The sequence below is a fragment of the Desulfobotulus sp. genome (genome assembly GCF_034006065.1).
GTDB lineage: Bacteria > Desulfobacterota > Desulfobacteria > Desulfobacterales > ASO4-4 > Desulfobotulus.
On sequence record NZ_JAVETM010000001.1, the window covers coordinates 1 to 115,343 of the forward strand.

Consider the following 115,343-nt stretch of genomic DNA (forward strand, 5'->3'; position numbering starts at 1 on the left):
CCTACAGGATCTGGCAGGCTGTTGTTCTGCGCTGGGCGGCGGAAATCACCGGAGAAGATATTCCTGTTAAGGATTGGCCGGTACGGTGGACTGGGTTCGGTCAAATCCGGAAGCGCTGGCGAAATGCGTGGAAAAACTGAATGGGACGCTTCAGGAAAAAGGGCTTAAGGGATTTCTTGTGTTCGATGCCCTTGATCGTACCAGCAATGACTGGCAGACCATGGATGACATTGTCCGAGACCTGCTGCGGATCGTTTTGTGGCTGAAGCCCTTTCAGGCCATCCATGCCAAGGTGTTTCTCCGTGAAGATCAGTTCGGCCGTACGGTAACGGATTTTCCCGATGCCTCAAAGCTGCTGGCCACAAAATCAGAGCTTACATGGCAGCCCCATGACCTGCATGGTCTGCTCTGGCAGTTGCTGTGCAATGCCTCCGGGGAAGATGGCGAGGTGCTGCGCAGGGTGTATGACGGGATTATGGGCAGACAGGCCCGGCAGCAGGAGGGGTTGTGGTTCCTTGAAGATGAGGCAAAGCTGGACGGTCAGAAGCAGCGCCGTCTGTTCGAGGCCCTGGCGGGTGCCTGGATGGGAAAGGACAGGCGGCGTGGCGTTCCTTATGTCTGGTCGGTCAGCCATCTGGCCGATGGCAGGGGGCAGACCTCTCCCCGATCCTTTCTGGCGGCCATCCGGGCTGCCGCAGAAGATTCTCTGGAAAAATATCCGGGTCATCCCCATGCGCTTCACTATGAAAGCATCAAACGGGGTGTGCAGAAGGCCTCGGAAATCCGGATTGGAGAGATAGGGGAAGAATACCCCTGGGTGAAAATCCTGCTTGAGCCTTTGGCAGGCCTTACGGTGCCATGCGAATTTTCTGTGATCGAAGAACGCTGGGCTCAGTTTTTTACCGGGGATTACTCCATGCTCATGCAAACAAGGCTTCCTCCTCAGCATATGGAGCGGGGATGGCCGGGAATCATGGAAGACCTTGTACGTCTGGGTATTTTTGAAAAGATGAAGGACGGACGTATCAATATGCCGGATCTTTACCGTGTGGGGTTCGGCCTGGGGCGAAGGGGAGGGGTGAAGCCCATGGGCCGCATCTCAGGTTAAACCGCATTTGTGTGCAGCACGATTGGCATTTCTACTTTACTTTTCGTCTGAAAGACCCGCCAACTTTATGGGCAGTCCTGTCCATGAAGTTGGCGATTTTTTCTGATTTCCGGCATTCATAGGCACAGATGGTAATGGTGCAGCGCCTGCGCATACAGACGATGTGATGTGCAGTTAAAATCACCATTTGGCCTGAGCTTTCAGGCATGGCCATGGGACATAAAGGGAAGGAGGTTGGGATGGGGCAGCGTTATTTGCCTGTGGAATGCCGGAAGAGCTGGTGTTCCTGGGGATCTCTTCTGACCGCTGCCCTGGTGCTTGGTCTCTTCTCTCCACTGGAAAAGGCTCCCTGGCTGGCCTGTATTCTGCTTGCGCCCCTTATCCATATGCTGAACCATGGCGGGAAAACGGGAGTCCTCAAGGGGCTGATGGCGGGCTGGATCTTTGGCACCCTGAGCTGGGCTTTTGGTACCTTCTGGCTGCTGCATGCCATGGAAAGCCTGATGAATCTTCCTTTCTGGCAGTCTTTGTTTTCCCTGGCGGGAATCTGGCTGTACCAGGGGATTCCCTTTGCCCTGTTCGGGGCTCTCTGTGGCTGGATGAACCGCAAGGGGACTCCGGCAGGCCCCCTGTTCTGCGCCAGCCTTCTGACCCTTTTGATTTATCTGCGTCCCGTTCTTTTTCCGGTGTCCTGGGCGGTGGCAGCCGCCTTCTGGCCGGGATTCATCCAGATTGCCGATCTTGGCGGAGAGCTTCTGGTCTGCTTCTGTCTGATCTTTGCCAATGGTCTGGTTGTGGACATATTTTCCGGGATCAGGCAGCGTAAGCTCAAAGATTTTGCACAGAGTCTTATTTCCCTTTCCATTCTATTGGTTTTGATTCTGGGATACGGGGCCTGGCGCATTGCCCTGCTGAAGGGAGACGAGCGGGAAACCGTGGGACGGAGCCTCCGTGTGGCCTCGGTGCAGCCCAACGTTCCCGTCCGCTGGGATCGTAAGAATATTGTGAATTTTAAAACCGATGAGACCCTTTGTCTTGAGGCCCTGACCCGAAATCCGGATCTTGTCCGGGATGCGGATCTCCTTCTTTTTCCGGAGCTTCCGCGCATGGACTGCCGTTCGGAAGAATTTGAAAAGAGCGGACTTAAGGGGAAACTCGAACATCTCCTTATTCCTGCTCTGTTGCATGGCAGAGAGGACATCCCGGCACCTGATGCTCCCGTGATCCACAGGGTGGATGCCCATGATCGCAGCATTGTGGAAGAAAAAATAAAAGCCCGGTACAGTGCTGTTTTTGTTTTGGATCCTGGGAAGGAATGCGCTCTGGTTTACAGAAAAAGGATCCCGGTTCCTTTTTCAGAAACAAGCCTCTACTCTTATTTTTTTCCGGAAGAGGCTGAAGAGTCAGGCGCAAAGCTCTGGCTCTCAAGAGGCGAGAGCCCCGGCCTTGTCCGTGTGGGGGATTTTTCGGTTCAGCCCCTGATCTGCTTTGAAAGTGGCTTTCCAGAGCTTGTCCGGGAAGGCGTGGATCTGGGGGCCGATCTTCTGGTGGAGCTTTCCAATGATGGCTGGTTTTTCAGCTCCAGGGCGGAAAAGAAGCATCTGGGCATGGCGGTTTTCCGGGCTGTGGAATTTCGTCGGCCCCTCGTTCGAAGCAGCAATTCCGGTGGGGGTGCCCATGTGCGGGCCACAGGGGAGATTGTGGAGGGAACTCTGAGCCCCCATGATACGGCCTGGGTCACACGGGAAATACTTTTTTGTCCTGATGTTTCGACGGTCTTTGCACGCAGGGGGTATGTCTGGCTGTGGGGGGCGGTTCTGATCGTATGCTGGAGTATGCGGGCTGCACTGAGGCAGTGCAGGAAGGCTTGATCCTGAAGGGTTTGATGAATGGCATTTCATTTGCAACATAAAAAAGTGATGTCTGAAAGGCAGTCCATACCAAAATTTTTTAAAAGGAGAAATCATATGTTTCGGTCCGCCTGCACCCTTCTGATCTGTTTTCTCACACTGATGCTTCCTGCATTGGCCCTGGCAACCACGAAAATCGACGCGGAGAATTGCAAGGCCGTCGGATCTGTGGTGGTGAAATGCTATGACTGCCAGAGCAATTCCCAGCGTTATCTTGGCAATGTGGCTGTCCTGACAGGCTATGAAGAGGCTCAGGGGAAAAAATTCTGCGTGGTCTCTGATGAGGCGGTACAGGCCTGCAGCAAGGCATTCGGGGTTTCGGATTATAACGTAGGATACTACACAAAGTTCAAGATTGGGTTGGACACAAAGGAAGAGAGCTACAGGACATCCTGCGTGGAAGCCGTTGGAAAATAAGAACAGAAGGAAACATTATGCACAGAATGCGAAGATCGGACAGGCAGATGCAGGAGGCAGATGCTCTTTGCCTCCTGAATAGGGCGGAATACGGGGTTTTGTCCACAGTAGGATCCAAAGGAGAGCCCTATGGGGTTCCCCTGAATTTCTCTGTTATCGGGAATGGGATCTATTTTCATTGCGCCCTGGAAGGGCATAAGATCGATAATCTCACCGGGGTTCCCCAAGTGTCCTTCTGCGTGGTGGGACGTACGGAAGTGCTGCCGCCAAAATTCAGTACACGGTACGAGAGCGTCATTGTATCCGGCGGGATCATGGAGGTTTTTGACGAAGAAAAACGCCAGGCCCTTGAAGCTCTTGTGCATAAATATGCCCCAGATCACCTTGAAGAAGGTGTGAAATATATCACGGCCAGTCATGGTAAGACCCGCGTATTCAGGATTTTCATGGATGCGGTCACAGGAAAGGCCCGGTTATAAAAAAGACCGGGAAGTCCCCTGGCCTGTTGGAAGTCGTCCTGCTCGCTGTATCCATGTGGGTTTTGTGAGCCTTTTTCAGGCTCTGTTGCATCTGTTCACAGGGGTGGATTCAAGGGCGATGCCTTCAAGTTGATTTTGGGGACTGCTGTAAATTAAAAACGAGGGCATGGCTCTTTTTTCATGAAGTGGGGCCTGTTGAAAAAGGGACCATGGACGTATGCGCTCCCTTAATCCCCATGACTGGTGTTTTTTTATTTAAATACAGACAGATAGAAGGATAGAAGCGGTATGGAAAGTCGGGATCATGGTGTCTCTGCTCAGGGAGGCGTTTGTGATGGGAAGAAAGATCAAGGAGTGCGCAAACCCGCCTGGCTTCGCAGGAGTCTTCCGAAGGGGCCTGTGTATGGTCGTGTGCAGCACCTTCTGAAGCAGGGAGGGCTCCATACGGTCTGTGAAGCAGCCCACTGCCCCAATCAGTTTGAGTGTTTCAGTAAAGCGACGGCCACCTTTCTGCTCTTAGGGGAAACCTGTACCCGTCATTGCCGTTTCTGTAATATCGGATCGGGTTCTGTCTTTCCGCCTGACCCGGAAGAGCCCCTGCGCGTGGCGGAGGCCGCCGCAGCCCTGAACCTTGCCTATGTGGTACTCACCTCTGTCACCCGGGATGATCTGGAAGACGGGGGGGCATCTTTTTTCTGTGAAACCATCCGTGCGGTTCGGCGTAAACTGCCCCAGGCAGGCATTGAAGTGCTGATTCCGGATTTCATGGGGTCTGAGCAAGCCTTGGATGCGGTTCTGGCGGCCGGGCCGGATGTGCTCAACCACAACCTTGAAACCGTCAGGCGCCTTTATCCGGTGGTCCGGCCGGAAGCGATCTATGAGAGATCCCTCACCCTTCTTTCCCGCGTGGCGGTCCATGCTGCGGGTATTCCTCCCAAATCCGGGATCATGCTGGGGCTGGGTGAGACAGAAGAAGAAATTCTTGAAACCCTGAAGGACCTGAGAAAGGCCGGATGCCGCATGCTTACCCTGGGCCAGTACCTCCAGCCCTCCCCGGCCCATCTCCCTGTGGCACGTTTCATTCCTCCCGAGACCTTTGAGTCCTGGAAAAAGAAGGCCCTTGGCCTCGGCTTTGAGGCCGTGGCCAGCGCTCCCTTTGTGCGCAGCTCCTATCAGGCTGGGGCTTTTTGGACCAAGGGAAAGTGTGATATGCAATCCTGCTGAAGGCGCTGACTGTGTCTGCGTCAGATCCGATTGCGGTGTGAACCCGAAACCAGGAGAGAAAATTCCATGATCCGTAGAAATCCCAATGGCGATATGCCCGTCATCCATCCGGATGCCTATGTGGACAAAACGGCCATTATCTGTGGCAAGGTGATCATTGAAGCCAATGTTTTTGTGGGGCCCTATGCGGTGATCCGGGCCGATGAGACGGATGGAGAGGGCAAGCTTGCGCCCATTCTTATCCGGGCCAACTCGAATATTCAGGATGGGGTGGTGATTCACTCCAAGGCGGGGGCTGCAGTGACGATCGGAGAATCCACGTCCATTGCCCACCGTTCCATCATCCATGGTCCCTGCACCATCGGAGATAAGGTTTTCATTGGTTTCAATACCGTGGTCTTCAATTGCAGGATCGGCGATGGTTGTGTGGTCCGGCATAACTCTGTTCTGGATGGCTGTGATCTGCCGCCGGGCTTTTATGTGCCTTCCACTACCCATCTCGGACCTCAGTCCAGACTGGATGAGATTCCCAAGGTGCGGGCGACGGATTCTGAATTTTCCGAATCCGTGGTCTGCGCCAACATGGAACTTGTCAAAGGATATAAGGCCTTATCCAACGAGTTTTAGACCGTTTTTTAAGAAAAGAAGAAAATGCATATCCGGGTTTTCACCGCAAGGGGGAATCCGGATTTTTTATGGATAAAATCTTTATATCCGCTACTTTTTCAGTGTCATGCCCTCTTGTTGGTTGTCTGAGATGGAAGACTTTGCCCAGGGCATTTTTTGATATGGGATGCGTCATTTTTTTGCGCATTGAATCGTCTTGACAGGGTTCTCGTTTTCATGCATAACTGCGGAACAATGATTCGGCCGGTCGGCCGAGCGACACCATGGCAGGGGAAAAACAATGCGCATTTCGGATAGGCCCAAAGGACTGGCCCGCGAGGGGATTCTTGCGGCTGCCACCCACCTTTTTCTCGACAAGGGCGTGGACAAGGCTTCCCTTTCGGACATCGCAAAGGAGGCCGGGGTGAGCAAGGGCACCCTTCACTACCATTTTGCCTCCAAAAACGACCTGATCTTTGCCATCACCGAAGCCCACATGGAGACCATCACAAGGGAGCTTCTTCAGCTTCTGGAGCGCATGCGGGAAAGCCCGGATCGCCTTTTTGCCCTGCTCATGACCTCGCTTCTGGAGGCAAGGGACAGGGGCAGGCTGCACCTGCACCTTGTGCGGGAGGCGGTGGCAGGAAACCCCGAGCTCCGGGAGAAAATTGCCGAGACCTATGCCCGCTGGGAGGAGATGCTTGCTGCGGCCCTCATCACCCTTTTCCCCGATCACAGGGCCGCCTCTGACATTGCGAAACTCATTATTGCCATCATTGATGGCTGCGTCATCCAGGAACTGGTGCGGGAGCAGCGCATGGACTTTTCCGTACTGATCGAAGCCCTGATTGCCCTCAATCGGCCTTTTTTTACCTCAGGTTCCCGCTCCTGAGGAACAGACGCATTACGGGAAACGGTTCCGTCTGTCCGGTTCCCATCACGCTTAAGGAGGAAAGACATGCAGAAAAAATATGATCCTGTCACGCCCGGCCGGAAATGGTTCAAGGAACTGGTGGCCCAGGTGGTCTTTTTTGTGCTGGGCAGGGCCTTTCAGTCCGCAGCAAAGCTGGATGCGGGCATCCGCAGGGAAGTGGCGGAATGGGAAGAGGGTTTCATCCTTGCCATGTGCATCCTCCCTAAGGGGCCTTCCATGATGCTTAAGAAAGTGGACGGTCGGGTTTGTTATGCGGGATGGGCAAAAGAAGATGCTGATCTCATTATCCGCTTTAAAAATATTGAAAGTGCCTTTCTCGTTCTGACCCCGCAGATGGGGGCCGCCCAGGCCTTTGCGGAAAACCGCCTCAGCCTTGTGGGGGATGTGGCAAGGTCCATGTCCTTTGTGCGCTGCCTCGACCGCCTGCTGGCCTATCTTTATCCCGCCTTCATCTGCCGCCCTCTGGTCAAACGCATGCCCCCTGTGCTGCGGCCCATAAGGCGGAGACTTTATATCTATACCCTGGGCATTCCCTTCGGCCTGTAGGATGTCCTGCCCTGACCCTTACCTTCCAAACCCTTTGAGGAGTTGCCGCCATGCTGCCGTCCTATTTTGAATTTTATAATCCCGTAAAAATCGTTTCCGGCCACAAGGCCCTGGACAACCTTCCTTATGAGCTCTCTCAGATGGGAGTTACCCGTCCTCTCATTGTCACAGATAAAGGGGTGGTGGGTGCAGGCCTCATTCGGATCGTGCAGGAAGCCTTTGGCAGTTCCGGTATGACCATCGGTGCCATTTATGAGGATGTGCCTCCGGATTCTTCCGTGGATGTGGTGAATGCCATTGCCGAAGTGTATCGGGCCAACGGATGCGATGGTCTTGTGGCCGTGGGCGGGGGATCCCCCATTGACACCGCCAAGGGCGTCAATATCGTGGTGTCCCACGACAAGGGAGATCTCAAGGACTATATGGGGGCAGATCGCCTCACTGGACCCTTAAAGCCCCTTGTGGTGGTGCCCACCACCGCAGGCACAGGCTCGGAAGTAACCCTGGTAGCGGTCATTGCGGATACAAAAAGAAATGTGAAAATGGCTTTTGTTTCCCGCCACCTTCTTCCCAATCTTGCCCTCATCGACCCCCGAATGACCCTCACCATGCCCGCAAAAATCACGGCAGCCACGGGCATGGATGCCTTGAGCCACGCCATGGAGGCTTACACCTGTCTGCAGAAAAACCCCTTAAGTGACGCCCATGCCACGGCGGCCATCTCCCTCATCAGCCGCTATCTGCCCGTTGCCGTGGAAGACGGCAAAAATGCCACTGCACGGCTGGCCCTGGCCAATGCCTCCTGTATGGCGGGTGCGGCCTTCTCCAACTCCATGGTGGGCATGGTGCATGCCCTGGGTCATGCGGCAGGGGCCGTCTGCCACATTCCCCATGGGGTGGCCATGGGCATCTTTCTGCCCCACGGACTGGCCTATAATCTTCCCGAACGGGCAGAGATCATTGGTGAGCTTCTTCTTCCCTTAGGCGGTGCGGAAATTTATGCGGCCACCCCGCCCAAGTCCAGACCGGAACGCCTCCTTGAGTCCCTCAACACCTTGCAAAAGGATCTGGAAAGCAAGGCGGGACTTCCCATGCGCTTAAAGGACGCCGGAGCTCGTGAGGATCAACTGGGAGAAATTGCCCTCAAGGCCATCAATGATGGCGCTTTGATGATGAATCCCAAGGAGATGGATATGGAAGACGCCAAGGCGGTTCTGAAAAAAGCCTTCTGATGGCACACGGGCGCTTCGTCTCATTGGATCTGTTCACATTGCAATGCAAGAAGGAGGGGGGACTGTAAGGCTATGAAGGAAATTTCAGGAACATCCAACCGGGTGCTGGAGGTGGATCTTACCACCCGTAGTTTTTCCATTTATACGGTTTCAGGGGAAGAACGCAGGCAGTGGCTGGGGGCCAAGGGCTTAGGCCTGAAGCTGGTGTATGACCGCATGCCCCTCAATGCCGAGCCTCTTGGGCCGGAGAATATCATCGCCCTCATGCCCGGTGTACTTATGGGTACTGGAGCGCCCTGTTCGGGAAGGTTTCATGCCGTGACCCGCTCGCCTCTGACGGGCATTATGACCAGCTCCTCCTGTGGCGGACCCTTTGGCATGCAGCTTAAAACCGCAGGCTGGGATGGCCTGCTTCTTAAGGGCGCTTCGCCGACTCCCGTCATCCTCCGGCTGGATGAGGAGGGGGTGGTTTTTGAGGACGGCCAGCCCTTCTGGGGCATGGATACCCAGGAAAGCCAGAAGGCCCTTGCCAGCGGCAAGGAGGCGGCACTGGTCATCGGGCCTGCGGGAGAAAACCTTGTGGCCTTTGCCAATGTGGCTTCGGGCCATCGTTTTCTGGGCAGGGGCGGCATGGGAGCCGTTCTGGGAGCCAAAAAGGTCAAGGCCATTGTGGCCAAAGGCGGGGTGTATAAAATTGTGCCCAAAAATGCCAAAGCCTTTGAAAGGGCGAAAAAGCGGGGCAACGCCTATATCCAGCGCAACGAGACCAGCTCCGTGGGGCTTCGTAACTACGGCACCAACATGAATCTCAATCCCAACAACGAGGCCAACATCCTGCCTGTGGAAAATTTTCGGGCAGGCCGCCATGACAGGGCCTTTGAAATGTCGGGGGAAATGACAAAGGATCTGCACGATACCCGTTTCCATACCTGCAAGCCCTGCACCATCCTCTGTGGTCATTCGGGTAGCTATGGGGGAAAACGGATGCCCGTTCCCGAATTTGAAACCACCGTCCTTCTTGGCACCAATCTCGGCATTTTTGACCGGGAAAAAAATGCGGAATGGAACCGGATCTGTTCAGATCTGGGCATGGATACCATCAGCGCTGGCGGTACGCTTGCCTGGGTGATGGAGGCTTCGGAAAAGGGTCTTGTGGAAAGTCCCCTGCGTTTTGGTTCTGCTGAAGGGGTGAGCGAGGCCCTGATTTCCATGGTAAAAAATGAAGGTTTGGGTGCGGAAATGGCCAAAGGCTGCCGTTACCTTGCCAGTCGTTACGGCGGAGAAGCCTTTGCCATGCAGGTGAAGGGTCTTGAGATGGCCGCCTATGATCCAAGGGGAAGTATGGGGCAAGGGTTGGCCTATGCCGTGGCCAACCGGGGAGCCTGCCACCTTTCCGCCTATCTTGTGGCCCTTGAGGTGTATTTTGGTCTTCTCGACCGCCATTCCACCCAGGCCAAGGCGGAGTTTGTCATTTTTTTTGAAAACCTCACCTGTGTGATCAATGCCCTGCAAAGTTGTCAGTTCACCATGTTTGCCTATACCCTGGAACCGCCCCTTTCCAAATACACCCCGGATTTCATGCTGGCCATCCTCATGCGCTTTGTGCCCAAACTCGCCATCGCCCTCATGGATTTCAGTGCCTATACCCATCTCTGGACTTCCATCACCGGAGAACGCCTCTCTTCCTCCGATATTTTAAAGGCCGGAGAGCGTATACATGTTCTGGAACGCTACATGAATACCCGCATGGGTATTTCCCGCAAGGACGATACCCTGCCCGAGCGCCTCTTGAGGGAAAGCCGCAGGGGGGACAAAAAAGAACGCACCGTGCCCTTAAAGAAAATGCTGGATCGCTACTATGACTTGCGGGCCTATGATGAAAACGGTGTTCCAACACAAAGGCTTCTTCGTGATCTTGGTATTCCCCTGAAAAACTGCGGATGAGGAAATCCAGGGCGGATTTCGGATGGGAAGATGAACCGTGTTGTATGAAAAGCGGATGAAAGATCCAGACCTTCCGGAGCTTTCATCCGCTTTTGTTTTCCCGGTGGGAAGGGAAGGCTTCCTTATTGATAAAGTGCCGGGGGCATGGCATATTCTCGCACGTAGCCTTCCTGTTTTTCTGATCCTTCCATGGCCTTGTCCGCTGCGGTGTTTTTTCATGGCGGTCGGGAATTTTTCTGCCATGCGGAAAGTGAGCGCCCATGCTGAGAAGCCTGCATAGGAATTTTTGCATCCTTTTTTTTCTGATATGCATGTCCGGACAGATTCCGGCTCTGGCAAAAAATCCGGTATGGGCGGAAGCCGAGCTTGCCCAACTTCAGGAACTGGGGCCTGTGACCATGTGTGTGGATCCGGATTGGGAGCCCTATGAGCGACTCACCGAAGATGGGGAGTTTGTGGGGATTGCCGCTGACCTGATCAGGCTCATTGCCGAGCGTTCTGGGGTGAAATTGCAGCTTGTACCCACACGGAACTGGGATGAGAGTCTGGCCTTTTCCAGGGAGGGGAAGTGTGACATTCTGCCCTTTCTCAACCAGACTCCTGATCGTGACGCCTGGCTTGTCTTCACAGAGCCTTACTTTATCAATCCCAATGTTTTTGTGACCCGTGTGGAACATGATTATATCGCCAATGCCGCAGCCCTGAAGGGCAAAACCCTTGTACTCCCGGAAGGCACCAGCATGGAGGAAAGGGTGCGGCGCGACTATCCCAATCTCAAAATCCTGACGGTTCCGACGGAAACGGATACCTTCCGGATGGTGGAAGAAGGCAGGGCGGATATGACCTTGCGCTCCCTGACCATGGCGGCTTACACCATCCGGAAGGAAGGGTGGTTTAATCTCAAAATTGCAGGCGAGATTCCTGCATACGCCAACCGACTGCGGGTGGGAGTGACGCGGGAAAAGCCGGAGCTTCGGGATATTCTCAATAAAGGGGTCGTGACCCTCACGCCTCAGGAGGTGGAGGATGCTGTCAATCGTCACATTTCCATCAGAGTGGGGTACAGGGTGGACTATGGGCTTTTGTTTCAGGTGGTGGGCGGCCTGGGTCTTCTTCTGGTTGCGGGTTTTATCTGGGGTTTTCAACTCAAGCGCCTGAATCGCAGGTTGGCTGTGGAAACCGCACGGACCATGGACATGGCGGAACAGACGAGGCTGGCGGAACAGCAGCTGCGCCAGATGATCGATGTGATGCCAGGGTATGTTTTTGCCAAAGATCGGGAAGGCCGTTTTCTTGTGGTGAACCAGACCCTGGCCCAGGTCTTGGGATGCAGGGCGGATGCCGTAGTGGGAAAGACAGAGTTTGATTATGGTATGGATTCCGACCAGGTGCAAAGCTGGCGCAAAGCAGACCTGAGGGTCATGGAGACCGGAAAACCAAACGTGATTGCCGAAGAGTCCGTAAGGCTTAAGGACGGATCCATACGATGGTTTCAGATCAGCAGGGTTCCGTATCCCTATGGAGAATGGGATCGTCCGGGCGTACTGGGTATAGCAACGGATATCACGGAGAGAAAGCAGGTGGCTGACCTCCTGAGGGAGAGTGAGCGGAGTAAGTCCGTGCTCCTCAGTAACCTGCCCGGTATGGCCTATCGCTGTCGCTATGATGAAAACTGGACCATGGAATTTGTATCAGATGGCTGTCTCGGCCTGACGGGGTATGCGCCTGGGGATCTGATCCATAACGCAAAGATTGCCTTTAACGAGATTATGGCTTCGGAATACCGCACACTTGCAAGGCAAAAATGGATGGAAGGCGTGAAAAATCGCAGCTCCGTGGAACTGGAGTACGAGATTCTCACCGCCTCAGGCGAGCGTAAGTGGGTGTGGGAGCAGGGGATGGTGATTTTCGGGGATAACGGTTTCCCTGAAGCCATCGAAGGCCTGATCATGGACATCTCGGACAGAAAGCGTATGGAGCTGCTTCTCCAGGAAAGCCAGCGCCGTTATGACCAACTTGCGGAAAAAAGCCGGACTTACGCCTGGGAGGTGGACAGGCGTGGGGTGTATACCTTTGTGAGTGCTGCGGTGAAGGGGATAATCGGGTACGGGGCGGAGGAGATGGTGGGCCGTATGCACTATCATGAACTCTGTCCTCCGGAAGATCAGGATCTTCAGAAAAAATTTGCTGAAGAGCTGATGGCCCAAGGCCGGGAGCTGGAAGATCGGGAAAAACGGGTGATCACCCGGCAGGGCCGTCTTCTCTGGGTGCTGGGTAACGGCGTACCCATACGCAATGACCAAGGGGAGGTGGTGGGGTTCCGGGGAACGGAAACGGATATCACGGAACGTAAGAAAATGGAGGCGCACATCACCTGCATGGCCCTCCACGATCCTCTCACAGGACTTCCCAACCGCACCCTTTTTGAGGATCGGGTCCGCATGGCCCTGAGCAGAGCCCGGAGAAGCCTGCGGCCTGTGTGTCTGATGTTTCTTGATCTGGATCGTTTCAAGCCCGTAAACGATCAACTGGGTCATGGCGTAGGCGATGAGCTCCTCAGGGCAGTGGCGGACCGAATTCGGAGACTTCTTCGGAACTCGGACACCGCAGCCCGCATCGGAGGAGATGAATTTGTGATTCTTCTGCCTGAAATCCAAAGTCCGGAGGACGGAGAAAAGGTGGCGGAAAAAATCCGTGAAGCCATTGCCCAACCCTTTGACATTGAAGGGCACAGACTGGAGGTTTCCGCCAGCATCGGCCTTGCCCTTTATCCGGATCACGGCCAAAGCCTCATGGAGCTTGCGAAAAAAGCCGATCAGGCCATGTATGCCGCCAAGGCGGCGGGACGTAACCGTGCGGTGATCAGCAGTGGATGAGAGGGGATCATGGCTGTCACAGGCTTGGAAAAACTCATGATTCCCCTTCCCCTGAACCGCTGAAAATTTCATGAAGAAGTTGTGAAAGGCGGGGGGTTTCGGACTCGATCTCCCTGAGCACCTGGGGTTCAAGGAGGGTGTCCGCATCGGGATGGGGGTAGACAAGGCCGTGTTTTCGGAAAATATCCTCCAGGGCCGCATACATGGCGTAGCAGGCAATGCTTTCAAAAAGCACTTCTTCGGGTAGCGCTTCAATCTGGAAATAGGCAGGATAATCGTAGCGGGACTGAAGAATTTCAGTGATGGCAGCAAGAAAGATGGAGCCATCCAGGTCTTCGAAAAGATCCAGCGGGCTTGCTTCCTCCGTGCGCGGGGCCTGGGCCAGGTGGCGGAGAAAACGGGCTGAAGCCCTGTAAATGAGTTCCAGCCAGGTATCGGAAAGGTTGTGGGGCAGTAGGGCTTCTGCGCCCCTTGCCACCACATGGTCCATAAAGTCGCTGAGCATAAAGATTCCCCATAATAGGTCGTGCGTGTGGTATGAAAACAGACAGGAAAAGCCTTGGTCCCTGAACCCATGTGGCTTGCCAGTTTTGCTTTTTAAAAACAAGCATTTTTTTATGGAATGTGGTGGTATGGAGCAGGATGGAAAAAATTTTTTGAGTCCGGACAGGATTCTCACGGAAGTCAGAAAATCCCTTAAAACCCGGAATGTGGTGGATGTGGAGGAGGATCAGGTCAAAATGGTGGTCCTTGCTGTGGGGGGGCAGCGCTATGCCCTGCACGGAAAGGACGTGAAGGAGATTCTCCAGGGCAGGGAAATCCATCCAGTGCCTTTTTTGCCCACATATATACCGGGGCTGGTCAATGTACGCGGAGAGATTGAGGCGGCCATTGATCTCGGGCGGCTTCTGGGAAGTGAAAAGCGGCCGCATCCCAAGGGATTGATCGCGATGGTGCAGAAGGGAAGATTCCGGGCGGCGATGCTTGTGGACGAGGTGGTGGATGTGGTGGATATTCCCCTGACCCGTGTGGGCCCCCCCCTTTCCAGTCTTTCCGGCGTTCTGCGTGAGCTTGTGTCAGGAACCGTTGAATTTTCGGGTGAGGCCCTTGCCCTGCTGGATGTGGAAAAACTGGTGGCTCGAGTCACGCCATGAAGGGGGGGTGCCGGATATGGACGGCCTGACGGTGGCCTTGCTCCTCTTCAGAGCCCAGGGGCTTTATTACGGGGTTCCTGCTTTCCAGGTTCTGCGAAGCGCACACGAACCGTGGGATCCGGAGCGGATTTTGCCGGGGCTTCCCTGGACCCTGGCGCAGGATGTGAAAAGGGAGAATACAGGGCTTTTTCTCCATACCACGGGAGAAAAGCCGTATTCTGTGCCCATAGAAGGTATGGAAGATGTGGTGGATGCGTCTTTAAGCAGGATTCGTCCCTTTCCCGACTGGCTTGAACCCTGCGTTCTCCTAAGGGGAGTGTGGGGCGTTTTTTTAAGGAATGGACGCTTATACATTCTGCTCGATTTTGCGAGAGTTCTTGGGCAGAAGGACTGTCATGGATTCATAGGCACATGAACAAAAGGGATTACCATGAAAGTGACATTGCAGAAAAAAGCACTGGGCCTGATTGTCGTATGCACTGTTCTGACGGCCATGGCCATCGGACTCATTTCCGCCCTGAGCACCGTACGCAGAGAGGCCGCTCAGGCCGAAGCCTACAGGGAAACCCTGCTTTCGGAAAGAAAACGGCAGATGAAGGAATTTGTGGAAATGGCCGTGGAGATCATCGAAGTGCTGCCCGTGGAGGAGGCAAAAAAAGCCGTTGCCGCCCTTCGCTACGGAGATCGAGGATATCTGTGGATCCATGATTATAACAATGTCATGCAGGTGCATCCGGAAAAAGAGGTGGTGGGAAAGGATCAGACCGAGGAAAGGGACCCCACTGGCTTAAGAATCATTTATGAACTCACCCGCATCTGTCGGGAAAGGGGAGAGGGTTTTCTGGATTACCTCTGGCAAATTCCAGGTGAGGAGGGCATGAGACCGAAAACCTCCTTTGGCAAGGCTGTGCCCACCCATAAGTGGGTGGTGGCCACAGGGTTTTACATGGATGACATTGATGCGGCTGTGGCCAGGGAAAAGGCGGTTATCCATAAGCAAGTGATCCAGACCCTGCTCCTTCAGCTGTGGATCACGACTGGCGCGGTCTTCCTCCTGATGCTGATGGCTTCTTTTTTTGTCCACCGGGTTCTGGTGAGGCCCATACAAACCCTGACCCGGATAATGCGGGGCTTTGACAATGACCTGACCCTTTCGGTTCCTGTTTTATCAAAGGATGAGGTGGGAGAGCTCGGGGAGCATTTCAATAATCTGATCGGAAAGTTGCGGGAGAATATCCGCATGGTTTCCGAAGTGACAGGATCGCTTCACATGCACGCGGGGGGCATTTCCTCCAACATGCACCAGCAATCCAGCCTCGGTGCCCAACTGGCGAGTTCCGTGGCGGAAATCACCTCTTCCATTGAGGAACTTTCGTCTTCAGCCAGTCAGATTGCCCAGCACAGCCAGAGTGTGGTGACGCGAACAAACCAGACTTTGTCGGACACCCGCCATGGGGCCGGGGAAGTGGATCTTCTCACGGGAAAAATTGACACCATCAATCAGGACATGCAGGCCAATCTCCACGAGATTGTTTCCTTAGGGAAAAAATCCAAGGAGATCACCAAGATCATGGAAATCATCAATGACATTGCCAACCAGACCAAGCTCATTGCCTTCAACGCCGCCCTGGAGGCGGCCAGTGCGGGGGAAATGGGTAAGCGCTTTGGCGTGGTGGCTGTGGAAATCCGCAGGCTGGCGGATAATGTGGTGGCGTCCACAGCGGAGATCGAAGGCCGCATCACCGAGATTCTCGATTCCGTGAACCGGCTGGTCATGTCTTCGGAAAAGACCTCGGGTATGATGCAGGAAGGTCACAGGGCCTCGGTGGAGACCGTGGGTATGCTCATGGAGGTGGTGAACGGGGTGGAGGAGTGTGCGGATTCAGCCCGTCAGATTTCCCTTTCCACCCAACAGCAGCAGATTGCCAGCAGTCAGATTCTCATTGCCATCAAAGACATCAACCAGGGCGCCAGGGATGCGACGGCTTCGGCCCAGGAATCCAGTCGCGTGGCCGAGGAGCTGACCACCATGGCAGAAAAGCTCAAAGGACTTTTGGGCAGATTCCGGCTTGGGGAGGCCGCAAGTGAGGCCAGGGGTTCCGGGAGTTCCCGCTGATGGAAAAAAAGGGGCGGAAAATCCGGATTCTGGTGGTGGATGACAGCGCTTTCATGCGGCACAGGATCGGGGCCATCCTTGCCTCTGATCCTGGCCTGATGGTGATCGGAGAAGCACAGGACGGCCTTGAGGCGGTGAACAAGGCTTTCAGTCTGAAGCCGGATCTCATCACCATGGATATTGCCATGCCCGTGCTGGATGGTCTGGAAGCCATTGGGAAAATCATGGAAAAGGAGCCCCTCCCCATTCTGGCCCTGACCTCGCTTTCCGGCGTGCGCACGGCTTTCAGCGCGGTTTCCAGAGGGGCTCTGGACGTGTTCGAAAAATCGGATATGGATCTGGAGGATGGAGCCAGGCTCATCCGCAGGATCAAGATGCTGGCGGATGTGGATGTGGCGGTACACCAGATCGCCATGCGAAAGCCGGAGAAACCCGGATCCGAGATGGAAAAACTGAAACGAGGGGAATGGAAGGAAAAAAAAGGGCCGGTGCGCATCATTGCCATGGCTTCGTCCACAGGAGGTCCCCAGGCGCTGAGCGCCATTTTTTCCGGTCTGCCTGCGGATTTTCCCATTCCCATTGTGGTGGCCCAGCATGTGGCTCTGGGCTTTACGGAAGGGATGGCCCAGTGGCTGGACTCCTGCACGTCCCTGCGTGTTCTGCCCGCAGCGAACGGAGAGATACTGAAGCCAGGGCATGTGTATCTGAACCCTGCGGAATGCCGCATGCGGGTCAGCCCAGAGGGGAGCCTCCGTCTCCAGGAAGAGAGGGAATCCCGCTACCATCCCTGCTGCGACAGGCTGCTGGAATCTGTGGCTGAATCCTTTGGCGCGGCTGCGGTGGGCGTTATTCTCAGCGGCATGGGGGATGATGGGGTGGCGGGTCTGGCTTGCATTCAGGAAGAAGGTGGCCTGACCCTGGCCCAGAGTGAGGAAAGCTCGGTGATTTTCGGGATGAACGGCCTGGCCATCCAGCGGGGTGTGGTGCAGAAGGTGTTTTCTCCGGGAGGGATCACGGCTTTTCTTCTGCATCTTGCGCAAAAAAACAGGGGCAAGGGATGGTGAACAGACCCCAGGAAATGTCAGAAACCGAGCTGGAACCCTTCAGAAGGCTGATTCTCAAGGAGTTTGGTTTTTCCCTGGGGGCTGGCAGGGAAGAGTCTCTGCCTGTGGGTCTCAGAAACCGGATGCATGCCCTGAAGACGGACTCGGTTCTTGGCTATCTTCAGCTTTTAGAGCGGGATGCGGAAGAAAGAAGTCGGCTGGTGGAGCACCTCACCATCAATGAGACGTATTTTTTCAGGGAATCGAGCTACCTCAGCCTCATGTTGAACCGTCTCATCCCCGATCTCATGACCGGACGGCGGGGAGGCCGGATCCGGATTCTCAGCGCGGGCTGCTCCACGGGAGAAGAGCCCTACTCCATCGCCATCCTGCTCCATGAACACTATGGACCGGAAAGTCTGAAATATTTTGAGGTTGCAGGAATTGACATTGATGATTCCGCCATCCGAAGGGCCCTTCGAGGCGTTTACGGAAAACATTCCTTCCGTGGCATGGACAAAGAAAGGCTCCACCGCTATTTTGAGTCCGTAGACCCGGGACAGTACAGATTGCGGGATGAAATCCGCAGCATGGTTTCCTTTCAGACCGTCAATCTCCGCACGAGCCTGTATCCGGATTTTATGCGGGACACGGACATCCTTTTTTACCGGAATGTGTCCATCTATTTTGCAGCCTCCGTACAAAAAGAAGTTTTCATGCGATTGGCGGGCTGTCTCCGTGCGGGTGGATACCTGGTCGTGAGTGCCACAGAAACCCTGCACCACAACCTGGGCGTTCTTTCGCTGATGGAGATGGAAGGCCTTTTTGTCTACCGCAAGCTGCCGGACATCACGCCTGTGGACCGGCGGGTAAAAAGACGGGAGTTGGATATCTCTCCCAGGCCACTTCTGAAGCGAAGCCCCCCTGAAAAAACGGCTCGTAAAACCTTTGCCCCTTCCTTTGCCCTGCGCAGGGAAGAAGACGTCCGCATTCTTTTTGATGAAGCCCTGGAAAAGGTGCGTGATCATTGCCCGGATCAGGCCCTTTTTATCCTGAAAGGGCTTCTGGAAAAGGATCCCGCCTTCATCCACGCCCATACCTTGGTGGCCAGCATACGCCTCAACATGGGATGCCTCCAGGAGGCCAGGATGGCCTGCGATGTGGCCCTGAGCCAGGATGCGGGCTGTCTGACCGCCCGTCTCATGCGGGGACTGATTGCCTATCAGGCCGGAGAGCAGGTGGAGGCGCTGGGGTATTTCAGGGAGGTTCTGTACCATGACGCCCGATGCTGGCCTGCCCATTTTTACCTTGCGGAGCTTATGAACCGGATGGGAGAGAAAAAACGGGCGCTTGCGGCCTATGGGACGGCTCTGCAACTGATCGCAAAGGGAAATCCCGGAGAAGTGGGGGACCTGTATTTCCCTTTACGTTTCCATGCGGAGCAGTTTCAGGCGGTATGCAGGCATAAGCTCGATCTTTTGAAAGAAAGTGAGCGCTGATGGTCATCGACAGATCCAGATTTCTGGCAAGGTTTGCTGCTGAGGCCAGGGAACATTGCGCAACGCTCACCCAGGGCATTCTCAGTCTTGAGACTTCTCCGGACGACACCGGAACCCTGAACGCGCTTTTTCGTTCCGCCCATACCATCAAGGGTTCGGCCAGAATGATGAAGCTTACGGGGATTGGCGAACTGGCCCATGGCATGGAAGATCTTCTGGATGCGGCCAGGGCTGGCAGAATCCGGTTGAACCGCAGCTCCTTCGGACTGCTTTTAAAAAGCGTGGACGCCCTTGTTTCTATGATTGCAGAGACGGAAACCGGTGAGCATGCGTCTGGCCTGCCTGTGGAACTCTGCCAGGCCCTGAAAAGGGAGATGGCTTCCCTGTCCGGAGAAAATGCCCAGGAAAAGGAGAAGCCCGCAGCCGTAGATTCTAAAGCTGTTTTGCCGGTTTCCTCTGCCGGACAGCCAGGTTTTTTTTTCCAGGCTCCGGTTACAGGTTCTTTGCGTGTGAATACGGGCAAACTCGACGATCTGGTGCGGCTTATGGGCGAGGTGGTTGCAGAACAGGGTCGTCTGCGCCTGAGTACATCCTTTGTTCAGAAAAGGTTGCGGACACTTTCCGGAGCTGTGGAGGGAGTGAGCGCCTTGTATGGAAAAAGAACCGAGGAAACGGAGTCCGCGAGGAGGGTTCTTCAGGGCCTGGATGTGGCCATGGTGGAGATGCGTCAGGCAGCCCAGACCCTGACGGATTGTTTGAGGATGCAGACTACCCTCATGGGTTCGCTCCAGGAGGCCACGCTGAAACTGCGCATGACTCCGCTTTCCACGGTATTCGAGCCCTTGCGGAGAACATTCCGGGATCTCGCCGAAGATGCCGGAAAAGATGCGGATTTTGTGGTCACGGGTGGAGAGACGGAGCTTGACAGGAAGATCGGGGAAAGAATCGGGGATTCTCTTTTGCACATGATCCGCAATTCCCTGGATCATGGCCTGGAAGATCCGGAGGAAAGAAGGGCTCTGGGTAAAGCACCCAAGGGACTCATTTCCCTTGCGGCCTTTTATGACAAAGGAGGAGTGACCCTTGTGCTGCGGGATGACGGAAGGGGTCTCGATACGGAAAAGATCCGCGCCAAAGCCCTTACGAGAAGGATTTTTGATGAACAGACCCTGGCCTCCATGTCCAGGGCGGAAATCCACAACCTCATTTTTCTGCCCGGATTCAGCACCAGCCCCATTATCACGGATATTTCCGGAAGGGGGGTGGGAATGGATGTGGTGCGTCAGAACATCGTCCATGAACTGCGGGGCTCCATCACCCTTGAGACGCAAAGGGGGGAGGGAACTTCCATTTTTGTGCATCTGCCGTTGAATCTGGCGGTTTTCCCGCTTTTTATTGTTGAGGCCGGAGGCCTGCCCTTTGCCATTCCTGCCACGGCCATTGTGGAAATGCACAGGGTCACCAAGGAGGATCTCATTGAGATTGTGGGCAAAAAGGCCATGCGTCTGCGGGAGCAGATTGTACCTGTGGAAAACCTCGCAAGACTCCTGAGGTTGGATGAAAAACACAGCTCTCCGGGCGGGGGCGCGCTGGTGGTGGTCCGGGACGGAGAAAATCAGCTGGGATTGCTGGTGGATGACGTAACGGACCAGGAGGAGATGGTGGTTAAACCTCTGCCAGGATTTCTCAGTCGAGTGCGGATTGTGACAGGAGGCGTCATTCAGGGAGAACGGGTGGTCAGCGTGCTGCATATTCCGGAAATACTCCGGCTTGCCGGTGAAGTCTCCGTGGAATCCCAGACGCATGCGGAAATGACAAGCAGTCTGATTCTGGTGGTGGACGATTCCATCAACACCCGGGAGCTGGAAAAGAGCATTCTGGAAGCCTATGGCTACAGGGTGGAGACGGCGGAAGACGGGCTGGAAGCCTTTGAAAAAACCAGGGACACCTTGTATGATCTTGTGATAACGGACATTGAAATGCCAAGGCTTGACGGCTTTTCCCTGACGGAAAAGCTGAGGTCGGATCCGCGTTATCTGGCCGTACCCATTATTGTGGTCACCTCCCTTGAAAAGGAGAGCGACAGGAAAAGGGGCATCCGAGCCGGGGCGGACGCCTATATTGTGAAGCAGGCCTTTGATCAGTCCAATCTCCTGGAAACCATCCGCAGTCTGATCGGCGGCTGAGCTTGGGGCTGAGAAAAAAATGGAAAGCCTGGGAGAAGAGACCAGGCTCCTGCATGGATACAAGGAGAAGATGATGGCTGGCAATGGCGTACGGGTGCTTGTGGTGGACGACGACATGTTTTCCGCAGAGCTTGCGGCGATGGCCCTTGAAGAGGGCGGATTGGATGTGGTTGTGGCGGAAGGGGGCATGGACGCTCTGGAAAAGGTGGCAACGGATTCCGGGATCGCGGTGGTCGTTTCGGACATGCACATGCCCTTTATCAACGGCGTGCAATTGCTTGAGGCCCTGCGCGAGCATGGTTTTTTTCAGCCCTTCGTGCTGCTCACCGCCGATGACGTAACTGCGCTGCGGGCAAAGCATCCCGCCATTGCGGCCATTGTGGCCAAGGATGGGGGGTTTCAGGAAACCCTTTTCAGGGTGGTGGCAGACCTTCTCGTCACAAACCGCACAAAAGGGGAGATGCCATGAACCTGTCCGCATCCGAGCGTTTCCGCAGACTGAAAGAAACCTTCACCCAGCAGCTTCCCCAGCAGCTTGAAACCATCCGCAGCATACTGGGAACACGGGATGAACAAGGGGAGGGAAAGGCCGAAGCCCTGCATCGGGAGCTGCATCGCCTTAAAGGAACCGCGGCTTCCTTTGGGTTGCATCGTCTGGCCCGTGCGGCGGATGCGGGAGAACGCCTTGCCAAGAGTCTTATGGAGGACAAGGCCATCTCTGAAGATTGGGAAGGGCGGATAAAAGACTGTCTGGCTGCCGTAGAAAAAGAAATCCGGGAGCTTGCTGTGGCGGCTCCGGAATGCTTTTCTCCCATGGACCTGGCGATGACGGAAATGCTTGCTTCATCGGAAAATCAGAAGACCGTCTACCTCTGTGAGGATGATCCCATCCAGTGTTCCGGCATGGCCACGCAGATCACCTGTTTTGGTTTCCGGGTCAAGGCCTTTGAGGATCTCGAAACCTTCCGTCAGGCGGTTTTTGAGCATCCGCCGGACGCCATCGTCATGGACATGATTCACCATGACAGGGATACGGGAGGGGCGGAGATCATCCGTCAGATTCGGGAAAGTCAGCACAGTCATATTCCTGTCATTTTCATTTCCATCCAGGCGGATCTCAAGGCCCGCCTGGCGGCTGTGCGTACAGGTTCCAGCGCTTATCTGGTAAAGCCGGTCAATCCTCTGACCCTCTGCTCCATGCTGCAGGATATGACCGCAGACACGGAGCCGGAGCCTTACAGGGTCATGATTGTGGAGGACGATCCCCATCTTGCGGAATTGTACAGCATCATCCTCCGGGAGGCGGGCATGGAAACCCGCGTGTTGACGGATCCCATGCAGGCCCTTGCCCTGCTTTCGGAATTCACGCCGGATCTGATTCTCATGGATGTGTATATGCCAGGATGCAATGGCATGGAGTTGGCGGGGGCCATCCGCCAGATGGATGCCTATCTCAGCATCCCCATCATCTTCTTGTCCAAGGAAAGAGACACCAACCTTCAGTTTGACGCTCGCAGGATGGGAGGGGATGAGTTTCTGATCAAGCCCATCCAGCCGGGCCATCTGGTATCTGCCGTATCCGTGCGTGCGGAAAGAATGAAGCTCATCCGTTCCTTTATGGTGAAAGACAGCATGACCGGGCTTTACAATCACAGCGCCATCCGGGAGCATCTCATTGTCCAGATGGAGCATGCCCGCCGCAAAGGGGAAAATCTCTGCTTTGCCATGATCGACATTGACCATTTCAAGAAGGTGAATGACACCTATGGCCATCCTGTGGGGGATCAGGTGCTGGTGGCGGTTTCCCGTCTTCTGAAACAAAGGCTTCGGAAAAGTGATGTGATCGGTCGCTATGGCGGAGAAGAATTTGCCGTCATTCTTCAGGATTGTTCCCTGGAAGAGGCCAGCCGCCTCCTTGAGCAGCTCAGGGAAAGCTTTGCCGCCATCTGCTTTAAAGTGGGGGAGCTTACCTTTTCCTGCTCTTTCAGTTGCGGGGTAGCCAGTTTTGCCTCCCATGATGATCTGGAAAGCCTCTGCATGGCAGCGGATGAAGCCCTTTACGCGGCCAAAAAAAGCGGGAGAAACCGGGTTTTTGCAGCCGCTGCGGATAGGTGTTTTCTGTGAGAGAATGGGCAGGCTGAAGAGGCATAAAAAAGCAGAAATGGAATCCGGGAGGGGACTTCGGTCCCCTTTTTCCATGATTTTCTGGGAAAGGGAATTTGGGGAAATTTCATGGGCAAAGTCTATGCAAAATCCAGACCGCTCATTTGACAGCCCTTCCCCCATGCTTATGATTTCAGGGAAACCGGCCCGGATTTTTTTTAAAAAGGGTCTGAAACCATCCGTCAGGATTTCATCCAAAAAGGAGACGCCATGCGTTTGGATAAATTCACCCTGAAAAGCCAGGAGCTTCTCCAGGAAGCGATCCACATAGCTGAAAAACACAGCCATCCCCAGATGGAGCCCGTCCACCTTCTTGAAGCCATGCTTCAGGATGAAAACGGCATTGCCATGGCCATATTCCGCAAAATCGGCCTGCCCCTCGAAGCCTTCCGCCATGGGGTTACGGATCTTCTCCGGAAATCTCCCAAAGTCACGGGAGCGGTTGGAGAAAGGGGACCCTCTCGCAGCCTTTACGGGGTACTGGAAGCGGCCCTGAAAGAGGCGAGCACCATGAAGGATCAGTATGTGAGCGTGGAACACCTCCTTCTGGCCCTTTGCGATGAAAGGGAAAATATCCAGAAGCTCTTCAGAGGATTTGGTATTTCAAGGGAGAGTATCCTTGAAACCCTCCAGACCATCCGGGGCAACGACCGGGTAACCGACCCCAATCCCGAAGACAAGTACCAGGCCCTTGAGAAGTATGCGCGGGATCTCACGGATCTGGCCCGGGCGGGCAAGCTCGATCCTGTGATCGGCCGGGATGAGGAAATCCGGCGGGTGGTGCAGGTGCTTTCCCGGAGAACCAAAAACAATCCCGTGCTCATCGGTGAGCCGGGGGTTGGGAAAACGGCCATTGTGGAAGGTCTTGCCCGCCGTATCGTGGAAGGGGATGTGGCCGAATCCCTGAAAAACAAGCGACTCATGGCGCTGGATATGGGGGCGCTCATTGCCGGAGCCAAGTACAGGGGCGAGTTTGAGGACAGGCTGAAGGCGGTTCTGAAAGAAGTGGAAAAGGCCGAAGGCGGGGTTATCCTCTTCATCGACGAGCTGCATACCCTGGTGGGGGCCGGTGCGGCGGAAGGCTCCATGGATGCGTCCAACATGCTGAAGCCCGCCCTGGCCCGGGGGCTTCTGCGCTGCGTAGGCGCTACCACCCTCAATGAGTACAGAAAATATATTGAAAAGGACGCGGCCCTGGAGCGGCGTTTTCAGCCCGTTCTGGCCCAGGAGCCCAGCGTGGAGGACACCATCTCCATCCTGCGGGGGCTTAAGGAAAAATACGAGGTGCATCATGGGGTGCGCATCAAGGATTCGGCCCTTGTGGCTGCGGCCACCCTGTCGGATCGTTACATCGCAGACCGTTTTCTGCCGGACAAGGCCATTGACCTCATGGATGAATGCGCTTCCAAAATCCGCATGGAGATTGACTCCATGCCCGCCAGCATTGATGAGCTGCAGCGCCGCATGACCCAGCTTGAAATTGAGCGGGAGGCCTTACGCAAGGAAAGTGACGCAGCCTCGGCTTCAAGGCTTGAAAAGCTTGAGGCGGAACTTGCCGGTCTGAAGGAGGAAGTTCAGGAACAGCGGGGACGCTGGCAGAATGAAAAGGACACCATCGCCCGCATCCGGGAGATCAAGGAGAAAATGGAGCAGCTGGGCATTGAGGAGGAGCAGGCCCAGCGCAGGGGCGATCTTGGACGTGTGGCGGAAATCCGGTATGGCCTCATGCTGGAGTTGCAGAAGGACTTTGAGGCTGCGAGGGCCGCTCTTTCTGAACTTCAGAGGGAGCAGCGCATGCTGCGGGAAGAGGTGGAGGCCGAAGACATTGCCGAAGTGGTGTCCCGCTGGACGGGCATTCCCGTGGCCCGCATGATGGAAGGGGAGCGGGAAAAACTTCTGCGCCTTGAAGAGGTTCTGGCCCAGCGGGTGGTGGGCCAGAACCGGGCGGTGGAGGCGGTTTCCAATGCCGTGCGCAGGGCCAGATCCGGCCTGCAGGACCCCAATCGCCCCTTGGGCAGCTTCATCTTCATGGGACCTACGGGCGTGGGCAAGACCGAGCTTGCCAAGGCACTGGCAGCCTTTCTCTTTGATACGGAGCAGGCCATGGTGCGCATCGACATGAGTGAATTCATGGAAAAGCACTCCGTGGCAAGGCTTATCGGAGCGCCTCCGGGGTATGTGGGCTATGAGGAGGGCGGGTATCTCACCGAAGCGGTGCGGAGACGGCCCTACAGCGTGCTGCTTTTTGATGAGATCGAAAAGGCCCATCCCGATGTGTTCAACGTGCTGCTTCAGGTGCTCGACGATGGCCGTCTCACCGACGGTCAGGGTCGCACCGTGGATTTTCGGAATACCCTCATCATTATGACTTCCAATGTGGGCAGCCGCATGATTCAGGAAATGGGAGAGGGCAGGCGGAGCGAGATGGAGGAGGCTGTGGAAGCGGCGTTGCGGGCCACCTTCAAGCCTGAGTTTTTAAACCGCATTGACGAGACCATCATTTTTGAAGCTCTGAAACCGGAGCAGATCCGCAGCATTGTGACCCTTCAGATGAAGCGTCTCGAAGCCCGGCTTCAGGAAAAGAGGGTAACCCTTGCCTTGAGCAAGGAAGCCCTGGATTTTCTGGCGGAACGCGGATACAGCCCGGTGTATGGGGCAAGGCCGCTCAAGCGAGCCATTCAGCAGCTTCTGGAAAATCCCCTGGCTGTGAAGATTCTCAAAGGGGAAATCGCTGAAGGCAGCCGGATTGGGGTGCGACCTGGACTCAGTTCCGAGGGCGGGCCTCTTATCTTTGAATCTTCGCCTGTGACATAAAAAAACATTTTCGACTCCGCCATGGCCTTCATGGGTGCATGGCGGCGTTTTGCAGCACAACGCCTTGCATAAAGGAAAAGCCATGACCGATTTTTCAAACCTGCATCCGGATCTGAAAAAAGCCCTGGAAGGGGTTGCGGGTTTTGTGAAAGCCCTTTGCGGAACGGCCCCCACCCAGGAGGAGCTGGCCGTGGCGCTGAATCGTTATTTTGTGAAAAAGGAAATCTGTGACACGCTGGTGGCCAATCGGGGGGAAGCAGAAAAAAAAGACGGTGAGTAACCTGCAGGGGGCTTTTGGCTCTAGGGGGTAAGAAGGATGGATTTTTTCGATCCATCGGTGTAATTGCATTGACAAAATGAATGCTCGGACATATTTTTAGCGCCGGTTTATGATTTTTTAGGGGAATTTCTTTTTATCCTGGATGTTTGCCGGTTACGCCGTTGTTAAAGGAGGTTTTATGATCGAAGTGACTCCTGCTGCCATTGAGCAGATCAATGTCTATTTTGAAGGGCGGCAGGTCATGCCCCTCAGGCTTTTTGTCCACTCGGGCGGCTGAGCCGGGCCTTCTCTGGCCCTGGCTCTGGATGAGCCGAACAGCAAAGATGAAGTTTTTACCATTGGCGGTCATACCTTTGTTGCAGAAGCCGATTTTCTCAAGCAAGCGGCTCCTGTGAAAATTGATTTCAGCTCTGCGGGATTCAAGATTGATTCCAGCATTGATTTTGGAAGCTCGGGATGCGGATCCTGCAGTGGCTCCTGCAGCACCGGACACTGATAAGCTGTAGCCAAAGACGCAAAAGGGAGAGCAGGAGACCATCCTGCCCTCCTTTTTTGTTTTCTCCTTTTCCCTGCCTTGCCTTTCTTTTTTCCCTGGGATAGAATTTTTTAAAAAATCAGGGAGGAAAAGCCTTGGAAATCTGTAGCCTCTGCGGTCGTTGTGATGCAGCCCCAAGTTGTTTGGAAACCCGCATTCGCATCGATGGGGTCTTCTACCGCCCACGACCCTGGCAGCCCCGAAAAAAAACGGTGTTTGAAGAAGACGGCATTCCGTCCCGCTGTCCTTGCTGCGGGGTTCTGCCCACGGGCTTTCACCATGTGGGGTGTTTTCTTGAAATATGTCCCCGCTGCGAGGGACACTGGCTGTCTTGTCGCTGTTTTGGCATTAAAGTACCCGTGAACAACAAGGAAGAATGCCGTGTGATTGCTTTTCCCGGCACGGCGACCGTATCGCTTTTTCCAGGAGGTGGACAACGATGATGTGGTTTTTTTTCCTTTCAGCGCTGATTTTTCTGTGGATCCATTTTTATCGCATGCGTTCCAGGAAAAAGGCAGAAAAGATTTATGTGTGCACGGTGTGTGATGCCTATGACTGCATCTGCGAGGAGACCGAAGCCCTGGATGGGAAAAAAAGGAAGGATGACCCATGAGAATGGGAGGCTGGATCTGCATATTTTTATGTCTTTTTTCCCTTTATTCCTGCGGCGGAAAGCAAAAGGATGAATCCCGTCTGCTCCTTCTTGGCAGTTGGCGTTTTTCCCAGATGAATATGCATACCATTCTCACCTTAAGAAACAACGGAACCTGGCAGTCCGATGACAGGGTGGAGGGTCGGCATACCCGGATTGTGGAAAAACGGGGAAAAAGCACGGGCCGCTGGCAGATGGAATCGGGAAACCGTCTGATTTTTTCCGTGGAAACGGCGGACGAAGCAGGCATGTGGCCCGCAGGGTCCATGCAGTCCTTTGACATTGTCTCCCTGGACGCCCGCACCCTTGTGTTGCAGCAGGAGAGCGGGAGAACCTGGGAGTGGTCCAAGATCCGGGCCCAAAGGCCCACGGAAGGGGAGGTTGTGGCTCATCAGGCGGTGCGCATGCCGCCTCTCATTGTGAATGTGGCGCGGTCAAGAATTCTCGAACGCCAGCGCTTCTTGTGCCTTGATCTGGAGTTTATTCTGACCCTGGATGAATTCATCCCGAATCCGGAAATGATTCCTCCGCCACCGCCCTTACATCCGGAAGTTCGGGAAACCATTCTTTTTTATCTTTCAAGCCTTGAATACCGGGAAATCAATTCCTTTGACCGGGTAAAAGCTCTGCGGCTTCATCTGAGACAGATGTTGAATCCCTATTTTGATAACCGCCTTCATGAAATTGAAGTGCGCAATATCATTGTGGCGTCCAGTAAGGACAGCCTTGAAGAGTTTATTCTGCAATACCCGGAGCTGCGCCATGAATTCGGGCTTACACCGCCGCAGCGGCCCCAATCCCCGGCTGAAAAAGCGGAAGAAGAGGGGTGAAGCCATGGGCTAAGCCCGCATAAAAAGCGCATCTTGTTCTCGGTGAAAGGAGAGCCCTTGCCCTGAGCTGAACAGAGGACGCTGGCTGGAGGTCTTTATATCGACCATAGGGACGATATAAAGACCTTTTTTTATGTTTTTTTTCAATGTATTTATTTTTTATATTTATTATCAAATAGTTATATGGCTTTTTCATGCTGGCATGGTCCTCGCAAAATGAGGAAGAAAAGAAAGCAGCTTCCTTTCATCCCATCCAGGGGGTGAAGCCTCTTTTCCATCCCATTCCATAAGGAGATCGCCATGAGAACAAAAGAACAGTACATCAGCGACCTGATGAAGCTCAAAAAGAATATCTTTTACAAGGGGGAAAGAATCAGCCGGGATCATAAGGAGCTGGAAATGACCCTGGGGGTTCTCGGGCACACCTTTGAAGTGGCCCGTGACCCTGAAAAAGCCCACCTCTGCACCGCGGTTTCTCACTTGAGCGGAGAAACCATCAACCGTTTCTGTCATATCCACCAGAGCACAGAAGATCTGCACAAAAAGCAGGACATGACCCGCATGCTCTGCCGGGAAGTGGGCTACTGCATCGGTCGCTGCATGGGAGCGGATGCCAGCAATGCGGTGAACATCATCTCCTATGAGGCGGACAAGGCCAATGGCGGCAAGACCCGGTATCACGAAAATTTTTTGAAATGGCTGGATAATTTCCAGAAAAAGGATCTGGTGGTGGCCTGCGCCCAGACGGACGTGAAGGGAGAGCGCATGCTGCGGCCTTCCCAGCAGCCCGATCCGGATCAGTACCTCCATGTGGTGGAAAGAAACAGTGAGGGCATCGTGGTCACGGGCTGCAAGGTGCACATCACCCAGGCCTCCGTTGCCGATGAGATCATGGTGGTACCCACCCGCGCCCTTACTGAAGACGAAAAGGATTATGCGGTGGCCTTTGCCATCCCTTCGGATGCCGATGGCATCACCCAGGTGGTTCATCCCCACAACATGCGCAGCCGTACCCATTTCAAGCGCGGCTTTGACTTCGGTGCTGCGGACTCCTATGTGATCTTTGATAAAGTTTTTGTTCCCTGGGATCGGGTCTTTCTCTGTGGGGAGCACCAGCATGGTGGACTCTGCGCCCTTCTCTTCGCCCTCTTCCACAGACACAGCTATTCCGGATGCAAGCCCGCCATCGGGGACATCACCATGGGCCTTGCCGCGCTGGCTGCGGAGGTGAACGGCATTGAAAAGACCCCCCATGTGAAGGAAAAGCTGGCCAGCATCATCCAGATTGCAGAGCTTGGCTATGCCGCAGGCTATACCGCATCCGCTCTGGCCAAGCCCGAGGTGAACATTCCGGGTTTCGGCCCCGTTCCCTTCGGCCCCGGCGCTTATGTGCCCAATTCCATCTATTGCAACGTGGGCCGGTGTCTCACCGGAGAAGCGGTCTTCCATGAGCAGGAAATGCTTTGCGACATCGCAGGCGGGGTACCGGCCACCTTCCCCTATGAGCAGGATCTGGTGAATGAGGAGCTGAAGCCCTATCTGGAAAAATACCTGAAGCGGAACACAAAAATTCCCGTGGAAGACCAGATCCGCTTCTGGCTCTACTTCAGCGACATGACGGTCTCTTCCATGGCAGGCTGCCTGAACTATGCAAGCGTTCATGGGGGGGGCTCTCCCATCATGGAGCAGATTGCCATCACCACCCAGTACAATCTCAAAGAGAGAAAAGATGTGGTGAGACGCCTTGCGGGGATGTCCAAGGCCTGATGGTTTTGGGCTGGACGGGCCGCATCTCCTTGGGCTTTGTGCTTTGGGAATGCGGCATTTCACCTGCCTGAAGAGGAGGCAATATGGATAGCGACAAGACCATGGGGGCATTGCCCCACACACCATCCCATGAAACGGAAAAAAAACAAGAAACAGGCAAGGGGTCCATCAATGCGGACGCCATGGTCCGGGTTTTTGTGGAAAACCAGAGTCACGCCATCCATGCGGTGATTGATGGTATGGATGAAGAAAGAACGGGAACAGAAACCAAAGAAGGAAACAGAAAATGAGCCTTTTTTCCCTTGAAAATAAGATTGCCCTCATCACCGGAGCCAGCCGGGGGATCGGGGAAAGCATGGCGCTCACCTTTGCCGAATACGGGGCCCACTGCATCCTTGTGAGTCGTAAGCTCGATGGTCTTGAGGCTGTGGTGGAAAAAATCCGTGCAAAGGGCGGCAGTGCCGAGGCCATGGCCTGCAACATGGGCGAAATTGAGCAGATCCAGCAACTCATGGATGCGGTGGAAAAAAAACACGGCAGACTGGACATTCTGGTGAACAACGCCGCAGCCAACCCCTACTTCGGAGAGATGCTTCAGGCGGAACCCTGGGCCTGGGAAAAAACCCATGACGTAAACCTCAAAGGTCCCTTTTTCATGACCCAGCGGGCTGCCAAGATGATGAAGGAAAAGGGCCTGGGCGGGGCCATTGTGAATGTGTCTTCCGTAAACGGTGTCCGCCCTGCCCAGATGCAGGGGATTTATTCTGTCACCAAGGCGGCCCTGATTTCCATGACGCTGGCCTTTGCCAAGGAACTGGCACCTTTCAATATCCGGGTGAATGCCCTTTTGCCCGGCATGACGGAAACCAAATTTTCGAGCGCCATCACGGAAAACGAGGCCATCAGCAAGGCTGTGATTTCCATGATTCCCTTAAAACGTATTGCTGCCCCGTCGGAAATGGCAGGGGCTGCCCTCTATCTTGTTTCTGAGGCTTCTTCCTATACCACCGGCACCTGCCTGGTCTGTGACGGTGGCATGCTGGCCTGAGGTTCTGGTAGCGGAAAGGGATCTGTGTCAGATTGGTCTTCCGTACCTCGTACGTGGGAAAAATCCGGACACTTTTTTGAAGGAAAGGAAGTGGGCATGATTGTGACGGCAAAAATCAAGGTGAGACCGGAAGTTGCCAGGGAAGCTGAAGAAAGGTTGCTGCATCTTGTGGAAATGGCCGGAACGGAAGAGGGGATTTTAAGCTATGTTCTGCACAGGGACATGAAAACCCCGGGACTTTTTTTCGTGTATGAGAAGTATAGGGACAAGGCGGCTTTTCAGCGTCACAGCAGCATGGCCCATGTGCAGGAGGCCTTCAAATGGCTGGCTCCCAACCTTGCAGAAGGCCCAGAGTTGACCATGTATGAGCAAATTGCTGCTTTTCAGGCCTGAAAAAGGAAAAAAGAAGGGGGGATTTTCTGTACACGGCCCTGGCACAGGAAATTCCTCCCTTTCAATCCCCCGGAATGGTTTCTCCTCCCCCAATTTTTCTCCCCGGTTCTCGCCCCCATTGTTTTTTTCCTTCCGGAAGTCTTGTATTTTTTTCGTTGCGGCTTACCTTGAATCCAATTTTACCGTAGGCCATGACCACCACGAAATGGTAGGACGGCTCCAGACCTTTTTCCTTTGCCTTGCGGATTTCATTGAGCAGATCCCGCGCATTGGCACTGTCGTGGGCGATGGATACCCGCAGCTCCTTGCCCTTGATGGTAAGGGGGACGGAGCGGATGCCCGCCATGCCTCTGACTTCCTTAAAAGGAGATCTTCTCGTATTCCTTTCCCGTCACAAGGAAGTAGCCCGCGCGCAGGGTCGCAGCAATTTGATTTTATACGAATTGAGAGGTGGCTGGGATGAGTAATGCCTTGTCTTTCCAGTTGCTGGCCGATGCCGTACTGACGCTGCATGTTGCCATTGTGCTTTTCGTCGTAGGGGCGGTGGTGCTGGTTCTGATTGGCAATCTGCTGAAGTGGCAGTGGGTCAACAGGCTTTGGTTCAGGCTTGTTCATCTGGCAACCATCGCATTTGTGGCGGTCGAAGCATGGTTTGGGATGGTCTGTCCGCTTACCACGCTGGAGATGTGGCTCAGGTCAAAGGCAGAAGAGACCCCATATAAAGGCAGCTTTATTGAGCATTGGCTGCAGGCCCTTCTTTTCTGGGAGGCGGAGCCCTGGGTCTTTATCGGTGTTTACACGGTGTTTGCCCTGGCAGTGGCGGCTCTGTGGTGGTGCTTTCCGCCAAGGTGGAAGTAGCGGCGGAGGATTCTTAGTGTCTGATCCTTTCGGGTTGTTGAGAAGCACCGTCGGGAGAAAAATCTTGTATTTTTTTTGTTGTGGCTTAACTTTAGAAGAACCTTGTAAAGTGCATTGGCCCTAAAAATACAAGTTATTGATATTAAACAGTCCAATCATAAAAAAACAAGGTTTGACCAAAATCTGCATCCCTGCATCCTCACCTCTTTAAAGGTTTCGCTCCCTTTTCTGGCACTTTCAAGACCGGGATAAAAAACACTCGAAAACGCGTAAGCGTCTGGGGTGTTTTCATATCTGAAAGGAGAGTCACCATGCAGAAAGATAATGGAATTCATAGGGAAAACCCGGTTGAAAGTGCAGGAATTCTTCTTGATATGATAAGACGGCTTGCATCCGAACTCCATCCGAATCTGGCTTCCGTACGTCACGCTGGCCTTGACAGCAGCCTTGACAAGGATTTTGGCCTCGACAGCCTTGGACGGGTGGAGCTTCTGTCAAGAATTGAGAAGACGTTCGGAAGCGTTCTGCCCGAAAGGGTTTTTGTTGAAGCAGAGACGCCACGGGATCTTCTGCATGCCATTGCAGACCATTCAGATCGTTCGGAAAAGAAAGAAGCCGCTGTATTTCATGACATCATAAAGATCAACCCCGAGGCATCCTTTTCCTACCCCCACGGCGCCCTGAGCCTGCTCGATGTGCTGAACTGGCATGTTCATGCCCATGCCGAGAGACCGCATATACGTCTTTACAGCGATGAGGGTGAAGATCAAATCATCACTTACGGAGAACTGAGGCAAAAGGCCGAAGTTCTTGCGGCAGGACTTCAGTTGCGTGGTGTGCTGCCTGGCGACAGGGTGGTATTGATGCTGGCCTCTGACGAGGATTATTTCACCGCATTTTTCGGCGTGGTGATGGTCGGAGCGGTTCCTGTGCCCATCTACCCTCCTTTCAGAAAAACCCAGATTGAAGATCATCTGAAACGGCACAGCGACATCCTGAGAAACTGCGGAGCTCTCGTACTCATCACCATGCCCGAAGCCAGAATCGTGGCAAGACTGCTGAAATCCCAGGTGGAAACTCTGAAGGAAATCGTTACGGTCGAAGATCTGAAATCTTCGAAGGGGACCTACACGGCTCCTGCCATCTCAGCGAGGGACATTGCCCTTCTGCAGTACACCTCAGGCAGTACGGGAGACCCCAAGGGGGTTGTTGTCACCCATGAGAACCTGCTTTCCAACATCCGGGCCATGGGCGAAGCCATCAAGATCCGTTCTTCAGATATCTTTGTGAGCTGGCTGCCCCTTTACCATGATATGGGCCTGATAGGGGCCTGGCTTGGCAGCCTTTATTTCGGTATTACGGCTGTCATCATGTCTCCTGTTACCTTTCTGACAAAACCTGGCCGTTGGCTCTGGGCAATCCACCGATACAGGGGCACCCTTTCCGCAGCACCTAATTTTGCCTATGAACTGATGGCCACAAGAACCGAAGAATCCGATCTTGAAGGCCTTGATTTAAGCTCATGGCGACTTGCCTTTAACGGAGCCGAACCCGTCAACCCCGATACCGCAGAAAGGTTTTGCTCCAGATTTGCTTCCTATCATTTCAGAAGAGAAGCTTTTGCGCCTGTTTACGGACTTGCTGAAAGTTCCGTTGGCCTGGCGTTCCCGCCACCGGGACGGGGTCCTCTGGTGGACAGGATACTGCGGGATCCTTTCATACGGAACAGAACCGCAATCCCTGTCTCTGAGGCAGAGTCAGATTCCGGCACAATCCGTTTTATGGCCTGTGGCCGTCCTCTGGCTGGCCATGAAATACGCATTGTGGATGCAAAGGGCAGAGAGGTTTCTGAAAGGCATGAGGGCAGGCTGCAGTTTCGCGGGCCATCGGCGTGCAGGGGATATTTCAGGAATGCGGAGCATACCGCACGTCTCATGCAGGGGGAGTGGCTTGACTCCGGCGATCTTGCCTATATTGCGGAAGGGGATGTGTATATCACGGGCCGAAGCAAGGATATGATCATCCGCGCAGGGCGCAATATCTATCCCCAGGAGCTTGAGGCCGCCGTTGGAAGGATTAAGGGTATCAGAACAGGAAATGTTGCAGTGTTCGGCAGTATGGATCGCCAGTCGGGTGCTGAACGGTTGATTGTTCTGGCCGAAACCAGGGAGACCTCTGAAGATAAACTGGAAAACCTTCAATCTGAAATCAGTTCAGTCACCATCGATCTGCTCGGCCTTCCCCCGGATGATGTGGCCCTTGTGCCGCCTGGATGCATACTCAAGACCTCAAGCGGAAAAATCAGGCGGTCTGCCAACAGGGAGCTTTACGAACAAGGAGCTATGAGCCGGACTAAGGGGATTGACCCCATGGCCCTGGGCAGACTTCTGTTTTCAGGCATGATGACAGCACTGAGGCGCAGTCTTAAATCCGTGTCAAAGAATGTGTACTCATCATACTGTTGGCTCTGTTTTTCCCTGATTGCCACCTTTTCCTGGGGAGTTACCCTGATTCTGCCCGGTCCGGATCTGCGCTGGGGATTTCTCCGCAGGATGTCAAGGTTTCTTTGCCGGGTCACAGGCATTGGGGTATCTGTGCAGGGTATTGAAAACCTAGAGAATATGGCTGGATACATCATTGCTGCAAACCATTCGAGCTATATTGACAGCCTCATTCTGGTATCCGTTCTTCCCCGGAGAGCGTGTTTTGTGGCAAAGGCCGAACTCAGGAAAAACAGTATCGCCAGACTGTTTCTGGACAGGATCGGTGTTGAATATGTGGAGCGTTTTGATGTGCAAAAGGGTGTGGAAGACACAAAGCGGATTGTAAAATCCATAGATAAAGCGATTCCCCTGCTTTTTTTCCCTGAAGGCACTTTCACGAGAATGCCTGGACTCCTTCCCTTTCACATGGGGGCTTTCATGACTTCCGTGGATACAGGATTGCCCGTGGTTCCGGTTTCCATCAAGGGAGCCAGATCCATACTCCGGGCGGATTCATGGTTTGTCAGGAAGGGAGCGGTCCATGTCTGTATCGGCAGAGCCATTGAAGGGGGAGGGGAAGAAAATCAGTGGGACAAGATAATGAGGCTCAGGGATGAGACACGAAAGCATATCCTCAGATATTCAGGGGAACCTGATCTGGATTATGAAAAATCTCCTGTGTGGGCGCTTTCCCCAAAAAAATCCCTGTAGCAAGCCGGAAGAATTTAAAAACGCCCCCATTCAATCCCTGTTTGAAAATGAGAGGGGATTCCAGCCCCGGATGGCGCTCCGGAATCCCCTTTTTTATCCTCAACTTAAAAGCAAAAAACCCTTTCAGCGCGTGTACAGGGGCCTTGGATGGTAGTGGGTATGCAGCAGAACATGGGCCTTGTGGCTGCCGGGTTTTTCCAGAAACTCCCGGTACACCTCCTCGATGAAGGGGTTCTGGTGGGAGCAGCGGATTTCAGATTTTGCGTCATCGGCGTACATCCCGGCAATGCGGGCGTTGCGAACGGCATCCGTGGTGTTGTAGGGCTGTCCGCCACCGGCAATGCACCCGCCCCGGCAGGCCATGACCTCCACGAAATGGTAGGGCGGTTCTTTGCCTTCTTCCCTTGCCGTACGGATTTCATTGAGCAGATCCCGCACATTGGCAATGCCGTGGGCGATGGCCACCCGCAGCTCTTTTCCTTTGATGGAAAGGCTTGCGGTGCGGATGCCCTCCATGCCTCTGACTTCCTCAAAGGTGATTTTTTCGTATTCCTCTCCCGTCACAAGAAAATACCCCGTGCGCAGGGCTGCTTCCATGACCCCGCCCGTGGCTCCGAAAATGGTTCCGGCTCCGGTGTAGGCACCGATGGGAGAGTCGGCGGACTCATCATCGGGAAGGGCGAGAAAATCAATCCCCGACTGCTTGATGAGTCGGGCCAGCTCACGGGTGGTGAGTACCAGATCCACATCCTGCTGGCCTGAGGCGTACATGTCCTTGTCCCGGACGATTTCAAATTTCTTGCTGGTGCAGGGCATGATGGCCGCAGAGAAGATCTTTTCTCTGGGGATGCCCTTTTTCTCGGCGTAATAGGTTTTGGTGAGGGCTCCCTGCATCATCATGGGCGATTTGGCCGTGGAAAAGTGGGGGATCATGTCCGCACAGTACTTTTCCATATAATCCACCCAGCTGGGGCAGCAGGAGGTGATGAGGGGGAGAATGCCGTTCTGGGTGAGGCGTTCGATGAATTCCGTGCCTTCTTCCATGATGGTGAGGTCTGCGGAGAAGTTGGTGTCAAAGATGGCATTGACCCCGAGGCGGCGCAGAGCCCCATAAATTTTGCCCGTGGTGATGGTGCCGGGCGGCAGGCCGAAGGCCTCTCCGATGGCGACCCGCACGGCGGGGGCAATCTGGACGGCAACGTGGAGTTCGGGGTTGAGGATGGCATCGAGAAGCTTTTTCGTGTCATCCCGTTCATAGATGGCTCCCACGGGACAGTGGGCGCTGCACTGGCCGCACTTGATGCAGGGGCTTTCACTGAGCAGGGCCCCGCCTGCGGGCATCATCTCCGTGTGGTCGCCCCTGCCGATGAACTCCAGGGCCCAGACATCCTGGAGCTCCTGACAGACAAGGACGCAGCGTCCGCATTTGATGCATTTTCTGGGATCGAGAACAATGGAAAGGGTGGATTCATCCTTTGGCAGTTCCGGTACATTGGACTGAAAGGGCACTTCCCGGATACTGAAGTTGGCCGCAAGGGTCTGAAGCTCGCAGCTGCCGCTGCGCCCGCAGGTGAGGCAGTCGTTGGGATGGTTGGAAAGGATCATTTCCACGATGGTGCGCCGGATCTTGTTCAGTTCCGGGTCGTGGGTGATGTAGCTGGCATTGGCACTGACTTCCGTAACGCAGGCTCTGGGAAGCTTGGGCATGCCCTCCACCTTGACGACACAGAGACCGCAGGCGCCCCAGGGGGTGAGGTCAGGATGGGCGCAGAGGGTGGGAATGTGAATCCCCGCCTGTCTGGCCGCTGCCAGTACGGAAATGCCAGGGGCAACTTCCATGGGAATATTGTTGATTTTGATCTGTATTTTCTGCACCTGTCCGCTCCTTCATTTTCTGGTTCGGGCTTTCACGCGATCTCCACAGCGCCAAATTTGCAGCCCTCATAGCAGATGCCGCACTTGATGCAGCATTCCTGATCAATGACATGGGGCTTCTTGCGTTTTCCTGTGATGCAGTTGTTGGGGCATTTTCGGGAGCAGACCGTGCATCCGATGCAGAGATCCGGGTTGATGGTGTAGGTGACAAGGGCCTTGCAGACCCCCGCAGGACAGCGTTTGTCTTCGATATGGGCCAGATATTCCGCCTCAAAATACCGCAGGGTGGAGAGAACGGGGTTGGGAGCCGCCTGGCCTAAGCCGCAGAGGGAAGCCTTCTGCATGGGAACGGCCAGGGCCTTGAGGTGCTGGATATCTTCCAGGGTGCCCTGGCCCTTTGTGATCTTATCGAGGATATTGTACATCTTGCGGCCGCCGATGCGGCAGGGGGCGCATTTTCCACAGGATTCATCTACAGAGAAATCGAGATAGAATTTGGTGACATCCACAATGCAGTCGTCCTCATCCATGACGATCATGCCGCCGGAACCCATCATGGAGCCAAGGGCCACGAGGTTTTCGTAGTCGATGGGTGTGTCCAGATGTTCCGCCGTGATCACCCCGCCGGAAGGCCCGCCGGTCTGCACGGCCTTGAAGGCCTTGCCGCCGGGAATGCCGCCGCCGATGTCAAAGATGATCTCCCTTAAGGTGGTGCCCATGGGCACTTCCACAAGACCGGAGTTGCTGATTTTGCCCGTAAGGGCAAAAACCTTGGTTCCCTTGGATTTTTCCGTACCGATTTTGGCAAACCAGTCTCCCCCCCTGAGGATGATCTTGGGGATGCTGGCCAGGGTTTCCACGTTGTTGATCACCGTGGGTTTTCCCCAGAGCCCCCGCGTTGCGGGGAAGGGAGGGCGTGGCCTCGGCATGCCGCGTTCGCCCTCGATGGAAGCGATGAGGGCCGTTTCCTCACCGCAGACAAAGGCCCCTGCGCCAAGACGGATTTCAATGTCAAAATCAAAACCGCTGTCCAGGATGTTTTTCCCAAGAAGCCCGTGCTCCCGGGCCTGATCCATGGCCGTGTAAAGACGCTCGATGGCCAGGGGATATTCGGCACGGATATAGATGTACCCCATGCGGGAGCCGCAGGCATAACCGGCGATGGCCATGGCTTCCAGAATGGACTGGGGGTCGCCTTCCAGGATGGAGCGGTCCATGTAGGCACCGGGGTCGCCCTCATCGGCATTGCAGACGATGAAGACCTCGTCTGTCTTATCCTTCACATCATGGGTGAATTTCCACTTCTGCCAGGTGGGGAACCCGGCTCCGCCCCGGCCCCGGAGCCCGGATTTTTTCAGCTCCTCAATGACCTCCAGGGGAGTCATTTCAAAAAGGGCCATGCTCAAGGCCGCATACCCGTCCCGGCCGATATATTCGCTGATTTCACCGGGGTTGATGACCCCGCAGTTTCTTAAGGCAATGCGTACCTGCTTCTGGTAAAAGCGGGAGGGTTTTTTGTGTTCTTCTCCCTTGAGCATGAGGCGCTGCACTTCTTTGCCGCCGAGGATGTGTTCATCCATGATGGCTCTCGCCCCTTCCGCATCCACCTCCACGTAAAAGGTTTCATCGGGAAGCACTTTGACGATGGGGCCTTTGCTGCAGAAGCCAAAACATCCGGTTTTGACGATCTGGACTTCCTGGCTGACCCTGCGATCCATGACGAGCCTTTTCAGCTCCCTGTAAATCTCATCGGACTTTCCGGATTCGCACTGGTTGCCGCTGCAAACCAGGCAGAAATTTTTATAGGGCATGGTTGGGCTCCTTTACCATGTCCGGGGCCGGACGGTCGAAGACATGGCCGCAGACCAGCTCTCTGCCGAGGATATGCCGGTCAACGATCTGCTGGGCCACTTCCGGCGTTACCCTGCCGTAAATGGTGTCCGGCATGCCATGCATTCTCACCTCCACCGTGGGTTCCGCATAGTCAAGGCCTAAGGAGCCGGTCTGGCGGATGAGGGCTTTGGTGATGCCTCTGTCCTTCAGGGTGTCGTTCAGCACCCGCAGAATGTCCCGCGCACCGGAGGCAATGCCGCTGCTGCCCATGCCGATGCGGATTTCAATCTCGCCGTCATTCCCTTTGGGGTCGTGGAGTTCCATGCTTTTTTCTTCGCGCAGTCTGTTCAGCTCTTCCAGGCGGTTTGGTGCCATATGCTCTCTCCTTTGATCCCTGATGGGCGTGAATTTTTCATGGTGCCAGCGTTTTTCAGGATTTTCCATGGTAGCGGGAGATGATTTCCGCAAGGTCGTCGGGTTTGACACCGCCAAAGACCTCCTCGTCTATGGTCATGACCGGAGAAAGGCCGCAGCAGCCGATGCAGCGTACGGCTTCCACGGAAAATTCCCCGTCATCGGTGCTTTCCTTGATCCCTACTCCGAGAAGGTTTTCAACTTCCTGAATCACCCCATGGGCACCTTTCAGGTAGCAGGCCGTGCCCGTGCAGACGGAAAGGGTATGGCGGCCGGGTTTTTTCTGCTTGAAGTAGTGGTAGAAGGTGAGAACCCCGTAGATTTTTGCTAAGGGGACATCAATGCGGCGGCTCAGCTCAATGGCGACCTGCCTGGGAACAAAGCCGAATTCCTGCTGGATGCGGTGGAGAATCATGATGAGATTGCCCCGCTTTTCCTTCCAGGCATCGATGAAGGTGATGAGCTCATCGGATAGGGTGAATTCCTGCTGGATTTCCATAGATCCTTGTCTCCGGTTTCGTTTGTGAAACAGTGTTTACGGCAAGGGGTGCATCGGGTTACAGGGTCGGGTGCTGCAAAACTTTGGTATGAAAAAACAGGGGGTTGATCTGGATTTGACGGGTAATGCGTGGCTTTGGGGCCGTATTTTTCAAGGAAAACCCTACTGTGAATGGACGGAGGGTTCAATAAAAAAATGCGGATTGCAAAGATAAGGGGTCACAGGAAAGTGCCATCCAGGGAAAGGATGACAGGAGAAGAGGTGATGTCAAGGATACGGATATCCATGCTTCGGAGGACATCCACCCCATGACTGACCATGAGCAGGGTGGTTTTCTGTGTGCGATGGATCTCTGCGATAAAATCAGCGATGCGATGCTGCCAGACCGCATCCAGAAAGGCAAAGGGCTCATCCAGAAGGAGAAGATCGGGCTCTGCGGCCAGGGCGCAGGCCAGGGCGAGACGGCGTTTCATACCGCCGCTCATCTCTGCGGGTTTTTGGGCAAGGGATGCCCCAAGTCCCATGTTTTCCAGCCAGAGCAGAGCTTTTTGCCTTCTTTTTTTTTCAGAAAAACGAGCAGACAGGAAAAAATCCATATTCTGAAGGGCGCTGCGCCAGGGAAGCAGGGGCGTGTCCTGTAAAAGACAAGCCATGTTCAGGGTGTGACGTCTGCAGAAACCACTGTCAGGCCTGAGGATGCCTGCGGCGATTTCCAGCAGCGTGCTTTTCCCCATGCCCGAAGGCCCGGCCAGACAGAGCATTTCCGCCTTTTGAAGGGTAAAGTTCACATCGCGAAGTACGGTTTTTCCATGAAAAGCTTTGGATACATGGGAAAATTCAAGCATGGCTTCCCCTGTTACGGGCTGCGGCCTGGCGCAGGGGACGGATGAGGCCGGATTCAATGACAAGTCCGAATCCCACAAGAATCAGGGCCCATGAAAAAAGACGAGGCATATCCAGCATGCGGTAAGACCAGTAGATTTGCGCGCCGATGCCCTCGGAGCTTCCGAGAAACTCCGCCACCGCTGTCACTTTCCAGCAGCTTCCCAGGGCATGGGAGAGTCCCGCAAGAATGTAAGGATAAATTCCCGGCAGAACCAGTTCTTTGAGCATGCGACCTCGTGTGACGCGGTAGGTTCGGGCTATCACAAAGAGCCGTGGATCCAGGCTGGCCGTGCTCTGGGCGATGGTGAAAAAAAGAGGTGGAAAAAGGGAGGCCATGACCACGAGGATGGGGATGGCATTGCCCGTTCCCACCCAGACCATGAGGAGTGTGATCCATAAAATCGGGGGCGTGGCCTGAAGCACCGCTGCCATGGGAGCAAGCAGGGCCATGGTTTTGCGGGAAAGACCTGCGGCAATGCCCGTGAAAAGGGCGAGGATGAAGGTGAAGACAATGGCAGAAAAACCACGACCCAGGGTGAGGATCATGTTTTCCCACACACTGAGCTGAAAAAGCATGGAGCCAAGACTTCTCAGTGTGGCCTGGGGAGAGGGCACCAGAAGGCTTCCCAGAAAAAATGTGGCAAGGCTCCAGAGGCCAAGGAGAAGGGTGATGGAAAAGAAAAGGGAAATCATGGATGGCTTATCCCTTCTCTCCGGTGGATTTCCAGAAAAAAGTATCCCAGGCGGCCGGACCCTGGGCCCATCCGGGCATGAGGATATTCAGGTAGCGCAGGACTTCTTCCCGTGCGGCCCAGGCGCTTTCCACATGCACGAGATCCCGGACCAGGGAAGCGCGGACCATTTCCTTGGGTATAAAGGCGGAAAAAGCTTCGGGCAGGGCATCCACACCGGCCAGGGGGTCTTCCCTCAGACCTTTTCCCTCGGCTTCCACCACAGCGAGAATATGGGCAATGATCTCCGGGTGTCTGACCGCAGTATGGCGGTTGACGGCCATGCCGGCAAGGGGCATGCGACGGGGGCCCTGTGTGCGTTCGCCATAGATGTCCTCAAGATTTGCGATAATGAAAAGGTTCGGATCCTTCAGAAGAAGGGAGGTGAGCAGGGGCTCGGGTACAAGGGCTGAGTCAATTTTTCCTTCAAGGAGCATGAGGGCCAGTTGTCTGGGTTCAAGGCCGCGAAAACGGATGTTTGCTTCTTCTTTTGTCAGCAGGGCTTTCAGTACGGAGACGCCGGGGGAGCCCGGAGGTGCATGGGCCAATTCATGATCGGAAAGATCGGCCAGAGCGTGTAGGGTGGGATTTCTGGAAATGAGGTAGAACTTGCGCCATCCGCTGACAAGGAGCATCTGCACGGGCGCGTTCAGGGCATGGGCCTGGGCGAAGCCCTCCGTATGGCCCAGCCAGAGATCACCCTTTCCGGCAAGGAGCAGCCCCCGCAGATCATCGGTGTTTTTCCATACATGGACGCGGATATTGCATTTTCGGAGGATCTCGCCACTCTGGATTCCCGTCCAGAAGGGCATCTGGGCCGTTGTGGCGAGACCTGTGGTGTACAGGGTGAGGGTGGGCAGATCCGGATTGGTACCGAAAAGGAGGCCCTGGTCTGGACTTTCACGGAAAAGCATCCAGGTTGCGGAGGCCGCCATGAGCGCGGATAAGAAAATGAGAAGCGTTCGCATGTGCGCCCTTTTCGGCATTACCACTCCATTCTGTAGCTGACCATGAGGTTTCTTCCCGCCTCGTTTCTTTCCGCAGGCTTGCGGCCTGTGGCAAGATGATTTCTGTATGCTGCATCAAGAAGGTTGTGCACGGCAAGGGAAACTTCCTGAAGGCTGTCCGCAAGACGAAAACGCCATGCCAGGCGTGTGTTGAGGGTGAACCAGCCCGGTGTTTCCCTTTCTTCGGGTCCGGTGCGGGTTTGGCGCTCCGCCCAGACGAGATCCAGCTCGCCGTTGAGTCCCAGGGTCTGGCTGCGGGCGAGACCCACCAGGCCATTGAGGGGAGGTATCCGGGCAAGATCCTCATTTTCGGTCTTGTTTCTGCCTTGGGTCCAGGCAAGGGAGGCGTAGGTTTTCCAGGAAGGAACAAAGCGCCATTCCAGGTTCATCTCTGCGCCGTGGATGCGGGCCTGCTGCACATTACGCATTTCATACCTTGTGTCCGAAACCGGATGCTCCACAATGAGATCATGGATCTGGTTGGCATAGGTATTGATACTGGCCCGAAAATCCCTTGCCCCATAGTGCAGCCCGGCTTCAAGGAAGAGGGATCGTTCGGGATCAAGGTCCGGCGTTCCATACACCTCGTAGGTGCCCATGTTGAGATACTTGAAACGCTCCATGAGATCCGGCGCGCGATAACTGGATGCGGCCAGGAGGGTGAGGGACCAGGCGGGGATGGGGGTCCAGGTAAGGCCTGCGTGCAGATCCCAACTTGTGGTGTGAAAGCTTCGGGAGTTTCGTTTCAGAGGATTGGGAGTTTCCGGTGAAGGCGGTTCTACCCAGGCGTAGTGGGCCTTGCTTTCCGCATGGATACCATCGAGGCGTCCGCCCAGATTGAGGGAAAGGACGGGGTTGAAGGCCCATTGGTGTTCTGCGAAAACTCCACCGGAAAATTGCCGGGCATCGGCAAGAGGCTGGTCAATGGCCTGGGTTCCGTTGAGAAATCTTCTGATCCTTTTGCCTTCATAGGTCCAATCCCAGGCATCAAGACCTGCGGTAAAGGCATGATTTTCCCTTTCAAAGGCATGGATCCATTTGAGGCCCAGAGTTTCATGAAGAGCAGAAGGAAGAATCTCGTTCATGCCCGTGGCGTTCGGCAGCTTGTCGATGCGCACCTTTCGGTCTATCCTCTGGTAAAAAAGCGTGAGATCGGATCGTTTTAAAAGACCCCCTTCGGGCGTAAAGCCGTGGGAGAGATCCATGAGCATGCGGTGGGTTTTCGGGTAGGTGACGTCCGCAGCCGCAGGCAGCGAGGCTTCGCCTCTTCCGGGAATGCCGATTTCCCGGCCTTCATGGAACTGGTACTGCATCCGGGTCTGGTGGAGGGCATTCCACCTGTAACCTGCCTTGAGGTTGAGACCTTGGTCCTGAAACTGGCTGTTGGGGATGGTCTGGCCTTCTCCGTCCTGGTAGCTCGCGGCATCCCGCTGGCTGGATGAGGCATACACCCAGTATTGGGGGGTATTCCGGACCACACGGGTATGGAGGGCGTATCCCTGGGGATTGGTGGCGTAGCGAGTGCTGAGGCTGAGGTGGTTGGTGGGTGTTGGGGAAAACTCTCCCTTCTGGGTGATTACATGGACCACCCCGCCGATGGAGCCGGATCCGTACAAGGCGCTGACCGGGCCTTTGAGTACTTCCATGCGTTCAACCTCTCCGGGATCCAGCAGGCCGAACTGGGCATTGATGTCCGTTGCCGTATTCACCCGACATCCGTCGATGAGAAGAAGTACCCGGTTTCTCCCAAGACCCCGGATACTGATGGCGGACCCCCAGGGGGAATCGGGCGCAGTCTGGACCCCTGCAACGCCCTGAAGGGCATGGGAAAGACTGATGGGTTGGACTCGGAAGATTTCCTCCGCATCCACCAGGGCCGTGCCGCCCGGCGTTCGGGAGATGAGACTTTCATGGCCCCTTGCGGAAACAATCACGGGGTCGAGTGCAATGGTTTCCGGATCCGTGGTAGCGGGAGAGGATGAGGGCCAGATGAGAAAAAAAAGGAGAGGGCTAAGGATCCTGAAAAAAAGGTGGACTTTCAGCACGGTGTCCTTTCCATTAAAAATTTGGTGGCTTATGGTCCGAAGGGTTTTAATCAGCACGACGGTGGGTGATGCTTTTTTTTTGATTTTTAGCATCTTGGATTCGGATCTCCCACCTTTTTTTTCAGGCAGCCTTGTCTTGGGCCCTGACCATGGCGTACATAGACCATGAAGATGGGGCCTGAAGGAGATAAGGTAAATTCCGCCTTCATATTTTCCTTATGGCATAACCTTAAAATCACCGAAGAAGGACACCTACGATGACAGCCGGTAGGATTATCCTGAGCAGGCGTTTTCTGCCCTTTTTTCTCACCCAGGCCAGCGGCGCGTTCAATGACAATGTGTTTAAGAACGCCCTGATGCTGCTCCTTGCCTTCAGTGTAGCTTCGGCTTTACCCTGGGATACCAATTTCACCATGAATCTGGCCGCAGGCCTTTTCATTCTTCCCTTTCTGCTCTTTTCTGCCACCGCGGGCAGTCTTGCGGACGCCATCTGCAAAACCCGACTGATCCGGGCATTGAAAATCACGGAAATCCTTCTTATGGTTTTGGCGGCCCTTGCCTTTTACACGGAACAATATCTGTTTTTGCTGGGGCTCTTGTTTCTCATGGGGACGCAGTCCGCCTTTTTCGGGCCGGTCAAGTATGCGGTGCTGCCCCAGCTGCTGAGAGACGAGGAGCTTCTTGCGGGAAACGCCTGGGTGGAGATGGGCACCTTTCTTGCCATTCTCATGGGCACCATCCTTGGCGGGCTTCTGGTGGGGATCCCCCGTGCGCCTCTGTGGATCGGTGTCGTTCTGGTACTCTTTGCCTTTCTGGGCTATCTCGCCAGCCGTTTGATTCCCCTTGTGGGAAAGATGGCATCTGCGGAAACCTTTCGTTTTGCCCCCTGGTCCCAGACCTTAGGCATCATCCGCCTCAGTTACGCAAACCGTACCCTTTATCTCTCCATTATGGCCATCAGCTGGTTCTGGTTCCTCGGAGCCAGCTATCTCACCCAGTTTCCCAATTTCACCAAAACTGTCCTCATGGGGGACAATACCGTGGTTACGGCCCTCCTGGTGGCCTTTTCCGTGGGCGTTGGCGCAGGTTCCATGCTCTGCGAACGCCTTTCCGGAGACCGGGTGGAACTGGGCATTGTGCCCATGGGATCTCTGGGGATCACCCTTTCAGGCCTTTTCCTTTACAGCGTCAGTCCCATAGCCAGCGATGGAGAACTTCTGAGTTTCACCGCCTTCTGGGCCCAGCCCCATGGCATGGCCGTGCTGCTGGCCCTGACCCTCATCGGTGTGTCCGGTGGTCTTTTCATTGTTCCCCTTTACGCCCTTTTGCAAAAAAGGGCGGAGCCTGGGCAAAGGGCGCGGATCATTGCGGCCAATAACATCTTTAATGCCCTTTTTATGGTAGCCAGCGCCCTGGCTGGTATTCTCTTCCTTGCGGTCTTTGATCTGAGCATACCCCACTATTTTCTGGTTCTGGCCCTGATGAACGCGGTGGTGGCCCTTTATGTCTATGCCCAGGTTCCGGAATTTCTGCTGCGTTTTGTGGTGTATCTTCTTACCCATTCCATGTACCGGGTGCGCAGTGAAAACCTCGATCAGATTCCCGAGGAAGGTCCTGCAGTGCTGGTGGCCAACCATGTGAGTTATGTGGATGCCCTTCTTATTGCGGGTGCATGCAGACGGCCTGTGCGCTTTGTCATGGAAAAGGCCATTTATGATTTGCCAGGGCTGAATGGCCTTTTCCGCGCCGCCCGCACCATTCCCATCTGCAGCTTCAAGGAGGATCCCCTTGTGTTTGAAAAAGCCTTTGCCAGTGTGGCGGCGGAGCTGAAAGAGGGGAACCTGATTTGCATTTTTCCCGAAGGCCGTCTCACCCGCAACGGAGAGATGAATCCTTTCAGGCCGGGGATAGAACGCATCCTTGCAGAAACGCCTGTGCCTGTGATTCCCATGGCGCTTCAGGGGCTCTGGGGTTCTTTTTTCAGTCATGAGGGGAGGGGAGCGATGAAGTTCAAGGGCCGTTTCTGGTCCAGGGTGGGACTGGTGGTCGGTCCGCCCCTTTCCTCCGGGGAAGCCACGGCCGAGGCGCTGGAAGAACAGGTGCGGCTTTTGCGGGGGGATTCTCCCTGATATGGGCTTAGCCGGGTGAAAGGAATGGAAATATGGGGACATCCGGATGAAATTAGACTATAGCTCGGATGCAGTTTCCATTCGGCCTGGGAGCAATCTTCTGGAGTCGGTAAGCTTCAACGTACAACATGAAAAAGAGCACGCAGGATTACTCCATGTCATTTGATAAACTCGGCCTTCGGGCTGAACTGCTGAAAGCCGTGAAGGAAAAGGGCTATATCACGCCCACGCCCATCCAGACCCAGGTTATTCCCTTCATCCTTGGCGGGCGGGATGTGCTGGCCCGCGCCCAGACCGGAACAGGAAAGACAGATGCCTTTGCCCTTCCCATGGTGGATATTTTAAGCGGACAGCGCAGAAAGGGGCGTCATCCCAGAGCCCTGGTTCTGGCCCCTACCCGGGAGCTGGCCCTTCAGGTCGGTGAATGCGTACAAGGCTATGCACGCAAGGTTTCCATGGGATGCACCGTGGTTTATGGCGGCGTGGGACTTCAGCCCCAGGTGGACCGTCTGAAGCGTGGTGTGGATATTCTTGTGGCCACACCAGGACGCCTTCTTGACCTTGCGGGTCAGCGTTATCTGAATTTGTCCCAGATTGAGTTTCTGGTTTTTGATGAGGCGGACAGGATGCTGGATATGGGATTCAGCAAAGCCATTTCCGAGATTCTCCTTTTGCTGCCCGAAGCACGCAGGACCATGCTTTTTTCCGCCACCTACACCCGTGAGATCCGGGATCTTGCGGCGAAAATGCTGAAAAATCCCCAGTCCGTTGAGGTGAGTCCGGACAACAGTGCGGCGGACTCCGTTGAGCAGAAGGTACACCTTGTGCATAAGGAAAACAAACGCGCACTGCTTGTTCATCTGATGGATGATGGGGATTGGAAACGCGTGCTGGTGTTTTCCAAAACCAAGCATGGGGCCAACAAGCTGACGGAAAAGCTTGCGGCCCAGGGGATCCGTGCGGCGGCTTTGCATGGAAACAAGAGCCAGTCCGTACGCACGCGCACCCTTGAAGCCTTCAAAAAGGATGAAATCCGTGTTCTCGTGGCAACGGATGTGGCGGCAAGGGGCCTGGATATTGCCCACCTGCCCTATGTGGTGAACTATGACATGCCTGGAATTCCGGAAGACTATGTGCACCGTATCGGCCGTACGGGTCGTGCCGGGGTGAAGGGCATTGCCGTGTCCCTGGTGAGTGGGGAAGACAGGGTGCATCTGCGATCCATCGAAAAACTTCTGGGTCAGAAAATTACCGTGGAAAAGGTGGCGGGGTATACCGAAGACAGCGCCGTACCCGCCTATGTGATGCTCCGTCCCGGAGATCCTGCCAGTGAAAAGAAGGCGGATCGGGAAATCCTTGAGCTTGTGGCCAGACGAGCGGCGTCCAGGACCAAGCCGAAAACAGGCGGTGAAAAGGCTGCGTCTGGTTACAAAGGTCCGGGTGGCAGAGCCGGATCCCAGACAGGAAAACCCACACCCCCCGCCAAAGGCAGAAGGCCCCCCTCCAGATCCGGGCGACCGAAGGGTCAGCCCCGGTAGGGCAAAAACCCTGGCAACAGGAAAATTTTTGCGGTGAATGGCAGCAAGGGCATTTTTTTCGTTTCAACGCTCATGTGATTTCTGGAAAGCACAGAAGGGTTTTGCCAAAAGCATGCTGAAAAAGCTGTTTTTTGAAATCACCAATGTCTGTAATCTTTCCTGCGCCTTTTGTCCCAGCACACAGAGAAAACCTTGTTTTGTTGAAATGAGGGACTTTGAAAAGGTGCTGAGGGAAGCCAGGGGGCTTGCGGAAAGGATTCTTTTGCATGTGAAAGGCGAGCCCCTCCTTCACCCGCTTTTTGCGGAGTTCATCCGCCTGGGCGAGGCCATGGCCGCGCGGTTTGAAATCACAAGCAATGGTCTCCTCCTTGAAGGCAGGGAGGAGGCCTTGCTCTCTCCTTGTGTGGCCCAGATCAATTTTTCCCTGCACGCCCTTCTTGCCAATGGCATGGAAAATGATTCCGATAAGCGGGATGCCATTTTGGCCTTTGCCCAGAAAGCTGCAATGAAAAGGCCTGATCTTTATATTAATTTTCGTCTGTGGGATCTGGATCCGAATATGGGAATCCCCCATGAGGGCATCCTGGCCGAGCTGGAATCCCGATACGGTTTTCAGATCCGAAAAGTGGATGTGAAGCAGAAAAAAAGTTTCAGGCTTGCGGGAAGAACCTATCTGCATTTTGATACGGAATTCCGCTGGCCTTCCATGCAGGATCCGGTCATAGGCCTTGAAGGATTCTGTTATGGCTTAAAAAATCAGATCGCGGTTCTCTCCAACGGAGTTGTGACGCCATGCTGTCTCGACGCCGAAGGGGAGATGAATCTTGGCAGTGCGTTTACGGAAACGCTCTCTGAGATCCTCCGCAGCAAGCGTGCGCTGGAGATTCAGAAGAATTTTGCCAACTACAGGCTTTCCGAAGAACTCTGCAGAAGATGCAGCTACATTCGCAGGTTTTCTTTGAAAACCCTGAAGGCACAGGCGAAGAAATCAGCTTGCATCCCATCATTGCCCCGGAACTGATGAAGGGTGCCTGAGCCCCCAGGATCCGGGCGCACAGAAAGGGCGCGGGCCGAACTGCCCTGGCCCCTGCTTCAAGGCGTACAGACCACATTTTCTCTCCCAAACATCCGCAAAGAAATATTCCCCATCCCCGGATCTTTACCGATCCCCAGTGATGCAGCTTTTATTTTCAGTCCCTTGCCTTGTCCCTGATTTTTTTCCCCATTTTCTTGTTTTTTGGGGGAAGAGGGGTGCCCCAATGGCATCCCCTTCAGGGAGGGCCACCTGCGTTTTTTTTCACGGAAAGATTCCATGCCTTAAAAAATGCTGTGGATGGGGAGTTTTTTCATATGCGGTTCATGAGGTGACGGAACCACCTGGGATAGGGAGGGTAGCGCAGGGGAAGATCCAGCCTTGTGCTGGTCTTGACAATGCTTTTGTAGTGGGAGAAGGTTCTGAATCCCTCTTTGCCGTGGTAGGCTCCCATGCCGCTTGGGCCCACACCTCCGAAGGGCAGATGGTGGGAAGACAGATGCACCAGGGTATCGTTGACACAGGCCCCGCCTGAGGTGGTTTCCCGCAGCACCTTTTCGCAAAATGCCCTGTCTTCGGTGAAAACATAGAGGGCCAGGGGCTTGGGGCGGTTCTGTACAAAGCGGATGGCGCTTTCCATGTCAGAAACAGGGATAAGGGGCAGGATGGGGCCGAAAATTTCTTCCTGCATCACAGGACTTTCAGCAGATACATCCCCAAGTACTGTGGGCGCAAGGAAACGCTCTTTTCTGTCAAAGATTCCGCCGACAAGAATATGCTGATTTTCAAGGAGGGCCAGAAGCCGGTCAAAATGCCTTTCGCTGATGATACGACCATAAAAGGGGCTTTTGCCAGGAGTTTCACCGTAAAAAGCTGCAATGTATTTTTTTAAGGCTTTGATGAATTGGGGCAGAATGCCTTCTTCCACCAGCACATAATCCGGGGCCACGCAGGTCTGGCCTGCATTCATGAATTTTCCCCACACGATGCGCTTTGCCGCAAGCTCCACATGGGCGTCGGCGGCCACAAGGGCCGGGCTTTTACCCCCAAGCTCCAGGGTAACAGGGGTGAGGTGGCGGGTAGCCGCTTCCATGACAATGCGGCCCACGGCTTCTCCGCCGGTGAAAAAAATATGGTCAAAGGCCTGGGAGAGCAGCTCTGTTGTTTCCGGAATGCCGCCTTCCACAAGGGCCACTTCTTCAGGCAAAAAAGCATCCGAAATGATCTTTGCAAGGATGGCAGATGTGGCAGGAGCCATCTCCGATGGCTTCATAATCACCGTATTTCCGGCAGCAAGGGCAGGAATGAGGGGCATCAGGGAAAGATTGAAGGGATAATTCCAGGGTGCGATGATGAGCACCGTTCCTAAGGGCTGGGGCTGGATGCGGCTTTTTGAGCCAAAAAGAGTAATGGGGGTTGGCACAGAGCGGCTTTTCATCCATGAAGAAAGATGCTTCAGGGTAAATCTGATTTCTTTTTTCACCTCCCGGATTTCTGTGAGCAGGGCTTCTTCCGGTGATTTGCCAAGGTCCAGGGCCAGGGCGTCGAAAATCGTCTTTTCATGTCGTGTGATGGCCTGATCCAGGGCTTCAAGTCTTTTTTTTCTGGACTGAAGGGTGAGCGTACTTCCCTGGCCAAAGAAAAAACGCTGTTTTGCTATGATATGGGAAATGGACTCTGGGTTTGACATGGGGCCTCCCTGGGAATATAAATGACGTTAAGTCAGTTAATAAATGACTCAAAGTCACTTGTCAATGGTCTAACTCTGCGGGGTCAGGATTTTGAAAAAACGCGCGATGAATGACGCGGCCAAGGCCGAACGGCGTCAGACCATCCTGGATACGGCGAGGCACCTTTACGGAGATGGGCAGGAGCTTTCCGTTCCCATTGCAGAGATTGCCGCTGCTGCGGGGCTGGCCAAGGGAACCTTCTATCTTTATTTCAAAAACCGTGAAACCCTGGATCTTGCCCTCCTGCAGGAGACCCTGGGCCGCGTTTTTGACGCCCTGGATTTTGCCCTTGAAAAGGGGCAGGGTGCGGAGGCCATTCCGGGTCTTCTCTGCAATGCAGCCATGGATTCCCTGTTGGTGCGCCTGGGGAGCCGTTACAACCTGATCCTCGAAGGCTGTGGGGACTATGAAGCGGTGGTGGATTTCAAGGAGTATCTCAACCTGCGTATGGAAAAAAGCGTCTCTGCCATGGCAGGCGTTTTTCCAGGCCTCAGGCAAGCCGAGATCCTTGAGCTTCTCATTGGCAGCTTTTCCACCATGATCGGACTCTGGCAGATGGCCGAACCTGCTGGAATGGCAAAGGATATTCTGGCCGCAAGGGGCTTGAGGCATCTTCAGGTGGATTTTTCTTCCCTTTTTCCGAGGCTGGTCCAGGATCTCTGGACGGGGGCCTTGCTGCGTTGTGAAAAAAACAATCCATGAATGGCCGGGAGGAAGCATTTCTTCCCTTTGAAACCTTAAAAAAGGAAAAGATCATGAAAAAGAGGCTTTTCGGATGTTTTGCGCTAGCAGCTTTCCTTTTTACCCTTCCCGCCTTCGCCACAGAGAAGGTGATCACCATGAGCACCACCACCAGCACCCAGGCTTCAGGGCTTCTTGATGTGCTGCTCCCGGAGTTCACAAAGGATACGGGCATCGCGGTGCGGGTTATGGCCAAAGGCACGGGAGCTGCCCTGAAAGACGGCATGGACGGCAATGCGGACATCCTCTTTGTCCATGACCTCAAGCGGGAAAAAAAGTTTGTGGAAGAAGGGTACGGTACAAAACGCTATGCCGTAATGTACAATGATTTCATCCTGGTGGGCCCGAAAGGGGATACAATCTGTAAAAATGCCGCCAGCATTGCAGAAGCCATGAAGGCCATTGCCGAATCCCGCCTTCCCTTTGTTTCCAGGGGAGATGACAGCGGCACCCATGCACGGGAAAAGGAACTCTGGATGGCATCCGGACTTGCCCTGAATGCGTCCCATGAGCCTGAAAAGGGAGGGGGCTGGTATTTTTCCATCGGCCAGGGCATGGGGGAAGCCCTTGTTTTTGCTCAGGAAAAAAACGGCTACGTGCTCAGCGACCGGGGTACCTACCTTCAGTACAAATATGGCCGCAAAGACGGCTATACCCTTGAAATTGTGTATGAAGGGGATGAGCTTCTGAAAAATCCCTATGGCGTCATTCCTGTGAATCCACAAAAACACTCCCATGTGCGCTTTGACCTGGCGGATACCTTTGCCCGCTGGCTGGTTTCCGAACGGGGCCAGCAGGTGATCGGCGCCTACCAGCTCCATGGGAACCCCCTCTTTTTTCCCGACGCCCGGAAGGAATAAAAACCCGGACTGCCTTTGTAAGGATGCGTAAACCATGGAATTTTTCAGCCAGAGCCTTGCAGAAGCCCTTTCAATGATCCTGTCTATGGATCAAAAGCTTTACGCCATTATCTGGCTCTCCCTGTACGTAAGTTTTTTTGCCACACTCTTTGCCGCCATCCTCGGAGTTCCTGCGGGGTTTGGCCTTGCGGTGGCATCCTTCAAAGGCAAACGGGCGGTCATCACTCTGGTTAATACCTTGCTGGCCCTGCCCACGGTGGTGATCGGGCTTTTTGCCTATGCCTTTTTATCCCGAAGCGGAAGTCTCGGGTTTCTCGGCTGGCTCTATACCCCCAAAGCCATCATCATCGGGCAGGTGATTCTGATTCTGCCCTGGGTGATTTCCCTCACCCTCACCGCAGTGAGCCGCATTGATCTCCGTTACCGTCGCACGGCCCTCACCCTGGGGGCAACGGCCTTTTTTGCATCTCTTGCCGTGTTGCGGGAAGCCCGTTTCGGCATTCTCGCTGCGGTGATTGCCGCCTTTGGCCGGGCCATAGCGGAAATCGGCATTGCCATGATGCTCGGCGGTAACATCAAGGGCTTCACCCGCACCATGACCACAGCCATGGCCCTGGAGCATAACAAGGGAGAATTTGTTCTGGCTGTGGCCTTAGGCCTTGTGTTGCTTCTGGTCAGCCTGGGTATGAACATTTTGCTTCAGCTGGCCCAGGGCCGTTATGGGGAGCGCGTATGAATCTATATTCCCTTGAGGGCGTGCAGCAGATCCTCGGAGGCCGCAGGGTGCTGGATCTGGAGAAACTGGAGCTTGAAGAAAATAAAAGCTATGCCCTCCTGGGCCCCAATGGTTCCGGCAAAACCACCCTTTTGCACATCCTGGCTTTCCTCAGCCCTCCTGCCCATGGGAGGGTTTTTTTCAGGGGAAAAGCGGTGGATTGGAAAGAAAAAGCCCTCACCCCCCTGCGACGCAGGGTGGTGCTGGTGGAACAGCACCCCATTCTCTTTACGGATACGGTTTTGAAAAACGTCTCTTATGGCCCGAAGATGCGGGGCCTTTCTTTTTCTGCCCAGAAAAAAATCGCCGAAGAATCCCTGGAGCTTGTGGGGATGGGAGAGTTTGGACCACGACCGGCCCTTTATCTTTCCGGAGGCGAAGTTCAGCGGGTGGCCCTGGCAAGGGCCTTGGCCTGCCAGCCAGAAGTGCTGCTTTTTGACGAACCCACGGCCAGTGTGGATGTGGAAAACGCCCGGCGCATTGAAGCTCTCATTCTTAAAATCCGTAAGGAAAGGGGGATTTCCATCATTTTTTCCACCCACAGACGACTGGAAGCCCTGCTTCTTGCGGATGAGCAGATTTTTCTGTCTCATGGTTCTAAGATTATGGAATCTCATGAAAATATTTTTTCAGGAACGCTGGTGCAGCGGGGGGAAAGACACTTTTTTCTTACGGAAGAAGGAGTGGAGATTGCCGTTCATACAGACCTGTGCGGTCCTGCGCGTCTCTGGATTCATCCGGAGAAAATAAACCTTTTTTCCCGTAAGCCCTCTGGCTTTGAACCTGAAACCTCTCTTTTTCCTGGCAGGGTTCTGAGAATCAGCGCAGAAAGGGGAAAGATGACCGTTCTTGTGGACATGGGGCTGCCCCTTTATGTGCGGATTTCAAGGGAAAGACTTGCGGCATCCGGCATACTCCCCGGAGACCGGGTGAGCCTTGGTTTTTGCAAAGAAGCCTTCAGCGTGGAAAAAAAGCCCGAAAGCCTCTGAAACTTAAAAGCACGGCGGATGGGTAAGATGAGAGAATTTTCAGGCCATATATTCTGATGCAAGGGGAGGGGAAATGGGAAGAATCCTGAACATGGGGTATGGCATTTTTTTTCTGTATCTGAGCGTTTTCTGGCTTCTGCTGCTTCCTGTCTCAGGGTATGCCCAGCCCGTGGCCTGGGGGGGAGGATGGCGCACCCTGAGCAGTGAGCATTTTGAGATTCATTTTCAAGAAGGCTTGCAGGAGATGGCCTTGCGCTGCCTGAGCATTGCCGAAGGTGTCCGTGAGGAATTACTTTTGTGGTTTAGATCAGCGCCCCAGGGTCCGGTGCATATGGTCTTAAGCGATGAGACGGATTTTGCCAATGGGTGGGCGACCCCCCTTCCCTTTGCCCAGATCCGGCTTTTTGTTCCGAATCCTGAAGATGCGGGAAGTCTGGAACATTACGATGAGTGGATGCACATCCTCATCCGCCATGAGTACGCCCATATTCTGCACATGGAGCTGGGGCAGGGCGTTGTGAGCATGGGCCGCAGGATTCTTGGGCGTTTCCCCCTGCTTTTTCCCCATGCCCTCACGCCGACCTTTCTTCTGGAAGGGGTGGCTGTGTACCTTGAAACGGACAGCAAGGCGGGGTATGGCCGTCTTCAGGGCAGCCACTATGCGGCAATGATGCGCCTTGAAGTGGAAGAAGGCCATTGGAAGGACATGCAGGAAGTGGTGACGGACCTCAGAAAGTGGCCCCTGGGTAAGGCCTATCTGTATGGGGCATTTTTTGTGGAGTATCTGGTTTCGGAATACGGGGAGGAGGCTGTTGTTGCGTTTCTCCATCGTCAGAGCGGGGAGCTCATTCCTTTTTTTACGCTCCAGGCGCAGGCGCGCCGGGTTTTCGGAAAAAGCTTCTCCGGACTCTGGCAGGATTTCCGGAAAGCCATGGAGATCCGTTTTGGTGAAGAGGCGGTTTCTGCCGAGGCCCGGGACCATAGGATTTTACCCTCAGGAAATCTTTTTTTGCAGGTGGCGGCTGCAAGGGAGGATGATTTTTTTCTGGTGAAGGACAACGGACAGGATCGCCGAGAACTTCTGCACTATGGCGGCGATGGAGTGAAGGCCTGGATGCGGGTCCGGCCTCTACGGGATCTCAGTGTTGCTGAAGACGGCCGCCTTGCCGCATCCCGACTCGTGTCCAGGCCGGACGGCAGAATGTTCCACGATATCTTTCTCCATACCCCATCCGAAGGCTGGAAGCGACTGACCCATGGGATGCGTTTTCATCGTGTACGCTGGCTTGCGGGAGGCAGGCAGCTGCTGGCAGTGCGTCAGGTTTCCGGTCGGAGTGAGCTGCACCTTGTGGACCTTGAAGGGAAAAACCGCCTGTTGTGGCGCGGAGAGTCGGGATGTGTACTGGGAGCCCTGGATCCGGATCCGGAAGGGTTGCAGGTGGTGGCATCCGTGAAGCGAGCTGGGCAGGGATGGAATCTTGAAATTCTTGATCTGAGAACCCTGACCTGGCAACCCCTCACCCAGACCCTGGCCATGGAAAACGAGCCCTCCTTTCTTCCGGACGGGCGTATCCTTTTCAGCGCGGATTACGATGGACGGTACGAGATCCATGTTCTGGACCCTCGAACCGGGGCAACGGAACAGTGGACCCAGACCCCAGGAGGCGCTTTCAGGCCCCGTTGGGCGGGACGCCAGGGGTTGATGTTTCAGACCTATACGGCCCAGGGATATCGCCTGATTCAGATCCAGCATCCTAAGGTCTTAAAAACTTTTTCAAGGGATTTCCGGATGGGCTTGCGGGACTATCCCCTTGTTTTTCAAGAACCTGTGAAAGGGAGGGAGGAAAAAGCCTACACTCCCTGGTCCAGCCTCAGACCCCGCTACTGGTTTCCGGTCTGGCTTTTTGATGATGACACAAGCCAACTGGGTTTTCTGACCAGCGGCAGCGATGCACTGGGCCGTCATGCATATACCCTCCAGGCCACCTGGGATGTGAAAAACGATCTGGCCAACGGGCGGTTCACCTATGTCTGTGATAACCGCTGGTCTTTGATGCTGGAACGAAGCCACGGGTTTTCTCGGTTTTCATGGAATGGAGAAAGCCTGGACTTAAGACAGCAAAAGGATCGGGCCACCCTGCAGAGAAACCATGCTCTGTATTTTCTGGAAAACCGCGTGGCCGTACACGCAGGGATGGTGCATGAAAGGGATACATGGATCCGAGCCTGGCCTGGTATGCGGCTAAGGGATGTGAACACAAATCTTGTGGGTCTGGGGATTACCTTCCAGGATGAGGAGTTCTATCTGGAAACGCCGGGCGTGGGCTGGGGAATGTACGCGGACCTGGTTGTGGAATCCCATGATCTGCTGCCAGGAGATTACAAGGGGCCTGTGGTTCAGGGCCAGATCCGGAAAACCTGGGATCTTCCGGGGCGCTCCACCCTGGAAGCCCGGCTGGCAGGGGGCTATGCGGACAAAGAGGGACGCCCTTTTCATATGGGAGGGGTGCGTATCTGGGAGGAGGGCCGTCTTTTCGGCCGGGATGAGGCCACACTCCGGGGGTATCCCAGGTCTGTGCAGTGGGGGAATGTCTATGCCGCCCAACGTCTGACCTTTTATCCCTGGCTTTACCGGATGGAGCGTAACCTGTCTTTGATGCCTCTCGGCCTGGGAGATATCTCCGCTGGGGTCTTTGTGGATTCGGGTAGTGCGTGGGAGGAAGGGGAAAGTATGCGTCAGCTCACCGGGGCAGGGTTGGAGTTGCGGATGGAACTGGTTCTGGGTTACCGCATTGTCGCGCCTCTGATCCTGGGTTATGCCAGAGGGCTGGATTCGGATCTTGGGGAAAACCAGTTTTACACCCTGTTGGGATTTTCTTTTTAAATTTTAAAAAAATACCTTCTTGACGCAGATCAAGGAAAGGTCCCGGTGAAAAGGGTAGGTTCGGTCCAACGATGACGGAAGTTCCTTTTCATACGAAAGATAAAAAACGGATCTTGAAATCAAGGAGGATACCATGTTTTGTAACCAGTGCGAGCAGGCGGCCAAGGGTGTGGGATGTGACAAGATTGGCGTATGCGGAAAAACCGCGGAAGTGGCAGCTTTGCAGGATCTGCTCATGCATGCTGTGAAAGGACTTTCCCAGGTGGCTGTGGAAGGCCGCAAGGTGGGGGTGGTGGATCCCAGGATCAACCGGTATACGGCGGAGGCCATTTTTTCCACCCTGACCAACGTGGATTTTGATGAAAAGCGCTTTGAAAATCTCATTTTGGAATGTGAGCGTCTGAAAAAAGCCCTGGAAGCCAGGGTGAAGGACGCAGGTGGAAAAATTCCGGGCAACGACAGTTCCTGGATCCAGAAGCTTGTGGCAAAGCTCACGGGCAATGGCGGCGATTTTAAAATCCTGCCCACCCTGCCCATGAAGGCCCAGGATCTGGCTTCCATGACCGCCCTGGGCGAGACCGTGGGGCTTCTTGACGGGCCGGATAAAAATCCGGATCTGCGTTCCATCAAGCAGATCATCGTGTATGGCCTCAAGGGGGTTGCGGCCTACGCAGATCATGCGGCCATCCTCGGGCAGGAAGATGATGCGGTTTATGCCTTTATTCACGAGGCCATGGCGGCTACCCTCAACCCGGATCTTTCCGTGGATGAACTTCTGGGTCTGGCCTTAAAATGCGGGGAAGTGAACCTGCGGGCTATGGAACTTCTTGATGCGGCCAATACGGGAACCTATGGCCATCCCGTTCCCACCGCCGTACCCTTAGGGCAGAAGAAGGGCAAGGCCATCCTGGTTTCCGGCCATGATTTAAAGGATCTGGAGCTTTTGCTGAAGCAGACCGAAGGCAAGGGGATCTTTGTCTATACCCATGGGGAGATGCTGCCCTGTCATGCATATCCGGGCTTAAAACAATACGCGCACTTCTACGGGCATTACGGCACGGCCTGGCAGAATCAGGCCAAGGAGTTTGACGCCTTCCCCGGTGCCATTCTCATGACCACCAACTGTATTCAGAAGCCCAAGCCCTCATATCAGAACAATCTTTTTACCACAGGGCTTGTGGGGTTTCCCGGCGTGCGGCACATTGCGGATAAGGATTTCACCCCTGTGATTGAAAAGGCCCTGGCCCTTCAGGGCTTTACGGAAGATGTACAGGGTAAGGAAGTGCTCACAGGCTTTGCCCGCAACACCGTGCTTTCCGTGGCCGGCACCGTGGTGGATGCGGTGAAATCCGGAGCCATCCGCCACTTTTTCCTTGTGGGCGGCTGTGACGGTGCCAAGCCCGGCCGGAACTACTACACGGAACTTGTGGAGAAAATTCCTTCAGACTGCATGGTTCTGACCCTGGCCTGTGGTAAGTTCCGTTTCTTTGACAAAGACCTTGGAAAAATTGGTGATCTGCCCCGTCTTCTGGACATCGGACAGTGCAACGATGCCTATTCTGCCATAAAGATTGCCGTGGCTCTGGCCAATGCCTTTGACTGCGGAGTGAATGATCTGCCCCTTTCCATGATCCTCTCCTGGTATGAGCAGAAGGCTGTGGCCATCCTGCTCACCCTGCTCCACCTGGGCATCAAGGATATCCGCCTTGGACCCTCGCTGCCTGCCTTTATCACGGAAAACGTGCTGGGCGTTCTGGTGGAAAAATTCGGTATTCGGCCCATTGCCGCCACGCCAGATGAGGATCTGAAGGCCATTTTGGGATAAATCGCAGAATCTGCGCCATGAAAAAGGGCTTCCTCCAGAACCTGGGTTCTGGGGGAAGCCTGTTTTTTTATTCTTTACCCAGCACACCGTATTTTCAGCAGGATCTTTTTCCTGGCGGTCCATGAAAAAACCTTAATCCACCAGGCAGCGAAAACCCAGAATATTGGCCGTGAAGTCCGGTCGTAAGGGGTAGCGCGTCCAGAGTCTGGGTTCGCCTGCGGTGATGAAGCTTCCGCCCTTGGCCACAAAAAAAGGAAGGTGCGACCCCTTGGGGCTGATGCCCTCCATGGGGGTCTGTGTCCATTCCAGGACATTGCCCACAAGGTCCATGAGGGAATAGGCATTTTTCCCTTTGGTAAAGGTATCCACGGCCGTGGTTTCTCCCATGCCCGTGGCCTCTACATTGGCGGCTTCGGCCTCCCAGGTTTCTCCCCAGGGATAGGGCAGAGCCTTTGGAGTTCTTGCCGCAGCTTCCCATTCGTCTTCCGAAGGCAGGCGTTTTCCGATCCATGCGGCAAAACGTCTTGCGTCTTCAAGGCTGACCTGCACCACAGGATGGTTGCGTTTGCCATGGATATTGGACCCCGGACCTTCGGGGGCAAACCAGGCGGCCCCTTCAATCCGTTTGCTGGCTGTTTCCGCCTGCCACAGGGCTTTGATCTCTCCGGTGACAGGATTTTTTACTTTTCGGAAACGGGGTTGGAAAACGGTGCCGTATCCTGTTTTCTCCGCTGTGGTCCTGTATCCCGTACGCTCAATAAAAACTTCAAAAAGGGCGTTGGTAACAGGAAAACGGCCTATATAAAAATCCTTCAGAATCAGCTCTTGCTCTCTGCGCTCCAGTTTGCCGGGATTGGGAGAGCCCACGGTAAAGCTTCTGCCTTCAATGAGGGGATACTGGTTGTAGAAGCGTTCCATGGCTCCCAGGTATCCATCAAAGCGTTCGGAAAGAAGGCGGTTTTTCTGCATGTCCTCAGGATCATATTCACTGAAATCCTCATCACTGCCAAAGGGCAACCCCAGTTCGGGAGCCTGGGGTTCTTCCTCGCTCTCTTCTTGCGGTTCCGGTTCCACCAGCTCCTCAAAAAGATCCGGATCCAGCTCTCCATCCACCTCCACTTCTTCCACATCCTCATCTTCCACAAGGTCGAGTACTGGCTCTTCATTTTCCTCATCCATTTCCGCCAGATCTTCTTCGGCATCCACGAGCTCTTCATCCTCTGCCAGTTCCACAAGCGCTCCCTCGCTTGCTTCGGAGTCGGGATCCAGGGGGTCTGAAGTCATTTCTTCGTCCGCCTCGTCGACCTCGACGAGTTCCTCATCCTCGTCCATTTCAATGGTTTCGGTGTCCCCATCGGTGTCATCGACCTCGACGAGTTCCTCATCCTCGCCCATTTCAATGGTTTCGGTGTCCCCATCGGTGTCATCGACCTCGACGAGTTCCTCGTCCTCGCCCATTTCAATGGTTTCGATGTCCCCATCGGTGTCATCGACCTCGACGAGTTCCTCATCCTCGCCCATTTCAATGGTTTCGATGTCCTCATCGGTGTCATCGACCTCGACGAGTTCCTCATCCTCGCCCATTTCAATGGTTTCGGTGTCCCCATCGGTGTCATCGACCTCGACGAGTTCCTCGTCCTCGCCCATTTCAATGGTTTCGGTGTCCTCATCGGTGTCATCGACCTCCACGAGTTCCTCATCCTCGCCCATTTCAATGGTTTCGGTGTCCCCATCGGTGTCATCGACTTCCACGAGTTCCTCATCCTCGCCCATTTCCAGGGTTTCGAGGTCTTCGTCCTTTCCATCGCCCTCTTCTGCGGTTTTTTCGGGGTTTTCTTCAAGGGCTTTTTCTTCCGAAGGATTCCCAAGTCCTTCAAGCAGTCGCTTGAGTTCCTGAAGCTCCTTTCCTTCGGGATCGTCCAGTCCCTTTTCCATGCGATCGAGAAAGGTTTTGACCAGTCCCAGCAGCTCATAAAGCCTTGAAATGGCCATCTGACCACCCTCGCCTGAGACCATGCCGGATACGGTTTGCAGGAGCTTTTCCCGCATAAGGTCAGCCATTTCAAAGGTGTTATTTTTACTGATGATAACCCCTTCGGGGTTGAGGCCCTGCTCCATCATTTCCTTAAGATCGGTATTGATGGCTGTGCGCAGGCTGGCAAAATTTTTTCTTCGGCTGCGGATGATCTGGATATCCTCTCCGGTTTCCCATATCCCGGGAATCAGGGCGTCCATGGGAATCTCCTGGATGCGGCTCAGGTCTTCCTCGCTTTTAAAGTGTTGACGGATTGCCAGCATCAGGCGGTACTTGGGGGTATTGGGGTTACGGTAGGGCAGATTTTCAAGGGCTTGATCAATGCCCTTCAGGGATAAGGTCAGTTTCATGGCGGCCTCGCAAAAAAAAGAATGCTCTCATTGGGTCGGTCTTGCCGGATGCGGGGTCCTGCATTTTGGTGTTTTTACAAAGCCGGGTTCTGTGCTATCTTGCCCCATGCATCGAATTCTTTGTGTTCTTAACCATAACAGAGAGACGGGGAAAACCGCAACGGTGAGGAACCTGGCTGCGGCAAGGGTGCTTTGCGGAAAACCTGCGCTGGTGATTGCGGACAGGAAAAATGAAGCCTTTGTTCATGAAGATATTTTTTGTATAAAAGGGAGTGCCCTTGCTGCGGACAGGGAGATTTCCGGGCTCTTTTACCTGCGGCTCCAAGGCCTTGCTGAAGAAAGGGAAAGTTTTTGTCTCCATGCAGCCAAGGCGTTGCAAATGGCCCAAAACATGCTTCCTCCGGAAACCCTTTTTTTCTGGGATACCCCTTCGGCTTTGTCCCTTCACACCCGCACAGCGCTTTTTTTTGCCCATGGCGTTTTAATGCCCCTGATGATGGAAGCTTCGGCCTTTGATCGTCTGGGTCCGAGTCTGGGACTTCTGGAATGGGTGCGCCGGGAAAGGCAGGCTTCCCTGCCCCTTCTGGGACTTTTGCCTGTGCGTGTGCAGGGCAGGGAGCGTTTGTCTGAGATTTTTTCGGGACCTGCTCTGGCGCTGTTCCGGGCCCGGATGGCCCCTTTTCCCGTACCGGAGGATCCTTTGGTGCAGGAGATGGAAGCCGCAGGACGCCCGGTTTTCTGTAAAGATCTTTTGTCACCCGCAGCCCTTGCCTTCCACATGCTTGCGCAGTGGGTGCAAGACGTTTTGGATAAGGCACAGAGGTGAAGAATTTTTCCGCAAGGGGCGTATCTGATCCCCCATGGCCTTGCGATGCACAAGTCATGCAATCCTTGGGAGTGGCACCTTTTCGGAAAACCGTTCACCCATACAAAGCGGATGGCCCTGAAACGAGAAAAAGAGGTGAGTCTGTGAAAGTCAGTGATACCGATGTCATCCAAAGCAGCGAACGGGAGTTGATGGATACCATCATTGCCGAACTGGACTGGGCGGCCATAGAAAAACTGTTACGCAGCAAGCATAAAATCGGTCTTCAGGATGATGTGACCTTTCGGGAAGGGGATCTTGTGGTGCACGAAGGCAAGGTTGCCTACAAGCTTTCCTTTGATGTGAAGATTACCCTTGATATTCTTTTTGACCGCAGAGGGGAGTGTATTTTTCTGTCTGCATCCGGAAGCGAAGAAGAGGAAAGCACGGAAGAAAGCGCAGAGGAAACCGAGGTCCAATCCACTGCCCGCGTTGTGACAATGGCTTCGGATCTTGTGGAAATGGTTGAAGAGATCAATGCCGATGAAAGCGGCATGTCCGAAGAGCATGCTCCTTTGGTGAAAGAAGACTGATCGTTAAGAATTTTTCCTGAAAATGAGGATCCGCCATGTCGACTTCCACCGATGCCCTCACCGTTGTCCGTGCTCATTTTGACGAGGTTCTGGCGGATCATATCCGCAAAATTGTTGATCTGGATGCCCTTCCTTCGGGTCTGACCCTGGATATTGCCACCATCGCCTCTCTGGTTTTAATTGCGGAAAGGGAAGAGGAAATCCGGCAGTTTTCCGACTCACCGCCGGAGCGATATACCCGAACCAGTTTCATGATTGATATCCGGGACATTGGCCTGGGAAGTGATGCGGGGATGGCCTCCGGCCTGGATCCCCTTCTTGCCTCTTCCCTGGTAACGGAAAATGCCCAGGGAGAACTCAAGGCCGAGATTACAGCCCAGAAGATGCTGCAGGTGGTGAACACCCTGTTTCCAGGGATGCAGGGAATGAATCTGGTTGCCTATATGGTGCAGACCATTGATGAAGTGGTCTCTGGTCGCAAAGACATCTATGATGCCAAACGCTTTTTCCTTCAGACACTGAATATGCACTCCCTGGCGGGACAGGTGTCCGAACTGTCGAGGGAGCGGGAAGACAGCTCAAAAAAAGGAACCTTTGTCACCAAAACGAGGAAAAACGTTTCTCCGGAGTGGCATCGGAGTGTTTTGCAGAAATTGGGCCGTATGCGCAGTGAGCGGGGGGCTTTCCGGTCTGAGGATATGCAGGTGAGGGAAATTTTTGGTGGCGGAGAACCTTCTGCAGAGCCTGAAATTCCCAAAAGCCCATCCCAGGCCGAGCCTTTTGAACCTGAAATTGCCAAAAGCCCATCCCAGGTCGAGCCTTTTGAACCTGAAATTCCCAAAAGCCCATCCCAGGTCGAGCCTTTTGAGCCTGAAATTCCCAGAAGCCCATCCCAGGCCGAGCCTTTTGAGCCTGAAATTCCCAGAAGCCCATCCCAGGCCGAGCCTTTTGAGCCTGAAATTCCCAAAAGCCCATCCCAGGTCGGGCCTTTTGAACCTGAAGTTCCAAAAGAGCCTTTCACCCCTCCCAGAACGCCGGAGGTTTCTGATCCTGCTCTCGCTCCCGCCTCACCACGTCCTGTTCCGGAAGATATTCCACAGGCAGAGGTAAAAACGGCTCCACCCATTCCCCAAAGGGAAGAGGACGAAGCCGAAGAAGACGAAGGGGATGAAGAAGAAAGTGCTGCGGGGGATGCGGACATTGAGGCACGCATTGCAGCCTTTGAGGAGGCCCTGGCTCTGACCTGTCCTTTGTGTAAAACCGGAAAGCTCCAGGTGAATCAGACGGAAAAAGGCAAGGTTTTTTACGATTGCTCCCAATCCACCTGCCATTTTATCAGCTGGTCCCAGCCTTTCCATTATCCATGCCCCACCTGCGGAAACCCTTTTCTTGTGGCCTTCATGACCAAGGAGGGGGCAGAAGGTCTGAAGTGCCCCAGGGCGACCTGTGATTACAGCCAGGATGCACGTATCAACCCGGAGGAATACCAGCGAAAGAAAAAGAAAAAACGTAAAATCGTCCGGCGGGTTAAGCGTAAGGCCTGATCAGGTGCTGCTGCCATTGGCAAGAACATGCTTTTCAGGGGTGAAGCAGATAAAGGTTCCGGAAAAAACGATTTTAGCCGCCACACGGAGGGAAACTGCAACCTCGTATTTTTTTCCCTTACTATGAATCACTTTGGCCTCAGCCATCACCGTATCCCCCAGAACAACAGGTTTGAGAAACCGGCAGGAGCTTTCCCCTAAAACGACGTTGGGATGATTGACGGCCAGCATGGCGGCATGATCGGCCAGTCCGAAAAGAAAGCCGCCATGCACAAGACCGCTGGCGTCTGCGACCATGCAATCCAGCGTGGGCATGGAAAGGATGGCCATGCCGTTTTCAATGCGCTCCGGTATGCCACAGAGCCGGGTATCCATGTTCTGATGGGTCTGAATTTTCATGTTCAATAAAGATGTCCTTTCTGGTTATTTCCATAAAGAGAAGCTAAAACCCGTCCCAAGACCGATACTCCCAAAGCACGGGTGGCGGAATAAAGCAAGCCCCTCCGGACGATAAAAATTCGGAGGGGCGTTTTTTATGCGGTGTGCAACCCCATCCCCTGGCTGGGGAGGGGCAGAAAATAGATTGAGAAGCCAGAATCCCTGGGCGAATCAGGCCTCTCCGGCGGGCGGTATGCAGGGCAGGGTGAAACGGAAACTGCTGCCTGAGCCGACCTTGCGGCTTTCCACGAAAATACGGCCTTTGTGCGCTTCCACGGCAAGGCGGCAGAAACTTAAGCCTAAGCCTGTGGAGTGGCGTTGGATGGCGTCTTTTCTGTCACCGACCTGCACGTATTTGTCAAATATTTTTTCTCTGTCTTGGGGATCAATGCCCGGCCCATTGTCATCAATATGGAAAAGCAGGGTGGATCCCGTCTGTTCATAGCCTGCGGAGATGAGACCGCCTTCGGGGGAATGATCTACGGCATTGGAAAGCAGATTCTGGAAAACCCGGAGCAGAATGCCCCTGTCTCCGATGAAAAAACAGGGTTGAACATTCTTTTCAGGGGGTCCTTCTATCCGGATTTTTTTGATTTTTGCCTGACCATGGATCATGGACAGGGCTTCCCGGAGAAGGTCTGTGGCTTCCAGGCGCTCGGGAATGAGTTTCAGCATCTTGTTTTCAAGGCGGGTAATATCCAGAAGGTTTGAAACCATGCGGAACATGATTTCGCAGCTGGACTGTGCGCCTTCCACAAAGGCAAGGTTTTCTTCCGTTGTTGTATAGGAGAGGATGTCGAGATTGGCCACCACCTCCGCAATGGGAGCCTTGAGATCATGCACCAGGAGATTGAAAAACTCCTGACGGATTTTTTCATATTCCTGCAATTGTTTATTTTTTTTCTCGAGCTGTCGCCGCTGTTTTTTGAGGCGTTCGTTCAGGGTTTGATTCTCAATGGCACTGATGATGACGCCCGCAAGCAGGAGGATGGTTTCCCGGTCTTTGGGAGAAAAAAGACCATCGCCTTCTTTGTCTGTCATGGAGAGTACGCCCATGACCCGATTGGCGCTGAAAATGGGGGCAAGGAAAAAAGCATCGGTCCGATAGCCTCCCTTGCAGGCGACACCGGGATTCCCGGTACACTTATCCATGTAAAGGGGTTTTTTGTTGCGGATCACCCAGCAAGAAGGAGTGTCGCAGCTTAAGGCCTGGCGCATGCCGATGATTTCCGGGCGGGTGGAGGCAACCACCTCAAGGAAACGGTTTCCCCTTTTGAGCATGATGGAGGCTTTTTCCGCTTTGATCAGCAGGCAGAGACTTTCCAGAAGACGCTGGAGTTTGGCCTGATCATTAAGTGCGGGATCCCTTGAAATTGCGGTGATGGAAGCAAGGGTTTCCAGGATGCTGTGGTCTTTGTTCATGCAAAGGCTCCGGAATCAGATATTTTTGGCAATGAGGCGGCGGACTTCCTGGTGTTCGGGATCCATGCGGCTGAGTTTTTTCAGAACTTCTTCGGCGCGGAAAGTCTGTTTCATGTGAACATAAATCCGTGCAATGCGAAGATTCACATCAAAGGCATCGGGTTCCTTTTCCACAGCCTTGAGAAGGTAGGGCAGGGCTTCTTCCGGGTGGTTGGCATCCTGGTGGGCCATACCCAGCATTTTCATGAGATCCAGGCGTTTGGGGAACTGGCGGAGCAGGGTTTCAAGCTGGGCAATGGCCGCGTCAAAGGCACCTGCTTCCAGGCAGGAACGCGCCACATCCTCCCTCAGCTCCGTGGGGTTGCCGGCAAGGCGGATGCCGTTTTCAAATACGGAGGTGGCTTTGTCAACTCTGCCTTTCTGGAGAAGAACCTTGCCGAAATTGATGGCTCTGTCCACGTGTCGCGGACTGATTTTCATGGCTTTTTCATAAAAGCGGAAAGCTTTATCGAGGTCGTTGCGCTTCAGATAGATATCCCCCAGATGATGGAAGGAGAACACATCCAGATGGTTCATCTGGGCGGCTTTGACAAACCAGCGTTCTGCGGTGTCAATGTCACCTTTTCTGAAAAAAATTTCCCCCATGGTGCGGATGGGGCGGGAAGAGGTGGGATCCGCCTCTATGGCCTTGCGGCAGGCTGGGATGGCTTCATCAAATTTTTCTTTTTCGATGAGATTCCGCACGTCCTTGAGCAGGCGTAAGGCAGTGGGAGGATTGTTGGCCCGATCCACAACTTTCTGGATCTTGGCGCCCAGGGATTTCACGGTAATGGGTTTCAGGAGGTAGGCGTCGATGTCTGATTCTGCGGCCTCTGCAACGATCTCACTGTTGGCTTCCGCTGTGATCATGATGACGGGCATGTCCCGGAGCTCTTTATCTTCCCGTATGTTGTCAAGAAGCTCGATGCCTGTCATCACCGGCATATTCCAGTCGATGATGGCCATGTCCACGGAAAACTGTCTCAGAATCTGCAAGGCTTCCTTACCATTGCCGGCCAGACGGAAGTTGCTGCCGTAATTGAGAATTTTCAGCATGCTGCGGATGGACCGGCACATATTGTCCATATCATCCACAATGAGGATACTCATTTTCTCAAGATCAATCATTTCCGGCTCCGGATTTTTTTTTAAGAAAAGCAGCCAATGGCGGAAGGGCGAAAGGGGTTTTTCTGGGGTACGGCGGATTCAGTCGAATCTTGCCTGCCAAAGTAACAGAAAAAATGGATGCGATCAATTGGCAAAACCCCGTAAGGTCCCTGGAGACTTCAAAAAAACAGAAAGTTTCAGAAAAAAGCCCATTGAGGGGGATCCCTCCAGTTTTTCAGTGAAAATGTTCTTTTGCTTGCCCTTGGGACGGGAGTGACGTATGAAGGAAAATCTTTCGTGACCGGAAGGTCACAGAAATCCGGGGAGGTTTTCATGCGTATCACAGATCCGGGCCTTAAGGCCGTTGCTCACAAATATTTTTCCGGTGAACGTCTTGATTTTCAAGACGCCATGACCCTGTACGAGACCCCGGACTTCAATGGTCTCGGACTTCTGGCCCACGAAGCGCGGGTGCGCCGTCATGGCAGAAAGGCGTTTTTCATCCATAACCAGCACCTCAATTACTCCAATGTCTGTCGAAACCGTTGTGTTTTCTGCGCTTACGCAAAAAACGCAGGGGATCCTGGGGCATATACCTTCAGCCTGGAGGATGTGAGAAACCAGCTCACCTGCAGGGCGGGAGAACCCATACGAGAAATCCATATGGTAGGTGGCTTGAATCCAGCCCTGGATTTTGACTATTTTGAGAGCCTCTTGCACCTGATCCGGGAGTTGAGGCCTGAGGCCACCATCAAAGCCTTTACCGCCGTTGAGCTGGATTATCTTTCCGGCATCACCGGTCTTTCCATCGAAAAAGTGGTGGAAAGGCTTAAAAAAGCAGGCCTTGCCATGATGCCTGGCGGCGGAGCGGAGGTGCTGAATGATCGTATTCATAAAGCCCTTTTTCCCCGTAAGATCAACAAGGACCGCTGGTTGGAGATCATCGAGACCGTACATGGTCAGGGCATTCCCACCAATGCCACCATGCTCTACGGTCACCTGGAAACCCTGGAGGAAAGGGTTTTGCACCTGCTTTTGCTCCGGGAGCTTCAGGACAGAACGGGTGGATTTTCCGCCTTCATTCCCCTGGCCTTTCATTCCGCCAACACGCCCCTTTCCCATCTGCCGCCCACATCCGGTGTGGATGACCTGCGCACCATCGCTGTTTCCCGTCTGGTTTTGGATAATTTTGATCACATTAAGGCCTATTGGGTGATGCTGGGCGAAAAACTGGCCCAGACCGCCTTGTTTTTCGGGGCAGACGATATGGATGGCACCATTGTGGAAGAGCGCATCACCCATACCGCAGGCGCCACATCTCCCAAAGGCCTCAGTCGGGAAGGGTTGGAGCATCTCATTGAAAGGGCGGGGATGCTGCCTGTGGAGCGGGACAGTTTTTACGGAGAAATGGCATCCATGGAGGTACAATGACAAGCTGTGAGGCCATACTGGACAGGGCGGTTTCCGGCGGGCGTATTTCCCGGGAAGAGGGACTTTATCTTCTGGGGCATGCGGATCTGCCGGATCTGGGAGCCGCAGCCCATGCCATCCGTTGCCAGCGTCACTCCCGCGAGGTCACCTATGTGGTGGATCGCAACATCAATTACACCAATGTCTGTGTTTCCGGATGCCGGTTCTGTGCCTTTTACAAGGATCGGGCGGAAAACGGCGCGTATATTCTTAAGGATGAGGAATTTTTTCAGAAAATTGAAGAAACCTTTGCCCTGGGAGGAAGGCAGATTCTTCTGCAGGGCGGCATGCATCCGGATCTGGATCTGGCCTGGCATGAAGCCCTTCTTCAACGTCTGAAAGAACGATTCCCCAGCCTCCATATTCATGGATATTCCCCACCGGAAATCGCTTTTTTTGCGGACAAGGCCGGTATTTCCGATGAAGCATGCATTGCCCGCCTTGTGGTCGCAGGACTGGATTCCATTCCCGGCGGCGGCGCGGAAATTCTTGTGGATACGGTGCGTCTTGCGGTTTCCCCTGGAAAGTGCCTTTCCGATCGATGGCTTTCGGTGATGGAAACGGCTCACGGGCTGGGACTGCGCACCACGGCCACCATGATGTTCGGCCACGGGGAACGTCCCAGTCATATCCTCACCCACCTGGATCGTTTGCGCGCGCTGCAGGAAAGAACCTCAGGGTTTACCGCCTTCATCCCCTGGACCTTTCAGCCGGAAAACACCCGTATCCGCATACGCCCCACCACAGCTGCGGAATACCTGCGGGTTCTGGCACTTTCCCGGATCTATCTGGATAATTTTGACAATATCCAGGCTTCCTGGGTGACCCAGGGCGACAAGATCGCTCAGACTGCCCTTTTTTTCGGGGCCAATGACATGGGCAGTACCATGATCGAGGAAAACGTAGTAGCTGCGGCGGGGGTTTCCTACCGGCTTCCCCTGGGAACGCTGAGACGACTCATCGAAGATGCAGGCTTTACTCCTGCAGAGCGCGATTGTTTTTACGGCCGTCCGGGAGATGGGAAAACCCAAGCCGCCATTTTAACTGGACATTTGTCCTGATCCCCCTGCGTTCAACTTCAGGATATGAGCGATCCTAAGGGCCTTAGACCGGATTCTGGAGATTTTTTCATGACCCTCCCCATTCGTATGGGCCGCATTGATTATCTCAATGTCTGGCCCGTGTACCATGGTTTTGATATGAAGGGTGTTCCCGAGACCCTGCGCCTGCATGCGGGTTCTCCTGCGGCTCTCAACACCCTTCTTGCGGAGGGTGCGCTGGATATTTCCGCCATTTCCGCCTTTGCCTATGCCCGACACCACAAGGACTGGCTCCTGGTGCCGGATCTGGGGATCGGATGTGACGGGCGGGTGATGAGTGTGCTTCTGGTCAGCCGCTTTCCCCTGGAGGCCCTGGGAGGCCGCCGGGTGGGGCTGAGCCTGGAATCCGCATCCGCAGCCCACCTTCTGCGGTTTCTGCTGGAGGATGCGGGGCAGTTCTGTTCTTTTGAAACCCGCCGGGTAAGAAGGCCCGATGATCTCCATGACATGGATGGAGGGCTTGTCATCGGAGACGCCGCCTTATCCGGCTTTTGGTCTGAAAATTTTCCCTTTATCTATGACCTTGCAGATCTTTGGAAGACAAGCACAGGCCATCCCTTTGTGTTCGGGCTCTGGGCCGTCCGGCGCGCCCTGTTTGCCAGCCGTCCCGAAGCCCTGGGCCGGGCCGTTGTCCAGCTTCTGGAATCCCGTGACAGGGGAGAGCGCTCCATGGATGCTATCCGACTCCGGGCTGTGCAGGAAAAAGGGCTTGCCCCTGATACGGTAAAGGCCTATTTTGACAGCCTGCATTACGGACTTCCCCCCTCCCATCTGGCGGGTCTCGCCTTTTATTTCCAGTGCATGGAAACCATGGGTTTCATTGAAAAAGCCCCTCCTCTCTGTTTTCTGGATCTGGATGGCGGGGAGTCTGTGTGGAACGGGGTTTCTCCGTTGGTGTTCTGTGAGGCCTGATCGTTTTGTCCATTCCAACGAAAAAAGACCTTTTTGGCTTAAAGGCGAGGGCAGGGGGAGTGAATGAAACCAATGCTGTGGATGGCTCTGGTTCTGGGACTGGGGCTTGTTCTTTTTTTCGATGGCAACGGCGCCGCCCTGCCGCCTGGCGTCATCGTTGCTGAAAGCCCTGTTCAGCACAAAGAGGATCTGCCCCAGCCCTTTGTGTTCCGGGGCTACACCCTCACGCCTCTCGCTCATTTTGAGATCCGGGCCCGGGTGTTATCAAGAAAACGCTACAGAACAGGCCGGGAAAGTGAGCTTTCTCCCCTGGATCTGGCCCTGGGGTGGGGTCCCATGTCGGATTCGGCCGTTCTTGAAAAAATTGAAATCTCCCAGTCTGGCCGCTGGTATCGCTGGAAAACGGATCATCTTCCCATTCCAAGAAGGGCGCTTGAAATTCACAGCGCCAACATGCACCTCATCCCTGGGGAGGGTGGGGTGGAAAGGGCCATGCTGGCCGCGCGCAAGGGGGATATTGTGCGGTTTTCCGGCTATCTTGTCCGGGCGGACGCCAGCGATGGCTGGCGCTGGATCAGCTCCCTCATCCGTGAGGATGTGGGGGATGGGGCCTGTGAGGTGATTTTTGTGAACGATTTCTTTCAAGACCCGTAAATCGGTTTTCCCGGAGGATCTTTTCTTTTTTTGATTCATCGTCCCTTGTGAGCCTGCAGCAGACTTTCAGGAACCTCCTTCCATCGCAGGGCGTAAACGGCAAGAAAGCTGCTTTTTCCCTTCAGAGGACGGGGCGGCAGAGGGGTGCAGGGAAGGCGGTCCTGCACCCGCTGCCAGGTGGTCTCGCCCAGAAGAATGTCCGCATAGATATCGAGGCCTTCTTTTTTTTCTGACGCCCTTTCCTTCAGCTCAAGGTTGACTTCCTTGGTGGCACTTTCCAGACGGGCCGCCACATTGACCGCATCTCCGATGGCTGTGTAGCTGAAGCGGAAGGAGGAACCCAGGTTACCCACCACCGCAGGTCCTGTGTTAATGCCGATTCCCATCTGAAGGGGCTGATGTTCCGGATGGGCGGCATTGAACCTTTCAAGCTCCCGCAGCATGGAAATGGCGGTGAGGCAGGCATGGAAGGCATGATCTTCGTCTTCCAGAGGCGCATTGTAAATGGCCATGATGGCATCGCCAATGTATTTATCGAGTGTACCTTTGTAAGTGAAAACCGCCCGGGTCATGGGCTCGAAATAGGCATTGAGCAGAAGAACCATGTTTTCGGGAGCCATGGTTTCCGAGCGCGCCGTAAAGCCCCTCAGATCCGTAAAAAGAAGGGTCAGCTCCCTGGATTCACCACCCAGACGCAGTTTACTGGGGTTTTCGATGAGAATTTCCACCACTTCCGGAGCCAGGTAGCTGGAAAAGGCGGAACGCAAAGCCTGGCTGTTGGCCCGGCTTTCCATGAAAAGGTGGACTTCCCCCGTAAGAACGGCCAGCATGAGCAGAAGGCCTGGATAAAAAATTTCCAGCCAGATCCCCCCGTAGAGGTATCCCCCAAGCCCAGCCCCATAAAGCCCGCCAAAAAAGAGCGTGTACAGGGTAAAACGCCGCCAGGGCGTATCCAGACGAAGACAGGGCCACCAGACAAGGGAGAAGAAAAGAAGAACCCCCCCCATTGTCCACCCGGAAATTTCTCTGGGTATGGACCCATCTTCCAGGTTGGCCACAACGGTCAGATGCATGAGAGGCCCTGGGAACTGCCCCGAGGGCGTGGCCCTGAGATCACTGACCCCCGCTTCACTCACCCCCACGATGACGATTTTATCCCGAAGGGAAAAAGGATCAAAATCTTTGTCCATGAGTCTTGCAAAACTCATGGAGGGATAGTGGTCCTGTCTGTAGAAATTAAGACGGATAAATCCCCTTGAATCCGCAGGGATTTTCTGATTTCCCAGGAAAACCCCCTTATCTGAGAACACAAGATCCTCCTGGCGGGCCATGCGCACCATCTGCACCCCAAGGTTGGGGAGGGCCAGATCTCCTGCCCAGAAGGCCAGAGGGTAGTGACGGAAACGCTGATCCGCATCGGGCAGGGTATTGAGGGCGGCAAGCAGAAGGATGGACTCCCGGATGGGAGACACTGGGGCTTCCAGGCGATCACTTTCCACAAGGGCAGCACCTTGGGTCTGCATGAGGGAGGAGTCGAGAAGATGCTGATACACGGCCTCATTCAGGGAGGAGAGTCGGGGGCCGTTCAGAAAGATGCCGCCAATGGTGGGAAGTTCAGCCAGGGCATGGGCGAGGGCCTCATCCTTTTGGGGTTCCGTGGATTCGGCAAAAATCATATCGAGCGCCACCACCCTGGCCTGGGAAAGGGCGAGAAGGCCTTCCGCCAGAACCTCCCTGGACCAGGGCCAGCGTCCGAAGGTTTTGACGCTTTCATGGTCGATGTCCACAAAAAGGAGGGTGTCCGGAGGGGTTTTGGGATTAAAGGTGTAATAGGTGTCACTGAGGGCTGAGGCCATGGCGGCAACGAGAACGGGAGGCCGTAAAGACAGGCCCCAGATTCCCAGGCCAAGGCAGACCACAAGAAAGAAAGGGCGGAGAAAGGGGGTTTGCCACCACGGTCCCTGAGGGTTTTGGTGGTGCCATGGGCTGGGCTGCATAAGGCTCCTTGTACGGTGTTGAAAAAAACGGAATCGTGATGTTTTTTCAGCAGGGATTCAGGGTATTTCCTCCTGAAGATAAAGAATAATGGCCTCAAGCTGTGCGGCCTGGGATCGGATATGGGAGTTGGGACTGGCCAGTGCTTCCTGCTGAACCTGAAGGGCCAGATCCAGGTGGGCAGGCTTCAGGACGCTTCCACTCCGATGCAGGTAGCGGATCATGGAGAGGGGACGCCGGGATTGAATGGCCAAAGACAGAATGTCCATGTCCTTATCCCTCAGGTTCCTCAGCTCCGGTCTTTGCTTGAGCATGAAAGCAAGGACACCGAGATTGCCGTGCCGTACGGCGGTTTCGACATGGTGGGATTCGATGGTGAATCCGTCCTCCACCAGGCGTCTGAGATTGCTGACACGGGTTCTGGGTGAACGCGCGGCCCAGTCCATGGCATTTTTCCTGTTATAAACCGGGTCGTTCCGACTTCCCAGGGACTCAAGGAGGTCCATGATGGCCACCTGGCCCAGAACCACGGAAAGCAGATAGGGAGAGGGGCCGTCAGCCCCATGTCCATTGGGATCCGCACCCATGGCGAGCAGCAGTTCCACAAGCGCTTTGTTTCCGCTGATGACCGCAGAAGAGAGGGCCTGGGGGTGCCGGGCCATAATAATATCCCCCCTTTGCAGGAGATAAAGGGCGGTTTCGGGGCGGATGCGGATGATGTTGTCAAAAACGGTGGACACCCGGTTTTCCCGCCATCGCATGTAAAGCTCGATGTTATGCTCTGCCATGAACTGCAACAACGCTTCCTGAGTGCAGGTGCGGATGCAGTCTCTGAGGGAAGACGCCAGATCCTGAGGCACAAGCTCTGGGGAAGGATCCAGGGGCAAAGAAGGCCCAGGCGGAGAGGGGACGGCCGTTTCAGGAGACGGAAGTGGGGGAGGGGGCAGGGGCGGGGTCGGTTTTTCCAGAACCCAGCCCAATATGTGGGGATGGGGTTCTGGGCTGTCGGAGCAGAAGAAAAAACCCGCGAGAAGGAGAAGAAGAAATAAGACAGCAACAGCCAGGCTTTTTGGGAAAAAAGACAGGCGCATGGGGCTTATCTCCTTTTTCAGCCGGACATCCGGAGCCTGGGGTCCTGGCGGAGTTTCCGGTTTAAGGTCTGACGTGAAATACCCAGAAGAAGCGCGGCCCGGGTCTGGTTGCCGCCTTCAATGCGCAGGGCTTCGGCGATGTGCAGGGCTTCGGATTCGGCGAGAGTTGGAAAGTCTGGGGCCTTTTCACAGGCTTGGGGATGCGTTTTTTCCGAGGTCTCTTCTTTTTTTACATTGTGACGTTCAAGGGAAAAGAGAGCGGGCGTGAGCAGGCCATCGTGACAACGACTGACGGCGTCAAAAACCATGCCCTGGAATTCCCTCACATTGCCGGAAAAAGGATGGGCGTACAGGGCTTCGGCAAGCTGAGGGGCGATCCGGGGCAGGGGAAGCCCCATGGTTTTGGCCGCAAGGGTGGTGAAGTGGGAAAGCAGGAGAGAGAAATCCTCTTTTCTTTCCCGCAGGGGCGGCAGATGAATGGCATGGGGCGCAATGCGGAAAAAAAGATCTTTACGAAATCCCTGTCCCGCCCGCATGCTGGCTGGATCCCGGTTGGTGGCGGCAAGAATCCGCGCTGTGGATCTTTGAGGACGATCTGCGCCAATGGGGAGATACTCCCCTTCCTGGAGGAAGCGAAGAAGTTTCACCTGGGTCATGGGCGGCATATCGCCGATTTCATCGAGAAACAGGGTGCCCTGGGCGGCCTCGGCCACAAGCCCTTTTCTGGGGCGATCTGCCTGGGTAAAGGCGCCCTTTTCATGGCCAAAGAGGGTATCGGAAAGAAGGGTCTCATCAAGACCTGCAATGTTGAGTCCCACAAAGGGGCCCTTGCGGCCGGAAAGGGTATGCAGCACCCGGGCCACCAGTTCCTTGCCCGTGCCCGTTTCTCCTGTGATGAGTACGGGCAGGGAAGAAGGGGCCACGGCTTCCATGTAGTGAAAGATCCGTATCATGGCGGGGCTTCGGGTCTGTATGGGCGCAAAAGACGGGGCTTGCCTGAGACTGCATCCCGCAGGCGCGGCCATGCGGCGTGAGGTGTCCGCGATATCCTTGATCTCCAGAGCCTTTCTCACTCCGACCAGCAGCCGCTCCCTTTCCACGGGCTTGGTCATGAAATCAAAGGCTCCCTTTTGCATACAGCGCACGGCGGTTTCCACAAAGTGGGCCCCTGTGAGTATGAGAACGGGAATTTCCGGAAATTCGGCGATGATCCGGGGGAGCAGGCTTTCTCCGTCTGTGCCCGGAAGACTCAGATCCAGCAGAACGCAGGAAACCGGATGCTCTGCAAGAAAGGGCAGAACGGCATCACCGTGATCCAGAAGGTGTACGGTGTCAAAACCTGCCTTGCGGAGAATGAGACGACAGGCGTTGCGGCTGTGGAGTTCGTCTTCCACCACAAGAATGGCAGGGTTCATGGCAGGGCTTCCTTTTCCGGAAAATCAAGAAGCTTCAGGGCCGTGCGCCAGAGATCCTTCATGGAGACGGGTTTGGTCAGCACATCCGGAACCCCCAGGGCTTCAAGCTGTTCCAGGGCTGCTTTGCCCGGATATCCTGTGACCATCATGATCTTGAGATCCTTGAGGTCCGGCTCGGTACGCACCCACTCGCAGACTTCCACGCCGTCCATATCCGGCATGTGCAGATCCAGTACCAGAAGATCGGGCTTGAGCGACCCGAGCTTGAGGCAGGCGCCCATGCCGGAATCCGCCTCATGCACTTCAAAGAGGGGATTTTCACGGAGCATGTCGCAGAGAATGGACCGGGTGCCCCTTTCATCGTCTGCCACCAGGATTTTCTTGCGCAGGGCCGGAGGCCGCAGGGGCAGACAAAGGGTGAAGGTGGCTCCCTTACCTTCCTCGCTTTCGATTTCCATGCGCCCCCCATGTTCCCGGACTATGGTGGCGGAAATGGAAAGTCCGAGGCCGGTTCCGCCCTGATCCCTGCGCGTGGTGAAAAAGGGATCCTGAATATGGGGCAGCACCTGGGGAGAAATGCCACGGCCTTCATCCTGTACCCGTACCCGCACTTCCCGTCTGGCTTCGTCGTAGGAGGTGACCACCCGGATGGCTTGGTCCCGGTCCGTCAGGGCCTGACAGGCGTTTTGTACCAGATTGATGACGGTCTGCTCCAGTTTCTGGGCATTGCCCCGGATGGGGGGAATTTTTTCATCATAACGGACCCGGAAACGGGGAGCGTTTTTCCGGATGAGATTGCCAAGAAGACTGATGGCACCCCGGACAACGGCGTTGATATCCACCTTCTGGGAGATATCCGGAGTGTCCTGGCGGGCAAAGTTTTTGAGATCTTCCACGATGTTGCGAATGCGGCGTCCGCCTTCCCGGATGCCGTCAAAGAGTCCTGGAAGGTGGTCTTTCATTTCCGAATAGGGGAGACCACCAAAATCAAAGTCGCCTTCGCGGATAAAATGCCTCTCAAGAATGGGACGGGCCGCATGCCAGGAGTCTTCAATGAGCGGCAGATTGAGCATGATGAAGTTGGTGGGGTTGTTGATCTCATGGGCCACACCAGAAACCAGGGTACCCAGAGCCACCATCTTGGCTGCCTGGATGAGTTGTTCCTGCTGATGGCGGGCCTTGGTTTCAGCTTCCTTCTGGGCCGTGATGTCCCTTCCCAGTACAAAAAGGGCGGCAATTTTTTTTTCAGGGTCAAAGACGGGCCATATGGAAATGGCCATGTGCCGATAACCGTTCTGATCTTCGTAATGCAGGGGAGAACCTGTGGCCAGAACGGCGGCCAGGCGTTTTTTCCGGTTTGTCTGCTGGTCTTGGGGAAGCAGATCCCAGAGAAATCGTCCTTCGGCCTGGGCGTCTTCGGAAATACTGTACCATCTGCGCATGGCCTGATTGATGCGCAGGATGCGGGCATCGGGGGTTGCCAGCAGCAGGGCATCGCTGATGGCGTCGAGCAGGGCGTCGCTGACCATCTCGTTAAAACGGCGTCCGGCTTCAAGACGCTGACGTTTTTTACGTTCCTGCTGCAGTTGGATCTTTATTTCAGCCAGTTGCTGCTTGAGATATTCAGGGCTCTGCGGATTTTCCGGACCGGCATCGGCTGTCATGGGTGCTCTCGTTTTCTGGACGCAGGGCAAAAGAATTTATGTGACCCTGGATATCTGAAGTGGGCCCTTGGAAGGCTGCTTCTCATAAAGGAGCGTCATGCCTTCCCTTTTGCTGCGAAAGGCTGTGCTGATTCCGTAAATGTTTTCACTGCCCCCCAGGATCAGACAGCCATCGGGCTCCAGCATGGTGGCAAAGCAATCAAAAATGCGGCGTTTGGTGGCTTCATCAAAATAGATGAGCACATTGCGGCATAGGATCATATCAAAGCAGCCCAAGCTTAAAAAATTCTCCATGAAGTTCATGGGGTGAAAGGTCACCATTTTACGGATTCCCTGGGAAAGTTGCCAGCGATTTTCCATGATACGGGTAAAAAAGCGATCTCGCCTTGCCGGGGAGAGGCCCCGGCTGATTTCAAGATCCGAGTATTCGCCAGTCCGGGCCCGGACAAGGGCAGGGGTGGAAATATCCGTGCCGATGATTTCAAAATCCTGGATCCTGAGGCCGCCGGATGTGGGTTTTTCACAGTATTCATGGATCAGCATGGCAATGCTGTAGGCTTCCTGCCCTGTGGAGGCCCCCGCACTCCAGATCCGGATGACCGGGCGCTGACCATTTTGTTTTTTTTCCCTGATTTTCAGGGAAAAACGGGGCAGAAGGGTCTGGGTAAAGGTATCGAAGGGATGCTGATCCCGGAAAAAATAGGTTTCATTGGTGGTGATGGCTGCAATCACCCTTTTTTTGAATTCAGGGTCCAGAGTATTCCGGAGTTTGTGAAAAAAAGCACTGAAATCCTGACAACCTTCCGCAGCAGCCATGGCTCCCAGCCTCTGCTGGATGAGGTATTCCTTGCCCGTATGCAGATAAATGCCGCAGGCTTCGTGTATCCAGGTGCGAAGCTGGTCAAAAACATTCTGGGAAAGTTCCAAAGTTGTCAGCCTCCGACGCAGGAAGAGAGAAATTGACGAACGGCTCCGGCCATGGCGTCCAGGGAAAAAATGGCATCGGAAAGCCCTGCGGCCACCACACTGCCCGGCATCCCCCAGACCACACTGCTGGCCTCATCCTGAACAAAAATGGTAGCCCCTGCGCGTTTCAGGGTTGCCGCTCCCTGGGTGCCATCCCTGCCCATGCCTGTGAGAATCAGGGCAAGAATACGGTTTTCCCATACAGGGGCTGCGGAACGGAAAAGGATGTCCACCGAAGGACGGCAGCCCTTTTCAGGTGGACCGTCACTGAGCTGAATCCGGATGCGGGAAGCATGCTTGCGGACCAGCATGTGACGGCCTCCGGGTGCGATGTAAACGGTTTTGGGTGTGATATCCATCCCTTCTTCTGCTTCCACAACGGTGTGGGTGCATTGGGTAGAAAGGCTTTCCGCCAAAGACTGGGTAAATTCCGGAGGCATGTGCTGAACCACAAGGATGGGCAGATCGCAAAAGCGGCAGAGCTCGGGGATCAGCCTGTGCAGGGCCTTGGGGCCACCTGTGGAAACACCGATGAGGATCACATCCATACGATCCGCATGGGCTGCACAAGGAGGGGGGGAGGCAGGGGAAAGGGCAGGGGGGCCGGGCGTGAGGCAGCGCTGACGCGGCCAGGAACGGATGCGAGGTGCGACGGCATTGCGCAGTCGTTCCAGGGGAAGCTCCCCGGCAAGGGCGATGGGTTTGGGGACATAGGCAAAGGCGCCTGCGGCAAGGCTTTCCCGCCTGAGGTCCTCCGCACTGCCCGCATGACCGCTGATGACAAGCACACCCATGGGAGGTGCCTGCCGGTTTTCCTCATTGAGGCGGCGGATGGCTTTCAGGGTCTCCATGCCGTCCATTTCCGGCATATCCAGATCCAGGGTAATGACATCCACATGCTGGTTTTTCAGAAATTCCAAGGCCTTTTTCCCGTTTCGGACAGATCCCAGCACCTGAATGTCTGCTTCTTCCCCAAGGCTCAGTGCCAGGGCGTTCCGGAAAATCCGGGAATCGTCCACGATGAGTACGGTGATGGGTGCTGGCATGGGGAATACTCCGGTGCAAGGGAAAAAACGGTGAAAGGGGCAGCCCTGTGCATGAAAAAGGCAGAATGGCTGCCATGGCCTTTTCATGCGCAGGGCCGAGTATATGCCCAAGGCTGCTGGAACGGCAAACGGAAAAAAGGTTCTGACCGGGAGCGTTTTTTAATTCCGTTCCCGGCCAGGGAATCCGGAATTTATGCCGTCTTAAAGCCTGACATGTGGTGACGCAGGGATGCGGCAAGGCGACTGAGATCGTTTGCCGCAGCGTTTACCTGGTGGGCTCCGGCGCTGGACTCCTGGGCTGCGGCGCTCACCCCCTGGATATTGCGGGCAATATCCCGCGCCGCCTGGGCGGCTTCTCCTGCGTTGCGGCTCATGTCATTGGCCCCCTGAGCCACCTCGGCAATGCCTGTGGCGATATGCTGAATGCCTGCGGTGGCTTCGGCGATGTTGCTGGAAATGGTTTCCGCAATGCGGGTCTGAGCTTTCACCGCTTCGGTGGTCTGCAGGGTCCGCTCCGATATATCTGATATGATGCGTGAGACATCGGCAATGCCTTTGACCGCCTCTCCCGTGGTATCCTGAACGCCCCGGATTTTGGCGGCAATGTTTTCCGCAGCTGTGGCGCTCTGGCTGGCCAGGGCTTTGATTTCGCTCGCTACAACGGCAAATCCGCGGCCTGCATCTCCGGCACTGGCCGCCTCAATGGTGGCGTTCAGGGCAAGGAGGTTGGTCTGCTCGGCAATGCGCTTGATCACTTCCGTTACATCGCCGATTTCCTTGGCCGCATTGCCAAGGAGATTCATGGTTTCCGTGGCGCTGCCCGCAAGGTGCATGGCTTTCCGGGCAATGGTGGTGTTGGTTTCCGCATTGTCGGAAATCCTGCGGATACCCTGGCTGGATTCGTCCATGGAGAGGGTGACCGCCTTCATGTTGCTGCTCATCTGCTCGGCTGTGCTGGAAATCCCCTGGATATTGACGCTCATCTCTTCCGTGGCCGAGGCCATGGTGGTGATGTTGGTGCTCATCTGTTCCGTGGCCGAGGCCACATTGGAAGCCTGGGTGGTGACTTCCTCGGAGCCTGAGGCCAGCTGTTGGGAAACGGTGGACAGCTCTTCCGCAGCACCGGCTAAGGTGTCCGCATTGCCCTGAACGTCCTGGACAACGGCGGCCAGCTGTTCCATGGAGCGGTCCATGGCCTGACCCAGTTGCCCGATCTCATCGTTCTGGGTAAGCCTGCTTTTGCCGGTCATATCCCCTTTGGCAAGGGCGTCTGCGGTTTTTACCAGGCGGCGCACAGGGGCTGAAATGCTGCGGGAGATGGCATAACCCGCAAAAAGAGCAAAGGCAAGCCCGATGAAGGAGACAAGGGAGATCCCCCAGAGTGCCCGTTTCACGATACCCCTGGCATTGGATGTGGCGGCATAGAAGTGCTTCCAGGCATTTTCCCCCGCATCCCGGGAGAGCTTGAGCATCACTTCTCCCCGTTTTTCCAGCTCCGGCAGGGTTTCGTTTTCCAGTATAAGCCGGTTCTGCACCCAGGCGCTGGCATTCTGGCGGTACTGGCCGAGGTTGCGCTGCACCAGGCCGAGCTGCTCTCTGGCCTTGGGCTCATGGATGCGCTTGTCGGCTTCCTGGACCTTCTGGTGTAAGTCTGCATAATTGGCCAGCCACTGGCCCCTGTGCTCCTCATTACGATCCAGAATATAGGTTTTTTCAAGAACACGCATATGCCCCACCTGGCGGGTCAGTTCTTCGGCGATGCTTCCCTCCCGGAGAACCTCATCCACAAGGAGGGTTTTGGCGGCAAGGTAGCTTTCCACATGGCCTGTGATGGCATTGCCCTGCTGGAGAAGCTGACGGGCCAGGACTCCGCTTCTGGCTTCCCCAGGGTTTTTACGGAAGGCCAAAAGCCAGGCGTCCGCGGTTTCCCGGTAGCGAGCGCTGAGCTCTTCAATGGCTGCCAAATCCCGGATCAGGGCCTCATTGCCTTCCATTTCCTTCAGGCCCCTGGCCAGGGCGGTCATGCGGTCGTTGTGACGGACCATGTCCTTGAAGCTGTCTTCACTGTCAAAGAGGGCGCTGGCCGTGAGGGCAAGGCGCATCATGGCCATGAGATACTTCATGTCATTGGCTGCGGCCATGGACTCCAGAGCCCTTTTCTGCAGAGCCTCATAATGGTTGAGGAGCAGAACAAAGGCTGCGGTCACCTCCTGGCCAGATGCGTTAAAGATACTCTGGTTTCTTGTGTTTTCAATGATCTGTCTTTCACTGAGGTCCACGCTTGCGGAAAAAAGTTCCATGGCGGTACGGCCTGCGGCATTTGCCGTGGTGTTCTCTCCTTTATGCTGCATATGAAGAACTGCGAGGGCGTCCAGGGTCTTGTAAAAGAGGGTAATCTGTCTGCGGCCTTCCTCCAGCGCCCCCTGGTTTTCGTGCATGATGAAATTCTGCATGGCCACAATGGCGGCGAGGGTGGAACTTTCAAGTTCTGAAACCAGATTGGCCACGGGCAGGGTGTATTCCCCGATCACCGTCATGTCTTTTCCGATGTTGTTCATGCCCCGCATGCTTGCGCCACTGAGCAGAAGGAGGGCCAGGCAGACGCTGCCAAAGCCTAGTCCCAGTTTTTTTGCAATGCCAAGATCGTTGAGTTTCACGCTCTGCTCCTTCTTTTAGGTCCTTTGAGGCCCCTTTCAGGGCTCTGTTTTTTTAAAAAAATTGTCAGGGCTTTTGGAAAAACCCATCATGGCGCTTTTTGGGTGTTGATTTTTTTTATTCCGTGCGGGCTTCGGAAAAAAGCCCTGCGAGGTGCTGATAAATGCTGCGGCCGGAGAGCAGGGTCACAAGCTCCCTTTCATTTTTGAGGATCCCCGTGGACAGGCGGCGGAGGGCAGAATCCCCGGAAAGGTTAAAGTTGCGGCCAGACGGGCTGTCCATGGGTTCGATTCTGTTTTCCGGCGCAGGACAGACATCGCCGATGCGATCCACAAGTACGCCGAAGGCCTCACCTGCTTCGGGTTTGAAGAGAAGAATGCGGCTTGTCTCCAGATTGTGACAGGGACTGTGCCCCAAAAGCACCCTGAGATCCACAATGAGATGAATCTGACCACGGATGTTGACATAGCCCCGCAGGCAAGCCGGAGCATGGTGGATGGGGGTAAAACGGTTTTCCGTATGAATTTCTTTGATATCCAGGATATCCACGCCATAGGTTTCTTCTCCGATGGCAAAGGTGCAGACCTGGCGGCAATGCTGGCTGTGGGGTATCATGCGTCCATCCTGTGATCATCGGGGTTGTGGGAAAGCATTTCCGAAACCCTGCGTCGCAGGGTTTCCCGGTCAATTTTCACCTCAAAGGCATCAAAGCCTGCGGCCAGAGTGCGGGCGCGATCCGCATCTGTCGCCAGCGCTGTGAGGGCAATGGCCCGGGTGCGGTTGAGCATGGCATCCTTGCGGACTTCCCGGATCAGCTCCCATCCGTTCATTTCCGGCATCTCAATATCGCTCACCAGAAGATCAAAGGGATCTTCCCTGAGGCGTCTGAGGGCTTCCCGTCCATTGGCCACGGTCTGAACCCTGTGACCGTCGGATTCCAGATAACTGCGCACAAGCTGGGTGAAAAAGACCGTATCTTCGGCAAGGAGAATCCGGCTTTGTTTTTTCTCCTGCCTTTTCTTTTTGTCCTCAAACCAGTCCGGCTCCGCACTTTCAATGAGTTCAAAGGGATCAAGGAAAAGGGAAAGTCTGTCGTGGATGATGGCCGCGCCGAGTATGCCCTTTCCTGGAACGTTTTTGGTGGCAAGGTCCAGAGGGATATCCACAATATCCCGGATTTCTGAAAACAGAATGCCAAAGGGTTTTTCCGAGAACTTGGGCAACAGAAGATGAAAACTCTCGCTGTCTGGGGCAGGGGAGACGGGCAGGATGTTTTCAAGTCTCAGGATGCGGGTGGGAACGCCGTCAAGATTGATGAACTCCCGATCTCCCATGCGTTCAATGGCTTTTTTGGATATTTTTTCCACCCTGCGCACCAGCTGAAGGGCCATGGCAAACTGCTCATGGGGGCCTGAGGCCGTGAGAAGTACGGACTGGGTGGTCACGGGTTTATGTGTTGCGGTCTCCGCACTGGCGGCAAGGGGAACGGCGGTGTGCCGGGCAATGCCTTCGATGTCCAGGATGAGCGCCACCTCCCCATCTCCCATGATGGTGGCTCCTGAATACAGGGGAAGGGACTTCAGAGTCGGGTGCATGGGTTTCACAACAATTTCCTCAGTACCGATGACCGCATCCACTTCAAGGCCGAAACGGTGGCTGCCCACCTTGACCACAGCAAAGGTGAGACTGTTTCCTGCATCCTCCTTTTTTCTCGGCGTGCGGGCAATCTGGCTCTGGATGGCTTCGGTGAAAGGCTCGGGTCTCTTGAGAACCTCCTTCAGCCTCACCATGGGCAGGAGGCTCTCCCGAAGCCTGCATACCTCATGGGCACCTACGCAGGAAATGCGGGTGGAGATTTCCCCATCATAAAGCCGCACCAGTTCCTCCAGATTCACCTGGGGAATGGCGAAGCGGTCCTCGCCCACGCGCACGGTAAGACAGGGAATGATGGCCAGGGTCAGAGGCAGGGAAATGCGGAAGCGGCTGCCTTCCCCTTCCAGGGAGGAAAGGCTGAGGGTTCCGCCCAAGGTTTCAATGGCGGTTTTCACCACATCCATTCCTACCCCCCGGCCTGAAACCTCCGAAACCCGGTCCGCCGTGGAAAAGCCCGAAAGCAGGGTGAGTTGGCAGAGCTCCTCTTTGGACATGAGCGCCATCTCATTTTCCCTTTTAAGACCCATCTTCAGGGCTTTCTGGCGGATTTTTTCCGTGTCCATGCCCCGACCGTCATCGGTGAGCACCAGGATAATCTGACCAGCCTCGTGTCTGGCTGCGATGTGAATGCGTCCGGTTTCCGGTTTGCCGACCGCCCTGCGTTCTTCAGGGGATTCAATGCCATGGTCACAGGCATTGCGGATCAGGTGGGTGAGGGGATCGGCCAGGGCTTCCAGAATGCTTTTGTCCAACTCCACATCCTGGCCTTCCATGACAAGATCAATGGATTTCTCAAGCTTGTGTGAGAGATCTCGTACCATGCGGGGCAGTTTGGCAAAGACATTGCCGATGGGTTGCATGCGGGTGCGCATGATGGTCTGCTGCAATTCCGTGGTCACCGTATCCAGACGCTGGGAAAGGTTGGCGGAAAGCTCAGACGCCAGAAGGTGCTGATTGCGCACCAGCACCAGTTCGCCCGCAAGGGTCATGAGCCGGTCAAGGATATCCAAACGGATGCGGATGCTGCCGCTCTTGTCCTGGATGTGGGGAATTTTTTCCGGAAAATCCGTGCGAGGTGGGGACGCCATGGGAGGTGTGGGTTCTCCGGAAGTGCAAGGGGCCTGGGAGGGCGCTTTTTTCTTTTCCGGAAGGCAGACCAGGGCTTGTTTTTTTTCCTGGGGGCTGACCTGAAGGGCGCAGGCTTCGTCTCTGGATACGGGCAGAATGGCCTGGGGATCCAGGCCGCTCACCATGGGAATGAGGTCTTCTTCAAGAATACTGGCGTACAGCACCTGATAGCTTAAGGGCCCCCTGGGAAGGGCCCGGCGCAGGTCAAAGGTTTCCAGGGAAAGTTCGGCCTCCACAATTTCCCCTGCGCTCAGCAGGCCTGCGATGACGGCCATGGGTTTTTTTCCCTCTTTTTCCATGGATCCGAGATCGTAACGCAGAAGATAGAGGTTTTTAGCCTTGTCAATGCGGTTCAGCACATAGGCGGAAACGGGAAAGGGCAGAAGGCTTTCCTGGGTGCAGAGGAGGGCCGGAGTCTCCCGCTCCCTGCGGGCGGCATCGGGAAGGCGGATTTCCAGCAGGGCCTCCAGTCGTCCCTGTATGGCGGAGACATCCACCGCATTGCTGTTTTCCACATCATCCAGCAGGGTCTGCACATGATCCACCCCGGAAAGGAGGAGATCGGCGAGGGCATTGTCCACCCTCATGTCTCCGGAACGCACCAGGGAAAGGAGGGCCTCCATGGCGTGGGTGAGGCTGCCGATGGCCGTGAGCCCAAGAAAACCCGCACTGCCCTTGATGGAATGAACGGCCCGGAACAGGCGGTCCACGAGGTTTTTCTGTTCCTGGACGGAGGCCCCTTCCATGCCAAGGATATCCGTTTCCACAGCACTGAGATGTTCCCTGGCTTCCATGACGAATTCATCCAGAATGGCCTTGTCGTTCAGCATGGTTGTCCTCCTTGGGCCGCTGTATCCGGCAGAAGGGTGTAAATGCGATCCAGCCGGGTCATGCGAAAGAGAGTTTTCAGATCTTCGCGGGCATGGAGGATTTCCAGGGAGCCGCCACCGTTTTCCCGGAGCATACGGGCAAAACCAATGAGCAGGCTTAAGCCGATGGAATCGATGTCTGAGGTGGCGGAAAGGTCGAGGCAGAAGGATCGTATGCCCTGGTCCAGGGTTTTCAGAAGTAAACGGCGCAGGTTTTCTGCGGAAGCTGCTGTGATGTCCCCTCCGGGAAGGATGCAGGCCCTCTCCCCTTGCATGCGGCAGGTGGCATGGGTCTGAAGTGGAGCGGAAACCCAGACCCGGACCGAGGAGGGCGTCTGGGAAAAACGGATTTCATCGGAAAAGGCGTGGATAAGGGCAAACCCCCGGCTGCGGTCCTGGGAGGGATCTTCGGGCATGGTGAACGACAGGGTTTCGGGATCCACCCCCAGGCCCTCGTCTTGCACCTCAATGCAGAAACGATCATGCCCCAGGGCTTCCAGGCGGCCCTGTACCCGTTTTTCCCGGTTACGGCCATTGCCATGCTCCACGGCATTGATGAGCAGCTCCCGCAACACAATGATGATTTCTGAAAAATGCTGACAGCCCTCGCGCTCCATGAACTCCTTGGCCAGAGCCACAAAACGGTCCACAAGTCGCATGTCCGAACCCATGGAAAAATGGAGCACATGATCCTTTTCCTGGATGGCAAACATGGCGCATCCTTTCTGAAGCCAATGGCTTCCATTCGTTTTTTTTAGTGCAGAACCGTTCTGGATCTTTTCAGAAGCCTCAGAACTGACCGCAATCTTTATTTTAAAAGGGTTTCCGGAATTTCCATGGCGGCCATGAGCATGTCATCTGCGGGTTTGCGACGGCAAAAGGCCATCACGTCTTCCCAGAGGCATGCAAGAAAGGTTTCAAGGTCTTTTTCCTGATGCTGCCTTGCCAGGGTCATGAGTCCCCTTTCCCCAAGAATTTCCCGTTTGCCCGTGGGGCCATGGATGCGTCGGGCCTGGGAGATGCCATCGGTAAAAAGCAGGATGCGGTCTCCGGGATTGAGCCTGTGGGTGTGGGTGGCAAAGGTGGCGTCCGGCCAGAGGCCGATGCCGTCCCCTGCGGCTTCCGGAAAATAAAGTTTTCCCTGCCTTTCCATCACCAGAGGCGCAGGATGGGCCGCTGTTGTGATCTGCAAAAGACTGTTGGGAAGATCCGTGCGTAAAAAGAGGGCACTGATCATCCGCTCATTGGCCGAAGCCAGAAGCTGGGTATTCAGCGCCCTGAAAAGGCAGGCACCCTCCCTTTCCGGCCTGTCCTCAAAAAAGGCCTTGAGCATTACCGTATGGTAGGAGGAGGCCATGTCATGGCCCGCCACATCGGCAAGGAGGAGATCGCAACCTTTTTCGTGTTCCCGGAAATCCAGAAAATCTCCCCCCATCTCTCCATAGGCATGGCTGATATAAGAAAGCCGGATCCGGCCCTGGGCCTTGGGAACACGGGTGAGCGCTGCATGGGCTTTGCGGGCTTCCTGGATTTCCTTCTGACGGGAGGCCAGATCCAGGCGCAGGCGTTCCACATCCCGATTCTGTCCGGAATCCTCATTTTCAAGGGCGCTCTGCTGTTGTTTATAGAGGTTTTCGATGCACCTTTGCACTTCATCCGGTGTGAAGGGCTTATCGAGATAATCCATGCAGCCCCGGCGCATGAGGCTGACCACCATGTCCTTGTCCCCGTATCCTGTGATGGCTGCGGTGGGCAGGGAAATGCCTTCCCGGGCCATGGCGTCGAGAAGTTCAAGGCCGGTGAGGCCTGGCATCTGGATGTCCGTGAGAAAGAGATCAATGGCAGGGCCTTCGGTTTTTGCTTTCCGCAGCAGGGCCAGAGCGGCGAGTCCGTCTTCGGCAAGGCTTACCCGGTATCCCGCCTTGCGCAGAATGAGGGAAAGACCCAGACGCGTATGATTTTCATCTTCTGCAATGAGGATGTGGACAGACATGGGAGCCTCCTTTGTGCAGGGAGACTTCAGCAAATTACGTGCCATCCTTAAAGTCTTTAATATTACAGAGAGAAGGGGAAATGTCCGGTCAGGATGTGTAGCAAAATATTACACATCCTGGCCAAAGGGGTGTCTCATTGTGCGACAAAGGCAAAGAACAAGACACCCCCAACCCATGGGGCGGGGGTGGAATTTCAAAAGGAGGGGAGACCGAAGTTGAAGTGTTTTTTGTGTTTTCAGAACATGGCGTCCAGAAAGGCCTGGGCGTCAAAGGGCTGGAGATCTTCCACGCCTTCGCCCACACCGATAAAGCGGATGGGAAGTCCCAGGTGTTTTTGTACGGCAATAACGATGCCGCCCTTGGCTGTCCCATCCAGTTTGGTGAGGACAAGGCCTGTGAGTCCCACCGCTTCATGGAAGATCTCGGCCTGACGCAGGGCATTCTGACCTGTTGTGGCATCGAGGACCAGCAGGGTCTCATGGGGAGCGCCGGGCATGCGTTTTTCCAGGGTGCGCCGAATTTTTTTAAGCTCTTCCATGAGGTTCACTTTGTTGTGCAGCCTGCCCGCTGTATCCACAATGACAAGGTCGGCTTTACGGGCAATGGCCGCATCCAGAGCGTCATAGGCAACGGAGGCGGGGTCGGAGTTGTCCTTGTGGCGGATCAGGCTTGCGCCGCTGCGCTCTGCCCAGAGGGCCAACTGCTCCCCTGCTGCGGCGCGGAAGGTATCGCCTGCGGCCAGGATCACTTTTTTCCCCTCACGGACATGGAGGGCTGCGAGTTTGCCGATGGTGGTGGTTTTGCCCACACCATTGACGCCCACCACCAGGAGGACATGGGGAGAGGTGTGAACATGGGGTTCGGGGGACTCAGAATCCGCCTCCCAGGCCATTTCCCGGAGAATTTCTTCTTTGAGAATTCTTTTAAGATCTCCAGCACTCTGTACCCGCCCCCGGATGGAACGTATGCGATCCACTATGGCAAGGCTGCTTTCCACGCCGAGATCTGCGGTGATGAGGTTTTCTTCCAGGGTTTCCAGAAGATTTTCATCCAGTTTGCGGCCAAGGAGAAGGTCATCCACGTCCGTGGTGAGAATTTCTCTGGTTTTGGAAAGGCCTTGTCTGAGACGCAGAAAAAGGCCTCGGGAAGCCCTGGCACCGGACGGGCCTTCCAGGCCGTTTTCGGTTGGCGACACCTCTTCCGGCTGCTGGCGGGTTTGCTCAGGAGAGAAGGCTTCAGAGGAGGGCGCAGGGTCCGGTTCAAGGGGGAGGGAAGGCGTCTGGCTTTGCCGATTCTGTTCCTCCTGAGCGGTCTTTTTTTTGCCAAAAAGGGAGAAAACCATGCACATTTCCTTAAAGTGGTGTTTCCCCATAAAAGGGGCAGAGTAAGGGGGTTAAAGGATCTGGCTGAGGAAAAGGCGCGCCCGGTCATTCTGGGCATTCCTGAAAAAATGCTCCGGCGTCCCCACTTCAAGGATTTCCCCAAGGTCCATGAAGATCACCCGATCCGCCACTTCACGGGCAAAGCCCATTTCATGGGTGACCACCACCATGGTCATCCCTTCCCGGGCCAGGGTTTTCATGACATCGAGAACTTCCCCCACCATTTCAGGATCCAGCGCGGAGGTGGGTTCGTCAAAGAGCATAACCTTGGGATCCATGGCCAGCGCCCTGGCTATGGCCACGCGCTGTTGCTGACCACCGGAAAGTTGCTCGGGATAGACATTGGCCTTATCCCGGATCCCTACCTTGTCCAGCAGCTTATATGCCCTTTCCATGGCCTCTTCCTTGGGACGTCTGCGGACCACCTCCTGGGCCAGGCGGATATTTTCCAGCACGGTTTTATGGGGAAAAAGGTTGAAGCTCTGGAAGACCATGCCCACTTCTTCCCGGACCGCGTTGATGTTGGTGGCAGGATCGAGAATATCGATACCATCGATGACGATGTGGCCGCTGTCCGCCTTTTCCAACTGGTTCAGGCAACGCAGAAAGGTGCTTTTCCCGGACCCCGAAGGCCCGATCATCACCACCACCTCACCCTGGGAAATTTCACAGGAAATGTCCTTAAGGGCATACACCTTGTGGGGAACATGGAAGGTCTTAAAAATATTTTTAACGGAAATCATCGTTCAGCCGTTTTCCTTTGCGAAGCTTTCGGGTTGCAGGAGGGAAGGCGGAGACCGCCTTGAATTTCAGGCGCTAAGGTAACAGATAAGCCACATCAGGTGAAGAAAACTTTTATAAGGAAAGGGAAAATCCCATCGATCCTCCCAAAAACTCAAAGCCAATGTTTCATACCTGCCCATCCTGCTTGAGGATCAGGATGAAAAAGTCTTTTGCGTGGAACTTTTCCTTCAAATCCGCTAGAAGGAAGTGTACATGCATTTGCACGGTTTCAGGGTTTGTTTTGGATTCAGGGAAAGGTTTTCCCTTCAACCCCAAAAAGAAAAAACTATGGAAACAAAAGAATACCAAGCCCTTCTCAAACTGGTTTCCAGATCCTGCATCGCTGCTTTACGGGAAATGGCGGAAAAAAAGATTGCCATGAGCGCCGATGCCCTTGCAGAAATGCTCAAGCACCAGGAAAATCTGAAGCCTGAAGCCTTCAGCCCCATTTTTCCTTCAGCCGGAGAGGATCTGGAAGAACTGAAAGGCCGGTATGAGCGTCTTCGCCAGCAAAAGGATTCCCTTCTTAAAGAGTATGGAATCATGGAAGAAAAGGCCCAGGAATCGGATCGTTTTTACCGCAGAACCCTGCTGCTTTTTGCTGAGATGCAGCGCAATGCCTGTGACTCTGAACTCAATGCGGCCAGTGACCATTTCCGGAAACTGGTCAGGGAAAACGCAGGCCTTCCCATTCTGGAAAAGGCCTTTGGCGACTTAAAGGATCAGGCCTTCCGTGTGGCAGCCACATGCGAGGAGGATAAGAGTCCCAAAAAGGGTATACTCCGTCGCCTGTTCGGAGAAGGACGGCCGGATACGGCTTTTTTGTTTCAGACCTTGCGGGAATCCTTTCAGGAAATCATGGACAACCTGCGTCTCAATCTGGATGCAGGTTCTGCAAAAAGAATCCAGAAGATCAATGAATCCCTCCGTGAAGCAGGGAGTCTCGATGATTTTCTTCTCATCCGCAGGGATATCATTGATCTGCTCTCGGATTATGTGGGCACCATGCAGGATGAGCGTGAGGCCGCAGCCGCAGTGATACGGGAAATAGCAGGCCGTCTTGCGGAAATGGAAAAACTCGTGCTTTCCGCCTTCATGGAGCAGATGACTGCAGATGTGGAATCCAATAAGGCGTTTTCAGCAAGCATTACCCAGCATATCCGGGATCTGGACCACAGAGCCAATTTTTCCCAGACATTGGCGGAGCTGAAGGAGGCAGTGGTTTCAAGGCTTAATACCATCCAGGATGTGCTGGCGCGTAAACACTCGGAAGATGAAAAACGTAAAGAAGAATCCGAAGCTCGTTACAAGACCATGCAATGGGGCATTTTTAAAATGCGGGATGAGATTCTCAAGGCCAATGAAAAATCAAGAGTCCTTGAAGAGGAGCTTCTCCGTGATCCCCTCACCGGAGCCTACAACCGCAGGGCCTATGATCGCCATGTGGCGGAAGAGATGGATCGCTTCAAACGGTATGGCACCATTTTTTCCCTTCTCATGTTTGACGTGGATCATTTCAAGAAGGTCAATGATCTTTATGGTCACGCGGTGGGGGATAAGTGCCTGAAAGCCATTATCGCCAAGGTTCAGCCCCTGCTGCGGGGAAGTGATTTTCTCTCCCGCTTCGGAGGAGAGGAGTTTGTGGTGGTTCTGCCCCAGACAGATTCCGCAGGAGCCCTGGAAGCAGGGGAAAAGATCCGCCTTGCTGTGGAGAGCATCGCTTTTTACCACAAGGAAGAAAGGGTGCAGATCACCATCAGTGTGGGAACGACCACGGTGCGCAGGGAAGATACGAGCTATGATATGGTTTTTGCCCGCATGGACAAAGCCTTGTATGATGCCAAAAACAGTGGACGTAACCGGGTGGTTTCAGGCTGAACATTGGAGTTTTTGTTTTTTTAAAAAAAGTCCCTTTCCTTACGATCTTCGGATCGGAGAAAAGGGATTTTTGTGGTGTTTTCTGAAAGATTCCGTAAGCATCAACGGAACCAGGGATGGAGGATAAGATGACTTTTGAGGCAAGCTTTGCATATCTGCAGAACCCGGAAGTTCAGCGTCTTGTGGAAGGTAAAAGCCGTGAAGAAACGGCCCGGTTGCGGTACAGCCCCCGGGTATGCGATGTGTTGCAGGGGAAGGAAACGATCCTTGAAAGGGACCCTTCCTTTTCCTTTGATCTGAGCAAAGAAGCCATCCGGCAGCTTCCGGGTATTGTGCATAACCCCGTGCAGCGCGTTGTGGCGGCCCCTCCCCAGAGTTCCGAAGCCAGCGGTTTCCGGAAAAAACGCAAAATCGCCATTGTTTTTTCAGGAGGACCTGCGCCCGGAGGGCATAACGTGATCGCAGGTCTCTTTGATGCGGCCAAGGAGGCCAATCCGGAAAATGAGATCCTGGGGTTCCTCATGGGGCCTGAGGGCATCCTTGAGGGGGCTGTGCTGCCCATGGTGAAAGAACGGGTGGATGCCTTCCGTAATCTGGGAGGATTTTCCATGATCCAGACCGGAAGAACCAAGATCGATTCAAAGGAGAAAATGCGCCTTTCCAGGGAAACCTGCAAAGCCCTGGGACTTGATGCTCTTGTGATTGTGGGGGGCGATGACTCCAATACCAATGCCGCCTTCCTTGCGGAAGCCCTGAGGCAGGACGGCATTCAGGTCATTGGCGTTCCCAAAACCATTGATGGCGATATCCAGGTGCAGGATGCCAAAGGCCAGAACCTCTGCGCCGTAAGTTTTGGTTTTCACACCGCAGCCCTGGCCTTTTCCAGAAACATCGCCAATCTCTGCACGGACGCGGCCAGTGATGTGAAATACTGGCACATCTGCAAGGTGATGGGTCGTGTGGCCAGCCACCTTGCCCTGGAAGTGGCCTTGCAGACCCATCCCACCCTGACCCTCATTGGTGAGGAGCTTGCCGATTTTGTGGATATGGAAAGGATCCGGGCTGCGGAGAAAAAGGGCGAGCGGGACTACACGGCCTATGGCATGACCTTAAGACACCTTTCCCGCATCGTCTGTGATGGCATTGTACGCAGGGCGGCTGCGGGAAAAAATTATGGGGTACTGGTCATCCCTGAGGGGCTTTTGGAATTCATCAACGAGATTCAGGTGCTCATCATCAAAATTTCCACCCTCATTGCGGAATACAACCACACGCATGATACTGGTTTTCATGAAGATTTTCCGGATCTTGCTTCCAAAGTGGAATTTTTGCGACTTAAGGTGAGGGAAGCTGCGGAAAAAGGGCTTATTTCCGTGTGGAACCAGAGAGATCATGAATTTTTTCAGGATATTCCCAATTTCTTCAAGGAAGGTCTTCTCATGGAGCGGGACAGCCATGGGAATTTCCAGTTTTCCCAGGTGGAAACGGACAAGATTCTCATGGGACTTGTGAAGGATTACCTGAAAAAATTAAAGGGAGATGGCATCTACAAGGTGGGCCTTGACCGGGCCTGGTATGAGAAGACTTTGCGGCGTGAGGGACTGGACCCCATGGTTTTTGCCCCTGTCTTGTTCCGGAATGTGGAAGAAGGCGGGCCGCTTCTGGTGAAAGAATCCATCATTTCCGTTAAAACCCTGAACCATGCCCTTGAAAAGGCAGGACTTCTGGCGGAAGGAGCCTCTTTGCCTCCGGCGATTGTAAAGGTTTTCCGTAAGTCAGAACCGGATTTCCGTATCCAGCCCCATTTCTATGGCTATGATGGCAGGGGCAGTGATCCCACGCCCTTTGACTGTGATTATACCTACAATCTCGGACGCACCGTATTCGCCCTGGCAGCGGGAGGGGCAACGGGTCAGATGGCCGTGATCCGCAATCTTGAAAAGGATTTTGAGGCCTGGGAACCCATGGGGGTTCCCCTGGCGGCCCTGATGCACATGGAAGAGCGCAAGGGGAAGATGACCCTGGTGATGGAAAAAAAGGTGGTGGATGTAGGGTCTTTGGCTTTCCTGACGCTGAAAACCATGGAAAGCGGGTGGCTGGCCGCGTCTCCGGGACCGGATCCCTGTCGTAGGCCGGATGCGCTCTGGATGGATGATTTTCCGGATAAGCCTCTCACCCTCATGCTCAATGCCCTTCAGGACAAAAGGGGCCGAGCCGGTCTTTAGCCCCTGATACTCACCGAGAGAGATCAGCGGTAGAGCTCCGCATCCATGTGATGACGGCGGAGGATTTTCTGGAGAGACTGTCGCTGAATTCCGGAAACCCGCGCAGCCTGGGAAATGTTCCCTGCTGTGCTGCGCAACAGATGGTCGAGGTATTTTTGCGTAAAACGGGCGATCACCCTTTCTTTGGCTTCTTGATAGGGAAAGCTGAGGTCCGGTATCTGAACCTCTTCGATGGCCGGTTCCGGGCAGGGAGGGGGCGGGCATTCCGGAGATCTTGGCCCAAGCTCCTTTTTTTCCGTAAGAGCGCAAAGCCCCATGAGGGTGTTTTCAAGCTCCCTGGCATTGCCGGGCCAGGGAGCTTCCATGAACTCCCGGAGCAGGGCTGGGGAAGCCAGCTTTTTTTCCATGCGCAGATGACAGGCAATTTTTTCCAGGAAATGGTCCACCAGTAAGGGGAGATCTTCCCGGATTTCCCGCAGAGAAGGCATGCGCAGGCTTGCCACGTTGAGGCGATAGAAGAGGTCGGCCCGGAAGGTACCGGCCTCTGCCTTTTTTTCAAGATTCTGATGCGTGGCCGCAAGGATGCGCACATCCACACGCCTGGCCTGGTCGCTCCCCAGGGGGTGAATTTCCTTTTCCTGGAGTACACGCAGAAGCTTGGCCTGGAGGCCCAGGGGCAGATCCCCGATTTCATCCAGAAAAAGGGTGCCTCCTTCTGCAGCGGCAAAATAACCCTGCCTGTCTTTCACCGCACCCGTAAAGGCCCCTTTGGTATATCCGAAAAGCTCACTTTCCAGCATGGATTCGGGAATGGCCGGACAATTGACCGTGATCATAGGCCCGCCTCGTCTGGGGCTGGTTTCGTGCAGAGCGCGGGCGGCCAGTTCCTTTCCCGTTCCCGTTTCTCCGGAGATCAGTACGGTAACATCCGTACGCGCCAGCATGCGTATCTTTTCCGATACAAGGCGCATGGGAGCGGATTGTCCCACAAGGCCAGGCACGGTGGGGCAGACCATGCGGGCAAGCCTCTGATTTTCACGAACCAGGCGGTTACGCTCCAGCCCTTTCCGGATGGTGTGGAGGAGGGTTTCGTTTTTAAAGGGCTTGGGAATAAAGTCATAGGCCCCTTCCCGGATGGCGGAAACGGCGGTTTCAATGGTGCCGTAGCCTGTCATGAAAATCACGGAGACCAGGGGATCGTTTTTCCGGATTTTTCTGAGCAGGCTGAGTCCATCCATGCCTGGCATGCGGATATCCGTCACCACGAGGTCAATGGGCTCTTGCTTCAGAATGGAAAGGGCGGCCTCTGCACTGGAGGCGGTGTGAACCTCGCAGGGGATTTCCGCAAGGATGGTGCGGGCAAGGCCTGTGAGAAGGTCAGACTCGTCATCCACCAGAAGCAGAGTATCGGCAGAATTCATGATGGGGTCTCCAGGGGCAGACAAAGGGTGAAGGTGCTGCCCTCGCCGGGGCTGCTTTTCACGGAAATTTCTCCTCCGTGGTGGGAAATGATGCCGTATACCACGGAAAGCCCCAGGCCCGTGCCTTTCTTGTCGGCGCGGGTGGTGAAAAAAGGTTCAAAAATGCGGTTGCGGTTACGTTGGGAGATGCCATGGCCCGTGTCTTTCACCTGGAAAAGGGCCTGCCCTTTTTCCGTGAAGGAACGGACCTCAATGTGCCCGCCGGGCTCTGTGGCCTGGATGGCGTTTAAAAGAAGATTCATCCAGACCTGTTTCATCTGCCGAGCGTCTGCCAGGATTTTTGGCATGTCAGGGGCAAGGTTGCGGATGAGGCGGAGATTCTGGCTCTGCATCTCCCTTGAAAGCACCTGCAGAATTTCTTCCAGGGCCTGATGCATGTCCATCTGTTTTTTCAGAGGCGGCGCGTTTCTTGAAAAATCCAGCAGGGATTCCACCACCTGTTTACAGGTATCGGTGTGTTTCTGGATGATGCGTATGTCTTCGAGAATCTGGGGGTTTCCGGAGCAGCCCTTTTCAATGAGGCCTGCGTAGAGCTGAATAACGCCCAGGGGGTTGTTGATTTCATGGGCAACACCTGCGGCAAGCTGCCCGATGGAAGTGAGCTTGTCTGCCTGGGCCAGGCCTGCGTCCATGGCTTTTTTTTCCGTGATATCCCGCAGAGTGGCTTCAAAATCAGGGATCTGGCTCGTATCTTTCGGCCTTGCCAGGGCGGAAAGGAGAACATCCCGTTTTTCCCCTTTGCGATTGACAATGCGGATTTCAAGATCCTGGATGCGGTGATTTTTTCTGAGGGTATCCCACAGTCTTCCTGCCTCCTGCCCATCCCAGAAAAGCTGGTACACGGACTCAATGCCCAGGGCTTCCTCCTTGTTTTCAAAGGCAAAGAGCCTGAGCCCTGTTCTGTTGATGTCCAAGAGCATCCCGTTTCTGCTGACAAGGATGGCCTCCGGCGCATTTTCAAAAAGCTCTTTGTATTTTGCCTCGCTTTTCTGAAGATCCTGGTGAACCCGTTTTAATTTTTTTGCAACAAGAAGGAGATGTTCCTGGATCTGTTCCGCCTCATCGGCTTTTTCTGCGGGTCCCAGGGATTCCTCCTCATCCGGGGTTTCATCACGGATCTGTCTGAAACTGTTGAGGATATCCCTTAGGTTCAGGATAACAGTTCTGTGAAAGAGCAGATAAAAGAAAACAAGCAGGAAAACAAGGGAAAGGGCAGTCACAAAAAAAATGGCCCAGGCCTTTTCCTGTATGCGGGCAAGGGTCAGGTCCATGGGAATATAAAGACTTTCCGCAGCCACCACATCGCCCACCTCATAATGAAAGCTTGCCGTGCGTCCATAGATCTTTAAGAGATCGTCCGGAGCGGTTTCAGGAAAACCGTGGCAGGACAGGCATTCCTTTTCCACCCGTACAGGTATCATGTGTACAAAAAAGGAATGCCCGGACTTCTGAAGAACGCCTTTCCATTCCGTCTGATCCTGATTTTTTCCAAACCAGAGGATTTTTTCCGATTCAAAGGCATCGGCAAGATTGATGGGATTGCGGGGATTGAGGGCAGCGCGTTTATACGTGAATTCGGGGAAATGGGTGTGCAGGCGATTCATGATTTCCCTGGAGACAAAGGAAGTGCTCATGGCTTCCAGGATAAAACGGTCATCGGCAACATACTGCTGCATGCGGGGGCGCAGGATTTCCTTGACATAGTCCCGACTGGACTGGGCCATAGCCATGAAAAGGGTGGTCTTTTCACGCAGCACCCCCAGGTACTCGTGGCGGAGATAGGAATATTCCATGAGTGCCGCCGCCATGCAGAAGAAAAAAAGGATGGCGGCGGCTCCCAGTCTGAATCGTCTTTTTATGCTGATGCGGGACATGGCGCAGGAACAGGATCCTTAAGAACATCGATCATGGAGAAAACCTTTCCAGAATCACCTTTGCGGATATGACGGGCAAGAAAACGCACCGCATCCAGGGTACCCTGGGCATAGATTTCACGACCGTTAATATTGTGGGTGAAACGGAAAGAGACGGTTTTGTCCTGGGAGAGGAGGGTATAGGTATGCCAGGCATGGCCCTGGATGTGATCTTCAGGAATTCCCCAGAGGGTTTTCTGACGTTCAGGGTCTCTTTCCATTTCTATGGAATCCACCTGAAATGGAATCCCCAGAGCATTGAAATACTCCACCATGGCCCTGGCGGTTCCGGAGGTATCCGCCTTGCCCGCCTGATGGCTTTCCTCGATGCGCAGGCTGTAGCCCTCAAAAAGTCCGGGGAAATTTTCTGCGGCATAGGCCATCATGGCCTGAAACCCGACAATCTGTTTGGCCATGTTCGGGGCAATGACCGCGCATGTTTCAGAATTTTGAACAGTCTGTATCAGCGCTTCCCTGTCGCCACCTGTGGTTCCCATGACAAAGGGAATTTTGTTTTCTGCATAGAACCGGGCATTGGCATTCACCGCTGAAGGGTGGGTGTAGTCAATGCATATGAGATCGGGATACTGCCTGCGTGCGGAGAGGATCCAGGCATCCCTGTCTTTGGGCCTGATGAGGTCAAAGGACATGCCATGGCAGGTCAGGGTGCCTTCCTCCGTGCCAGGCCCCGTCAGGGAGGCAGGCAGGAGATGAATGTCGCAATTTCTGAGGATATGGGGAATGAGAGTGGACGCCACGTTACCGGGCAATCCATTGACCATGACAGGGAGGCTGGACATGAAAACTCCTTAAATAATAAGCCATTTGTCTTGTTCGGATTTCAGAGGGTGTTCCGGTCTGATCTTTGGGCGACCCGAGGAAACCCTGGAGTATGGGAAAACTTGAATCTATGTCCCTGCGTCTGCCTTACCCCGCTCCTTTCTTTCTGTCCAGTGCTTTTTCCCGGCAAGAGAATCCGGGTGAAAGGCCTGGCGGATCAGTGCCTGGGGGTCCAGAATGAGCCCTACCTCCCCATCAGGCATGATGGCGGCTCCGGAAATACCCTGAATTCCCCGGAAGGTTTCTCCCAGGGATTTGACCACAATCTGCTGCTTACCCAGGATTTCTTCCACAAGGATTCCGGCCCGGCTGCCATCGGATTCAATCACAATCATGAGGCGGCCCTCCTTTGTGGGCTGATCTTTTTTCTGCAGCAGAATTTCAAGGGGGGATGCGGGAATCAGCTGATCATGGAAAGGGGCCAGGGTCATACCTGAGGGCAGAATACACAGAGCCTCCGGCAACAGGGCGAGGCTGCCGAGTACACAGAGGGTCGGAAGCACGTAGCGCCTTTTTCCGCACCGGCAGACAATGCCGTCGATGATGGCAACGGTCATGGGGATGCGCATGTGGAAGGTAACGCCCGCATCCTTCTGACTCTCAACGCGGATTTCTCCGGAAAGTCCGACAATCTGTTCGCGCACCACGTCAAGGCCCAGGCCTCGGCCGGATATTTCTGTGAGAACAGGGGCTGTGGAAAAGCCGGAAGTGAAGATGAGGCTTTGGATCTCCTCCTTGCTGAGGACATTGTCATGGGAAAGGAGTCCTTTTTTTTTCGCCTTGCTGGCTATGGCGTCCGCGTCAAGTCCCTGACCATCATCCTGAATGCGGATATGAATATCTCCTCCCCTGTGGCTGGCCTCAATGCGTAAAAGACCTTTCTCGGGCTTGCCCTTTTTCTGTCTTGTTTCCTGATCTTCAATACCATGGTCCATGGCGTTTCGGACCAGATGCAAGAGGGGGTCCCGGAGACGCTCCACCAGGGAACGATCCAGCTCCGTCTCCTCACCAAAGGACTGGAAGAGGACGGATTTACCGAGGGTGCGTCCCAGTTCTTGCACCATCCGTTCCATCTTCATGAACAGGGGACGGATGGGGACCATGCGCAACCCCAGCCCCAATCCCTGCAATTCCCGTGTAAGCTTTGTGAGCTGGGAAAGGTGGGCGCTGAGGCGGCAAGGCCCGATGGCGGCAAGCTCCGGAGACTGGCGTACCATGGTTTCCACAATGACCAGCTCCCCGATGGTGTCCATGAGGCGATCCAGACGTTCGGATTCGACCAGTACGTTTTCCCGGACCTGACGTGGGGGCCTTGAATCCGGATTTTTTCTTGTGGAAATGGTGGGATCCTGGGCTTTTCCCGTTTCTTCCAGAAGACGCATGCGCAAATCACCTGGATCCTGGGGGGCAGGGGTGGATTTCCCCGCATACCAGGCAAAGGCATTCCGGAGCCAGGCCTGTATATCCAGAAGGAGGGCGATGAGGTTTTCCGGGAAAATATCATGACTCAGGGCGTCTTCCGCCATGTGACAGAGGTTTTCCACAGCTTCCAGACGAAAAAATCCCGCCTCACCCTTGAGAGTATGAAAGGCGCGGCGGAGTTCGGTGAGGGCCTGATCGTCACGCCCTATTTTCAGTATGTGCTCTTCCATGGCCGTAAAAACCGGAGGCTGCATGGAAAGAAACTCCGTATAAAGATCCATGTCCAAATGAGAAGGAAGCTTACCGGGGTGACGGGGTGGCCCGTTTGCAGTCATGGGTCCTCCGGAGTCAAAATAAGAAAAAAATCAAGGTTATAGGCCTTTTTCGAAGAGTTCCGTATTCGGGCTACGATATCGTCTTTTATCGGGCTTGTAAATGTGGGAGGGAAAAGGCAGGGCACGGGGATTTTTAAAACAGATGGGCCCGTACCGTCTTTCTGGGTTTCCGTGAACGGGGGAGTCTCGGAAACCCAGGGACGATACGGGCCAAAAAAGAAAATATGAAGCTTATCAGGCCCTCCCCTTGTATTGGAATGCAGGGGAGGGGTTTTTGAAAAAGACCATACGCTCAGAGGATGAAGGGCAAAGACCTTTTATCGTGTGATGCGGGATTCCAGTTGTCCCAGGAGAGAACGGCCCGTATCTCTGGCGTCTTCACAGCTTTTCTGGAAAAGAGACATCCATTTTTGTGTGTGGTTCCGTGTGCGATGGCCGATGGGAACAGGGGATGTATTGATCCAGTTCCAGACCAGGGTTTCGTTCTGACGTTGCAGGGATTCCATGACAGACCACATCCAGTTAAAGCTTTCACGGTGCAGACCCATTGCGAATGTACGGGGATCCATAAACCCTCCCAATTGGGGTGATCAGGGTGTTTCCAGGATGAAGCGCTCCAGTCTTGCAAAGGTTTCGTCCTGAAGTTTTTTGACTTTTTCCTGTCCTTGTTTCACGTTGGCCAGCCACGCATTGACCAGGCCTTTGGTTTGTTCGGGAATCTGGGGAATGGGATCGATGATCAGATGAGTGAGTTTTTCCCCATGTTCCTGCACAGCTGTGGTGGTGAGGTAGGCGTTGTTGATGAGTTGCTTCTGGAAGTCAAGGATTTGTTTTGCAATGATTTTTGTTTCCATGGTATGTTCTCCTGATTGCGTGTTGTCTGATATTTATGTTGCAATGCAACCTTGGTCAGATAGTAAGTTTTTTGTGCGCTGTGTCAAGAAAAAAATGACAAATATAAGAGATGGATGGGATCTTATCCGACTGAAGATCCTTTTTTAAAAGACGGCTTGTGTTTTTTGGGGAGGTTGGAGAGTTTGTATTCTTTGTGCGTTGCAATATGGAATGGGGAGGGGGAATGACAGAGCGGGTACTGATCAAAAAATATGCAAACAGACGTTTGTACGATACGGAAAAAAGCAAGTATGTGACCCTGGCGGAGGTAAGACTTCTGATCCGGGAAGGCAAAGGGATTCATGTGGTGGATGTGAACACGGAAGAAGATGTCACGGCTTTCATTCTCACCCAGATTGTTCTGGAAGAAGCGCGTCAGAAAAATGCCCTTCTGCCGGTTCCCCTGCTGCACCTGATCATTCGCTATGGGGATAATGTGCTGAGTGAGTTTTTTGAAAAGTATCTTCAGCAGATTCTGGGTAATTACCTGCACCAGAAATCCGCCTTTGACGAGCAGTTTCGCCGGATGCTGGATCTGGGGATGGATCTTTCGGGAATGGCCCAGAAAACCATGACGGGCATCTCACCCTTCCGGCCTTTCATGGAATTTTTCAGCCCGGAAAAAGAGGAAAAAAAGGAAAAGTAGATTTTTATGCGCTCTCCGGAAAGCCTGGGTGGGGCTGGAGGGCTTTTGTGTACGGCTCAACTCAAAGAACGCAAAGCGCCAGACGGCCTTGCGTTCTTTGAGTCTGGGATGTCTGGGTGGAAAAACGCAAGGTGAAGCCCCCTTGCAGACCTTTTTTTCTACCAGCCGAGGCCCATGAAGATGCCTGCCCGGAATCCGCCGATTTCCATATCCCGACCAGCCAGGGTGGCTTCTGCCTTGGAATAACGCAAATCCACGCCAAGGCTGAGATCATCCACAGCCTTGAACTTCACGCCCAGACCACCCCACCAGCCATAGGCCACATCATCATCGGAAAAACGGAGGCCGTTATCCTCAAGACTCATGTTGGCGCGGATGGCGGCAAGTCCCAGACCTGCATAGGGCGTGATGGCTTCGGATACGGCAAGGTATTTACGGATTCCCAGATGGAGTTCTTCTGTATCCACCTCCATTTTCATGGGATTGGGACTGTAAGCCTGATAAACGCCCCGGGCATCGCCGCTGGCCACCAGGATATCGGCCACCAGATGTACGGGCCAATGGTTGCCCGCCATGTCCAGCATGAGACCAAAGCCGACCTGCTCATCCGCAGGATCCCAATCGTTGTCCATGATCTTGCTGCCCACCAGCAGATTCACGTTGCCATTGAATCTTTCTGCCGCAAGTGCAGGAAACGCCATGCAGAGGCATGCGGCGGCAATTACCAGAATACGTACGGTCTTTTTCATTTTTTTTCCTTTTCTGATCCTGTAAAGACAATGCACATGTATGCGCATGCAAGCCCTGCGGAAGCATACGCCTCAAAAACTTCATGGGCGGCCGGAAAAATCTTTCAAGAGCCGCGGTAAAAAGTTTTTTTCCTGAAGAACCCGCCATTGTTCAGGGAAAAAGGATTCTGATTTCCTGAATGCTTCTAACCTTCGGATACAAAAGCAGATTCCATGGCGAACTAACCAGAGAAGAAGGGCTTGTCAACGGGGAACGCGGTTTTTGAATCAGAAGGCGGATCTGTGCAAACAGCTGGAAATGCGCAGAATCCTTGTCCCTTGTGGTTTGTGCTTCCAAAAAAGGTGTGACCGGGCCTTTTTTTCTCTCAGGCCTTCAGGAAAATTCCTATAAAATGAAGCCCGTTAGCACCTTGGAGGCCTGTTTGGTATACGGGCGACGAACTTTGGATGCAAAAAGATGTTCCGGATGGCGCCTGGGATTCCGACATCCCCTGAAACCCAGGCCCCCCCAGTAAAGGATGCTGAAAACATGTGTGTTCTATTTGAAAATGAGGAAGTTTTGGCTGTGGATAAACCTGCAGGTATAGCTGTCATTCCCGAGCGCAGGGAGACGACGCCCTGCCTTTTGCACGCACTGGAAAAGGAAAGGGGAGAGCGGCTTTTTGTGGTGCATCGCCTGGATAAGGAAGTCAGTGGGATCCTGCTTTTTGCAAGAACGGCCTCCATGCACCGTCACCTCAGCCTTGAGTTTGAAAATCGGAGGGTCAAGAAGACTTACCAGGCTCTGGTGCATGGCCGGATCAGGGAAAAAAAAGGATCTGTGGACGCGCCCATCCGTCTTTTTGGATCGGGCCGCATGGGGGTGGACAGGGAGGGAGGAAAACCGAGTCTGACCCATTGGGAAATGGAACTTTCCGGGGAAAACCTGAGCCTCATCCGGGTCTTTCCTGTGACAGGACGACGGCATCAGATCCGGGTTCATCTTTATCATATGGGTCATCCCATTGTGGGAGACCTGCGTTATGGCGAAAAAGAAAGTCAGAAGGGATGGCCAAGGCTCATGCTTCACGCCCATCAGCTGGAGTGTGGCCTTCCCTGTGGTCGTCTACTCAGGCTGGAATCTTCCGTTCCCCACCTTTTCCACACGTTTTTGCGTTGATGGGGGACGGGGAAGGTTTTAAGGTCAGCTCGGTTGTTCACGCATACGCTGACGCTCCAGAAGCTGAAGGGCATTGATGTGGCGGGCAAGGAGGGTTTCCTGATCTGCATCCAGTTTTAAAAAGGAGAATCCCGCTGTTATTTCGCCGCTTAATGGGTCGGTTTCTTTTCTCACCAGCTGAATTTCGGCATTGATATGAATATCCGCAAGCGTTCCTTCCACAGCTTCGAAAAAAAACTCCAGAAGAAAACGGCTGTCTGTGTCGGGCAGCTTCATGCCATGCTCACCTGGAAACCGAAGACCGATGCCCGTCATTGAAATGTCGGAAAAACGAAAATCATGCTTGGAGGTAAAAGTAAGCTCTTTTGTGCGAATTTTTCCTGCCATCAGGTGAGCATAGGGCAGGCAGCAACAGCGAAAAGCCTGCCGTTCATTGCGAAGGCCTGTATGCTGAACAGGAAGGGTAAAGCGCAGCATCAGAGCTTCTTGCGCCTGACCGTCCGGAAGCATGTACCTGGAAAGGGTCTCAAGGGAAAGAATCTGAATGCCGGGTCGGCCCTGGTCCGGATCATTGTGCTCTGTGGCTGTGAGATCAAGGGTATCAATGCCCTTAAGGCTTTTCAAAGGGGGAGATGGCTGGGATACCACCACCGTCTGCGTGTCCATATTGACTTCGTAGATGATGGTTTTCATAAAACAAGGCGTGGTTCCATCCCTGTCTTGTAGTAAAAAACAGCGGTTGTTCCGCATCAGAAAATCGGTTCTGGATGGTGGGATCTTTTTTTCCGAACCTGCCTGACCTGCGGCGGGCGAGATAAAAAGCGGGATACGGAGTTCCGTCAGCAAGGGCTCGCTGGTGGGACTGTGTGGCTGACTAACCCGTACACAGATTTCATATCTGCCTGCATCATTGAACCTGCAGGTTCTGGAATGATTTTTTTCCGTTTTGGGCATGAGCTGCCAGAGACTGGGGGAGGCCAGCCGACGGTAGCCAAACTCAAAGGTGTAGGGTTCATCGTGAAGCTCTTCATCCGTGTCCACTTCAATGCGGATAAGTTCGTGACGTACGGGATTACCGCTGATGGAAAAGCCACGGATAAAAGGGGGGATTGGCAGGATATTTTCAGTTTCAGATGGGGCCATGTCTTTTGCGGACAGATTTTTCTGCAGTAATTTTTTTTCTATGTCTTCGGGAAGCGTCAGTATCCATCTGCCCAGGCTCTGGGATATCTGCAGGCGGTGTCTCACAAGTATGGAGACCATTTCCGCCATGCTGGTGGCGTTTTTTACCTTGAAGGTAACAGGGAGTTGCATTTCTGCGTACACCCTGTCCATGCGTTTGAGTACCTGGGGAATGGCGATGCGGGCTACCACGGCGGGCTTTTTAATGGCCATGATCCGAAGGGCGTTTTTGACCATAAAGTCTGCATTGTCACCTTCCTTAGGGCTGTATTCCCTCAAATCAACGGCAAGGCCAAAGCCTTTGCGCATGGTTCTCAGAGTGCTGGTGAGCTCCTGAATAAGTCTCACTGCTTCCTCTTCGGTGACAAGCCCGCGCATTCTCAGAAGAAGACAATTCTCTGTTTCGGATTTGAAAATTCTGTACATGACTTCAGACTCCGTTTTATCGGGATTACGGTTATCGGATTTTCTGGCAGCACCGGATGTGAAAGGGCGCTGGGAGAGACTTGGTGACAAGATGATGGGCTGTGAAATTTTTTAGGGCTTTCTTTTTATCTTTTCGATCTTATGGTAGTTTTCTCATGTCTTGTTTGAAAAGCATGGGTGTTTGTTTCTCATTTCAGGCTCATTGAGCCACCAGGACCAGCAAAGGAGACCGGTATGGAAAAAATTCAGGTACTTGGCATTTGCGGTAGTCTTCGGAAACAATCCACCAACATGGGACTGCTGCGATATGCGCAGCAGCATGCACCGAAAGGTGTGGAGATCCGCATCGCCGATCTCTCTGAGATTCCTTTTTACAACAGCGACCTGAAAGAAAAACCTGCGGCGGTGCTGCGTTTTTTTGAAGAACTGAAAGGTGCCCAAGCCCTGCTCATGGCTTGCCCCGAGTACAACTATTCCATGGCGCCCGCCTTGAAAAACGCCCTGGACTGGGCTTCCCGTGAACCGGAAAATGTTTTGCTCACGGGTAAGGCTGCGGCCATGATGGGAGCAGGCGGAGGGATGGGCACAGCAAGGGCTCAGTATCACCTGCGTCAGGTGTGCGTGTTTCTCAACCTCCATGTGTTGAATACGCCGGAGGTCTTCTGCAACGCCTTTGCCGGAGGGTTTGACGGGGAAGGAAACCTTGTGGATGAACGCCTCCAGAAGCAGGTGGTAAAACTTGTGGATGCTTTGCGCGCATGGACTCTGAAGCTGCGTTAGGGTGAAAAAGGGGAAGTGAATCGCCTCTTTTGATTAAAAAACCATCCCCTTTGGCTTCTTCGGGTCCGGTGAGGGACCAAAGAAGCCAAAGGTTGAAAGAGGTCATTTCTGCCCGGATACCCGGGCTTTAAGACTTTTCATGGAAAGCATGCGCAGGGGGCGGTTTTTTTCCGCCTGCATACGGTCATACATCTCCTGGGGATCTGCCGGAACATCGGGCTGAAATCTTTTTTCCCGCTGGACAAGGGAAATGGCTTCCGATGGGCAGGCGCTTTTGCACAGACCGCACCCCATACATTTTCCCCTGCTGACCTCCATCTTTCCGTTTTCTCCCGGAGAAAGGGCATTGAAGATACAGCGCTCCATACAGGCAGCGCAGGCGGTGCAGGCTTCAGGATCAATCCGGCACTGCCAGGAAGCACGAACGATCTGGCTGTGGAGATTGAACCGCGCCACCGTAGAAAAAATACCGCAGGAGCAGACGCAGCAGTTGCAGATATAACAGACTTCATCCTTTGCGTTCTGGGTATGGGCCACAAGTCCTTCCTTCTCGCAGTCCTCCATGAGCTTCAGGGCAGCCTCCTTGGATATGATTTCCGTGGGCATTCCCGCTTCAAGGTAGAATTCTGCAAATTCGTTGAGGCTGAGACAGGCCTTTAAGGTATGATCACAGCCCCGGCCTTCGGCCTGGGCTTTTTTGCGGCAGAGGCAGTCGCTCACGGCAATGAGCCGGGCCTCCTCAATGTAGCGCCTGATCTTCTCGTGGGGCATGATGGTCTGGGTGTCTTCAAGGGCGGCTTCCACGGGCAGGATGCGAAACTGGGAAGTCTTTCCGCCAAACACCTCCATGCCCATGGCATCCATCATATAACGGTTGTGGGCCTTGTTGTACTCAGGGGAAAGGCGGTTGAGCTGAAACTCAAAGGTGCCTACCACATAGGGCATGAGCACATAATGTGGGGTCTCTTGGATGCGGATACGGAACAAAAGCCCCCTTGTGGCCATGGCATCCAGCATGGGCCGGATGGTATCCACGTTTCCACCATGGCTGAGGGCAATGGCTTCTGCGGTCTGGCCTTCGGGGGTGAGCCTCAGACAGAGGGCTGCCTCTTCGGGCGTATACATGGTTTTTAAAAGGGCGATGTCCGTGCCCTTGGGCCCTTCGGGAAAACCGCAGGGAAGCTGATGCAGGTACTGCTGTAGCTGCCGATAGATTCCGTTCTCCATGGTTCAGCTCCTTTGCATACGGGATGCGGGAATTTTTTCAAGCCCCCTGACCATGGCGGCCCCCAGCATCTGACAGAGCAGAATACCCGCAAGGCCTGCGACCATCACGGAAAGCATTTCGGGAAGAAAAGGAAAGCTGTAATCGGGCATGGGAGCTGTGAAAAGGGCGATACCCTCGGGAAGCTGAAAGTGTTCTGCGACAAACTCCAGGCCATCCGGGTAACCTGAAGCAAAGGGCGTGAGAAAGAGGGCTCCCGCCATGGGGAGAATGAGCCTCGGCCAGGCTTTGACCGCAGCCATCATCATCAGGGTCAAAAGAGCCTCCCCAAGACCGATGAGCCCATGCACCTGGAGCATGGGGCCCAGAACATGGAAAAAAGAGACCTCTGATCCTGAAGCCAGAAAAAGGGCGCAGAGGGCCGCAGCGCTCACAACGGAAGCCCAGGCGGCAAAGGCCATGGCCAGGTGGCGCTGCAGGGTGTTTTGGGAATGGGGAGTGAGAAAACGGTACAGGAGCCCGCCGGAGGCAGCGCCCATACCAGCCATAAGCAGGATATTGGCCCCAAGTACGGTGATACCGCCGTCTCCGAAAAATATGGCCTGGACAAAAAGGACAAGCGTGAGGGAAAGAATGGCCAGAGGAATTCCCAGAAGACCTGCGGCAAGCACACCGCCCATGAGATGACCGGAGGTGGCACCGCTGATAGGGTAATTGAGCATCTGCAGGACAAAAATCAGGGCCGTTACAGCGGCAAAACGGCCTGGCTGGATTGGGGCCTTTTTTCGGACAGCGGCAAAGGCGGCGGCTCCCACAAGCCCTGCTGCCAGTGCTGTGGTGAGGGGACAGATGGGACCTGTGATCATGGCGTCAGGTATGTGCATGGCCTCTCTCCTTATATGAGTATTTTTTTAAAAAATCCCAGAAATGGATCGGGATAAAGAACCGTTTCAGGCAGAAAGATTGAAGAAGGTCCATCCAGGCATCCAGCCCTTCTTCTGTGCGTCAGGAAAGGGGGGGGGAATCTTGGCCTTTGGATTGACCCTGCGTACAGCCTGTGGAAGCCTTGCTGCGGTTTTTGAGAAGAAGGGTGGTTTTTCCAGCACCCGGCGAAGCCATGAGATTGATAAGAATTTTTTTTTCTTTTAACCGCGCCCGAAGCTCCGCAGCCATGGCTTCATTGTCGGCCAGGATATCTTCTTTTACCTCAATGATTCGCACTCGATCCACGGGGTTTCTTTCCGTTTGAAAAAGGGTAGAGCCTTATTTTTGGTGTTCATATATGAAAAATATGTCACAAATACAAGCTGCTGTCGAGAAAAGAAGTGTACAAACTATTTTTTTGCCCCATGGATTGAGGCCGCTCCATGGCCGGAAGGAACTCGGAGGAAATTTTTTGTGAGACTGCGCCGAAGCCTGCAAAACACCATGCTGGTGATGCTTGTTTCCGTTACGGCTCTTGGTATATCTTTTTATCTTTATATCCGTTGGTTCATGGAGGTAAAAACCGGGCTTCAGGACCTGGCCCGCACGCTGAATCTGGATGGAGACCGGGTCATGGCTCCGGAGACCTTCAGCGTGGTATTCACACTTTCTGTGCTGGTGGGACTTATTCTTGTGGGGCTGAGCGTCATTTATCTCTATTACAGAAAGGCCATGTCCCTTTACCGCATGCAGCGCCGTTTTATCCGGAGTTTCACCCATGAGTTAAAAACGCCGGTGGCTTCCATCCGTCTTTATCTGGATACCTTCCTGAAGCATGAGCTGCCAAGGGAAGACAGTCTGCGGTATCTTGGATACATGAAGCTGGATACGGAGCGGCTTTCCGATCAGATTCAGAGAATTTTAAATCTTGCCCGCATTGAGGGCGGCATGAGTCCCCTTGCACTGGAAAATCTGGATCTTGGAGAGAAAATTCTTGCCATCCATAGGGAACATCCCCGTTTTGAAGCCCTTGAACTGCACATTCGTACATCCGAGGAGGGGTTTTTCCACCATGTGGATCCGGACCTCTTTGCCATGCTGGTTACCAATCTTATGGAAAATGCCCTGCGCTACAATGAAAGCGTGCGGCCTTGCATGGAGGTTCGGCTGGAAAAAGTAAAAAAACACACGATTCTGCGTTTTTCAGACAATGGATTTGGATTGGAAAAAAAGGATCTAAAGCGGATTTTCAAGAGATTTTACAGGGTGGATCCCCAGGGGAGGGCCCCTGGAACAGGACTTGGACTGCATCTGGTGGACCATGTGGCGCGCATGCACAAAGGCCGTATCCGGGCGGAAAGCGAGGGGCTGGGTAAGGGCAGCACCTTCATTCTCACCCTGCCCATACGATATGGAGGGAAAAATGAAAAAGCGGATTCTGCTCATCGAGGATGAACCTCACCTGCGTGAGGGGATTCGCCTGAATTTACGGCTGGCGGGGTATGAGGTTCTCTGTGCGGCCTCCGGTGAGGAAGGGCTTGAAAGGTGGGAGCAGCAAGCCGTTGATCTTGTGATTCTGGATCGCATGCTGCCGGACATGGATGGACTCCGTGTGCTGGAAAAAATCCGCAGGGTGGATCCGGATTTGCCCGTGTTGATCCTCTCCGCCAAAGGAGAGGTGGAGGACAGAAAAACCGGACTTCGGCGGGGCTGTGATGATTACATGTCCAAGCCCTTTGATGTGCAGGAGCTGGAGTTGCGCATGGAAGGGCTGCTGCGGCGGGGAAGAACAAAAAAGATCGGGGTTTCCGAGTACCTTTTCGGGGAAAACCGCATTGATTGGGAACGCAGGGTGGCGGTGGTTTCCGGTGAAGAGGTGACTTTGACGGATCAGGAGATGCGTATGCTGCGTTATTTTGCTGAAAATCCCGGAAAACCCGTGAGCCGGGAAGCCATCCTCACAGGGGTTTTGGGGTATGAGCCTTCGGTCACCACGCGAACGGTGGACAATTTTCTTGTGCGGTTTCGTCGGTATTTTGAAAAAAATCCAAGGAAACCGGCATTTTTTAAAAGTATCCGATCCGTGGGTTACCTTTTTGATCCCGCAGGCCAGGAAAAAACGGGAAAAAATGACCGTTGAGTTGTTCAAAAAACTGAAAAACCTCAAAAAACGTCTGAAGATAAGGATTATCGGCTTCTTGGATGAAATCGGGTATGTACGTCCTTAAGTCCTTTTCGGCTGACGTGGGTGTAAATCTGGGTAGTGGCAATATCCGCATGACCCAAAAGGGCCTGCACCACCCTGAGATCCGCGCCGCCTTCCAGAAGGTGGGTGGCAAAGGCGTGACGCAGGCTGTGGGGCGTGATGTGCCGCACAATTCCTGCTCTCAGGGTATGGGTTTTCAGGTTTTTCCAGAAGGCCTGACGGGTAAGGGGTTTACCCGATCCCCCCACAAAAAGATAATCGCTCATCCGGGTTTTCAGGATGCGGGGTCGACCCTCACGGATATAGAGATCAAGACTTTGCCGGGCTTTCATATGAAAGGGCACCGCCCTTTCCCGGCTGCCTTTGCCCCGGACGCGTAAAAATCCAGCATCCATGCGCAGATCCGTTACTTTAAGGCCCATGAGCTCGGAGACCCTGAGCCCTGTGGCATAAAGCAGCTCCAGCATGGCCCTGTCCCGAAGCCCCAGGGCCGTATTCCAGGGCGGTGCTGCCAGCAGGGCCTCCATTTCCTTCACAGAAGGAACATCGGGCAGTTTGCGGCCTGTATGGGGCAGGCGCACCACCCGGGAAGGATCCTTCTCCAGATCCTCGTTCTGGGCAAGAAAGGTGAAAAAGCCCCGGATGCTGACCAGATGCCTGGCCCGGCTCCGGGGAGCCAGGCCTTCTTTTTCCAGGCATACGAGATAGGCCAGAAGATCCATGGGCGCAAGCTCTTCGACCTCAAGGCCCTGGGCGTGAAGATAGGAAAAAAAACGTCCCAGATCTTCGGCATAGGCATTCAGGGTGAGCTCTGCCAGCCCCTTTTCCACAAGAAGGAGCTGAAGATAGGCATCCAGCAGGGGATGAGTTTTGGGTTCCGGTATGGCATCCATGGCGCTCACAGGGGGAGAAAGTCTTCCACTGTGGTGGTATTGAGGATTTCCGGTCCCTCCTCCCGGACCACCACCATGTTTTCAAGGCGGATTCCGCCCCATTCTGGAAGGTAAATCCCCGGTTCCACGGTGACCACCATGCCGCTTTTCAGGGGAATGTCCTGCAGAGGGCCGAGCCGTGGCGCTTCATGGATGGCAAGCCCCACCCCATGCCCCAGGCCGTGGCCGAAAAAGGCACCATACCCTTTTTCTGCGATGTAGTCCCGGGCCAGGGCATCAATTTCCTTGGTGCTGACACCATCCCGGATGGCGGCGATCGCCCGCTGCTGGGCGGTTTTCACCACATCAAAGAGGGGCATGAAACGGGTGTCTGGCTTGCCAAGGAAAAAGGTCCGGGTAATGTCTGAACAGTATCCCTGAAGTTTGATACCCCAGTCAAAAAGAACGGGGGCTTTTTCTGTAAAGAGGTTTTCCGAAGGATGGGCATGGGGTTTGGCGGCATTGACACCCCCTGCCACAATGCTGGGAAAGGAAAGACCTTCTGCGCCCAGATCCCGCAGTTTCTGCTCCAGAAGCCATGCGGCTTTTTTTTCGCTCATGCCCGGAACCAGGTCTGAAAGGAGCATTTGCAGGGCTTTTTCCGTAATACCCAGGGCTTCACGCATGGTACGGATTTCGTTTTCATCCTTGATGACGCGCAGGGATTCCACCAGGTCATGGATGGGCGCTAGCTGAAGGGAAGCTTGCGCCTTACCGAGGAATTCGGTCATGCGCTCATGGTCTTTCACGGAAAGTCTTGCAGGTTCAAAGCCCAGTCTTCGGGCGGAAAGCCGGGAAAGGATTTCCGGCAGTTCTGCGGCAAGTCCTTTTTTGTAACAGTAAACTTCATAATCCGGTGCTTCAACTTCCGCCTGAAAGACAAAACGGGAGTCCGTGGCAAGAAGGAGCTTGTCCTTTGTAATGAAAAGGGCCCCTGCGGATTCGTCATAACCGTTGTCTTCACCCGTAAAACCGCTGAGATAACGTCGATTTTCCTCCACCAGTACCATCATGGCGTCCACGTCAAAGGCGGCCATGCGGCTGCGGAAAGTTTCAATTCGGGAAGAAAAAGAAAGGCTCAAATCATTGTCTCCTTGTGCAAGATGAGATGGGATACAGGCGTTCTCCGTGCTGCAGGCGGGGTGCTTTGCCGAGGTCGGGTCATTTTAAGGGATGTGAGGGGGATTTTCCCAAAAAACCCTGCGCACCATGACCTGCATGAACGTCATAGCCCAGATAAAAAACCGGGGCAATTGCCGGATGCGGTTTTTCTCCTGTTATTGCAAAGCCGCCTGGGATTTTGCATAATGCATGGGGTTTTGCAGCGGAAGCATTTTATTGTCAGGACGATTCAGGTCTGAAGCCTTGGGCGAAGCGGAGAAGGATGTATGCAGGAAGGTCGGGAGAAATGGCAGATTGTGCCCATGGCAGGGATGCGGGATCTTCTCATCTACGAAAATCTCTCCCAGGCCTATGAGGCGGAGTTTTCCTCCCTCACAGGCTGCATGCCTGATCACCTGGGACGCTATGCCCTGCAGACGCCCCTGGATGAGAATCATCCGGGTTTTCTGCTCATGGAAGGGGATATTCCCCTGGGGTTTATGGTGATCTGTCTGGGAGAGATTCAAGATGTCTCCGAGTTTTATATCCTCCCTGTGAGAAGACGGATGGGCTGCGGCTTTTTTCTGGCCAAGGGTGTTTTTTCCCTTTTTCCAGGCAGATGGCAGATCCGTCAGATTCAGGGGGCAGACCATGCGGTTCTGTTCTGGCGAGGGGTTCTTGATCGCCTCATTCCTGGAGGATACGCACAGGCACTGGTGGAAGACCCGTTTTGGGGATTTGTCACCCGTCAGCGCTTCACCCTGCCAACACCTACGCCATGACAGGCCCGAAGCCTTACCGTGCGGGCTTGTTGAAAGGACGTCTGATGATTGAGTCTGTGGTTCCTGGTTGTGACAGCAATGGATTCAGCCGGATGGTGGCGGAGATCGCCGGAATCTATGGCCTTCGGGTCCTGGAGCCGGACCGGATGGATTCTGGGGAAACCGGGCTTCGATCCCCTTGGGGGATGGATACGAGGGGCGATGGTTTTTTGTTTTTTACCGAGGATCCGGATACGGACTTTGCTACGAGACTTCGCAGCCTTGTCCGGGAAAAGGGAGGCCACTGGCTCAGTCTGCCGCCGGATGAGGACGCCGTGCATACCCTTGCGGCCCGTGCCCGGGACTGGATTTATGAGAATGGGATCGTCTGCCTTCAGATTTCCGGGGATGTTCCTCAGGCCCAGAGGATTGTATGCCGGGATGTACTCAAGGCACTTTTTGCCATGTGCCTTCTCCGCACGCGACCTGAGCGTCTTCAGGAAGCGCTGAGAACACGGATTCCGGACGCGGAAAAAAACCCTTATCCGGATATTGCCTCTGTGATCGAGGATCTTGAAGCGCGTCTGCCCCTGAGGGATAAGGTGGCTCTGGCCCGTTTTGATGAAAGCCTTCCCATGCTGGTGGACTCGGCCCTGGCGGTTTATATCATGGGGCATTATCTCTGGCCTCCCAATCCTGAGCTTTTGGCGGACTGTGCGGAAAAAGCAGGGCTTCCCCCTGAGCGCATGGAAGAAAACACAGCCCTTCCCATTTTACTGGAGGCCCTGCTTGTCCAGCTTAAAAAGACCTGCCTGCTGCGGGTGGTGCCAGTCAATGCATGAAGTTCTGGCAGTGGTGGGACGTTCGGGGTTTTGGGATTTATCGAGGCTTTGACGAATGGTTGGCCGAGACAGGCCAATCCAAGAAAGGGAAGGTCTATGGGAAACATTATCGCCTTTGGGGGTGGCAAGGGCGGCAGCGGGAAAAGTTTCATGGTTTCCCTTGTCGGCAGTCTGCTGGCAGCCACAGGCAGGCGTGTGGTTCTCGTGGATCTGGATCTGGGGGCCGCCAATCTGCATTCTTTTTTCGGTATTTCCACATCCAGGCCAGGGATGCAGGATTTTCTTGGGGGCCGTATTCCGAGTCTTGAGGCCTGTGTTCTGGAAACGATCTATCCCCGCCTTTTTCTGATTGCGGCCAAGGGTAGCGCAGGACATGCCGCAGACCTGCCTGCTGCATGGACCCAGCGTATCATCCAGGGGATTCGCAGTCTTTCCCACGAATTTGTCCTTCTTGATCTCGGGGCGGGGTCCAGCAGAAACAATCTGGATTTTTTTCTTGCCGCCTCAAGGGGAGTGATCGTGACCACGCCCGAACCCACAGCGGTGGAGAATGTTTTCCGTTTTGTTCATGCCCTTTTTCTCCGCAGAATCCAGGCCCATGTGGGTGAGTCCCGGCTTCGGGAACTGACGCGGACCTGTCTTAGAACCCAAGCCCCTGTTTCCATACAGCCTGCGGATCTTGTTGCAGCCTTTGCCGCAGAAAATCCGGAG

96 protein-coding genes (1 of these 96 running past the window's edge) are annotated in these 115,343 nt (G+C 54.4%); 55 read left to right on the plus strand and 41 right to left on the minus strand.

Features of this window, described 5'->3' with window-relative positions:
• Window positions 1-127 precede the first annotated feature (127 nt).
• The 11 genes from RBR60_RS00005 to RBR60_RS00055 all read left to right on the plus strand — a co-directional run bounded on the left by RBR60_RS00005 (window position 128) and on the right by RBR60_RS00055 (window position 13,276).
• Entirely contained in the window at window positions 128-1,108 is a 981-nt protein-coding gene (locus tag RBR60_RS00005) for a hypothetical protein (RefSeq protein WP_320353515.1), read from the plus strand.
• A 239-nt stretch (window positions 1,109-1,347) separates the two neighbouring features.
• Window positions 1,348-2,979, plus strand: a complete 1,632-nt coding sequence (gene lnt / locus RBR60_RS00010) for an apolipoprotein N-acyltransferase (protein WP_320353516.1) — start codon at window positions 1,348-1,350, stop codon at window positions 2,977-2,979.
• Window positions 2,980-3,075: 96 nt separating this feature from the next.
• Window positions 3,076-3,435 carry a hypothetical protein gene (locus RBR60_RS00015; RefSeq protein ID WP_320353518.1) on the plus strand — a complete coding sequence of 120 codons (360 nt, stop codon included), beginning with the start codon at window positions 3,076-3,078 and terminating at the stop codon, window positions 3,433-3,435.
• 17 nt (window positions 3,436-3,452) lie between these two features.
• On the plus strand, window positions 3,453-3,914 hold the full coding sequence (locus RBR60_RS00020) for a pyridoxamine 5'-phosphate oxidase family protein (protein ID WP_320353519.1): 462 nt from the start codon (window positions 3,453-3,455) through the stop codon (window positions 3,912-3,914).
• Between the two features lie 288 nt (window positions 3,915-4,202).
• Window positions 4,203-5,138, plus strand: coding sequence for a lipoyl synthase (gene lipA / locus RBR60_RS00025; RefSeq protein ID WP_320353521.1), 936 nt, complete (start codon window positions 4,203-4,205; stop codon window positions 5,136-5,138).
• Between the two features lie 66 nt (window positions 5,139-5,204).
• A complete protein-coding gene (locus RBR60_RS00030; RefSeq protein ID WP_320353523.1) occupies window positions 5,205-5,765 on the plus strand; it encodes a hypothetical protein in 561 nt (186 codons plus the stop codon).
• Between the two features lie 280 nt (window positions 5,766-6,045).
• Window positions 6,046-6,636 carry a TetR/AcrR family transcriptional regulator gene (locus RBR60_RS00035; RefSeq protein WP_320353524.1) on the plus strand — a complete coding sequence of 197 codons (591 nt, stop codon included), beginning with the start codon at window positions 6,046-6,048 and terminating at the stop codon, window positions 6,634-6,636.
• 66 nt (window positions 6,637-6,702) lie between these two features.
• Window positions 6,703-7,224, plus strand: coding sequence for a hypothetical protein (locus tag RBR60_RS00040; RefSeq protein WP_320353525.1), 522 nt, complete (start codon window positions 6,703-6,705; stop codon window positions 7,222-7,224).
• 50 nt (window positions 7,225-7,274) lie between these two features.
• Complete coding sequence (locus RBR60_RS00045; protein WP_320353526.1) at window positions 7,275-8,456, plus strand: iron-containing alcohol dehydrogenase; 1,182 nt, start codon at window positions 7,275-7,277, stop codon at window positions 8,454-8,456.
• Between the two features lie 72 nt (window positions 8,457-8,528).
• On the plus strand, window positions 8,529-10,400 hold the full coding sequence (locus RBR60_RS00050) for an aldehyde ferredoxin oxidoreductase family protein (protein ID WP_320353527.1): 1,872 nt from the start codon (window positions 8,529-8,531) through the stop codon (window positions 10,398-10,400).
• 311 nt (window positions 10,401-10,711) lie between these two features.
• The gene (locus tag RBR60_RS00055; RefSeq protein ID WP_320353528.1) at window positions 10,712-13,276 is read left to right on the plus strand and encodes a diguanylate cyclase domain-containing protein; all 2,565 of its coding nucleotides are present in this window, start codon (window positions 10,712-10,714) and stop codon (window positions 13,274-13,276) included.
• Window positions 13,277-13,310: 34 nt separating this feature from the next.
• Here RBR60_RS00055 and RBR60_RS00060 read toward each other — a convergent pair whose 3' ends face one another.
• Window positions 13,311-13,781 carry a hypothetical protein gene (locus RBR60_RS00060; RefSeq protein WP_320353529.1) on the minus strand — a complete coding sequence of 157 codons (471 nt, stop codon included), beginning with the start codon at window positions 13,779-13,781 and terminating at the stop codon, window positions 13,311-13,313.
• 127 nt (window positions 13,782-13,908) lie between these two features.
• On the opposite strand from RBR60_RS00060, the gene RBR60_RS00065 reads away from it, so the two are divergent.
• From RBR60_RS00065 to RBR60_RS00140, 16 genes are all read left to right on the plus strand, one after another.
• Complete coding sequence (locus RBR60_RS00065) at window positions 13,909-14,430, plus strand: chemotaxis protein CheW (protein ID WP_320353530.1); 522 nt, start codon at window positions 13,909-13,911, stop codon at window positions 14,428-14,430.
• Between the two features lie 16 nt (window positions 14,431-14,446).
• On the plus strand, window positions 14,447-14,845 hold the full coding sequence (locus RBR60_RS00070; RefSeq protein ID WP_320353532.1) for a hypothetical protein: 399 nt from the start codon (window positions 14,447-14,449) through the stop codon (window positions 14,843-14,845).
• Between the two features lie 15 nt (window positions 14,846-14,860).
• Window positions 14,861-16,546 carry a methyl-accepting chemotaxis protein gene (locus RBR60_RS00075; protein WP_320353533.1) on the plus strand — a complete coding sequence of 562 codons (1,686 nt, stop codon included), beginning with the start codon at window positions 14,861-14,863 and terminating at the stop codon, window positions 16,544-16,546.
• Entirely contained in the window at window positions 16,546-17,610 is a 1,065-nt protein-coding gene (gene cheB / locus RBR60_RS00080; protein WP_320353534.1) for a chemotaxis-specific protein-glutamate methyltransferase CheB, read from the plus strand. The genes RBR60_RS00075 and cheB (RBR60_RS00080) overlap by 1 nt, the downstream gene beginning before the upstream one ends.
• Window positions 17,604-19,088, plus strand: coding sequence for a CheR family methyltransferase (locus tag RBR60_RS00085; RefSeq protein WP_320353535.1), 1,485 nt, complete (start codon window positions 17,604-17,606; stop codon window positions 19,086-19,088). The genes cheB (RBR60_RS00080) and RBR60_RS00085 overlap by 7 nt, the downstream gene beginning before the upstream one ends.
• Window positions 19,088-21,274, plus strand: coding sequence for a hybrid sensor histidine kinase/response regulator (locus RBR60_RS00090; RefSeq protein ID WP_320353536.1), 2,187 nt, complete (start codon window positions 19,088-19,090; stop codon window positions 21,272-21,274). The genes RBR60_RS00085 and RBR60_RS00090 overlap by 1 nt, the downstream gene beginning before the upstream one ends.
• 70 nt (window positions 21,275-21,344) lie before the next feature.
• Complete coding sequence (locus tag RBR60_RS00095) at window positions 21,345-21,743, plus strand: response regulator (protein WP_320353538.1); 399 nt, start codon at window positions 21,345-21,347, stop codon at window positions 21,741-21,743.
• Window positions 21,740-23,398, plus strand: a complete 1,659-nt coding sequence (locus tag RBR60_RS00100) for a diguanylate cyclase (RefSeq protein WP_320353539.1) — start codon at window positions 21,740-21,742, stop codon at window positions 23,396-23,398. The genes RBR60_RS00095 and RBR60_RS00100 overlap by 4 nt, the downstream gene beginning before the upstream one ends.
• Before the next feature lie 255 nt (window positions 23,399-23,653).
• A complete protein-coding gene (gene clpB, locus RBR60_RS00105) occupies window positions 23,654-26,251 on the plus strand; it encodes an ATP-dependent chaperone ClpB (RefSeq protein WP_413815439.1) in 2,598 nt (865 codons plus the stop codon).
• 82 nt (window positions 26,252-26,333) lie between these two features.
• Window positions 26,334-26,531: a hypothetical protein gene (locus tag RBR60_RS00110; protein ID WP_320353542.1), complete on the plus strand. Its 198-nt coding sequence runs from the start codon at window positions 26,334-26,336 to the stop codon at window positions 26,529-26,531.
• Between the two features lie 630 nt (window positions 26,532-27,161).
• Window positions 27,162-27,509 carry a hypothetical protein gene (locus RBR60_RS00115; protein WP_320353543.1) on the plus strand — a complete coding sequence of 116 codons (348 nt, stop codon included), beginning with the start codon at window positions 27,162-27,164 and terminating at the stop codon, window positions 27,507-27,509.
• Window positions 27,510-27,675: 166 nt separating this feature from the next.
• The gene (locus RBR60_RS00120; protein WP_320353544.1) at window positions 27,676-28,548 is read left to right on the plus strand and encodes a flagellar basal body-associated FliL family protein; all 873 of its coding nucleotides are present in this window, start codon (window positions 27,676-27,678) and stop codon (window positions 28,546-28,548) included.
• 300 nt (window positions 28,549-28,848) lie between these two features.
• Window positions 28,849-30,315, plus strand: a complete 1,467-nt coding sequence (locus tag RBR60_RS00125; RefSeq protein WP_320353545.1) for a 4-hydroxyphenylacetate 3-hydroxylase family protein — start codon at window positions 28,849-28,851, stop codon at window positions 30,313-30,315.
• Between the two features lie 83 nt (window positions 30,316-30,398).
• Window positions 30,399-30,605, plus strand: coding sequence for a hypothetical protein (locus tag RBR60_RS00130; protein WP_320353547.1), 207 nt, complete (start codon window positions 30,399-30,401; stop codon window positions 30,603-30,605).
• Window positions 30,602-31,363: an SDR family oxidoreductase gene (locus RBR60_RS00135; protein WP_320353549.1), complete on the plus strand. Its 762-nt coding sequence runs from the start codon at window positions 30,602-30,604 to the stop codon at window positions 31,361-31,363. The genes RBR60_RS00130 and RBR60_RS00135 overlap by 4 nt, the downstream gene beginning before the upstream one ends.
• 96 nt (window positions 31,364-31,459) lie before the next feature.
• Window positions 31,460-31,756 carry a putative quinol monooxygenase gene (locus RBR60_RS00140; protein ID WP_320353550.1) on the plus strand — a complete coding sequence of 99 codons (297 nt, stop codon included), beginning with the start codon at window positions 31,460-31,462 and terminating at the stop codon, window positions 31,754-31,756.
• A 61-nt stretch (window positions 31,757-31,817) separates the two neighbouring features.
• On the opposite strand, the gene RBR60_RS00145 is transcribed toward RBR60_RS00140, so the two are convergent.
• Window positions 31,818-32,102: a hypothetical protein gene (locus RBR60_RS00145; RefSeq protein WP_320353551.1), complete on the minus strand. Its 285-nt coding sequence runs from the start codon at window positions 32,100-32,102 to the stop codon at window positions 31,818-31,820.
• A gap of 113 nt (window positions 32,103-32,215) precedes the next feature.
• Here RBR60_RS00145 and RBR60_RS00150 point away from each other — a divergent pair, with 113 nt between their 5' ends.
• Window positions 32,216-32,614, plus strand: coding sequence for a DUF2784 domain-containing protein (locus RBR60_RS00150; protein ID WP_320353552.1), 399 nt, complete (start codon window positions 32,216-32,218; stop codon window positions 32,612-32,614).
• Between the two features lie 311 nt (window positions 32,615-32,925).
• Window positions 32,926-35,808: an AMP-binding protein gene (locus RBR60_RS00155; RefSeq protein WP_320353553.1), complete on the plus strand. Its 2,883-nt coding sequence runs from the start codon at window positions 32,926-32,928 to the stop codon at window positions 35,806-35,808.
• 123 nt (window positions 35,809-35,931) lie between these two features.
• Here the strand turns inward: RBR60_RS00155 and RBR60_RS00160 are convergent, their stop codons facing one another.
• The 8 genes from RBR60_RS00160 to RBR60_RS00195 form a co-directional block, all read right to left on the minus strand.
• Entirely contained in the window at window positions 35,932-37,683 is a 1,752-nt protein-coding gene (locus tag RBR60_RS00160; protein WP_320353554.1) for an NADH-dependent [FeFe] hydrogenase, group A6, read from the minus strand.
• A 32-nt stretch (window positions 37,684-37,715) separates the two neighbouring features.
• Window positions 37,716-39,494 carry an NADH-quinone oxidoreductase subunit NuoF gene (locus tag RBR60_RS00165; protein ID WP_320353555.1) on the minus strand — a complete coding sequence of 593 codons (1,779 nt, stop codon included), beginning with the start codon at window positions 39,492-39,494 and terminating at the stop codon, window positions 37,716-37,718.
• Window positions 39,484-39,891: a (2Fe-2S) ferredoxin domain-containing protein gene (locus RBR60_RS00170; protein WP_320353556.1), complete on the minus strand. Its 408-nt coding sequence runs from the start codon at window positions 39,889-39,891 to the stop codon at window positions 39,484-39,486. The genes RBR60_RS00165 and RBR60_RS00170 overlap by 11 nt, the downstream gene beginning before the upstream one ends.
• Before the next feature lie 55 nt (window positions 39,892-39,946).
• Window positions 39,947-40,429, minus strand: a complete 483-nt coding sequence (locus tag RBR60_RS00175) for an NAD(P)H-dependent oxidoreductase subunit E (RefSeq protein ID WP_320353557.1) — start codon at window positions 40,427-40,429, stop codon at window positions 39,947-39,949.
• 218 nt (window positions 40,430-40,647) lie between these two features.
• Window positions 40,648-41,274, minus strand: a complete 627-nt coding sequence (locus RBR60_RS00180; RefSeq protein ID WP_320353559.1) for an ATP-binding cassette domain-containing protein — start codon at window positions 41,272-41,274, stop codon at window positions 40,648-40,650.
• Window positions 41,267-42,007 (minus strand): ABC transporter permease, encoded by a 741-nt coding sequence (locus RBR60_RS00185; RefSeq protein WP_320353560.1) that lies wholly within the window; start codon window positions 42,005-42,007, stop codon window positions 41,267-41,269. Before RBR60_RS00185 ends, RBR60_RS00180 begins: the two co-directional genes overlap by 8 nt.
• Before the next feature lie 7 nt (window positions 42,008-42,014).
• On the minus strand, window positions 42,015-43,013 hold the full coding sequence (locus RBR60_RS00190) for a hypothetical protein (protein WP_320353562.1): 999 nt from the start codon (window positions 43,011-43,013) through the stop codon (window positions 42,015-42,017).
• 17 nt (window positions 43,014-43,030) lie between these two features.
• A complete protein-coding gene (locus tag RBR60_RS00195; RefSeq protein ID WP_320353563.1) occupies window positions 43,031-45,097 on the minus strand; it encodes a TonB-dependent receptor in 2,067 nt (688 codons plus the stop codon).
• Window positions 45,098-45,354: 257 nt separating this feature from the next.
• Between RBR60_RS00195 and RBR60_RS00200 the strand changes: the two genes are divergently transcribed.
• The 3 genes from RBR60_RS00200 to RBR60_RS00210 all read left to right on the plus strand — a co-directional run bounded on the left by RBR60_RS00200 (window position 45,355) and on the right by RBR60_RS00210 (window position 49,785).
• Window positions 45,355-47,226 (plus strand): MFS transporter, encoded by a 1,872-nt coding sequence (locus RBR60_RS00200; RefSeq protein ID WP_320353564.1) that lies wholly within the window; start codon window positions 45,355-45,357, stop codon window positions 47,224-47,226.
• A gap of 155 nt (window positions 47,227-47,381) precedes the next feature.
• Window positions 47,382-48,764 carry a DEAD/DEAH box helicase gene (locus RBR60_RS00205; RefSeq protein ID WP_320353566.1) on the plus strand — a complete coding sequence of 461 codons (1,383 nt, stop codon included), beginning with the start codon at window positions 47,382-47,384 and terminating at the stop codon, window positions 48,762-48,764.
• Window positions 48,765-48,876: 112 nt separating this feature from the next.
• Entirely contained in the window at window positions 48,877-49,785 is a 909-nt protein-coding gene (locus RBR60_RS00210) for a radical SAM/SPASM domain-containing protein (protein WP_320353568.1), read from the plus strand.
• Window positions 49,786-50,110: 325 nt separating this feature from the next.
• Here the strand turns inward: RBR60_RS00210 and RBR60_RS00215 are convergent, their stop codons facing one another.
• Entirely contained in the window at window positions 50,111-51,487 is a 1,377-nt protein-coding gene (locus tag RBR60_RS00215; protein ID WP_320353569.1) for an aldehyde dehydrogenase, read from the minus strand.
• Between the two features lie 91 nt (window positions 51,488-51,578).
• On the opposite strand from RBR60_RS00215, the gene RBR60_RS00220 reads away from it, so the two are divergent.
• The 6 genes from RBR60_RS00220 (at window position 51,579) to hcp (ending at window position 59,601) form a co-directional block, all read left to right on the plus strand.
• Window positions 51,579-52,229, plus strand: coding sequence for a TetR family transcriptional regulator (locus RBR60_RS00220; protein WP_320353571.1), 651 nt, complete (start codon window positions 51,579-51,581; stop codon window positions 52,227-52,229).
• Between the two features lie 53 nt (window positions 52,230-52,282).
• Window positions 52,283-53,128, plus strand: coding sequence for a substrate-binding domain-containing protein (locus RBR60_RS00225; protein WP_320353572.1), 846 nt, complete (start codon window positions 52,283-52,285; stop codon window positions 53,126-53,128).
• 34 nt (window positions 53,129-53,162) lie between these two features.
• Window positions 53,163-53,864, plus strand: a complete 702-nt coding sequence (locus RBR60_RS00230) for an ABC transporter permease (protein WP_320353573.1) — start codon at window positions 53,163-53,165, stop codon at window positions 53,862-53,864.
• The gene (locus tag RBR60_RS00235; RefSeq protein WP_320353574.1) at window positions 53,861-54,892 is read left to right on the plus strand and encodes an ABC transporter ATP-binding protein; all 1,032 of its coding nucleotides are present in this window, start codon (window positions 53,861-53,863) and stop codon (window positions 54,890-54,892) included. The genes RBR60_RS00230 and RBR60_RS00235 overlap by 4 nt, the downstream gene beginning before the upstream one ends.
• 73 nt (window positions 54,893-54,965) lie before the next feature.
• Complete coding sequence (locus RBR60_RS00240) at window positions 54,966-57,776, plus strand: hypothetical protein (RefSeq protein ID WP_320353575.1); 2,811 nt, start codon at window positions 54,966-54,968, stop codon at window positions 57,774-57,776.
• A 133-nt stretch (window positions 57,777-57,909) separates the two neighbouring features.
• The gene (gene hcp / locus RBR60_RS00245; protein WP_320353576.1) at window positions 57,910-59,601 is read left to right on the plus strand and encodes a hydroxylamine reductase; all 1,692 of its coding nucleotides are present in this window, start codon (window positions 57,910-57,912) and stop codon (window positions 59,599-59,601) included.
• A 132-nt stretch (window positions 59,602-59,733) separates the two neighbouring features.
• Here hcp and RBR60_RS00250 read toward each other — a convergent pair whose 3' ends face one another.
• Complete coding sequence (locus RBR60_RS00250) at window positions 59,734-61,986, minus strand: SUMF1/EgtB/PvdO family nonheme iron enzyme (RefSeq protein WP_320353578.1); 2,253 nt, start codon at window positions 61,984-61,986, stop codon at window positions 59,734-59,736.
• Between the two features lie 379 nt (window positions 61,987-62,365).
• Here RBR60_RS00250 and RBR60_RS00255 point away from each other — a divergent pair, with 379 nt between their 5' ends.
• The 3 genes from RBR60_RS00255 to RBR60_RS00265 all read left to right on the plus strand — a co-directional run bounded on the left by RBR60_RS00255 (window position 62,366) and on the right by RBR60_RS00265 (window position 64,928).
• Window positions 62,366-62,812 (plus strand): hypothetical protein, encoded by a 447-nt coding sequence (locus tag RBR60_RS00255; RefSeq protein WP_320353580.1) that lies wholly within the window; start codon window positions 62,366-62,368, stop codon window positions 62,810-62,812.
• Between the two features lie 143 nt (window positions 62,813-62,955).
• The gene (locus RBR60_RS00260) at window positions 62,956-63,384 is read left to right on the plus strand and encodes a hypothetical protein (RefSeq protein WP_320353581.1); all 429 of its coding nucleotides are present in this window, start codon (window positions 62,956-62,958) and stop codon (window positions 63,382-63,384) included.
• A 35-nt stretch (window positions 63,385-63,419) separates the two neighbouring features.
• Complete coding sequence (locus RBR60_RS00265; protein WP_320353582.1) at window positions 63,420-64,928, plus strand: hypothetical protein; 1,509 nt, start codon at window positions 63,420-63,422, stop codon at window positions 64,926-64,928.
• Here RBR60_RS00265 and RBR60_RS00270 read toward each other — a convergent pair whose 3' ends face one another.
• From RBR60_RS00270 to RBR60_RS00280, 3 genes are all read right to left on the minus strand, one after another.
• Complete coding sequence (locus RBR60_RS00270; protein WP_320353584.1) at window positions 64,929-65,327, minus strand: hotdog domain-containing protein; 399 nt, start codon at window positions 65,325-65,327, stop codon at window positions 64,929-64,931.
• A gap of 210 nt (window positions 65,328-65,537) precedes the next feature.
• Window positions 65,538-66,788 carry an ATP-binding protein gene (locus tag RBR60_RS00275; RefSeq protein ID WP_320353586.1) on the minus strand — a complete coding sequence of 417 codons (1,251 nt, stop codon included), beginning with the start codon at window positions 66,786-66,788 and terminating at the stop codon, window positions 65,538-65,540.
• 15 nt (window positions 66,789-66,803) lie between these two features.
• The gene (locus RBR60_RS00280) at window positions 66,804-67,955 is read right to left on the minus strand and encodes a tetratricopeptide repeat protein (protein WP_320353587.1); all 1,152 of its coding nucleotides are present in this window, start codon (window positions 67,953-67,955) and stop codon (window positions 66,804-66,806) included.
• 312 nt (window positions 67,956-68,267) lie between these two features.
• On the opposite strand from RBR60_RS00280, the gene mqnE reads away from it, so the two are divergent.
• From mqnE to RBR60_RS00300, 4 genes are all read left to right on the plus strand, one after another.
• Entirely contained in the window at window positions 68,268-69,365 is a 1,098-nt protein-coding gene (mqnE, locus tag RBR60_RS00285; protein WP_320353589.1) for an aminofutalosine synthase MqnE, read from the plus strand.
• Window positions 69,362-70,465 carry a cyclic dehypoxanthinyl futalosine synthase gene (mqnC, locus tag RBR60_RS00290; RefSeq protein WP_320353590.1) on the plus strand — a complete coding sequence of 368 codons (1,104 nt, stop codon included), beginning with the start codon at window positions 69,362-69,364 and terminating at the stop codon, window positions 70,463-70,465. The genes mqnE and mqnC overlap by 4 nt, the downstream gene beginning before the upstream one ends.
• Window positions 70,466-70,534: 69 nt before the next feature.
• A complete protein-coding gene (locus tag RBR60_RS00295) occupies window positions 70,535-71,416 on the plus strand; it encodes a menaquinone biosynthesis protein (RefSeq protein ID WP_320353591.1) in 882 nt (293 codons plus the stop codon).
• Window positions 71,417-71,479: 63 nt separating this feature from the next.
• Window positions 71,480-72,070 carry a hypothetical protein gene (locus RBR60_RS00300; RefSeq protein WP_320353592.1) on the plus strand — a complete coding sequence of 197 codons (591 nt, stop codon included), beginning with the start codon at window positions 71,480-71,482 and terminating at the stop codon, window positions 72,068-72,070.
• A gap of 35 nt (window positions 72,071-72,105) precedes the next feature.
• On the opposite strand, the gene RBR60_RS00305 is transcribed toward RBR60_RS00300, so the two are convergent.
• From RBR60_RS00305 to RBR60_RS00365, 13 genes are all read right to left on the minus strand, one after another.
• Window positions 72,106-74,067: an adenylate/guanylate cyclase domain-containing protein gene (locus tag RBR60_RS00305; RefSeq protein WP_320353594.1), complete on the minus strand. Its 1,962-nt coding sequence runs from the start codon at window positions 74,065-74,067 to the stop codon at window positions 72,106-72,108.
• Between the two features lie 57 nt (window positions 74,068-74,124).
• The gene (locus tag RBR60_RS00310; protein WP_320353596.1) at window positions 74,125-75,156 is read right to left on the minus strand and encodes a hypothetical protein; all 1,032 of its coding nucleotides are present in this window, start codon (window positions 75,154-75,156) and stop codon (window positions 74,125-74,127) included.
• A 17-nt stretch (window positions 75,157-75,173) separates the two neighbouring features.
• Entirely contained in the window at window positions 75,174-76,571 is a 1,398-nt protein-coding gene (locus RBR60_RS00315; protein ID WP_320353598.1) for a sigma-54 dependent transcriptional regulator, read from the minus strand.
• The gene (locus tag RBR60_RS00320) at window positions 76,568-78,235 is read right to left on the minus strand and encodes an ATP-binding protein (protein ID WP_320353601.1); all 1,668 of its coding nucleotides are present in this window, start codon (window positions 78,233-78,235) and stop codon (window positions 76,568-76,570) included. The genes RBR60_RS00315 and RBR60_RS00320 overlap by 4 nt, the downstream gene beginning before the upstream one ends.
• Window positions 78,236-78,271: 36 nt before the next feature.
• The gene (locus tag RBR60_RS00325) at window positions 78,272-79,162 is read right to left on the minus strand and encodes a protein-glutamate O-methyltransferase CheR (protein ID WP_320353602.1); all 891 of its coding nucleotides are present in this window, start codon (window positions 79,160-79,162) and stop codon (window positions 78,272-78,274) included.
• Window positions 79,163-79,167: 5 nt separating this feature from the next.
• The gene (cheB, locus tag RBR60_RS00330; protein ID WP_320353603.1) at window positions 79,168-80,247 is read right to left on the minus strand and encodes a chemotaxis-specific protein-glutamate methyltransferase CheB; all 1,080 of its coding nucleotides are present in this window, start codon (window positions 80,245-80,247) and stop codon (window positions 79,168-79,170) included.
• 191 nt (window positions 80,248-80,438) lie between these two features.
• Window positions 80,439-82,904 carry a methyl-accepting chemotaxis protein gene (locus RBR60_RS00335; protein WP_320353604.1) on the minus strand — a complete coding sequence of 822 codons (2,466 nt, stop codon included), beginning with the start codon at window positions 82,902-82,904 and terminating at the stop codon, window positions 80,439-80,441.
• Between the two features lie 115 nt (window positions 82,905-83,019).
• Window positions 83,020-83,517 carry a chemotaxis protein CheW gene (locus RBR60_RS00340; protein ID WP_320353605.1) on the minus strand — a complete coding sequence of 166 codons (498 nt, stop codon included), beginning with the start codon at window positions 83,515-83,517 and terminating at the stop codon, window positions 83,020-83,022.
• On the minus strand, window positions 83,514-86,513 hold the full coding sequence (locus RBR60_RS00345) for a hybrid sensor histidine kinase/response regulator (RefSeq protein WP_320353606.1): 3,000 nt from the start codon (window positions 86,511-86,513) through the stop codon (window positions 83,514-83,516). Before RBR60_RS00345 ends, RBR60_RS00340 begins: the two co-directional genes overlap by 4 nt.
• Window positions 86,507-87,265 (minus strand): ATP-binding protein, encoded by a 759-nt coding sequence (locus tag RBR60_RS00350; RefSeq protein ID WP_320353607.1) that lies wholly within the window; start codon window positions 87,263-87,265, stop codon window positions 86,507-86,509. The genes RBR60_RS00345 and RBR60_RS00350 overlap by 7 nt, the downstream gene beginning before the upstream one ends.
• 95 nt (window positions 87,266-87,360) lie before the next feature.
• Entirely contained in the window at window positions 87,361-88,545 is a 1,185-nt protein-coding gene (locus tag RBR60_RS00355; RefSeq protein ID WP_320353608.1) for a PP2C family protein-serine/threonine phosphatase, read from the minus strand.
• Between the two features lie 236 nt (window positions 88,546-88,781).
• Complete coding sequence (gene ftsY / locus RBR60_RS00360; RefSeq protein WP_320353609.1) at window positions 88,782-89,888, minus strand: signal recognition particle-docking protein FtsY; 1,107 nt, start codon at window positions 89,886-89,888, stop codon at window positions 88,782-88,784.
• 51 nt (window positions 89,889-89,939) lie between these two features.
• The gene (locus RBR60_RS00365) at window positions 89,940-90,671 is read right to left on the minus strand and encodes an amino acid ABC transporter ATP-binding protein (RefSeq protein WP_320353611.1); all 732 of its coding nucleotides are present in this window, start codon (window positions 90,669-90,671) and stop codon (window positions 89,940-89,942) included.
• Between the two features lie 328 nt (window positions 90,672-90,999).
• On the opposite strand from RBR60_RS00365, the gene RBR60_RS00370 reads away from it, so the two are divergent.
• Together RBR60_RS00370 and RBR60_RS00375 are read left to right on the plus strand one after the other, a co-directional pair.
• Window positions 91,000-92,589 (plus strand): GGDEF domain-containing protein, encoded by a 1,590-nt coding sequence (locus RBR60_RS00370; RefSeq protein ID WP_320353612.1) that lies wholly within the window; start codon window positions 91,000-91,002, stop codon window positions 92,587-92,589.
• A gap of 128 nt (window positions 92,590-92,717) precedes the next feature.
• Entirely contained in the window at window positions 92,718-94,814 is a 2,097-nt protein-coding gene (locus tag RBR60_RS00375; protein ID WP_320353613.1) for a 6-phosphofructokinase, read from the plus strand.
• 23 nt (window positions 94,815-94,837) lie between these two features.
• On the opposite strand, the gene RBR60_RS00380 is transcribed toward RBR60_RS00375, so the two are convergent.
• The 6 genes from RBR60_RS00380 to RBR60_RS00405 all read right to left on the minus strand — a co-directional run bounded on the left by RBR60_RS00380 (window position 94,838) and on the right by RBR60_RS00405 (window position 101,659).
• Window positions 94,838-96,235, minus strand: a complete 1,398-nt coding sequence (locus tag RBR60_RS00380; protein ID WP_320353614.1) for a sigma-54 dependent transcriptional regulator — start codon at window positions 96,233-96,235, stop codon at window positions 94,838-94,840.
• On the minus strand, window positions 96,232-98,169 hold the full coding sequence (locus RBR60_RS00385) for a DUF3365 domain-containing protein (RefSeq protein ID WP_320353615.1): 1,938 nt from the start codon (window positions 98,167-98,169) through the stop codon (window positions 96,232-96,234). The genes RBR60_RS00380 and RBR60_RS00385 overlap by 4 nt, the downstream gene beginning before the upstream one ends.
• Entirely contained in the window at window positions 98,151-99,008 is an 858-nt protein-coding gene (dapB, locus tag RBR60_RS00390; RefSeq protein WP_320353616.1) for a dihydrodipicolinate reductase, read from the minus strand. Before dapB ends, RBR60_RS00385 begins: the two co-directional genes overlap by 19 nt.
• 108 nt (window positions 99,009-99,116) lie before the next feature.
• Window positions 99,117-100,805 (minus strand): chemotaxis protein CheA, encoded by a 1,689-nt coding sequence (locus RBR60_RS00395; protein ID WP_320353617.1) that lies wholly within the window; start codon window positions 100,803-100,805, stop codon window positions 99,117-99,119.
• 317 nt (window positions 100,806-101,122) lie between these two features.
• Window positions 101,123-101,374 carry a hypothetical protein gene (locus RBR60_RS00400; RefSeq protein ID WP_320353618.1) on the minus strand — a complete coding sequence of 84 codons (252 nt, stop codon included), beginning with the start codon at window positions 101,372-101,374 and terminating at the stop codon, window positions 101,123-101,125.
• Window positions 101,375-101,395: 21 nt separating this feature from the next.
• Window positions 101,396-101,659: a hypothetical protein gene (locus RBR60_RS00405; protein WP_320353619.1), complete on the minus strand. Its 264-nt coding sequence runs from the start codon at window positions 101,657-101,659 to the stop codon at window positions 101,396-101,398.
• A gap of 224 nt (window positions 101,660-101,883) precedes the next feature.
• Here RBR60_RS00405 and RBR60_RS00410 point away from each other — a divergent pair, with 224 nt between their 5' ends.
• Window positions 101,884-102,345, plus strand: coding sequence for a polyhydroxyalkanoate synthesis regulator DNA-binding domain-containing protein (locus RBR60_RS00410; protein WP_320353621.1), 462 nt, complete (start codon window positions 101,884-101,886; stop codon window positions 102,343-102,345).
• 158 nt (window positions 102,346-102,503) lie between these two features.
• Here the strand turns inward: RBR60_RS00410 and RBR60_RS00415 are convergent, their stop codons facing one another.
• Window positions 102,504-103,094: an outer membrane beta-barrel protein gene (locus RBR60_RS00415; protein WP_320353622.1), complete on the minus strand. Its 591-nt coding sequence runs from the start codon at window positions 103,092-103,094 to the stop codon at window positions 102,504-102,506.
• Window positions 103,095-103,623: 529 nt separating this feature from the next.
• Here RBR60_RS00415 and RBR60_RS00420 point away from each other — a divergent pair.
• Complete coding sequence (locus tag RBR60_RS00420) at window positions 103,624-104,253, plus strand: RluA family pseudouridine synthase (protein ID WP_320353623.1); 630 nt, start codon at window positions 103,624-103,626, stop codon at window positions 104,251-104,253.
• Window positions 104,254-104,277: 24 nt separating this feature from the next.
• Here RBR60_RS00420 and RBR60_RS00425 read toward each other — a convergent pair whose 3' ends face one another.
• Window positions 104,278-105,861, minus strand: a complete 1,584-nt coding sequence (locus tag RBR60_RS00425) for a PilZ domain-containing protein (protein ID WP_320353624.1) — start codon at window positions 105,859-105,861, stop codon at window positions 104,278-104,280.
• A gap of 234 nt (window positions 105,862-106,095) precedes the next feature.
• On the opposite strand from RBR60_RS00425, the gene RBR60_RS00430 reads away from it, so the two are divergent.
• Entirely contained in the window at window positions 106,096-106,641 is a 546-nt protein-coding gene (locus RBR60_RS00430) for an NADPH-dependent FMN reductase (RefSeq protein WP_320353625.1), read from the plus strand.
• Window positions 106,642-106,743: 102 nt separating this feature from the next.
• Here RBR60_RS00430 and RBR60_RS00435 read toward each other — a convergent pair whose 3' ends face one another.
• From RBR60_RS00435 to RBR60_RS00445, 3 genes are all read right to left on the minus strand, one after another.
• Window positions 106,744-107,868 carry a 4Fe-4S binding protein gene (locus RBR60_RS00435; RefSeq protein ID WP_320353627.1) on the minus strand — a complete coding sequence of 375 codons (1,125 nt, stop codon included), beginning with the start codon at window positions 107,866-107,868 and terminating at the stop codon, window positions 106,744-106,746.
• A gap of 3 nt (window positions 107,869-107,871) precedes the next feature.
• Window positions 107,872-108,750, minus strand: coding sequence for an energy-coupling factor ABC transporter permease (locus RBR60_RS00440; protein ID WP_320353629.1), 879 nt, complete (start codon window positions 108,748-108,750; stop codon window positions 107,872-107,874).
• Window positions 108,751-108,871: 121 nt separating this feature from the next.
• Window positions 108,872-109,096 carry a hypothetical protein gene (locus RBR60_RS00445; RefSeq protein ID WP_320353630.1) on the minus strand — a complete coding sequence of 75 codons (225 nt, stop codon included), beginning with the start codon at window positions 109,094-109,096 and terminating at the stop codon, window positions 108,872-108,874.
• A gap of 168 nt (window positions 109,097-109,264) precedes the next feature.
• On the opposite strand from RBR60_RS00445, the gene RBR60_RS00450 reads away from it, so the two are divergent.
• Both RBR60_RS00450 and RBR60_RS00455 read left to right on the plus strand, forming a co-directional pair.
• Window positions 109,265-110,245 (plus strand): HAMP domain-containing sensor histidine kinase, encoded by a 981-nt coding sequence (locus RBR60_RS00450; RefSeq protein ID WP_320353631.1) that lies wholly within the window; start codon window positions 109,265-109,267, stop codon window positions 110,243-110,245.
• On the plus strand, window positions 110,214-110,930 hold the full coding sequence (locus RBR60_RS00455; protein WP_320353632.1) for a response regulator transcription factor: 717 nt from the start codon (window positions 110,214-110,216) through the stop codon (window positions 110,928-110,930). The genes RBR60_RS00450 and RBR60_RS00455 overlap by 32 nt, the downstream gene beginning before the upstream one ends.
• A gap of 47 nt (window positions 110,931-110,977) precedes the next feature.
• On the opposite strand, the gene xerD is transcribed toward RBR60_RS00455, so the two are convergent.
• Both xerD and RBR60_RS00465 read right to left on the minus strand, forming a co-directional pair.
• Window positions 110,978-111,889: a site-specific tyrosine recombinase XerD gene (gene xerD / locus RBR60_RS00460; RefSeq protein ID WP_320353869.1), complete on the minus strand. Its 912-nt coding sequence runs from the start codon at window positions 111,887-111,889 to the stop codon at window positions 110,978-110,980.
• A 5-nt stretch (window positions 111,890-111,894) separates the two neighbouring features.
• On the minus strand, window positions 111,895-113,010 hold the full coding sequence (locus RBR60_RS00465; protein WP_320353634.1) for an aminopeptidase P family protein: 1,116 nt from the start codon (window positions 113,008-113,010) through the stop codon (window positions 111,895-111,897).
• Window positions 113,011-113,316: 306 nt separating this feature from the next.
• Between RBR60_RS00465 and RBR60_RS00470 the strand changes: the two genes are divergently transcribed.
• The 3 genes from RBR60_RS00470 to RBR60_RS00480 form a co-directional block, all read left to right on the plus strand.
• Window positions 113,317-113,811 carry a hypothetical protein gene (locus RBR60_RS00470; RefSeq protein ID WP_320353635.1) on the plus strand — a complete coding sequence of 165 codons (495 nt, stop codon included), beginning with the start codon at window positions 113,317-113,319 and terminating at the stop codon, window positions 113,809-113,811.
• Window positions 113,812-113,855: 44 nt separating this feature from the next.
• Window positions 113,856-114,632 (plus strand): hypothetical protein, encoded by a 777-nt coding sequence (locus RBR60_RS00475; protein ID WP_320353636.1) that lies wholly within the window; start codon window positions 113,856-113,858, stop codon window positions 114,630-114,632.
• A gap of 96 nt (window positions 114,633-114,728) precedes the next feature.
• A protein-coding gene (locus RBR60_RS00480) for a MinD/ParA family protein (protein ID WP_320353637.1) crosses the window boundary here: on the plus strand, window positions 114,729-115,343 show its 5' portion. 273 nt of this gene lie beyond the right edge of the window; only the first 615 of its 888 coding nucleotides appear in the window; the start codon lies at window positions 114,729-114,731; its stop codon lies off the right edge, out of view.

Coding starts and splice junctions, on each gene's coding strand:
- lnt (WP_320353516.1), top strand. CDS start 1,348: ATGGGGCAGCGTTATTTGCCTGTGGAATGCCGGAAGAGCTGGTGTTCC.
- RBR60_RS00015 (WP_320353518.1), top strand. CDS start 3,076: ATGTTTCGGTCCGCCTGCACCCTTCTGATCTGTTTTCTCACACTGATG.
- RBR60_RS00020 (WP_320353519.1), top strand. CDS start 3,453: ATGCACAGAATGCGAAGATCGGACAGGCAGATGCAGGAGGCAGATGCT.
- lipA (WP_320353521.1), top strand. CDS start 4,203: ATGGAAAGTCGGGATCATGGTGTCTCTGCTCAGGGAGGCGTTTGTGAT.
- RBR60_RS00030 (WP_320353523.1), top strand. CDS start 5,205: ATGATCCGTAGAAATCCCAATGGCGATATGCCCGTCATCCATCCGGAT.
- RBR60_RS00035 (WP_320353524.1), top strand. CDS start 6,046: ATGCGCATTTCGGATAGGCCCAAAGGACTGGCCCGCGAGGGGATTCTT.
- RBR60_RS00040 (WP_320353525.1), top strand. CDS start 6,703: ATGCAGAAAAAATATGATCCTGTCACGCCCGGCCGGAAATGGTTCAAG.
- RBR60_RS00045 (WP_320353526.1), top strand. CDS start 7,275: ATGCTGCCGTCCTATTTTGAATTTTATAATCCCGTAAAAATCGTTTCC.
- RBR60_RS00050 (WP_320353527.1), top strand. CDS start 8,529: ATGAAGGAAATTTCAGGAACATCCAACCGGGTGCTGGAGGTGGATCTT.
- RBR60_RS00055 (WP_320353528.1), top strand. CDS start 10,712: ATGTCCGGACAGATTCCGGCTCTGGCAAAAAATCCGGTATGGGCGGAA.
- RBR60_RS00060 (WP_320353529.1), bottom strand. CDS start 13,781: ATGCTCAGCGACTTTATGGACCATGTGGTGGCAAGGGGCGCAGAAGCC.
- RBR60_RS00065 (WP_320353530.1), top strand. CDS start 13,909: ATGGAGCAGGATGGAAAAAATTTTTTGAGTCCGGACAGGATTCTCACG.
- RBR60_RS00070 (WP_320353532.1), top strand. CDS start 14,447: ATGGACGGCCTGACGGTGGCCTTGCTCCTCTTCAGAGCCCAGGGGCTT.
- RBR60_RS00075 (WP_320353533.1), top strand. CDS start 14,861: ATGAAAGTGACATTGCAGAAAAAAGCACTGGGCCTGATTGTCGTATGC.
- cheB (WP_320353534.1), top strand. CDS start 16,546: ATGGAAAAAAAGGGGCGGAAAATCCGGATTCTGGTGGTGGATGACAGC.
- RBR60_RS00085 (WP_320353535.1), top strand. CDS start 17,604: ATGGTGAACAGACCCCAGGAAATGTCAGAAACCGAGCTGGAACCCTTC.
- RBR60_RS00090 (WP_320353536.1), top strand. CDS start 19,088: ATGGTCATCGACAGATCCAGATTTCTGGCAAGGTTTGCTGCTGAGGCC.
- RBR60_RS00095 (WP_320353538.1), top strand. CDS start 21,345: ATGATGGCTGGCAATGGCGTACGGGTGCTTGTGGTGGACGACGACATG.
- RBR60_RS00100 (WP_320353539.1), top strand. CDS start 21,740: ATGAACCTGTCCGCATCCGAGCGTTTCCGCAGACTGAAAGAAACCTTC.
- RBR60_RS00110 (WP_320353542.1), top strand. CDS start 26,334: ATGACCGATTTTTCAAACCTGCATCCGGATCTGAAAAAAGCCCTGGAA.
- RBR60_RS00120 (WP_320353544.1), top strand. CDS start 27,676: ATGAGAATGGGAGGCTGGATCTGCATATTTTTATGTCTTTTTTCCCTT.
- RBR60_RS00125 (WP_320353545.1), top strand. CDS start 28,849: ATGAGAACAAAAGAACAGTACATCAGCGACCTGATGAAGCTCAAAAAG.
- RBR60_RS00130 (WP_320353547.1), top strand. CDS start 30,399: ATGGATAGCGACAAGACCATGGGGGCATTGCCCCACACACCATCCCAT.
- RBR60_RS00135 (WP_320353549.1), top strand. CDS start 30,602: ATGAGCCTTTTTTCCCTTGAAAATAAGATTGCCCTCATCACCGGAGCC.
- RBR60_RS00140 (WP_320353550.1), top strand. CDS start 31,460: ATGATTGTGACGGCAAAAATCAAGGTGAGACCGGAAGTTGCCAGGGAA.
- RBR60_RS00145 (WP_320353551.1), bottom strand. CDS start 32,102: ATGGCGGGCATCCGCTCCGTCCCCCTTACCATCAAGGGCAAGGAGCTG.
- RBR60_RS00150 (WP_320353552.1), top strand. CDS start 32,216: ATGAGTAATGCCTTGTCTTTCCAGTTGCTGGCCGATGCCGTACTGACG.
- RBR60_RS00155 (WP_320353553.1), top strand. CDS start 32,926: ATGCAGAAAGATAATGGAATTCATAGGGAAAACCCGGTTGAAAGTGCA.
- RBR60_RS00165 (WP_320353555.1), bottom strand. CDS start 39,494: ATGCCCTATAAAAATTTCTGCCTGGTTTGCAGCGGCAACCAGTGCGAA.
- RBR60_RS00170 (WP_320353556.1), bottom strand. CDS start 39,891: ATGGCACCAAACCGCCTGGAAGAGCTGAACAGACTGCGCGAAGAAAAA.
- RBR60_RS00175 (WP_320353557.1), bottom strand. CDS start 40,429: ATGGAAATCCAGCAGGAATTCACCCTATCCGATGAGCTCATCACCTTC.
- RBR60_RS00180 (WP_320353559.1), bottom strand. CDS start 41,274: ATGCTTGAATTTTCCCATGTATCCAAAGCTTTTCATGGAAAAACCGTA.
- RBR60_RS00185 (WP_320353560.1), bottom strand. CDS start 42,007: ATGATTTCCCTTTTCTTTTCCATCACCCTTCTCCTTGGCCTCTGGAGC.
- RBR60_RS00190 (WP_320353562.1), bottom strand. CDS start 43,013: ATGCGAACGCTTCTCATTTTCTTATCCGCGCTCATGGCGGCCTCCGCA.
- RBR60_RS00200 (WP_320353564.1), top strand. CDS start 45,355: ATGACAGCCGGTAGGATTATCCTGAGCAGGCGTTTTCTGCCCTTTTTT.
- RBR60_RS00205 (WP_320353566.1), top strand. CDS start 47,382: ATGTCATTTGATAAACTCGGCCTTCGGGCTGAACTGCTGAAAGCCGTG.
- RBR60_RS00210 (WP_320353568.1), top strand. CDS start 48,877: ATGCTGAAAAAGCTGTTTTTTGAAATCACCAATGTCTGTAATCTTTCC.
- RBR60_RS00215 (WP_320353569.1), bottom strand. CDS start 51,487: ATGTCAAACCCAGAGTCCATTTCCCATATCATAGCAAAACAGCGTTTT.
- RBR60_RS00225 (WP_320353572.1), top strand. CDS start 52,283: ATGAAAAAGAGGCTTTTCGGATGTTTTGCGCTAGCAGCTTTCCTTTTT.
- RBR60_RS00230 (WP_320353573.1), top strand. CDS start 53,163: ATGGAATTTTTCAGCCAGAGCCTTGCAGAAGCCCTTTCAATGATCCTG.
- RBR60_RS00235 (WP_320353574.1), top strand. CDS start 53,861: ATGAATCTATATTCCCTTGAGGGCGTGCAGCAGATCCTCGGAGGCCGC.
- RBR60_RS00240 (WP_320353575.1), top strand. CDS start 54,966: ATGGGAAGAATCCTGAACATGGGGTATGGCATTTTTTTTCTGTATCTG.
- hcp (WP_320353576.1), top strand. CDS start 57,910: ATGTTTTGTAACCAGTGCGAGCAGGCGGCCAAGGGTGTGGGATGTGAC.
- RBR60_RS00250 (WP_320353578.1), bottom strand. CDS start 61,986: ATGAAACTGACCTTATCCCTGAAGGGCATTGATCAAGCCCTTGAAAAT.
- RBR60_RS00255 (WP_320353580.1), top strand. CDS start 62,366: ATGGCCCAAAACATGCTTCCTCCGGAAACCCTTTTTTTCTGGGATACC.
- RBR60_RS00265 (WP_320353582.1), top strand. CDS start 63,420: ATGTCGACTTCCACCGATGCCCTCACCGTTGTCCGTGCTCATTTTGAC.
- RBR60_RS00270 (WP_320353584.1), bottom strand. CDS start 65,327: ATGAAAATTCAGACCCATCAGAACATGGATACCCGGCTCTGTGGCATA.
- RBR60_RS00275 (WP_320353586.1), bottom strand. CDS start 66,788: ATGAACAAAGACCACAGCATCCTGGAAACCCTTGCTTCCATCACCGCA.
- RBR60_RS00280 (WP_320353587.1), bottom strand. CDS start 67,955: ATGATTGATCTTGAGAAAATGAGTATCCTCATTGTGGATGATATGGAC.
- mqnE (WP_320353589.1), top strand. CDS start 68,268: ATGCGTATCACAGATCCGGGCCTTAAGGCCGTTGCTCACAAATATTTT.
- mqnC (WP_320353590.1), top strand. CDS start 69,362: ATGACAAGCTGTGAGGCCATACTGGACAGGGCGGTTTCCGGCGGGCGT.
- RBR60_RS00295 (WP_320353591.1), top strand. CDS start 70,535: ATGACCCTCCCCATTCGTATGGGCCGCATTGATTATCTCAATGTCTGG.
- RBR60_RS00300 (WP_320353592.1), top strand. CDS start 71,480: ATGAAACCAATGCTGTGGATGGCTCTGGTTCTGGGACTGGGGCTTGTT.
- RBR60_RS00305 (WP_320353594.1), bottom strand. CDS start 74,067: ATGCAGCCCAGCCCATGGCACCACCAAAACCCTCAGGGACCGTGGTGG.
- RBR60_RS00310 (WP_320353596.1), bottom strand. CDS start 75,156: ATGCGCCTGTCTTTTTTCCCAAAAAGCCTGGCTGTTGCTGTCTTATTT.
- RBR60_RS00315 (WP_320353598.1), bottom strand. CDS start 76,571: ATGAACCCTGCCATTCTTGTGGTGGAAGACGAACTCCACAGCCGCAAC.
- RBR60_RS00320 (WP_320353601.1), bottom strand. CDS start 78,235: ATGACAGCCGATGCCGGTCCGGAAAATCCGCAGAGCCCTGAATATCTC.
- cheB (WP_320353603.1), bottom strand. CDS start 80,247: ATGCCAGCACCCATCACCGTACTCATCGTGGACGATTCCCGGATTTTC.
- RBR60_RS00340 (WP_320353605.1), bottom strand. CDS start 83,517: ATGATACCCCACAGCCAGCATTGCCGCCAGGTCTGCACCTTTGCCATC.
- RBR60_RS00345 (WP_320353606.1), bottom strand. CDS start 86,513: ATGCTGAACGACAAGGCCATTCTGGATGAATTCGTCATGGAAGCCAGG.
- RBR60_RS00350 (WP_320353607.1), bottom strand. CDS start 87,265: ATGTTTGCCATCCAGGAAAAGGATCATGTGCTCCATTTTTCCATGGGT.
- RBR60_RS00355 (WP_320353608.1), bottom strand. CDS start 88,545: ATGTCTGTCCACATCCTCATTGCAGAAGATGAAAATCATACGCGTCTG.
- ftsY (WP_320353609.1), bottom strand. CDS start 89,888: ATGGTTTTCTCCCTTTTTGGCAAAAAAAAGACCGCTCAGGAGGAACAG.
- RBR60_RS00365 (WP_320353611.1), bottom strand. CDS start 90,671: ATGATTTCCGTTAAAAATATTTTTAAGACCTTCCATGTTCCCCACAAG.
- RBR60_RS00370 (WP_320353612.1), top strand. CDS start 91,000: ATGGAAACAAAAGAATACCAAGCCCTTCTCAAACTGGTTTCCAGATCC.
- RBR60_RS00375 (WP_320353613.1), top strand. CDS start 92,718: ATGACTTTTGAGGCAAGCTTTGCATATCTGCAGAACCCGGAAGTTCAG.
- RBR60_RS00380 (WP_320353614.1), bottom strand. CDS start 96,235: ATGAATTCTGCCGATACTCTGCTTCTGGTGGATGACGAGTCTGACCTT.
- RBR60_RS00385 (WP_320353615.1), bottom strand. CDS start 98,169: ATGTCCCGCATCAGCATAAAAAGACGATTCAGACTGGGAGCCGCCGCC.
- dapB (WP_320353616.1), bottom strand. CDS start 99,008: ATGTCCAGCCTCCCTGTCATGGTCAATGGATTGCCCGGTAACGTGGCG.
- RBR60_RS00395 (WP_320353617.1), bottom strand. CDS start 100,805: ATGACTGCAAACGGGCCACCCCGTCACCCCGGTAAGCTTCCTTCTCAT.
- RBR60_RS00400 (WP_320353618.1), bottom strand. CDS start 101,374: ATGGATCCCCGTACATTCGCAATGGGTCTGCACCGTGAAAGCTTTAAC.
- RBR60_RS00405 (WP_320353619.1), bottom strand. CDS start 101,659: ATGGAAACAAAAATCATTGCAAAACAAATCCTTGACTTCCAGAAGCAA.
- RBR60_RS00410 (WP_320353621.1), top strand. CDS start 101,884: ATGACAGAGCGGGTACTGATCAAAAAATATGCAAACAGACGTTTGTAC.
- RBR60_RS00415 (WP_320353622.1), bottom strand. CDS start 103,094: ATGAAAAAGACCGTACGTATTCTGGTAATTGCCGCCGCATGCCTCTGC.
- RBR60_RS00420 (WP_320353623.1), top strand. CDS start 103,624: ATGTGTGTTCTATTTGAAAATGAGGAAGTTTTGGCTGTGGATAAACCT.
- RBR60_RS00425 (WP_320353624.1), bottom strand. CDS start 105,861: ATGTACAGAATTTTCAAATCCGAAACAGAGAATTGTCTTCTTCTGAGA.
- RBR60_RS00430 (WP_320353625.1), top strand. CDS start 106,096: ATGGAAAAAATTCAGGTACTTGGCATTTGCGGTAGTCTTCGGAAACAA.
- RBR60_RS00435 (WP_320353627.1), bottom strand. CDS start 107,868: ATGGAGAACGGAATCTATCGGCAGCTACAGCAGTACCTGCATCAGCTT.
- RBR60_RS00440 (WP_320353629.1), bottom strand. CDS start 108,750: ATGCACATACCTGACGCCATGATCACAGGTCCCATCTGTCCCCTCACC.
- RBR60_RS00455 (WP_320353632.1), top strand. CDS start 110,214: ATGAAAAAGCGGATTCTGCTCATCGAGGATGAACCTCACCTGCGTGAG.
- xerD (WP_320353869.1), bottom strand. CDS start 111,889: ATGGATGCCATACCGGAACCCAAAACTCATCCCCTGCTGGATGCCTAT.
- RBR60_RS00470 (WP_320353635.1), top strand. CDS start 113,317: ATGCAGGAAGGTCGGGAGAAATGGCAGATTGTGCCCATGGCAGGGATG.
- RBR60_RS00475 (WP_320353636.1), top strand. CDS start 113,856: ATGATTGAGTCTGTGGTTCCTGGTTGTGACAGCAATGGATTCAGCCGG.